This window comes from Cellulomonas endometrii (assembly GCF_949769265.1).
Lineage (GTDB): Bacteria > Actinomycetota > Actinomycetes > Actinomycetales > Cellulomonadaceae > Cellulomonas > Cellulomonas endometrii.
Window position 1 is genome coordinate 1 of sequence record NZ_CATKPC010000006.1, and the last position, 114,496, is coordinate 114,496.

A 114,496-nucleotide genomic window follows, 5' to 3' on the forward strand; every position below is an offset into this window, starting at 1 on the left:
GTTCCAGGCCCCCGAGGCCCCGCGGCGCCGCCGCCGCGCCCAGGCCCCCACCGGCTCCCCGGAGGCGATCTCCGCGGCCGCGCAGGCCGAGGTCGACGCCGCCGCTGCGGCCGAGGAGCAGGCGGCAGCCGCCGCCGAGGCGCCCGCCGAGCAGGCCGCCGCGCCGTCCCGCCGCCGTGGCCGCGGTCGCGGACGCGGGCGGGTCGAGGAGCAGGTCGAGCCCACCGAGGCCGAGGCCGCCGAGCTGGAGACCTCCGACGCCGTCCTCGAGGCGGCCGGGCAGGTCGACGAGGACGCCGAGCCGGCCGCCGCCGAGCGCGACGAGACCGAGAACGACGACGAGGGCGCGCCGCGCCGTCGCCGCCGCCGCGGTGGTCGTGGTCGCCGGTCGCGCGGCGGTGCCGAGGCGGACGCCGACGCCACGGACGACGAGGGCGAGCAGGACGAGCCGTCGGGCGACGAGCCGGTCCGCGAGGAGTCCGACGAGCCGGCCGAGGACGCCGAGGACGAGGCGGACGAGCAGGCCGACGGCGAGGAGTCGGGTGGCAGCAGCCGCCGCCGTCGCCGCCGTCGCCGGTCGGGCCGCGGGGGCGACGCCGCCGACGCCGAGCCCGCGCCGTCGCGCAGCCGCTCCGGCTCGCGCGGGAGCGACGAGGTCACGGCGCTGCGCGGGTCCACCCGCCTGGAGGCCAAGCGTCAGCGTCGCCGCGAGGGCCGCGACGCCGGCCGTCGCCGCCAGATCATCACCGAGGCCGAGTTCCTGGCCCGCCGCGAGGCGGTCGAGCGGTCGATGATCGTCCGGGAGTCGAACGGCCGCACCCAGATCGCCGTGCTGGAGGACGGGGTGCTCGTCGAGCACTACGTCTCCCGCCAGGCGCAGGTGTCGATGGCCGGCAACGTCTACCTGGGCCGCGTGCAGAACGTGCTGCCCAGCATGGAGGCCGCGTTCGTCGACGTCGGCAAGGGTCGCAACGCCGTGCTCTACGCGGGCGAGGTCAACTGGGACGCCGCGGGCCTGGAGGGCCAGCCGCGCCGCATCGAGCAGGCGCTGAAGTCGGGCGACTCGGTGCTCGTGCAGGTCACCAAGGACCCGATCGGGCACAAGGGCGCCCGCCTCACGTCGCAGATCACGCTCGCCGGCCGCTACCTGGTCTACGTCCCGGGCGGCGGCATGACCGGCATCAGCCGCAAGCTGCCCGAGAACGAGCGCACGCGCCTGAAGAAGATCCTGCGCGAGGTGGTCCCGGACTCCGCGGGCGTCATCGTGCGCACCGCGGCCGAGGGGGCCAGCGAGGACGAGCTGCGCGCCGACATCGCCCGCCTGCAGTCGCAGTGGGAGGCCATCGAGAAGAAGGCCAAGACCGCGTCCGCCCCGGCCCTGCTCCAGGGTGAGCCGGACATGGCGATCCGCGTGGTCCGCGACATCTTCAACGACGACTTCTCGTCCCTGGTCGTCCAGGGCGAGGAGGCGTGGTCGACCATCTCCGGGTACATCGGCGAGCTCGCGCCCGACCTGGCCGAGAAGGTGTCGAAGTACACCGGCCAGGGCGACGTGTTCGCCGCGCACCGGGTGGACGAGCAGCTCGCCAAGGGCATGGACCGGAAGGTCTGGCTGCCGTCCGGCGGCTCGCTGGTGATCGACCGCACCGAGGCCATGACGGTCGTGGACGTCAACACCGGCAAGTTCACCGGCGCGGGCGGCACGCTCGAGGAGACCGTCACCCGGAACAACCTGGAGGCGGCGGAGGAGATCGTCCGCCAGCTCCGGCTCCGGGACATCGGCGGGATCATCGTCATCGACTTCATCGACATGGTGCTGGAGTCGAACCGCGACCTCGTCCTGCGCCGGCTGGTCGAGTGCCTGGGCCGCGACCGGACCAAGCACCAGGTCGCCGAGGTCACCTCGCTCGGGCTCGTGCAGATGACCCGCAAGCGCGTGGGCCAGGGCCTGGTCGAGGCGTTCTCCGAGACCTGCGAGCACTGCAACGGGCGCGGCTTCGTCGTGCACACGGACCCGGTCGAGAAGACCAACGGCCGGTCCGACGCCGGCGCGCCCCAGCAGGCCCCGGAGGGCGAGGCCAAGAAGTCCCGCCGCAAGCGCGGCGGCGCGAAGGAGCAGGCGCCCGCGTCGGCGTCCGGCACCACGCCCGCCGTCCCGGTCCTGCCGGAGGCGCGCGAGGCCGTCAAGGCGACGCTCGCGACCATCGCGGCGGCCGCGGCGCACGCCCACGTGCACGACGACGAGGCCCAGGCCGGGTCGTCGGCGGACGGGCGCGAGCGGGCGCAGGCCCCGGCGGGCGCGGCGGAGGAGGCCCCGGCCGAGGCGGCCCCGGTCGCCGAGCCCGTGGCCGAGGCGGCCCCGGTGGCCGAGGCGGTCGAGGCGCCGGTCGAGACCCCGGCCGCGGCCGTCGCTGCGCCGGAGCCCGTCCTGGACGTGCTGGCCGCCCTGGGCGACCTCGCGACCCGGGTGCCGGCGTCCGACGCCCCGGAGCCGCAGCTCGAGCTGAGCCCGGTCGACCCGGGCCTGTTCGAGCTGCCGGACCCGGCCGACGACGAGTCCTGACCCCGAGGTCGTCACACCGGCACGAGGTCGTCCCGCAGGACGGACGACCTCGTGCACGGGTGACGACCTCGGCCGGCCGGGCGGCTCGCGGGTGCGCGAGGTCACCAGGCCGCGGTTTGACCGTCGGTACCGGCTCCGCGTAACCTTGAACGTCGGTGCGTTCTGACGGCGCGGTGTGTTTCTGCGCAGAGCCGGTCAGGAAGCACCGTTCGCGCGTGACGCCCCTGAGGCGCCGACGTCCCGAGCTCCGCGGCCACCGCGGTGGCGCGCCGGGGCGCGGCCCGAGGGCGGGACGCCCCCAGAACCTGAAGTTCGACGAGCAGAGATGAGCATCAACGTGGTGTACGCGATCGTGAAGGCCGGCGGCCGTCAGGAGAAGGTCGCCGTCGGCGACGTCGTCGTCGTGGACCGCATCGCGGCCGAGGCCGGTGCGACCGTCGAGCTGCCCGCGCTCCTGCTGGTCGACGGCGAGGCCGTGACGTCGGACGCCGCGGCGCTGGCGAAGATCAAGGTCACCGCAGAGGTCGTCCAGGCCGAGAAGGGCCCGAAGATCGACATCCTGCGGTACAAGAACAAGACGGGCTACCGCCGCCGTCAGGGTTACCGCTCGCGGCTGACCCGCCTGAAGGTCACCGAGATCAAGTGACCTGCGGGCCGCACGGCCCCGCGACCCACCACCCGTAGACAGCACCGCAGGAAAGCAGGCCTGAGATGGCACACAAGAAGGGCGCGAGCTCCTCGCGCAACGGTCGGGACTCCAACGCCCAGCGCCTGGGTGTGAAGCGTTTCGGCGGCCAGGTCGTCAACGCCGGCGAGATCATCGTCCGCCAGCGCGGCACCCACTTCCACCCCGGTGTGAACGTCGGCCGTGGCGGCGACGACACCCTGTTCGCCCTCACCGCCGGTGCGGTGCAGTTCGGCACCCGTCGTGGCCGCAAGGTCATCGACATCGTGGCGGCCGGCTGACCAGCCGCACCACCCCCAGCTGTTGGCCGGAGGGGCGCACCGCACGACGCGGTGCGCCCCTTCGCCGTAGGAAGGAACCACCCACCCATGGCCGCATTCGTCGACCGCGTCGTCCTCCACGCCAGCGGCGGTGACGGCGGCCACGGCTGCGCGTCGATCCACCGCGAGAAGTTCAAGCCCCTCGCCGGTCCCGACGGGGGCAACGGTGGCAACGGCGGCAGCGTCATCCTCGTGGTCGACCCGCAGGTGACCACGCTGCTCGACTACCACCACGCGCCGCACCGGCACGCGCCCTCCGGCACGCAGGGCATGGGCGACCACCGGCAGGGCTCCACCGGCCAGGACCTCGTCCTGCCGGTGCCCGACGGCACGGTCGTGAAGTCCGTCGACGGGGAGGTCCTCGCGGACCTGGTCGGCGCGGGCGCGCAGTTCGTCGTCGCGCAGGGCGGGCACGGCGGGCTCGGCAACGCCGCGCTGTCGTCCCCGCGCCGCAAGGCCCCCGGCTTCGCGCTGCTCGGCGAGCCCGGCGACGCCCGGGACGTGGTGCTGGAGCTGAAGACCATCGCGGACGTCGCCCTGGTCGGGTTCCCGAGCGCCGGCAAGTCCAGCCTGGTCGCGGCGATGTCCGCCGCGCGGCCGAAGATCGCCGACTACCCGTTCACCACGCTGGTGCCGAACCTCGGCGTCGTGCAGGCGGGCGACGCCCGGTACACCGTCGCGGACGTCCCGGGGCTGATCCCCGGCGCGAGCGAGGGCAAGGGCCTGGGCCTGGAGTTCCTGCGGCACGTCGAGCGCTGCGCCGTCCTGGTGCACGTGCTCGACTGCGCGACGCTCGAGCCGGACCGCGACCCCGTCACGGACCTCGACGTCATCGAGGCCGAGCTCGCGGCGTACGCCGGTGACCTGGGCATCGAGGGCGGCCGGGTGCCGCTGACCGAGCGGCCGCGGATGGTCGTGCTGAACAAGATCGACGTCCCCGAGGCGCGCGAGCTCGCGGAGATGGTGCGCCCCGACCTGGAGGCGCGCGGCCTGCGCGTGTTCGAGGTGTCGACGGCCAGCCACGAGGGCCTGCGCCCGCTGACGTTCGCGCTCGCCGAGATGGTGGAGCAGGCGCGGCGGGACGCGCCGGCGCCCGAGGCGACCCGCGTCGTGCTGCGGCCCCGCGCCGTCGACGACGCGGGCTTCACCGTGACGCGCCGGCAGGACGGCGACCACGAGTACTTCCAGGTGCGCGGCACCAAGCCGGAGCGCTGGGTGCGCCAGACCGACTTCGCGAACGACGAGGCCGTGGGCTACCTGGCCGACCGGCTCGCGCGGATCGGCGTCGAGGAGAAGCTGCTCGCCGCGGGGGCCGTGTCGGGGGCCGAGGTCGTCATCGGCGACGGGCCGTCGGCGGTCGTCTTCGACTGGGAGCCCACGCTGCTCACCGGCTCGGAGCTGCTGGGCGGGCCCCGCGGCACCGACCAGCGCATCGAGGAGCGCAGCCGCCCGACCCGTGGCGAGAAGCGCGAGCAGTACAAGGACCGGATGGACGCCAAGGCCGAGGCGCGCGCGGAGCTGTGGACCGAGCGCGAGGCGGGCCTGTGGCGCGACGAGTGACCGGCGCCTGAACCGGGGCGGCGTCCCGGGGGGCGGATGGCTCCGCGCCGGCCGGGGGGCGCCTGGGATGATGCGGGCGTGAGTGCCGCCGCGCTGTCCGACCGCCGCCTGCTGCCCGAGGTCCGCCGTGTGGTGGTCAAGGTCGGCTCGTCGTCCCTGACGGACGAGACCGGCAAGCTCGACCCGGCCCGGCTGCGGGCGCTGGTCGACGTGCTCGCCGCGCGGGTCACGGGCGGTCGCCAGGTCGTCCTCGTGTCGTCCGGCGCGATCGCGACCGGCATGGACCCGCTCGGGCTCGCGCGCCGGCCGCGCGACCTCGCGACCCAGCAGGCGGCCGCCTCGGTAGGGCAGGGGCTGCTGGTCGCGCACTACACGCGAGCGTTCGCCGACCACGGCCTCCGGGTCGGCCAGGTGCTGCTGACCGCCGACGACACGATGCGGCGCGGGCAGTACCGCAACGCCCAGCGCGCGCTCGACCGGCTGCTGGACCTCGGCATCGTGCCCATCGTCAACGAGAACGACACGGTCGCCACGGACGAGATCCGGTTCGGCGACAACGACCGCCTCGCCGCGCTGGTGTCGCACCTCGTGCACGCCGACGCCATGGCGCTGCTCACCGACGTCGACGGGCTGTACACCGGGCCCCCGAACCGGCCCGGCTCCCGGCGCATCGCGGAGGTCCGCGGCCCGAAGGACCTGGAGGGGGTGGACGTCTCCGCGCGCGGCAGCCGGGTCGGCACGGGGGGGATGGTCACCAAGCTGGAGTCCGTCGCGATCGCCACCGCGTCGGGCATCCCCGTCGTGCTGACGTCCGCCGCCCAGGTCGCCCCCGCGCTGGAGGGCGCCGACGTGGGGACCTGGTTCGCGGCGACGGGCAAGCGGGCGTCGACCCGGCTGCTGTGGCTCGCGTACGCGGCCCGCACCCACGGGCGGCTGGTGCTCGACGACGGCGCCGTGCGGGCCGTGGTGGAGCGCGGCAAGTCGCTGCTCCCGGCGGGGGTCACCGCCGTCCACGGGGAGTTCGAGGCGGGCGACCCGGTCGAGATCACCGCGGCGGACGGCACCGTCGTCGCGCGCGGGCTCGTGGCGTACGCGTCGCAGGAGGTGCCGGACCTGCTCGGGCGCGGGACGGCCGAGCTGCGGGCCGAGCTGGGCCCCGGCTACGACCGCGAGCTGGTGCACCGCGACGACATGGTGCTGGTGCGCCGCCGCCGCTGAGACGCACCGGGAGGGCGTCACCGGTCGGGTCTACGCTGGCCCGATGACCACCTCCCTCGACGCCCCGGCCGCGGACGGGGCGCAGCTCGCGTCGACGCCGGCCCCGGCGCCGACGGACGTCACGGACGCCGTGCTGGACGTCGCCCGGCGCGCGAAGACCGCCGCCCGCGCGCTGGCCGTCGCCACCCGCGGCACGAAGGACGCGGCGCTGCACGCGCTCGCGGACGCGCTCGTGGCCCGGGCCGACGCGATCGTCGCCGCCAACGCCGACGACCTGGAGCGCGGGCGCGCGAACGGCACGTCGCCCGGCCTGCTCGACCGCCTGGCGCTGACCCCGGAGCGGATCGGGTCCATCGCCGACGCCCTGCGGGAGGTCGCGGCGCTGCCCGACCCGGTGGGGGAGGTCGTCCGCGGGTCGACGCTGCCGAACGGCCTGCGGATGCGCCAGGTGCGCGTCCCGATGGGCGTGGTCGGCATGATCTACGAGGCCCGGCCCAACGTCACGGTCGACGCCGTCGGCCTCACGCTCAAGAGCGGCAACGCGGTGGTCCTCCGCGGCGGCTCGGCCGCGGCGCGCAGCAACGAGGTGATCGTCGACGTCCTGCGGGGCGCGCTGGTGGCGCAGGGGCTGCCGGCGGACCTCGTGCAGTCGATCGACGCGTACGGGCGGGCCGGGGGAGTCGCCCTCATGCACGCCCGCGGGCTGGTGGACGTGCTCGTCCCGCGCGGCGGCGCCGACCTGATCCAGACCGTCGTGCGCGAGGCCACCGTGCCGGTCATCGAGACCGGCGTCGGGAACGTGCACGTCTACGTGGACGCCACCGCCGACCCGGCGATGGCGCTGCCGATCCTGCTCAACGCCAAGACCCAGCGGGTCGGCGTCTGCAACGCCGCCGAGACGCTGCTCGTGCACCGCGACGCCGCCGCCGGGTTCCTGCCGTCCGCGCTGACCGCGCTCGCCGAGGCCGGCGTGACCGTGCACGGCGACGCCGCGACGGCCGGCCTCGCCCCCGCGGGCGTGCCGGTCGTGCCGGCCACCGACGACGACTGGGCGACGGAGTACCTGTCCCTCGACCTCGCGGTGCGCGTCGTCGACGACCTCGACGCCGCGCTGGAGCACATCCGCACGTGGAGCTCCGGGCACACCGAGGCGATCGTCACGCGCGACCTGGCGGCGTCCGAGCGGTTCGTCGCGGAGGTGGACTCCGCGGCGGTGATGGTGAACGCCTCGACGCGGTTCACCGACGGCGGCCAGCTCGGCCTCGGCGCCGAGATCGGCATCTCCACGCAGAAGCTGCACGCCCGCGGCCCGATGGGTCTCGGGGAGCTCACGACCACCAAGTGGGTGGTGCACGGCGACGGGCACACCCGTCCGTGAGCTCCTGCCCTCGTGGCAGGTGCCGGACGTGCGACACTGGACCCTCACTTCGACCCGTCCCGGGAGGACCACGTGAACGCTGCGCTGCGCGCCGCCGAGGCAGCCGCCGAGCAGACCGTCGAGCTGCCCTTCGAGCCGATCGTCTTCGGCATCGCGGGCTTCGGTGCCCTCATCGCCCTGCTGCTCGTGACCTACGCCTTCCGGAGCGTCGGCACGCGCCACGACTGACCGCGCCGGCGCAGGGGACCCGCATCCGATGACGCAGCGACGAGCCCGGCTCGGGGTGATGGGCGGCACGTTCGACCCCATCCACCACGGCCACCTCGTCGCCGCCAGCGAGGTCGCCGCCCGCTTCGACCTCGACGAGGTCGTGTTCGTCCCCACGGGCGCGCCCTCGTTCAAGCAGGACGTCGCGGTCACGCCCGCCGAGCACCGGTACCTCATGACGGTGATCGCCACGGCGTCGAACCCCAGCTTCACCGTCAGCCGCGTCGACATCGACCGTCCCGGCCTGACCTACACGGTCGACACCCTCCGGGACCTCGCCCACGAGCGGCCCGACGCCGACCTGTACTTCATCACCGGGGCCGACGCGATCGAGCAGATCCTGCAGTGGAAGGACTCGGCCGAGCTGTTCGAGCGCGCGCAGTTCGTCGCCGTGACCCGGCCCGGCCACACGCTGTCCGTCGACGGGCTGCCGCCCGACCGCGTCAGCCAGTGGGAGATCCCGGCCCTGGCCATCTCGTCCACCGACGTGCGCGAGCGCGCGCGCGGCGGCAAGCCCGTCTGGTACCTCGTGCCGGACGGCGTCGTCCAGTACATCGCCAAGCACGGTCTGTACCGAGGAAGTCAGTCATGAGCACACCCGGCACGCCGCTGACCCGTCGGGAGCTGCGGGAGCGCGAGGCCGCCCGGCTCGCCGCCCAGGAGCGCGCGGCCCAGGGTGCCTCCGGCGACCCCGGGGACGCACGCGGCGGCGCGACGCCCGGTGCCGCGCCGGCGGGGGGTGCCCCGGCGCAGCGCGCCCGCTCCGGCGCGCCCCCGTCCGCGCCCGCCCAGCCTGCCGCGCCCGCTCGGCCCGCCGCAGCGTCGCAGCCGGCCGCGTCCGCTCAGTCCGCCGGAGCGGCCGATCCGCGGCCCCCGCCCAGCCCGCCGCGTCGTCGCAGCCGGCCGCTCCGGCGCCCACCCCGTCGTCGCCGGCCGCCCCCACGGGCGCCGGCACCTCCCGCGCGCGCTCCGCAACCAGCCCGTGCCTGCGGTCGGGCCGGACGGCCGACCCGGCGGGGCCACGCCGTACCAGGTGCCCGGCATCCAGCCCGACGCGCCCGCCCGGACCCGCCGCTCGATCCGCACCACCGTGCCGGAGGATGCCGCACCGACGGCGGCACCGCCTGCCCCGCCGCGTCCGGCGACGTCGCCTGCCGCCCCCGCCGCGCGCCCCACGACGCCCTCCGGCCCGGCCCGTGAGCCGGCCCGCCCGGCCCCGGCACCCGCACCGCACCCGCCGCCCCGGCCGCACCGCCCGCGAGCCCGGACGCCGGGGCGCGGACGCCGTCCCGCGACCGGCTCGCGGACGCCACCCGGCCGACCCCCCCGAGCCCCGCAGCCGTCCGAGGTCACCCCCCCGCGCCGGCTCCCGCCGGGCCGGGAGCGACCGGAGCGGCACGGCAGGCGCCCGGTGCCGCGCCGACCGCCGCCACCCCGGCGGCTCCGGCGCGCCCCGCGTCCGCGACGCCCCCCGGCGCGCGGCAGTGGGCGCCCTCGGCACCCGCGGCGACCGGCGCGCCCTCCGGGACACCAACCACGCCCGCGACCGCCGCCACGCCAGCGACCGCCGCCACGCCAGCGACCGCCGCCCCGTCGACGAGCGGCACCCCGGCACCCCGGGCGACCGCTCCGGGCGCGTGGACGCCTACACCGGCCCCGACCCAGGCAGCGCCCACCCCGGCCGCAGCGCCGACCCCGGCCGCAGCGCCGACCCCGGCCGCCGAGCCCGACGCCGACGAGGTCCCCGTCCCGCAGTGGCAGTCCCTGCTCAAGGCGATGGCCCCCGCCCCGACGCCGGTCCCGGAGGCGGAGCAGACCGACCCCACCGGGCAGATCATCGGGGGCGCCGTCCCGGCCGTGGACGACGACGAGGAGCTCGAGCAGCCGGAGCGGATCCGCAAGCCGCTGCCGTTCACCTGGCTGCAGTGGATCATCCTGGCGGTCGTCGCGTTCGTGCTCGGCTTCCTCATCATCTTCGTCGCGAACACCGCGACGGACGCCGCGGGCCCCGACGTGCCCGCGATCGCGCTCGCGGCGCTCGACGCCGCGCCCGCACCCTGACCCGCACCACCCGCAGAACCACCCCGAGGAGACCCGTGTCGGCATCCGACCGCGCCGTCGAGCTCACCGTGGCGGCCGCCCGTGCCGCCGCCGACCTCAAGGCCGAAGAGATCATCGCGCTCGACGTGAGCGCCCAGCTCGTCCTCACGGACGCGTTCGTCATCGCGTCGGGCACCAACGAGCGGCAGGTCGGCGCCATCGTCGACGCCGTCGAGGAGTCGCTGCACAAGCTCGGCGCGAAGCCGCTGCGCCGCGAGGGCAAGTCCGAGGGCCGCTGGGTCCTCATCGACTTCGGCGACATCGTCGTGCACGTCCAGCACGCCGAGGACCGCACCTACTACGCGCTCGAGCGCCTGTGGAAGGACTGCCCGGTCATCGAGCTGCCGGCCGACGTGCACGGCACCCCCGAGGGCGCCGAGGCGGCCGGGGAGTGACTGCCGGGCGCGTCGTCCTGTGGCGGCACGGGCGGACCGCGCACAACGCGAACGCCCGGCTGCAGGGCCAGTCGGACATCCCGCTGGACGACGTCGGCACGTGGCAGGCGGAGACCGCGGCGGCGGCGCTCGCGAGCCGGTACCGGCCGACGCGGATCATCGCGTCCGACCTGGTGCGCGCCCACGCGACGGCCAAGGCCCTCGCCGAGCGCACGGGCCTGCCGCTCGAGACGGACGTCCGCGTCCGTGAGCGGTCGTTCGGCGACTGGGAGGGCATGACGTCCGCGGAGATCGCGGAGCGCTGGCCCGAGCAGCACGCGGCCTGGGTCGCCGGCCGCGAGCCGGAGCGGGTGGGTGCCGAGACGCGCGCTGAGGTGCAGACCCGGATGGTCGAGGCCGTCACGGAGCAGGCCGCCGACCTCGGCAAGGACGACACCCTGGTGGTCGTCTCGCACGGGGCGGCGATCAACCTCGGCCTGGTCGGCCTGCTCGGCCTGCCGCCGGAGTGGCGGGGGCTGTCGGGCATGTCGAACGCGCACTGGGCCGAGCTCCAGCCGGCCCGCCCGGGCGCCGGCCTGGCGTGGCGCCTGGAGGCGCTGAACGTGGGCCCGGTGCACGCCTCGTCCGACTGGAACGCCGGACCGGACCGCCCCGAGCCGACCATGGACGAAGAGGTGCGAGACCCGGCGTGACCAGCCGATTCGCGTCCTCGGCGCAGTTCAAGTAGAGTTCAGGACGCCCGCTCAGCGGGTGGTGTGACGGCCTTCCGGCCTGATCACGGGGCTGTGGCGCAGCTGGTAGCGCACCTGCATGGCATGCAGGGGGTCAGGGGTTCGAATCCCCTCAGCTCCACATCACGAAGCGGGCGAGAGCGGAAGCTCTCGCCCGCTTCGTCGTTCCTGCGGGTGCGGCGCGGTCGCGGTGAGGCTCAGCGACCCAGGCCGGCCCGGTCCACCTTCCGGTGGAACCGCATGCCGGCGAGGCCGCCGAGGACCGCGCCCGCGAGGCTGACGGCCGCGACGACCAGCAGCGCGATGATGCCGCCCGTGGTGAGGTCGCCCTCGGCGACGGGGATGCGCGGGAAGCTGTCGAGGCGGCCGAGCACGTCGTACTGGTCGCCCGCGACGGCTGCGAGGACGGCGACCACGACGGCGATCACCACGGCCCACAGCCACACCGCGAGGCCCTGCTTCGCGCCGTTGAACCGGGCCATCCGCCCGGCGACGTACCCGCCGCAGTAGTAGGCGACGAACAGCACGACCGCGAGGACGATCGCGCCGATCCAGCCGATCGACCCCGGGTCGGACGTCGCCTGGTCGGCCACCTCGTCCACGGACGTGTCGTTGGCGAGGCCCACGGCCGTGCCCGCTGCCGCGGCGAGCGCGGTCAGCAGGACGGCGGTGCCGGTGGCCGTGAGCCAGCCGAAGAAGGCGGAGCCGAACTTGATGCCGCCGTACTCCTCCTTCTCGCGGGCGACCACGGTCTCGCGGTCGCGGCCGAAGGCCTTCGCCGAGACGGCGCCCCCGGCGGGGCGGTCGTCCGGGGTGTCGGCCGCGTGGGCGGCGTGCGCCGCGCGAGGCTCGTCGGGGGCGGGGACGGGGGGGGTGGAAACGCCGGCGGGGGTCAATGCGGGGGGCCCCCTTGGGTGGAGCCGCTGGGGGGCCCGGGGGGGTTCCCTCCCGTGCGGGGCCGGTCAGCCTCGGTTCCTCGCAACGTACGTGCGCCCGATCCGGACCGCGACCGCAGCGGGGTGGCCGGCGGGGGCGGGGGTGAGGGGCCGCCCGTGCGCGGGGCGGCTACCCGGCGGTCAGCGCAGCGCCGCGTCAACCGACGCGGGCGCGAGCACGTGGTCCAGCGCCGTGCGGGCCGCCCCGCGGATGCCCGCCTCCCGGCCGACGCGGGTGGAGCGGACGTCGAGGTGGTCGGTGACCATCGGCAGGCAGCGCGCGTAGACCGCTGACCGCACACCGGCGACGAAGGCGTCGGCCTCGGCGAGCTGGCCGCCGACGACGAGGCGGTCCGGGTTGAAGAAGTTGATGATCGTCGACAGGACCGCGCCGGTGCGGGCGCCGGCCTCGCGCAGCAGGTTCGTGGCCTCGGGGTGGGCGTCCCGGGCCAGGGCCACGAGGTCGTCGATGCCCGTGACGCCGGCCCCGGCCTCCTGCAGCTGCCGGACCAGGGCCGCGCCGGACGCGACCGCGTCGAGGCAGCCGGCGCGGCCGCACGAGCAGGGCACCGGCGGCGCGTCGGGCACGGAGGCGTGGCTGATGTCGCCCGCGAAGCCCTGCGCGCCGCGGTGCAGGGCGCCGGACGCGACGACGCCGCAGCCGATGCCCGAGCCGACCTTGACGAACACCAGGTGCTCGACGTCGAAGCCGCTGCCGGCGTGCTCGCCCAGGGCCATGAGGTTCGCGTCGTTCTCGACCAGCACGGGCACGCCCAGGCGCGGGGACAGGACGCCGGCGACGTCGGTGCCGTTCCAGCCGGGCATCCGCGCGGGGGAGACGACGCGGCCGGTGCGGGCGTCGACCGGGCCGGGCACGCCGACGCACGCGGCGAGCAGGGGGACGTCCGGCGCGTGCTCGGCGCGCAGGGCCTCGACCTCCCGGACGACCGCGTCGAGGACGGCGTCGGGGCCGTCGGAGACCGCGGCGGCGACGTCGCGGCGCGCGAGCAGGGTCCCCGCGGCGTCGACCAGCCCGAACGTCGCGTGCTGCACGCCCAGGTCCACGCCGACGACGACGCCGAGCGCGGGGGAGACCTCGAGCCGGCGGGGGCGGCGCCCGCCCCGGGACGGGCCGTCGCCGGCCTCGCGCAGGTAGCCCGCACGGACCAGCGACTCGACCCGGGCCGCCACCGTCGTGGGGGACAGGGCGGCGAGCCGGGCGACGTCGGCCCGCGACGCCGCGCCCGCACGGACGAGCGCCAGGACGGAGCCCGGCGACGACGGCGAGGGCGGGAACGTGTCGGTGGTCACGGGGCTAGTCAACCAGCCGGACCATGTTCGAGAAGTTACGCCGAATATGGATGAAGTGTGTCGAAACGTGGACGTAACGATCAGGTCTTAGGCTCACCGTCACGCAACCTTCAGCGAGAGGACGGATGACGGATGAGCGCGACGACGCCCACACCCGCGCCGATGGTGAGCATGCGGGGGGTCGACAAGCACTTCGGCGCCCTGCACGTGCTGCGCGACATCGACCTGGAGGTGGCCCCGCGCGAGGTCGTCGTGGTCGTCGGGCCCTCCGGCTCCGGCAAGTCGACGCTCTGCCGCACGATCAACCGGCTCGAGGTGATCGACGCCGGGGAGATCCGCGTCGACGGGGAGCTGCTGCCCGAGGAGGGCGCCGCGCTGGCCCGCCTGCGGGCCGACGTCGGCATGGTCTTCCAGCAGTTCAACCTGTTCGGCCACCGCACCGTCCTGGACAACGTCGCGATGGCGCCGGTCGCCGTGCGGCGGACGCCCCGGGCCGAGGCTCGCGAGCGCGCCATGGCGCTGCTGGAGCGGGTCGGCATCGCGGACAAGGCGCACCGGCACCCCGCCGAGCTGTCCGGCGGGCAGCAGCAGCGCGCGGCGATCGCCCGCGCCCTGGCGATGCAGCCCAAGGTCATGCTGTTCGACGAGCCGACCTCGGCCCTCGACCCCGAGATGGTCAACGAGGTGCTCGACGTCATGACCGGCCTCGCCGCCGAGGGCATGACGATGGTCGTCGTCACCCACGAGATGGGCTTCGCCCGCCGGGTGGCCGACCGCGTCGTGTTCATGGACGCCGGGCAGATCGTCGAGCAGGCGCCGCCCGCCGAGTTCTTCGACGCCACCCGCAGCGACCGCGCCCGGGCGTTCCTCGCGTCCGTGCTCCAGCACTGACCCCGCTCCGATCCAGCACCGACCCCACGGCCACGAGCCGGCACCACCTGCACCTCCCACCCCCGGCCCTGGTGGCCGTGACCCGAAAGGCAGGCACATGCGCTCTCTGCTCACCCGGCGACGGACCCCCGTCCTCGCCGCGCTGCTCACCGCGGTGGCCCTGACCACCGCGGCCTGCTCGAGCGACTCGTCGGGCACCGGCGTGCCGCCGGCCGACGACTCGTCCGAGTCCGCCGAGGCCACCGGCCTCGAAGCCGTGTTCGCCGACGCGCCCGTCGCCGACGACGCCGACATCCTCCCGGACTCGACGATGGCCGCCATCAAGGAGCGGGGCGTGCTGCGCGTCGCCGCGGCCCTCGACGCCCCGCTGCTGTCGCAGCAGGACCCGACCAACCCCGACGACGTCACGGGCTTCGACATCGACCTCGCGAAGCTGCTGGCGATCTACATCCTCGGCGAGCCCAACATCGAGATCGTCCCGCCGGCGTCCGAGACGCGTGAGGCGCTGCTGCAGAACGGCACCGTCGACGTCGTCTTCAACACCTACACGATCACCGAGGAGCGGGCGGAGCAGATCAGCTTCGCCGGCCCGTACTTCACCTCGGGCCTCGCGGTCGCGGTGAAGGCCGACAACGACGACATCTCCGGGATCGACGACCTGGGCGGCAAGACCGTCATCGTCGGGGCGAACACCCCCGCCGTGACCGCGGTGCCCGAGGAGCAGCCGACCGCCGAGGTCACCAGCTTCGCGACGGACCCGCAGGCCGTGCAGGCGCTCGTGCAGGGCCGCGGCGACGCCTACGTGCAGGACTACATCCTGCTGGCGACCAACGCGGCGTCGAACGGCGACATCAAGATCGTCGGCGAGCCGTTCACCGCGGAGCCCTACGGCATCGGCCTCAAGCACGACGACGCGGACTTCAAGGAGTTCGTGAACACCTGGCTCGAGACGATCGAGGACGAGGGCCAGTGGGCCGCCGTCTGGGAGGCCAGCCTCGGCACGGTCTCGGACGACGACGCCCCGACCCCGCCGGAGATCGGCTCGGTCCCCGGCTCCTGAGCCACCCGAACTCGGCCGCGTCCCGGGCGCCCCTGAGGCCCGGGACGCGGCCGACCCCACCCGACGGCTCCGGCCGCTGCACGCGCAGCGGCCGGCGGAGGACGACATGCAGGCCCTGATCGACAACCTCGACCCGCTGCTGCGGGCGCTGGGCACGACGGTCATGATCACGCTCGTGGCGGGTGCCGCCGCGCTGGTGCTCGGCACCCTGGTGACGATCGCCCGGGTCAGCCCGGTGCCGGTGCTGCGCGGGGCGGCGTTCGCCTACGTGCAGTTCTTCGTCAACGTCCCCCTGCTGGCGCTGCTGCTCCTGGCGGTGTTCGCGCTGCCGGACGCCGGCCTGATCATGCCGCTGACCACCACGGCCGTCGTGGTGCTGGCGGTGTACGAGGCGGCCTACGTCGCCGAGGCGGTGCGCAGCGGCGTCAACACCATCCCGCCCGGGCAGCTCGAGGCCGCCCGCGCCCTGGGCCTGCGGCTGCCGCAGGTCCTGCGGCTCGTCGTGGTGCCGCAGGCCCTGCGCGCGGTGGTGCAGCCGCTGGGCAACGTGATGATCGCGCTCGTCATGAACAGCGCGCTCGCCGCGACGGTCGGCGTCGTCGAGCTGACCTCCGCGGTGAACAAGGTCAACCTCGTCGAGGCCCAGCCCATCCCGATCTTCGCCGGCGCCGGCCTGGTCTACATGGCCATCGCCCTGGCGATCGGCCTGGCAGCCGGCCGCATCGAGAAGAAGGTGGCGATCTCCCGGTGAGCAGCTCCTCCGGCCGGAACGCGGCCTCCTTCCTGTACGACGCCCCCGGTCCCCGCACGCGCCGGCGCACCCGGATCGCCTCGGTGGTCAGCGTGCTGGTGATCGCCGGGCTCATCACCGCCGGTCTGGTGCAGTTCGCCTCCCACGGGCAGCTGGACGCCGAGAAGTGGACCCCGTTCACGCAGTGGCCGATCTGGCAGTACCTGCTGGTCGGGCTGGGCGGGACCCTCCAGGCCGCCGCCGTGGTGGCCGTGCTCGGCGGCGCGATCGGCGTGCTGCTCGCCCTGGGCCGGCTGAGCCACGTGAAGCCGCTGCGCTGGGTCGCGACGGCGCTGGTCGAGATCGGCCGCACCATCCCCGTGCTGCTGCTGATCTACCTCATGCTGTTCGGCCTGCCGCGGTACGGCATCAACCTGCCGGTGCTGTGGAAGCTCGTCGTGCCGCTGACCGTCGCGAACTCGGCCGTCATCGCCGAGATCGTCCGCGCCGGCATCCAGAGCCTGCCGAAGGGCCAGACCGAGGCCGCCCTGAGCCTCGGCATGCGGCGGCACCAGGTGATGCGGCTGGTCGTCCTGCCGCAGGCCGTCCGGTACGTCACGCCGTCGCTGGTCACCCAGCTGGTCAGCCTCATCAAGGACACCTCGCTCGGCTACGTCGTCGCGTTCACCGAGCTGCTGTACCGGGCGCAGGTGCTGTCCGCGTACAACCGGCTGCTCGTGCAGACGTTCCTCGCCGTGACCCTGATCTACCTGGTGTGCAACGGCTCGCTGTCCGCGCTCGCGTCGCGCCTGCAGGACCGCATGCGCCGCCGCACGCCCGCGCCCGCCGCGACGCCCGGCGCCGCACCCACCCCCGACCTGGAGACCCTCCGTGCCTGACACCTCCGCACCCGTCCTGGCCGAGCTGGCCGTCGTCACCCGCTCCGGCCTCGTGGAGAGCCGCCACCTCGGGACCCTCGTGGCCCTCGACGCCGACGGGTCGGTCGCGCTGGCCGTCGGCGACCTCGACGGCACGGTGCTCCCGCGCTCGACCACCAAGCCCGTGCAGGCGCTCGCGTGCCTGACCGCCGGCGCCCCGCTGACCGGGCCGGAGCTGGCGATCGCGGCGGGGAGCCACACCGGCGAGGACGAGCACGTCCGCGTCGTCCGGTCGCTGCTGGAGCGCGCGGGGCTGGACGACGACGCCCTGCGCTGCCCGGTCGACTGGCCGGAGGACGAGGGCACCCGGCTGCGGCTGATCCGCGCGGGGGAGGAGCGCAGCCGGGTCCGGATGAACTGCTCCGGCAAGCACGCCGCGATGCTGCTCGCCTGCGCGGTCAACGGCTGGAGCACCGACGACTACCTCGCGGTCGACCACCCGCTGCAGCAGCACGTGCGGCGCACCACGGCCGAGATCACGGGAGCCGACGTCCGGCACGACGCGGTGGACGGCTGCGGCGCGCCGCTGTTCGGCACCACGGTGCTGGGCCTGGCGACGGCCTTCCGTGCCGTCGCGACCGCCGAGCCGGGCACGCCCGCCGGGCTCGTCGCCGACGCCATGCGGGAGCACCCGTTCTACGTCGGGGGCAGCGGCCACCAGAACACCGAGGTGATGCGCGGGGTCCCGGGCGCCGTCGCCAAGGGCGGGGCCGAGGGCGTCATCGGCGTCGCCGCGCGCACCGGGCAGGCGGTGGCGATGAAGGTCGTCGACGGCTCCCCGCGGGCGACGACCGTCGTGGCGCTGCGCGTGCTCGGCGCGCTGGGCGTCGACGTGTCGGGTGCTGCGGCGTTCGCGTCGGTGCCCGTGCTGGGCGGCGGGCTCCCGGTCGGGGAGATCGCCCCCGGCGCGGCCGTCGAGGGCTGGGTCGCGGCCCGGGGCGGGTCCGCGGCGTGAGGGTCGAGGACCGCCTGCGCCGCTCGGCCGATCGCGACGACCTGCCGGACCCCCGGTCCGTGGTCGCGGTCGACGTCGGCGGCACCACCACGAAGGCCGCGCTGGTCGGCGCCGACGGGCGCGCGGTGCTCACCGCGACGACCGTCACCGGCTCGGGCGACGCCGCCGTGACCGCTGTGGCCGACGCCGTGCGGGGGCTCACGGAGGCGGCGGACGACCTCGGCCGGCGGGTGGTGGCCGCGGGCGTGGTGACGCCGGGGCTGCTGGACGAGCGCACCGGGGTGGTCGCCTACGCCTCCAACCTCGACTGGCGTGAAGTGCCGCTGCGCGACCGGCTGACCGACGCCCTCGGCATCCCCGTCGCGACGGGCCACGACGTGCGGGCCGCGGGGCTCGCCGAGCAGCTGTTCGGCGCCGCGCGCGGGTACGCCGACGTGGTGCTGGTCCCGATCGGCACCGGCATCGCCGCGTCGCTGACCTCCGCCGGTGCCGCCGTGGCCGGCGCCACCGGCGGGTCCGGCGAGCTCGGGCACATCCCCGTGGTCGCCGATGGCGAGCCGTGCACGTGCGGGCAGCGCGGCTGCCTCGAGGTGTACGTCTCGGGCGCCGGGCTCGCGCGCCGGTACGCGGCCCGCACCGGGCGGGCGCTGCGCGCGGAGCAGGTCGTCGACCTCGTGGGCGCGGACCCCGACGCGGACGCCGTCTGGGCGGACGCCGTGCGCGCCCTCGCGCAGGGGCTGGTCACCGTCACGCTGCTGCTCGACCCGGCGGTCATCGTGCTCGGCGGCGGGTTCCTCGCCTCCGGGGACCGGCTGCTCGCCCCGGTGCGGGCGGCGCTCGACGCCGGGCTCGCGTGGCGCGCGGCGCCCCCGGTGCGGGTCGCGGAGCTCGGGGCGCACGGCGGCCGGATCGGCGCGTCGGTGCTGGCGTTCCGGCACGCCGGCCACGGGGACGTCCCGGCGGCGTGGGACGCGGCGGCGCTCGTCGGCCGCGGTGCCGCTGCGTCGGCGGGGGCCTGAGCCTCAGCCCGCGACGCGGGCGTCCTGCACCAGGGTCAGGTAGTGCTTGCGCACGGTCCCGGACGGGCGCCGGCCGATGAGGTCGCGGACCGCGGCGAACAGGGTCTCGCGCTGCTCGGGCGTCGCGGCGATGTGGTTCGAGTACGTCGACAGCAGCGCCACGTACGCGTCCGCCGTGTAGTCCAGGGCCCAGAGGTACCGGCGCACCGCGGGCTCCCCGAAGTACCCGCTGGCGCGCAGGGCGGCGACGTCCGGCGGCTCGATCGTGTCGGGGTGCGCCGGCCCGCCCTGTCCGTCGCCGAGCCCGACCTCGTCGTACGCGGCCTCGACCTGGCGGAAGAAGTCGTCACCGTCGGGCGGGAGCACGTGCTCGGTGGCGACGACCGCGAGGTGGCCCTCGGGGCGCAGGAGCTCCGCGGCCCGGCGGTACCCGACCTGCGGGTCGACCCAGTGCCACGAGGTCGCCGCCAGCACCAGGTCGAACCGCCGGTCGTCGCGCGGCAGCCAGCGCTCGAACGGCTGCTCGACCACCTCGACGTCGCCCCGCCCCGCCAGGACGCGGCGCGCCACCGCGGCCAGCCGGGCGCCCGGTTCGAGCGCGACGACGTGCCAGCCCCGGTCGAGCAGGCCGCGCGTCGCCTGGCCGGTGCCGGCACCGATCTCCAGCACGCGGACGGGCTCCGCGCCCCGGTCCAGCGCGGCGGCCAGGTCGGCGAACACCGCGGGCGGGTAGCCCGGGCGGGCCTGCTCGTACAGCTCGGCGGCCGTGTCGAACGTGGTCGCCCGGCCGGTGTAGGGCTCCTGCGTCATGGCGGTACCTCCGTGCCCAGTCTCCGCCTGCCCGGTCGCCCGTCCGAGTGAAATGTCCGGTTCGTCCTGCCGGGTGACGGCGGACCGGGCAGAGTGCGGGCATCGGTGACCCGACAGGAAGAGGTGGCCACGATGACCGAGACCCGCGTGGGGGAGGCGGCGTGACGGGTGCCGGCGGGGGCAGCATCTCGGCTGCCGAGGCGGCGGTCGCCGTCGCTTTCGTCCTGCTGACGGCGTGGCTGCTGTTCCGGTTCCGGGACGACCCGCGGCGCAGCAGGCACGTCCGCACGACCGCCGTCGTGCTCGGGTTCGCCGCGCTCGGGTACGTCGCCGTCCGGTCGCTGACGTCATGACGGGCACGGGGGCGGGGGCGTGAGGAGCGACCTGCCGTTCTGGCTGATCAGCGTGGCGAGCGCCTTCGGCGTGGTCGCTGTGGTGATCGGCGTGGTCGCGGGCGGCGGGTTCTCCTGGCCGTCGGCCGCGGGTGCGGGCGTGGTGCTCGTCGTCGGCTGGACCGCCGTCATCGCCCGGGGTCGGCGGGGGATGGACGATGACCGTGCCCTCGACCGCGAGGTCCAGGCACCGGCGGAAGGTGCCGGCCCACCCGCACGGCTGCTGCTGTCCCGCGGGGACGACTCCGCCGGGATGCTGCGCCACATCCGCGTGACGGTCGACGGGGCCGAGGTCGCCCGGCTCAAGCCGCTCACGGCCCTGGAGGTCGAGGTGCCGCCGGGCCGGCACCGGGTGCGGGCGTCGATGGACTGGACGACCTCGCCGGCGCTGGAGCTCGACCTCGCCCCGGGTGAGCGGGTCGAGGTCCGGACCGGGCTGCCGTTCTCGATGATCTGGCGGATGGTCACCGCGCCGCGGGCGACGCTCACGATCGAGCGGGTGGAGGCCCGCGCGTGACGACGCCCGCCCGCCGGAGCCGGCGCCCGCTCACGGTCTACGTCGTGGGGGTGATCGCACTCGGCGTGACGGGGGTGGCCCTGTCCGCGGTCACGGCGGAGTCCGGCTGGGCCCTCGTGTGCGTCACCGCGAGCGGCGTGGCGCTCGCGGCCCTGGTGTGACTTCCGGCGGAAGTTGGCGGGCTCATGCTGGGACTAAGTGGCGGTGGCCTGGCCGGGCGTTCGATCCGCTGACCAGCTGGCCGTGGGTGCCGTCGTCGAGGTGAACGGACCTGACGGGCAGGAGTGGGGCGACGGTGCCACGGTGTCCGGCGCCACTGTTACCCAGCGCCTTGGCGATGGCCTCCCGGCCGGGGACTTTCAGGTCGCTGGCGCTCCGTGTCCGGTGACGGCCACCCTGTCGACGGGACCTTCCGCTTCACCGTTGAGGCGGCGCCTGAAAGCGCGAGCACATCTGAGCCGTCGCCGAGCGTGCCGACGAAGGGGCGACACCGACCTGGCCGCCTACAACGCGATGCTCGCACGCCTGGCCCGGCGCGCCGATGCCACCGCCCCGGGGCGCACCCAGCAACCGGGGTCCCACAAGAGCTTGGCGGAGGCGCTGGACGATTGAGCGGCTACCAGGTCAGGCCTGAGCACTCGTGCTGCTGCTGGGCCGTTTCCACCTGGAGCGTGGCGTGGGCGATGCCGAAGCGATCGCGGAGGACGTCCCGCGCGGCGGCCAGGACCGCGTCGTGATCCGATCCGCTGCTCGCGACGAGGTGAGCGGTGGCGACGTTCATCCCGGAGGTCAGCACCCACAGGTGAAGGTCGTGGATGGCGCTCACGCCGGGCACGGCGCTCAGCTCTTGGCTGACGGCCTCCGGGTCGATGCCGGCGGGTGCGTGCTGGCCGAGTACCGCGAGGACCTGCCGCCCCAGGGTGACGGCACGCACGATGACGAAGACGGCGATCGCCAGGGCGACGACCAGGTCCCAGACCGGCCGCCCCGTGGCGATGATCAGAACACCGGCGACCATGACACCGACGGACCCCGCAGCGTCGGCCACCACCTCGAAGTAGGCGCCCCGGACGTTGAGGCTGTCCTTGGACCCGCTGCGCAGCAGCAGCATGGAGACAAGGTTGATCACCAAGCCCACGAAACCGACCGCGAGCATCACGCCCGAGGGCAGGGACGGGTCCTCGCCGATCCGACTGATTGCCTCGACGACCACGTACACCCCGACACCGAGCATGATCAGCACCGTCAGGCCGGAAGCGAAGACCTCCGCGCGATAGGAGCCGTAGGTTCTTCTTCCGGTGGGGTCGGGGCGCGTGGCGATCCGGGTGGCGAGCAGGGCCGCCCCCAGTGCCACGACGTCGGCGGCCATGTGCCCGGCGTCGGAGATCAGCGCGAGCGAGCCGGAGACCAGCCCCGCCGCCAGCTCGACGGCGAAGAACGTCGCGGTCAGGAAGAACGCTCCGGCCAGGCGACGGCGGTAACGCCCACCAGCGTGCCCAGCGACGGGGCCGTGACCGTGCCCGGCGCCCATCAGCGGCTCCCCTCGTGTCCGGTGTGCTCGCGGCACACGTCCAGCAGCATCCGCACGTGGGCATCGGCCAGCCGGTAGTACACCCGGCGGCCCTCACGCCGGTTGTCCACCACCCCCGAGGCCCGCAGCAGACGCATCGTCTGGGACACCGACGCCTCAGGGACCTGCACCGCCGCGGAGATGTCGCACACGCACAGCTCACCGGCCTCCAGCAGCGCGTACAGGATCCTGGTGCGCCGCACATCACCGAGCAACCGGAACAGCTCGGCCAGCGCACCTGCCTCGGCGTCGTCCGGGACGCTGGCACGAATCAGTGCCACACGTTGGGACTGCGGATCACCACCGACGCAGCCGTCCAACGGCAGGACCCGACCCATGGGCATCTCCTCATCTGCGCGGATCTTCAGATAACGTCACCCTAGCGCTGCGCTCGCCGTGAGTCGCAATCTGGTCGATCGCCTTCACACCCATGTCGCTGTGAGGGGGCGAAGGCGGAGGAGGAGCGGATGCAGGACGACCCGGGCGTCACGGGGCCGGTGTGGCTGCCGACCGCACCACCGTCCCTGGAGACGATGCTGGCCCCGACGCTGCAGCCCGTGCCGGTCCTTCCGGCGCTGGCCGCGGTGCTGCTGGTGCTGTACCTGGCGGGCGCGTGCCGGCTGTGGCTGCGAGGGCGGCGCTGGTCGATCGGTGCGACCATCTCGTTCACGGTGGGCTGTGTGGTGCTGGCGCTGGTGACCGGTGCGGGCATCGAGGGGTACGGGTTGCGGCTGTTCTCGGCGTTCATGTTCCAGCAGCTGACGTTGATGATGCTCGTCCCACCGCTGCTGGTGCTGGGGCGGCCCGGCACGTTGCTGCTGCGCGCGACCCCGCACCGGGGGGTGGGCACGGTGGTGCTGGTCACGGCGCGGCGGGCCCTGCGCAGCCGGGTCAGTCGGGTGGTGCTGCACCCGGCGGTGATGGTGCCGTTGTTCCTGCTGGCGTTCTACGGGCTGTACCTGGCCGAGCTCGCCGACCCGCTGCTGCGCACCTGGACCGGGCACCTCGCCCTGGAGGTGGGGTTCCTGGTGGCCGGTCTGCTGTTCACCGTGCCGGTGCTGTCCACCGACCCGTTGCCGATCCGGCAGACCCATCATGGCCGGGCACTGGACCTGGTGCTGGAGATGCCCCTGCACGCGTTCTTCGGGGTGATCGTGATGATGGCCACCGCGCCGATGGTCCCCTTGTTCGCTGCGCCGCCGGCCGGCTGGGGGATCGATCCCCTGCGCGACCAGCAGCTGGCCGGTGGGCTGGCCTGGTCCTACGGGGAGGCGCCGGGACTGCTGATGCTCCTGCTGATCGCCAGCAGGTGGCAGCGCAACGACACCCAGCGGTCCCGGGCGCGGGACCGGCAGATCGACCGTGACGGCGGCGCCGACGCCGAGCTCGAGGAGTACAACGCCTACCTCGCGCGCTTGAACGGCTCGGGGCCCTCGGGGGCGCCACCTGCACAACTGTGATGGTCGAGATTCACGGGACCGTGGCATCGGACGTTGTCGACACCGCGGTGGTGGTCTTCTCGACGATGTCCTGCCCGAGCCGGATCCCGGTGTAGGCCGCGACGGCCATCAGCACGAGGAACCCGACGATCAGGCGCCACTCCAGCCACGAGGGCCACACGCGGGTGACCCACACCCGGCCCGGCACCCGCAGGGCTCGCACCCGCTGGGCCCGCACCCGCAGCGTCGGGGCGTGGTCGTCGGCCGCGGGGAGCCGCCGCGGGAAGGGGCGGCGGCTGCGGTCACGGCCGGGTCGTCGACTGCCTGCCAGCGCACCGCTGACGACAGCGGCCGCCGCCAGGACGTAGACGGCGGTCTGCGGCGTGGTGCCCAGTCGCGCCGCCGGGGTGAGCGTGCTGCGCAGCGGCAGCGAGGCGATGAGCTCCTCATCGGTGAACAGACCGGTCCGCGCCACGACCGCCCCGTCCGGCATGATCATCGCGCTGACGCCGACGGTGGAGACCTGGACGGTCGACCTGCCGTGCTCCACCGCGCGGAAGCGGGACATCGCCAGCTGCTGGGTCGACTCCGGAGTGCGCCCGAACGAGGCGTTGTTGGTCGGGATGACGATCAGCTCTGCCCCGTCGAGGACCCCTTCGCGGATGAGGTCTGCGTAGGCGACCTCGAAGCAGATCCCGGTGGCCAGGCGCACGTCACGTCCAAGCGCGTCGATCCACACGTCCATGACGGCGGGGTCGCCGCCGGCTGCCATGTCCGTGGCGACCCGGTCGACGAGCGGAGTGAGCTGGCGGAAGAACGCGCGGAAGGGGACGTACTCCCCGAAGGGCACCGGGTGCTGCTTGGCGTAGGCGTCGCCACTCCCCGCACCGGCGGTCCAGGTGATGATCTCGTTGTAGCGGATGTCCTGCCCGTCGGGAAACCGCTGGGTCCCCAGCAGCAGGGGAGCGCCAACCGCTGCGGCGGCGCGCTCCACGGCCGAAGCCTGCGCCAGGTCGGTGCGGGGGTCGATGTCGGCGGCACTCTCCGGCCACACCACCAGGTCCAGCTGGCGCCCTCCGGCGGTCGCCGCGAGCCGCTCGGTGCCTTCGGCGTGGTTGGCCGTGACGTCGCGGGCCTGCTCGGCCCAGTCGGCGCCCTGCTGCGGGACATTGCCCTGGACGGCGCCGACCAGCAGTGAGCCGTTCTCCGGGCCCGCGGTCAGGGGAAGCAGGCCCGGGACACCCGCCAGGAGCACCGCGGCGAGCAGCGCCCGAGCCGCGGGGATAACCGCGGTGCGGCGCAGGTACTGCAGCGCCAGCGCGATCAGCGCCCCCGTCACGGCGACGAACGCGGAGACCAGGACCTCCCCTCCGTAGGGCGCGAGACGCAGCAGGGGCGCCTCGGTCTGGGAGAACGCCAGGAAGCCCCACGAGAAGCCCCCGAAGGGCCAGGAGCCGCGGACCTGCTCGATGGCGACCCACAGCACGGCTGCGGTGACCGCCTGGGCCAGCGGGCGACCGGTGAGCCAGACGGCCCTGCGCGCGTACGCCCACAGCGCACCAAAGCCGGCGACGTACAGCGCTTGGAACACGCTGAGCGCGACCCACGGGAGCGCCGATCCGGTGGCCTGCACTGCCCAGTGGACCAGCGGCAAGAAGAACGTCAGCCCCCAGACCAGGCCGATGCCTGCGGCGCGGACCGGTGACGCGCCGCGCATCGCGAGCAGCAGGCACGCCATGCCGGCGTAGGCCAGCGGCCACCATCCCCGGTCAGGAAACGCGAGACTCGTCGCCCAGCCACCCACGCCTGCTCCGACCAGCGCCAGCCCCGGCGCCATGAGGCCAGGTAATGAGGTGCCACCGTTGCGGTGTCGCGCATTCACGCGCTCGACCTCCTGCCGGGGCGACCCGACGTCGACGCGAGGATCCCCGCCGGCCGTACGAGCTGGACCGGGCCGCGCGGCCGACAAGGAAGGGCGGTCCGGAGCCGTGCTCACTCAGCGCCTCCCGGTGGGTCGTCACGCACCTGCTGGGCGCACATCGGCGTCGGCCGGTCCTCAGACGCCGGCATAGGAGTGCAGGCCCGTGATGAACAGGTTGACGCCGACGAAGTTGAACCAGAACGCGGCGTATCCGGCCAAGGCGAGCCACCCGGCCTTCCTGCCGCGCCACCCGGCGGTGGACTGGGCGTGCAGGTAGGCGGCGTACAGCACCCAGGTGATGAAGGCCCAGGTCTCCTTGGGGTCCCAGCCCCAGTACCGGCCCCAGGAGTCCTCGGCCCAGATCGCGCCGGCCAGCACGGCGAACGTCCACACCGGGAAGGCGAACAGGTGGGCGGTGTGGGCGACGCGCTCCAGGGTGGCGGCAGCCGGCAGCCGGCCGGCGTAGCCGCGGGTCGCCTGCCCGCCGGCGTCGCGCGCGTCGGCGCGTCGGCGCGTCAGGTACAGGCCGGTAGCGGCTGCCCCGACGGTGAAGACGCCACCGGCGATGATCGCCGCCGCGACGTGGATGACCAACCAGTACGAGTTCAGCGCCGGGACCAGGTCCCCCGCGGGGGTGTAGAGCACCGTCACGGCCAGGCCCAGGCACAAGGTGACCAGAGCGAGGACCCACACACCCAGGTCCCGAACCGGCTGGCCGCGGCGCAGGAACACCAGGTAGGCGGCCGTGGCGGCCAGTGTGGCGGCGGTCGTGAACTCATACATGTTGCCCCATGGCGCGCGGCCCGCGGCGAGGCCCCGGGCGACGACCCCGGCCAGGTGCAGCACGAACGCGAGCGTGGTCAAGGCGGCCGCGATCCGCTCCGTGCGACGCGCGGCTGCATCGCGGATCGCGGGCCGGCCCCCAGCGGTCGGCGGCTGCCGGTCGTGATCGGCGGCATGTGCGCCGGCGGGGACCGGCTCGAGGCGAGGCGCGTCCTCAGGCACCGGGTGCGACCGGCGGGCCGCCTGGTAGGCGTAGGCGAGCATCGCCAACGCATAGACCGCGATGGCGCTGTAGATGAGCCGGTCGCTCAGCTCGGCCAGGAGGTTGGGGGTGGGCATGTTCAGTCCTCTCGGTCGTGCGGGGAAGCGTCTGCGCCGCCCGGTTCGGCGCCTGGCAGGGCGGCGAGCAGCGACGAGAGCTCGCCGGGGAGCGGCTGACGGCGGGTCAGCGCGTAGCTGGCTGCCTCGACGGTCGCGGCGCCGCCTGGTGCCGCTGCGGTCACACGGACCCAGACCCGGCGTCGGCGGACCGCCAGTGAGACCGTCAGGCCCAGCAGGAGGGCGACCGCGGCGACCAAGGAGAGCTCCTTGCCGGGGTCGTGGGCGATCTGGAAGTTCGCGAACCGCGAGACCGACTCGAACGTCAAGGTGCCCTGCCCGTCGGGCAACGTCATCGACTCACCGGGTCGCAGAGCGCGCGCGAACGGCTCGTCCCCGTCCATGACCTGGCTCAGATCGGTCTTGTCCAGGCGGAAGACCGACTGCGGTGCGCCGTCACCCAGGCCGAGGTCACCGGTGTAGGCGGTCAGCAGCAGCTGGGGATCGACCAGGTCCGGGTACACCGATCGAGGCCCGGCCGCGGGGTCGACGGAGGCGGTGGGCAGGAAGAACCCTTCGAACCCCAGCTGCGTCGGCTGCCCGTCGGGGACCTTGATCACGCCCTCGGAGGACAGGTTGCCGTCGAAGGGCACGAACACCACCGGCCCGGAGAACACCGTCTGACCCCGGCCATCAGTGACGCTGACCACCGGGGCGTAACCGTGGCCGGTGAGGAACATCTTGGTCCCCTCCACCTGCAACGGGTGGTTCACCTCGACGGTGACCTTCTCCGCAGGGCCGCCGGGGGTGCGCAGCACAGTCAGGTCGGCCCGGAAGTCCCGGGCGCTACCGCGTTGGGGGCCAGCCGTCTCGAACCTGGCAGTGAAGTCATCCAGCGTGACCGAGAACGGACTCAGGCCCTCGGAGTCAGTCAAAGGCCCCGGAGTGAACTCGTCGTACTGCAGCCGCGTGTTCGTGAAGGAAGCACCCTCCACGACGATCACCCGCCCCTCGAAGCCGAAGAGCGACCCGATCGCGACGCCGAAGAGCAGCACCAGTAGCGACAGGTGGAACACCAGGTTGCCGGCCTCGCGCAAGTACCCCTTCTCCGCCCGCACGGAATCGTCATCGACGACGACGCGAAACCTCCGGGCCCGCAGATGAGAGGCGGCGGCCTGCAGGATCTGCGCCCGCTCCGCGGCCACGGTCGCACGACGGTGGCCGTCCAGGCGCGCGAGGTTCGTCGGTGCCCGTGGGGGTTCGGCGCGCGCCGACTGCCACAGGCGCCCCGCGCGCGGCAGGACGCATCCAGTCATGGAGACCATGAGCAGCAGATAGATCGCGGCGAACCAGGGCGAGGAGTACACCTCAAAGAACCCAAGCCGGTCCAACCACGGGCCCACCACCGGGTTGTCAGCGAGGAACCGGGTCACGGCGCCGGGGTCGAACGCGACCCCGCGCTGGGGAAGCAACGACCCGGGCACGGCAGCCAGGGCCAGCGCCAGCAACAGCAGCACTGCGGTCCGCATGGACGTCAGCGTCCGCCACGCCCACCGGGCCCATGCCAGCAGCCCCGGCCCCGTCGGGCGCGGTGGCACCGCCATCACCCCAGGGCGAGCCGCCTCCTCAAGACGGTCGCTGACCGCAGTGTCCTCGAGCGCGTCCTCGGCTGGCCGGGATGCCGTGGCCTCGGCGACGGCGTTACCGGGCCAGGCGCCGGTTGATTCGGTCACCGGCCCGCAGACCCGGCTTCCCGCGTGTCGAGCATGTCATTGAGTACCGCGAGCTCGGCGGTCTGGGAGCTGACGATCGCCTGGGCCAGACGACGCACGTCCTGGTCCCCGACCAGGTCGAGGGCCGCCTGAGCCATCGCCACGCCGCCTTCGTGGTGCGCCACCATGAGCCGCAGGTACAGAACCTCAGCATCGACCCCTCCCGCCTGGGCGAGCCTGCCCAGGTCCTCATCACTCGCCATCCCGGGCATCACCGCGTCGGATCCCGGCCCCCCGGTCGCGTCAGCACCGTCGCCCATGGACCCCATGCCGGAGCCGGTCTCGCTCATCCACTGCATCGGAGCGGCCAGGCTGGCCTGCGGAAGGTCCCACTGCTCCAGCCAGCCGTACATCTGCCCAGCCTGCTGCTGCTGGGTCAGCATGATGTCCAGCGCCAGCGACCGGACCTCGGGATCCTCCGTGGCGTCACGCACCATCGTGGACATCTCCACCGCCTGGGCGTGGTGCGCCTGCATGTCGCGGGCGAACCCAGCCTCGGCTGACCCCTCGGCCGGCGAGACCCGCTCGCCTCCACTGGTGAGGGCCGAACCGGCGACCAGGCCGGCGACGCCCACCACGGCGGCCACCAGGATCACCACCGCAACGGTCGGGAACCTGCGTGCGCCAGCGCTCTCGCTCATCACGCGTCCACCCCACCCGTGCACGGCGCACCCGGCTCCGGTGTCTGCTCACCCTGCTGGTACTTGACCAGGAACTGCTCCAGGCGCGGGTCATCCGCGGTTCCCAGCGCCAGCTGGGTCCCCCAGGCGCTGGCCACCACCGGCTCCTCGGGCATGCCATCGAACGGACTGAGCAGGACGTACGCGTTGCCCTCGGCCAGGTCGGCCAGCCGCTGCACCTGCTCGGCCGGCAGGTCCGAGCTGTAGGTGATCCACACGGCACCGTGCTCCAAAGAGTGCACCCCCAGCTCGTTGGCGATCGGCTCGGTGTACGTCCCGCAGTTGGCCCACACGCCCGCGTGGTCACCACCGACGGGCGGCGTCTGCTCGTACCGCACCGGCTGCTGGACATGGCTGGCCGACAGGTCACTGAAGGTCGCAACCCCTTCGATGTCGCCCGATGCTGCCTCAGTGACTTCGGCGGCGCGCCGCTGCTCGCCGACGAGCACGACAGCCGTCGCTCCGATGAGGACCCCGGCCACGAGCACGCTCGTGCCGGTGATGACCGCCGTGCGGCGGCGTTCGGCGCGCCGCTGCTGCTCGCGGATCTCGGCCAACCGGGCAGCGCGTTCGGCCGCTTCGTGCTTACGGGTTGCCATCAGTGGAGGCCTTTCGCTCTTCGACGTCGTTCACAGGACGGTGGTGTAGCCCGAGATCGTGGACTGCAGGCTCCGCATCAGGTGGTCCCACACCCCGGTGGCCAGCAGCAGACCGGTGGTGATGAGCATGACCGCACCAGCGCGTTTGATCCCCACGGTGTGCCCACGTGCCCACTGGGTCGCCGTGAGTGCCCGCCGCATGCCCAGACCGACCGCGATGAACGGGAGACCGAGCCCGGCGGCGTAGACCGCGGCCAGCGTCGCCCCGCGCCCGGCGCTGGCCTCGGTGAACGCCAAGGTCTGCACCGTGGCGAGGGTCGGGCCCAGGCACGGTGTCCAGCCCAGTCCGAAGGTGACCCCCATCAGCGGGGCGCCGACCAGGCCCGACTTGGGACGCAGCCGCGGCAGCAGCTGGCGCTGGGACCGGGGCAGCCAGCCGGCGAAGACCAGACCCATCACCACGACCACGACGCCGAGGACACGGGTGAGCACCGCTTGCGAGGACTGCAGCGTCGCGCCAAGACCGCCGAAGAGGGCGCCGTAGGCGACGAAGACCGAGGCGAACCCCAGGATGAACAAGGCAGTACCCACCACCACCGGACGTCGCCGCGTCGCGACACCCTCATCGAGCAAGGGGCCGCCAGCGACGTAGGACACGTACCCGGGCACCACGGGCAGCACGCACGGGGACACGAAGGAGATCAGCCCCGCCAGGGCTGCGACGGCCACGGCGGCCAGCATCGGGCCGGTCGCGACCAGGTCTTGGAGCATGCTCACGACGACGTGGCGGGCTCGGCCAGGACCGTGTCCAGCAGGGCGGTCAGGGTCGACTCCTGCACCGCGCCGAGGACGCGCGCCGCCGGCCTCCCGTCACGGTCCAGGAGCAGGGTCACCGGGACCCCGGCTCCGGGGAGGTGATCGGCCAGGCTCAGCAGGGCCTTGCCATTCCTGTCGTCGATGCTCGGGTAGGTGATCCCGTAGCTGTCCTCGAACGCGATCGCCGCGGCCGGATTGTCGCGCACGTTGACCCCGACGAACCGCACTCCCTGGTTCGCGTATGCAGCCGACGTGGCGGCAAGGATCGGCGCCTCCTCCCGGCACGGCGCACACCACGAACCCCACACGTTGATCACCACGACGTCGCCGCGCCATGCGGCGATGTCGATCGCCTCACCAGTCAGCCCGGTTCCCGACAGTGCCACCGGTCCAGCCCGGTCCTCAGGTGCGTACTCCGTCACCGTCGTGCTGCCCGCCGCCGCCGAGGACCCCTCGAGCGCCGCGCCTTGGCCCGCCGACAGGAAGCCGGTGAGCTGGACCGCCACCACGCCTGCAGTGACGAGGACCAGGACCAGGAGGATCACCCGCGGGCCGGTCAGTGGCCGGCGCGGCCGTGCCCGTGCGGGCGATCCCTGGACCGGAGGTCCGCCGGCCGCGGTCGGCTCATCCACGAGCGGTGATCAGCTCGGACGGCTCCGCCCACAGACTCTCACCCGGTGCGGCGACGCCCAGGGCGTCCAGTAGCGCCGCGCCCTGGGAGGTCAGCCGGCACATGACCAGCTTGCCGTGCCGGCGGGAGGTCACCAGGCCGGCGCGGCGCAGAACGCGCAGGTGGTGCGAGACCAGGTTCGGCGCGGCGCCGACGACCCACGCCAGATCGCAGACGCACAGCTCGGCCCCGAGGGCCAGGGCCGTTGCCGTGCGAAGGCGCACCGGGTCCGCCAGTGCCTTGGCAGTAAGCGCCATCGCCTGGGAGCGGTGCGCCTTCGGCAGTGCTGCACGGACCGACTCGGCGCGCGCCACGTCCAGGCACAGCAGGTCGCACGCCTCGGCCGTCATGCGGTCATGGTAGCGAGCGTTGATGTGAGCATCGGCCGCCGATTGTGCTGGTGGCCAATACCGACGCGAGGCCCGCGTGAGTTCCACTCACCCGATCCCGCTCGTGCCGTCCCCGCTCGGTGTTGCGGGTGTCGGGTGGCGCAGGGTGGTCAGCACCAGCAGGGCGACGCCGGTGACGATCGCGGTGTCGGCGAGGTTGAAGGTCGGGAACCACCCGCTGTGCAGGTAGTCGGTGACCACCCCGTCCCCGGCCCGGTCCACGACGTTCGCGATCGCCCCACTTAATACCAGGGCGAGGGCGGGCAACCGCCCTGGCGAGGGGGTGGCGGCGGTCCGCCAGGCGACCACGGCGACTGCAGCGGTGACCAGGGCGGTGACAGTGAGCACGAGCCAGGTCGGCGCGCCGTCGCCGACGGAGAAGGCCACCCCAGGGTTGTAGGCCAACCTCAGCTCGACCGGACCCAAAGGGATGACCCGCTCCTGCAGCGAACCCACTGCCCAGGCCTTGACGCCCAGGTCGACAGCGGCCAATGCAGCAGCGCCCAGCCCTGCCGCCAGGCGCCGCCGCGTCGGGCTGGCCAAGCCCCGTTTCTCCTCCCTTGCGGTGCCAGCGGTCACCGCGTGACCAGCGCCGGACGCTCGACGGCCGCAGCAGTTCCCGTGATGGCCTGCGGCAGTGGGCGAGTGCGGCCTGCGCGGACGCCGTTGGCGATCACTACGACCTCGGCCACCTCGTGAACGAGGACCACGGCGGCCAAGCCGAGGACACCGAAGAGGGCCAGGGGCATGAGCACGATGATGATCGCGAGGGACAGGCCGACGTTCTGGAGCATGATGCGCCGGGCCTTGCGGGCGTGGGTGAACGCCTGGGGCAGGTGGCGCAGGTCTTCACCCATGAGGGCGACGTCGGCGGTCTCGATCGCGACGTCGGTGCCCATCGCTCCCATCGCGATGCCGAGGTCGGCGGTCGCCAGGGCGGGGGCGTCGTTGACGCCGTCGCCGACCATCGCGGTGCGGCGCTGGGTGCGCAGCTGGGCGACCAGTGCGGCCTTGTCCTCCGGGCGCAGGTTCGCGTGGACCTCGTCGATGCCGACCTCGCGGGCCAGGGCGGTCGCGGTCAGGGTGTTGTCGCCGGTGAGCATGGTGACGTGGTAGCCGTCGCGGCGCAGCTGGGCTACGACCTGCGCGGCCTCTGGCCGGAGCTCGTCGCGCACGGCGACCGCGCCGAGCAGCGAGCCGTTCTCCTCGATCAGGACGGCGGTCGCCCCCGCCTGCTGCATCCGCTCCACGTCACCGGCCAGCGACCCGGCCTGGACCCAGCCAGGCCTGCCGAGCCGGACCGGCCGACCCTCGAACGTCCCAGTCAGGCCCGCACCAGGGACGGCCTCCACGTCGCTTGCCGGCGTGACTGCGGGTACCGCGGCCAGGATGGCCCGTGCCAGGGGGTGCTCGCTGCGTGCTTCGAGGGCGGCCGCGACCTCCAGGACGCGGTCCTCGCTGCGGCCGGGGGCGGCGACGACGGCCACGACGGCGGGGGCGTTGCGGGTCAGCGTCCCGGTCTTGTCCAGGGCGACCCCGCGGATGGCACCGAGGGCCTCCACGGCCGCGCCGCCCTTGATGAGCACACCCTGCTTGGAGGCGGCCCCGACGGCGGCGACCACGGAGACCGGCACGGAGATCGCCAGGGCGCACGGTGACGCTGCGACGAGCACGACCAGGGCCCGCTCGATCCACGTGCCCGGGTCGCCCAGCAGGCTGCCGACGACGGCGATGAGCGCGGCGGCGATCATCACACCGGGCACTAGCGGCTTGGCGATGCGGTCCGCCAGGCGTTGGGCTTCGCCCTTGCGGGACTGCTCGGCCTCGACGATCCGCACGATCCGCGCCAGGGAGTTGTCCTGCGCGGTGGTGGTCACCTCCACCTCGAGGACGCCGGATCCGTTGATCGACCCCGCGTAGACGTTTTGTCCGGGTCCGGCCTCCACGGGCACCGACTCACCGGTGATGGCTGAGACGTCCAGGGCGGTGCGACCGGTGCGGATGATCCCGTCGGTGGCGACCCGCTCCCCGGGCCTGACCACCATCAGGTCCCCGATGCCCAGCTCACCGGGAGCTACCGTGGTCTCTGCGCCGTCGCGCAGCACCGTCGCGGTAGCGGGCACGAGGTTCAGCAGCGCCCGCAGGCCGCGGCGGGTGCGGGCCAGGGAGTACTCCTCCAGGCCCTCGCTGATGGAGAACAAGAACGCCAGTGCGGCCGCCTCGGCGACCTCACCGAGCAGCACCGCGCCGATCGCGGCGATCGTCATCAGGGTCCCGACGCCGATCTTGCCCTTGACCAGTCGCCGGATCGTGCTGGGGACGAACGTCCACGCACCGACCAGCAGCGCCACCCAGTTCAGCACCGTCGCAACGGCGGACTGATCCCTGGACCCTGCGACCAGGCCCGCCAGGAGCAGCACGCCGGCGACGGCGGCGAAGCGGAGCTCGCTGACCTCCCACAGCCGCTCGGCCTCGTGCTCCTCGGCTTCCTCGCCGCCGGGGGTGGTCTCGTCGTCGCTGCAGCCGCAGGCGTCGCTCATCGTGCGCTCTCCTTGGTGATCGGGTCAGAGGTGGTGGGGTTTGCGTAGGTGGGGCACAAGGCCACAGCGTTGCCGGTCGCGGCCAGCAGGCCCTCGGCCACAGCCAGCAGGTCCAGCAGTTCAGGGCGGCTCAGGTGGTAGACCGACGCGCGTCCCTGCGCGCGGTAGTCGACCAACCCGCAGTCCCGCAGGCAGGCCAGGTGTGAGGACACGGTGGACTGGCTCAGGCCCAGCTCGGTGCACAGGTCCACGACCCGCGCCTCGCCCCTCGCCAGGCGGCGCACCAGCGCCAGGCGCGTCGGGTCGCCCAGGCCTCGGAACAACGCCCCTGCGGGCGCGAGCTCGGCCCGGCCACTTACATCAGGACTTGCGGCGATCATCGGCATGGGTCGATGCTAGCGCCTATCGGGTGTGGATTCGACTCGGCCGGGCTCCGGAGGCTGCTGTGTCCGATCTATCGGCCACTCCGGCCACAGCCGCGAGTAGCGCGCCGGGCCTCGCACCGCAACCAACCGAAAGGCCCCTCGATGGAACTGGCCGTAGCCGCCCTGCAGGCCGTCGGTCTGTTCCTGGTGACCAACATCGACGACATCATCGTGCTCTCACTGTTCTTCGCCCGCGGCGCCGGCGCCCCAGGCGCCACCGCCAAGATCATCGCCGGGCAGTACCTCGGCTTCGGCGCCATCCTCATCGCCTCCGTCCTGGTCGCACTCGGCGCCAACGCCTTCCTGCCTGAAGACGCCATCGCCTACTTCGGACTCATCCCCCTGCTCCTGGGCCTCTACGCCGCCTGGCGGGCCTGGCGTGGCCGCGACGCCGACGATGACGACCCGGGCAAGGCCGTCGCCGTCTGGACCGTCGCAGCGGTCACCTTCGCCAACGGCGGCGACAACATCGGCGTCTACGTCCCGGTCTTCCTCACCGTCGGCCCCGCCGCGACCGCCGCGTACGCCGTCGTGTTCCTCGCCCTGGTCGCCGTGCTCGTCCTGGCCGCCAGGTACGTCGCCACCCGACGACCCATCGCCGAAGTCCTCGAACGCTGGGAACACGTCCTGTTTCCCCTCGTCCTGATCGGACTGGGCATCGTCATCCTCCTCGAGGGCGGCGCCTTCGGGCTGTAGAGCCGTTGGCCGTTGCCGGTGGCGGCGGAGAAGGTCATCGTCGGCGGGCGATTGCCGGTCACGGTTCTCGGCCGCCCCCTGGCCTGCTGCCGATGCGCGCAGATGGCGGTCGCGGCTCAGAGGTACCGACAGACGTCGGTCGGGTCGCAGGCCCCCGGGTCAGGTGCGGCGGCGTCTCGCAGCTCGGTGACGTTCTCGCGGAGCGCCTGAAGGTCCGCGATCTGGCGGTCGAGCTGGTGGACGCGGCTGTCGATCAGCTCGCGGACGTGGTGGCAGGGCGCCGCACCGGCGTCTCGTACGTGCAGCACCTCTCGGATCTGGGCCAGGGTCAGGCCGGCGGCCTGACCACGGCGGATGAAGTTCAGTCGCTGGAGGGTCGCGGGGTCGTAGTCGCGGTAGCCGGTGGTGGTGCGCTCGGGCGCCGGGAGGAGCCCTGCCTGTTCGTAGTAGCGCAGCGTCTTGGTCGTGGTGCCGCTCGCCTGGGCCAGCTCTCCGATGCGCACGTCTTATCCTCCCGCCACCCTGCCGGTCTTGACCTTCCAGTGCGCTAGAAGGTCCAGGCTGGCACCTGGACCGGGACCGACGACGAAGGATGTGGCATGAGCGCGGGCTATGACGTGGACCTGGCGGTGGTCGGCTCCGGTGGTGCGGCGATGGCGGCTGCGATCACCGCTCGGCAGGCTGGGCACACCGTGGTCCTGATCGAGCGCGGCGTTCTCGGTGGGACCTGCGTGAACATCGGCTGCGTGCCGTCCAAGACGCTCCTGGCGGCCGCCGGCGCCCGACACTCCGCCCTGACCAATCCCTTCGACGGCGCTCCCACGTCCGCAGGTGGCGTGGACCTACGAGCGCTGGTTCACCAGAAGGACGAGCTGGTCGAGCGCATGCGCAGTGCGAAGTACGCCGACGTCGCCGCCGCCCATGGGTTCGAGGTCGTGCCTGGGCACGCCAGGTTCCTCGATCGCGACACGCTCGCGGTCGACGGCAAGCCGCTGCGCGCCCAGGCGTACGTGGTGGCCACCGGGGCCGCGCCGGCGGTGCCCGAGCTGGCGGGTCTGGACAGCGTGGACTGGTTGACGTCGACGACGGCCATGGAACTCGAGCAGGTGCCGAGGTCCCTGGTGGTGATCGGTGGCGGCTACGTCGGGCTCGAGCAGGCACAGCTCTTGGCCCGTCTCGGTGCGAGGGTGTCCCTGGTCGGGCGCGTGGCCCCCCGGGCCGAGCCGGAGCTGGCCGAACCCCTGCGTGCGGTCTTTGCCGAGGACGGCATCGGTGTCCTCGAGGAGCACGCCGTCGCCGTCTCGGTCGACGGAGGCGAGGTCGTCGTACGGGCCGCCTCGGGTGCTGCGGTCCGCGCAGAACGGCTGCTGATCGCCACCGGTCGCGCGGCCCGCACCGACGGGCTGGGGCTCGCCGCAGCCGGCGTCGACGTCGACGAGCGGGGTTTCGTCGTCACCGATGAGTTCCAGCGCACGACCAACCCGCGCGTCTACGCCGCAGGCGACGTGTCCGGTGCCCCGCAGTACGTCTACGTCGCCGCCGCCGCAGGCCGCGCCGCCGCCACCAACGCACTGACCGGGCCGGACGGTCCTGGGGCGCGGGTCGACTACACCGGCCTGCCCACCGTGGTCTTCACCAACCCCCAGCTCGCCTCGGCCGGGCTGAGCGAGAAGGAGACCCTCGAGCGCGGCCACGACTGCAGGTCCCGAGTGCTGAACCTCTCAGAGGTCCCGCGTGCCCTGGTCAACCGCGACACCCGAGGGGCCGTGAAGATCGTCGCCGACGCCACAACAGGCAAGGTCCTGGGGGTGCACGCCCTCGCCGACGGTGCCGGCGAGATCATGCTCGCCGCGACCTACGCCATCAGAACCGGCATGACGGTCGACGACCTCGCAGACACCTGGGCGCCCTACCTGACCATGGCCGAGAGCCTGCGGATCGCCGCAGGGCTGTTCCGCAACCATTTGCCGACGTCCTGCTGCGCCTGACCGGTCCAGCGCCCTCGACGCCACCGCTGTCATTCCGGCCGCGCTATGTGCTGACCGCACCAAACCCGGCACTGTCGCCCGCGACCCGGATGCTGTGGCCAGCTTCGGCCCCATGCCGCCGAGCTCAACCACACGCCCGGCTCTACACCTGGCGGCGGCTGGGCGCTCTGGGCCGCCCGCCGCTCCGCGCTGAGCCGAACCAGGCGCTGGCGCCGACCGTCTCACGCCACCGCCGGAAACGAACGTTTCCGCTACAACCCAGCACGGGGGCTGAGTGCGCCAGTCCGGAGACGGCGGTCTGCGTAGCGGAACTCAGTGCCGAAAACTACGGCGCGATACTTCACCGCGAAGACGGGTTTCGGTACGGTCGATGGGTGGGACATCTCCTCGGGTACGCGCGCGTGTCCACCACGGACCAGGACGCGGCGTTGCAGACCGACGCCCTGAACCAGGCGGGGTGCTTTCGCGTGTTCGTCGATACCGGCTCGGGGTCGCTGGCGTACCGGCCCGAGCTGGACAAGCTGTTGGACCAGATCCGTCCTGGCGACACCCTGGTCGTGTGGCGCCTGGACCGCCTGGGCCGCTCGATCCGGCATCTGATCGACCAGCTGCAGGTCCTGGCGGATCGGCAGGTGGGGTTCCGGTCCCTGCAGGAGACGATCGATACGACCTCCCCTGGTGGCCGGCTGGTCTTCCACGTCTTCGCCGCCCTGGCTGAGTTCGAGCGCGATCTCATCCGGGAACGCACCAACGCCGGCCTCGCGGCTGCGCGGGCACGCGGGCGCACCGGCGGACGACCCTCGTCGCTGTCCGCCGACCAGGTCAAGGCGGCCCGGCGGATGTACGAGCAGAAGGACATGACGGTCACGCAGATCGGCGCCGTGCTGGGGGTCAGCCGCACCACGATCTACCGCGCGCTGAACCGCCAACCAGCCTCACCCGCAGCTACGAGCCGGCGAGCCAGAAGCGCCGGGTAGGTAGGTCATGGACGCGGACGGGCGCTGGCAGATCCTGCGACTTCACGTCGAGGACCAGATCCCGCTCGCCGTCCTCGCGCGTCATCACAAGGTGGGCCTTCGCACGCTCGAGCGCTGGCACGCCCGCTACCGCGCCGGCGGACTGACGGCCCTGGATCCGGCGCCGCGCGCCGACGCCGGCACGCACCACCTGCCCGCCGAACTCGCCGCGCTGGTCGAAGGCTTCGGCCTGGCCAAGCCGCGAGCCTCGATCGCGACGATCCACCGCACCATCGCCACCATCTGCACCACCCGCGCGTGGAAGGTCCCCTCCTATGCGGTGGTCTGGTCGATCATCCGTGCCCTGGACCCGGGCATGGTCACTCTCGCTCTCGAGGGTCCGGCGTCCTACCGGGACAAGTACGAGCTTGCCCTGCGCCGGACCGCCGACCGGCCCAACGCGATGTGGCAGGCCGACCACACGCTGTTGGACATCCTCGTCGTGGGCACGGACGGCAAGCCGGTCAGGCCGTGGCTGACGGTCGTCATCGACGACTGCTCGCGCGCGGTCTGCGGCTACACCGTCTTCGTGGAGGCGCCGTCAGCGTTGCAGACCGCGCTGGCCCTGCGGCAGGCGATCTGGCACAAGGCGGACCCCGGCTGGCCGATGTGCGGGATTCCCGATGTGCTGTACGTCGACCACGGGTCGGACTTCACCAGCGACCACCTGACGCGCACCGCGATCGACCTGCACATCCGCCTGATCCACTCCGCCGTCGCCCGGCCGCAGGGCCGCGGCAAGATCGAGCGGTTCTTCGGCACCGTCAACACCGAGCTCCTCGCCGCCCTGCCCGGGCATCTGACCGGCGGGGCCCCGTGGCCCACGCCCACACTGTCGCTGGCCGAGCTCGACGCCTCCATGAGGTCGTTCGTTGCGGACTACAACGACCGGCCGCATAGCGAGCTGGGCGCCTCGCCCCGCACGGCGTGGATCGGCGAGGGGTGGTTACCGCGCATGCCCGACAGCCTCCAGGACCTCGATGCGCTTCTGCTCACCGTCGCCCGCCCCAGGACCGTCCAGCGTGACGGCATCCACTTCCAGGGACTGCGCTACGTCTCGCCGACGCTCGCCGGGTTCGTGGGCCGGCCCGTCGTCATCCGGTACGACCCCCGGGACATCACCGAGGTCCGCGTCTTCGACCACGACCAGTTCATCTGCAAGGCCGTCGACCCCGACCACCACGGTGAGCAGGTCAGCCTCAAGGAGATCCAGGCCGCCCGCAACGCCCGCCGGCGCGCTCTACGCCAAGGCATCAACGAGCGGATCGCCGTCGTCGCGACCCACACCACCGACGCCGCACCGCGACCGCAACCACCGAAGACATCCCGGGCGCCGAAGCTGAAGGTCTACAAGGAGGACCTCTCGTGAGCGAACGCTTCATCGTCACCAAGGAGCACCGCCGCTTCACCGAGTTCGCCGACTCGGTGCGACGCGGCCACACCATCGGTCTGTGCTTCGGATCCGCCGGTGTCGGCAAGACCGTCTCCGCCCGCCGCTACGCCCACTGGGACAAGGCCCACGACCTGCTCACCGACTGGGGCCCCCGCGCCGACAGCGACGCCAAGATCTACGCCGCCCTGGCCAAGAGCCGCACCGTCCTGTACACCCCGGGCGTGCTGACCACGCCCCGCCTGCTCAGGGACGACCTCGACCAGGCTGTCTCCCGGACCAGCATCTGCATCGCCCAGCACCTCGAGGGCCCCGGACACATCCCGTTGGACAGATGGGGCTACCGGCGCAGCAAGAACTACGTCGAGCTCATCATCGTCGATGAGTCCGAACGCCTCAGCGCCACCGCACTCGAACTGCTCCGCGACCGGTACGACCGCGACAGCATCGCCCTGATCCTCATCGGGATGCCCGGCCTGGAGAAGCAATTCAGCCACTACCCCCAGTTCTACAGCCGCGTCGGATTCGCCCACCAGTACCGCCCCCTGGGCAACGACGAGATGCTCTTCGTCCTGCAACGGCACTGGCGGACCCTCGGCAAGACCCTCGACCCAGACGACTTCACAGACGCCCAAGCCATCGCCGCGATCACGCGCATTACCCGCGGGAACTTCCGTCTCCTCGAGCGACTCTTCCCCCAGATCGAACGCGTCCTGAAGATCAACGAGCTGCACACGATCACCAACGACGTCATCGAGGCTGCCCAGAGCACCCTCGTCATCGGCGTCACCTGACCTCGCGCCGCCATCCAACAACGGCAGAACCCCGCCATCTATCGGCGAAGGTCACACCCTGGGGACGGACCGGCTGACGGAGCGCGGGCGCCGGGCGCTGGACGTGGTCGCGGTGTCGCTCGCGGCGGTGGTGCTCGCCGGGGTCGTCGTCCTGCTGGCCGTCACCGACGGGTTCGCGGACTCCTGGTACCTGGTCGTCCTGGCGGCGGTGCTGCTCGCCGGGTTCCTGGTGGGCGTGCGGGTGCGCCGGCGACGGGAGGCGGACGCACCGCCTCGCGCCGAGGTGGCTCGCCGCGCCCGGGCGGGACAGGATGGCCCGCATGACTGAGACCGTCGCCGTGACCGGCGCGCTGGGCAAGGTGGGCCGCGCGGTGGTGCAGGACCTGCTGGACCACGGGTACGCCGTGCACGCCACGGACGTGCAGGGCCCCTTCGGGGAGCGCGCCGGGCTGGGCGTGGACGTGATGCGCGCCGAGCTCGCGGACTACGGGCAGGCGGTGGAGGCGCTCGCGGGCTGCTCCGCGGTCGTGCACCTCGCGAACATCCCGCAGCCCGGCATGGAGAGCCCGCCCGACACCCTCAACCGGAACCTCGCCGCGAACAACAACGTGTTCCTCGCCGCGCAGCGCCTGGGTCTGCGCAAGGTGGTGTGGGCGTCCAGCGAGACGACGCTCGGCCTGCCGTTCGACGTCCCGCCGCTGTACGCGCCGGTCGACGAGGCGCACTTCCCCTACCCGACCAGCACCTACGCGCTGTCCAAGGTGCTGAGCGAGGACGTCGCCGCGCAGGTGTCGCAGTGGTCCGGCATCCCGTTCGTCGGGCTGCGGCTGTCGAACGTGTTCCCGCGCGAGGCGTACGCGCAGGTGCCGTCGTACTGGGCGGACCCGGCGCTGCGGCGGTGGAACCTGTGGGGCTACATCGACGTGCGCGACGCGGCGACGGCGTTCCGGCTGGCGCTGGAGGTCGAGACGACGGGCTCGCAGAACGTCATCATCGCGGCCGCCGACACGATCATGGACACCCCGTCGGCCGAGCTCCTGGCCGCCGAGTTCCCGGGTGTCGAGGTGCGCCGCGAGCTCGGCACCTACGAGACGCTGCTGGCGATCGACGCGGCGCGGGAGCTGCTGGGGTTCGAGCCGCAGCACTCGTGGCGGGACGAGGTCGCGCGGGGCTGACCCCCTAGCATCGTCGCGTGCCCACCCCTGACTTCGTCCTGGACCTGCGCGAGAAGATCGGCCACGACCTGCTGTGGCTCTCCGGCGTGAGCGCGGTGGTGCTGCGGCCCGCCGCGGGCGGCGGCGAGGAGGTGCTGCTGGTCCGGCGCGCCGACAACGGCGCGTGGACGCCGGTGACGGGGATCATCGACCCGGGGGAGGAGCCCGCGATCGCCGGCGCCCGCGAGGTGCTGGAGGAGACCGAGGTGGTCGCCGTCGCCGAGCGCCTGGCGTGGGTGCACGCGCTGCCGCCGATGACGTACGCCAACGGCGACCGGTCGCAGTACCTGGACCTGACGTTCCGCTTCCGGTGGGTGTCGGGCGAGCCGGGGCCGGGCGACGGCGAGAACTCCGAGGCGCGCTGGTTCCGCCTGGACGCGCTGCCGGAGATGTCGGCGGAGATGCACGCCCGGGTCGCGCACGCGCTGCAGCCCGCGGGGGACGCGCGGTTCGCGGTCTGACCCGTCCCCCGGCGGACCGGTTCGTCAGGCCGTGCGCCGCGGGTCCCCGTGCTGCCGGCCCTGCCGTCGCAGCGCCAGCAGCTCCCGGTGGAACGCCACCCGGCGCCGCAGCCGCAGCGCCTCCTCGTCCACGCCACCGGGCGCGGTGACGGCGCGGACCCCGAGCAGCACGCGGAGGGCCACCAGCTTGGCCACGGACGTCGCCGCGGGCGGGTTCCGGCCGTGCAGGTGGTGCGCCAGGTAGGCCTCGCCCCGCCCGCGACCCGTGGCCTGCCGCGCGAGCCGGCGGGCGTCCAGGCGGTCCGCGTCGGGGTGGTGCTCGACGGTCGCGCCGCCGACGCCGGCCTGCCGGAACCCGGCCTGCAGCGCGTCCAGCCGGAACACCGTGTCCTCGGCGCCGGGGTAGCGGGCGGTGCCGAGCGACTCGTCGAACGGCACCGTGTCCAGCACCTCCCGCGTCGTGCCGAGGCTCGCGGCGGCGAACTCGCGGCCCACCACCGGCGGGTCCGGCACGACCGCGAAGTACGCGGACGCCAGCGCGGGGCTGAGCCACGGCCGGTGCAGGTGCGGGGCGAGCGCGACGGACCCGTTGACCACGTCCGCGTCGCCGCGCCGCAGCGGGGTGGCCATCCGCTCGACCCAGTCCGGCGGCACGCGCACGTCGTCGTCGGTGAAGAGCAGCACCGGAGCCGCGGCGGCCGCCACGCCGCGGTTCCGGGCCCGCGCGATCCCCGGGCGGCGCTCCTCGACCACGCGCACCCGCGGGTCCCGCCGGGCCGCGGCGGCCAGCACGACGGGCGTCCGGTCGGTCGAGGCGTTGTCGACGACGACGACCTCCGCGGGCAGGTCGGCGCGCTCCGCGTGGTCGAGGGCGACCCGCAGGTGATCGAGCGTGGGCCCGAGCCGCTCGGCGCCGTCCCGGGTGCACAGCACGACCGAGACCGCCGGCGTGGTGCGTCCTGCCATCTCTCGGGCTCCGTCCGCCTCGATGTCCGTGGGCGGGGGCCGCGTTGCCTCCGCAGCCGAGTATGCGGCGCGTGCGGGGTGCCGGACACCCGTGGACGCGTCGGGAGGCCCCGCGGGACGCGTACCCTCCTGCGGGTGCCCCTGCCGCCCCGCACCGGACCGATCGCCGCGCTCGTCGGGGCGACCCTGTTCTGGGCGGGCAACTACGTGCTGGGCGCGGTCGCCGTCCGCGAGATGAGCCCGGTCGCCCTGACCGCGCTGCGGTGGTCGCTCGCCGTCGTGCCGCTGGCCGTCATCGCGCAGGTGGTGGAGCGGCCGGACTGGCGGGCGGTGCTGCGGACCTGGCGGCGGCAGGTCGTGCTGGCCCTGCTCGGGATGGTCGGGTACGCGCTGTTCGTCTACACCGCCCTGCAGCACACGTCCTCGGTGAACGCCTCCCTGGTGAACGCGCTCAACCCCGCGTTGATCGCCCTGCTCGGGGCGGCCGTCGCGCGCCGCGGGCTGACGGGGCGGGCGGTGGCGGGCATGTCCGTCGGCCTCCTGGGCGTGCTCGTCGTCATCACCGGCGGCCGCGTCGGCGACCTCGCGTCGCTGGAGCTCAACGTCGGGGACCTGCTCATGGTCGGGGCGATCGTCGTGTGGAGCCTGTACACGCTGGGCGGGCGCGGCCTCGCGGGGGTGCCGCCGATCGCCTCGACCGCGTTCCAGGCGGGGATCGCGGCGCTGCTGATGGCACCGTTCGCCGCGGCCGGGCAGGTGCACTGGCCGCGCGGCCGGGACGCCGTCGTCGCGCTGGTGGTCATCGCGCTGCTGCCGTCGGTCGGGTCGTACCTGCTGTGGAACCTCGCCCTGCGCCGCGTCCCGCCGGCGGAGGCGGGCTCCTACCTCAACCTCATCACCGTGTTCACCGTGCTCATCAGCGCCGTCACCGGGTACGCGCTCGGGGCGGCGCAGCTGGTCGGCGGCGTGCTGGTGCTGGGCGGCGTGCTGCTCGTGCGGGACCGGAGCGCCGCCGCCCCGGGCGCGGCCGGGCCCGGTAGGGTCCGGGAGCATGCAGGTGAGACCGTTCGCGATGTGCGACCTGCCGGGGATGTACCGCGTGTGCCTGCTGACGGGCGACGCGGGGACTGACGCCACGCCCGTGTACCGGGACCCGGACCTGCTCGGCCACGTCTACGCCGCGCCGTACCCCGTCGCCGACCCGTCGCTGACGTGGGTGGTCACGGACGACGAGGGCCTGTGCGGCTACGTCGTCGGGACGGCCGACTCGCAGGCGTTCGCCCGCTGGCAGGAGGAGTCGTGGTGGCCGGCGCTGCGCGAGCGGCTGCCGCTGCCCGCCGCCGCGGACGACGGGACGAAGGACCACGAGCTGCTGCACACCGTGCACCACGGCGCCAGGTACGACAGCGACGTGACCGACCCGTACCCCGCGCACCTGCACATCGACCTGCTGCCGCGCGCCCAGGGCCGGGGGCTCGGCCGGACCCTCATCACGACCCTGGTGGACGCGCTCCGGGAGCGGGGCGTCCCGGGGCTGCACCTGGGGGTGTCGGAGCAGAACGCCGGGGCGATCGCGTTCTACGACCGGGTGGGGTTCCGCACGGTGGCGGCGCACACCTGGGGACGCACGCTCGGCATGGACCTGGAGGTGGCCGCGTGAGCGACACCGGCTACGGCGACTTCGAGTTCGAGCGCCGGTTCTTCGTCGAGCAGCCGCCCGCCGAGCTGCTCGACGAGCCCGACCCGGTGCTCATCGTGCAGTCGTACTACCTGGCGCAGGACGGCTACGCGCTGCGGCTGCGGGTGCAGGCCTCCGGCCTCCGGGTGCGGCTCGGTCCCGACGCCGACCCGCTCGCGGTGCTGGACGAGGTGGGGCACCGGTTCGAGTTCTGCGCCGTGACCCTCAAGGGCCCGATGAACGTCGGCACCCGCTACGAGGCCGAGCGCGAGATCGACGTGACCGTCGGCATGGAGATGATCCGGCGCGGCGGCCACCGCATCGTGAAGAACCGGTACTCGGTGTGGCTCGGCGCCGACGGGTGGGTGATCGACGTGTTCGGCGGGGCGAACAGCCCGCTGGTCATCGCGGAGTGCGAGCGCTCCGGCCCGGTGACGGACCTCCAGATCCCCGCGTTCTGCGTCACCGAGGTGACCGACGACGCCCGGTTCTCGAACGACGGCCTGGCCCGCGCGCCGTACCGCGGCTGGGCGGCGGAGTACGGGCGCGAGCTCGCGGCGTCCGGGCCGCGGTTCCTCACCGACTTCGGGCGGAACGACGTGCAGCGGCGCGGCTGACCCGCCTGCTCGGCCCGCTGCCCGACCCTCGCGTGACCGACGGCATCCCCGCACGTCTGGTCAAAGGTTGAAGGCTCAACTATTGTAGGGACATGACCACCGACGCCAGCCCTCTCGGCCCCCTCGAGCGCCTCGCCGCCGACACCGCGATGGGCCCCGTCACGCTGCTCGTCGGCGACCTGGACCTGCAGCTGCGGTACTACCGCGACGTCCTGGGCCTCGAGGTCGTCGAGCGCCCCGACGAGCGCATCGAGGGCGTCGGGCGCCCGGACGTCGTCGTGCTCGGCCGCGGCAGCACCGGGCTGCTGGTCCTGCGCCACACCCCGGACCTCCCGCCGACCAGCCGCGGGCAGGCGGGCCTGTTCCACACCGCGATCCTGTTCGACACCCGCGAGGCGCTGGCCGCGACCCTGGCGTCCGTCGCCGCGCGCGCCCCGCACACCTACGTCGGGAGCGCGGACCACCTGGTGTCCGAGGCGTTCTACCTCACCGACCCCGAGGGCAACGGCGTCGAGCTCTACTGGGACCGCGCGCGCGACCTGTGGCAGTACGACGCGCAGGGCCGGGTGGTGATGGACTCCCTGCGGCTGGACCCGAACGACTTCCTGCGCGCGCACGTCACCGACGCGGCGCTCGCGGCCCCCGCCGGGCGCCCCGTCGTCGGGCACGTGCACCTGCAGGTCGGCGACGTCGCCGGGGCGCGGGCGTTCTACGTCGACGCGCTCGGCTTCGACGTCATGGCCGACTGGCACGGCGCGCTGTTCGTGTCGGCCGGCGGCTACCACCACCACATGGCGATGAACACGTGGAACTCCGCCGGCGCCGGGCCCCGGGCGAGCTCCCTCGGTCTGGGCGAGGTCACGCTCGTCGTGCCGGGGTCGGACGACGTCGGCGCGCTGCGCGAGCGGCTGACGCACCACGGCGTCGCCGTGCGGGACGACGGGGCCACGGTCACGTTCGACGACCCGTGGCGCAACGTGGTCCGCGTCCGCCCGGCGGCCTGACGGCGCCGCTGCGGCCGGGGCGGGGCCGGCGAGGTCGTCACAACCGAGCGAGGTCGTCAGTCCTGCGGGACGACCTCGTGCCGGACTGACGACCTCGAGCGCGGTCGCCCGGGCGCGTCAGCCCGCCATCGCCTCCGCGGTGTGGGCCGGGTCGACGCGCTCGGCGGGCGCCACCGGCGGCGGCGGGGTGCCGTCGCCGAACGGGCGGCCGCCGAGCGCCTCGCGCCCGTGCGCGGTCAGCCAGCCGCGCAGGTCCGGCCCGCCGGGCACGATCTGCGTCGGGTTGATGTCCTGCTGCACCACGTAGTAGTGCCGCTTGATGTGGTCGAAGTCGACGGTGTCCCCGAAGCCCGGCGTCTGGAACAGGTCCCGCGCGTACGCCCACAGCACCGGCATCTCGGTCAGCTTCGACCGGTTGCACTTGAAGTGCCCGTGGTAGACCGCGTCGAACCGGACCAGCGTGGTGAACAGCCGGACGTCCGCCTCGGTGATCGTGTCCCCGACCAGGTAGCGCTGCCCGGCCAGCCGCTCGCTCAGCTGGTCGAGGCGGGAGAACAGCCGCCGGTACGCCCGGTCGTAGGCCTCCTGCGAGCCCGCGAACCCGCACCGGTAGACGCCGTTGTTGACGTCGGTGAACACGGCGCGCGCGACCTGGTCGATCTCGTCGCGCAGGTGCTCCGGGTACAGGTCGGGGGCGCCGTCGCGGTGGTGCGCGGTCCACTCGGTCTCGAGGTCGAGCGTCATCTGCGCGTAGTCGTTCGTCACCACCTGGCCGGTCGGCACGTCGACGATCGCCGGGACCGTGATGCCGCGCTCGTAGCCCGGGAACCGCGCGAAGTAGGCGTCCTGGATCCGGGGGATGCCCAGCACGGGGTCGACGCCGCCCGGGTCCAGGTCGAAGGTCCACGACCGCTTGTCGTGCGTCGGCCCGCACACGCCCATGCTGAGCGCGTCCTCCAGCCCGAGCAGCCGCCTGACGATGACGACCCGGCTCGCCCAGGGGCACGCGCGCGAGACCACGAGCCGGTACCGGCCGGGCTCGACGGGGTAGCCGTCCCGGCCGTCCGCGGTGATCCGGGTGGTGATGTAGTTCTGGTCCCGGACGAACTCGGTGCCGGCCGTCACGTACGCGCCGGCGGTGCTGAGGTCCTGGTCGGTGGTGCCCGGTGTCATGCCCCGATCATCCCGCGTGCCGGGACGGGGCGCCTCGCGGCGTGTCCCCGCCCTGCCTAGAGTGGCCCGGACCCCGACCTCGACCCCGGAGACCCGTGCCTGCTGCGCCCGCCGCCCCGTCCCGCCCCTCGCGCCCGTCCGTGTGGCACGGGCGTCCGGGCCCGCCGCACCGCCGCCCTGGCCGCCGCGGTGACCCTCGGCCTGCTCGCGGCCTGCACCGGCGGGGGCACCGAGACGCCCAGCCCGGACCCGACGCCCACGCCGGTGGTCGTGCGTCCCGCGGTCGCCCTGCCGGACGCGCCCGTCACGGTGGTGCCGGGCGCGCCCGCGGCCGACACCGCGCTCGCGGTCAGCGGGGCGCTGTTCGCCGAGGCGCCGGTCGCCGTGCTCGTCGAGGACGCCGAGCTGGCGCTCGTGGCGCCGGCCGCCTCCGCCGCCGTGGCCCTCGGGTCGCCGCTGCTGGTCGCGGGCGCGCAGGGGCTCGACGACGAGCTGGAGCGGCTCGGCACCGAGCACGTGGTGGTGCTCGGCGGGCCCGGTGCGGACCTCCCGGACGGCGTGCGGGCCTACCCCGTCGACGGCGAGGACCCGGGGGCGGGGCTCGCGGACCTCGGCGTGGAGCTCGGCCCGGCGCAGGACGCGGCGGGTGCCGGCCTCGTCGCCGCGGTCGTCGCGCTCGCCCGCCCGGAGCCCGCGCTGCTGTCCGTCGCCCCGGAGGCCGCCGCCACGCCCGCGCCGAGCGCGACCCCGGGGGACCGGTCGACCGGGCGCGCGACCGGCGACCCCTCCGCCGCCCCCGGCGACGGGGACGGTGCGCCCGGGCTCGGCGACGGCGTGGGCGTCGAGCCCGCGGACGCCCCGGACGGCGCCGCGCTGCTCCTCGACGTCGCCGCCACCGACCCGGTCGCCGCCTCGGTCGCCGCCGCCACCGCCCGGGCGGCGGGGCTGCCGGTCGTCGACGTGCCCACGGGCGACCCCCGCGCCACGGCGGCGTCCGTGCAGGCCCTCACCGGCGTGCGGAGCGTCGTCGCGGTGGGCGCGTCGTTCGGGGCGGCCGAGGTGCTCGCGCCCCGCCTCGCGTCGGCGGCCACCGGCACGCAGCTGCCGGGCGGCGGGCAGCTCGTGTTCCCCGACACGTCGACCGGCCTGACGGGCAAGCGGTACGTCGCGCTGTACGGGACGCCGGGCACCCCGGCGCTCGGCGTGCTGGGCGAGCAGGACGTGCCGTCGACCATCGCCCGGGCGCAGCAGACCGCCGCCCCGTACGTCCCGCTCACCACGGACACGGTGGTGCCGACGCTGGAGATCATCGCGACCGTGGCGTCGGCCGCCCCGGAGCCGGACGGCTCCTACTCGCGCGGACGCTCAGTCGAGGAGCTCCGCCCGCTGGTCGAGGCGGCGGGCGAGGCCGGCATGGCGGTCGTCATCGACCTGCAGCCCGGCCGCACGGACTTCGTCACGCAGGCGCAGCGGTACGCCGACCTGCTCGCGTACCCGCACGTCGGCCTGGCGCTCGACCCGGAGTGGCGGCTGAAGCCCGACCAGGTGCACCTGCGGCAGATCGGCTCGGTCGGGGTGGACGAGGTCAACGCCACCGCCGCGTGGCTCGCGCAGTTCACGCGGGAGCGGCAGCTGCCGCAGAAGATGTTCCTGCTGCACCAGTTCTCGCTGCGGATGATCACCGAGCGCGAGCGCCTCGACACGAGCCACGACGAGCTCGCGACGATCATCCACGCCGACGGGCAGGGCTCGCAGCCGGCGAAGGCCGGGACCTGGGCGACGCTGCGCCAGGGCGCGCCCGACGTGCACTGGGGCTGGAAGAACTTCTACGACGAGGACCTGCCGATGCTGGACCCCGTGCAGACGTACTCCGTGCAGCCGGTGCCAGACCTGGTGACGTACCAGTAGGTCCGGGTGCGCCGCCCGGCGTCAGGCGACGGCGGCGTCCGCGGCGGCGGTGCGCTCGTACACCCGCTGGTGCCCGGTGATCGCGCTCATCCGGAACGGGTTCCGGGTCACCGGCGCGATCGTGTGGTCCCCGCCGTCGACCGGGTTCACCGGCGCGACGATCTCCAGGTACTCCGGGTGCGTCACCTCGACCCGCTCGTCGAGCAGGCGGCGGTGCGCGGCGGCGCGCAGGTGCGCGCGGTAGCCGGGCTGCACGACGCCGGTGAACATCTCGCCGACGGCGCCGGAGCCGTAGCTGAAGAACCCGATGCGCGAGCCCGCGAGGTCCTCGGTCGCGTGGTCGAGCAGCGACGCGAGCCCGATGTACATCGACGCGGTGTAGGAGTTCCCGATCTCGCGGTTGTACCGCAGGGTGTCGGCGACCTGGGCCTCCATCACCTCGGCGTCCCGCGGCGCCCCGGCGATGCGGGTGAGGTGCGCGTGGGCCTTCGTCGCCATCTTGGTGAACGGCTGGTGGTAGACGAACGCGTCGATGTCGCCGAACGCCGGGCCGCCCTGCGCCTGCAGGTCCTGCCACGCGCCGGTGAGGGAGTCGGTGTACGCGCGGATCGACAGCCGGCCGTCGACCACGGCGGTGGTCCGGTAGTTCGGCCGCCAGAAGTCCATGACGTCGGAGGTGTGCAGCCCGGACAGCGGCTCGATCGCGACCAGGCGGGGGTCCGCGGTGACGAGCATCGCGACGGCGCCGCAGCCCTGGGTCGGCTCGCCCGAGGACCCGACGTCGTACCGCGCGACGTCGGAGCAGATGACGAGCACCTTCTGCTCGGGGTTCCGCGCGACGAGCGCCAGCGCCATCTGCAGCGCGGACGTGCCGGCGTAGCAGGCCTGCTTCAGCTCGACGACGCGCGCGGCGGGGGACAGGCCGAGCAGCCGGTGCACGTAGACGCCGGCCGACTTCGACTGGTCGATGCCGGACTCGGTGGCGAGCAGCACGGTCCGGATCGACGCGATCCCGTCCTCGTCGAGGTCCTCCACGAGGGGCAGCGCGGCGGCGGCGGCGAGGGTCACGACGTCCTCGTCGGGGGCGCACACGCTCATCCGGTCCTGGCCGAGGCCGACCGTGTACTTGGCGACCTCGACGCCGTGCACCGGGGCGAGGTTCGCCAGGTCGAGGTACCGGTCCGCGGTCGCGAAGGCCAGGTCGTCGATGCCGAGCTGCATGTCGGGGTGGGATCCTCTCCGGCTGGGCGTCGTCCGCAGGCGGTGACCCGGGCCGACGGGCCCCGGGAGGCGGCCCGCCGACGTCGGCGGCCACGCGAGGCCCGGACGACTGTAGCCCCGCGCGTGAGCGCCGACCAACGGCGGTCGACGACTCTTCACGCGCCTCTCACGGAACGCCTCCGGTGCCCGGGTTCTTCCCGTTCGTGAACGGGATCACGTGCACCGCGCGCGTGCGGTCAGCCCTGCGCGGCGCTCCCGCGCTCCAGCTTCAGGTGCGCCGCCATGAGCTCGCCGGGGTTGGTCTGCGCCGCCATCAGCGACAGCTCCCCGCACAGGACCGTCGCCGCGCACAGCACCGCGAGCCGCCGGGCGTTGGCGCCGGGCTCCCGGTCCTCGCGGCAACCGAGCCGCGTGAGGTTCTCCTCGACGAAGTCGAGGCCCTTGCCGTTGCCGACCGTGCCGACCACGAGGTTCGGCAGGGTGCACGAGAAGTAGAGGTCGCCGTCGCGGACCTCGGCGTGGGTGAGGCCCTGCGAGCCCTCGACGATGTTCGCCGCGTCCTGGCCGGTCGCGAGGTAGAACGCCAGCAGCATGTTCGCGTAGTGCGCGTTCGCCGAGCGCAGCCCGCCCGCGAGCATCGTGCCGATGAGGTTCTTGCGGATGTTCAGCTGCACGATCGCCTCGGGCGTCGTGTGCAGGAACCGCTCGACCAGTCGGCGGGGGATGACGATCTCGGTGACGACGTTCTTGCCGCGGCCGAGGATGCCGTTCACCGCCGTGGCCTTCTTGTCCGAGCAGTAGTTCCCGGAGATCGACCCGTACCGCAGCCCGGGGACCGTCGCGAGGACGTGGTCCATCAGCTTCTCGGCGGCGTTCGTCACCATGTTGTGGCCGGACGCGTCGCCGGTGCTCAGCTCGAACCGCACGAACAGCAGGTTGCCGGCGATCTGGAAGTGCAGGTCGATCAGCCGCGCGAACCGGCTGGTGGTCGACACGACCGCCTCGAGGTCGGCCCGGTGCGCGGTCAGGTACTGCACCGCTGCCAGCGCGACGCCGGCGTCGTCGGCCTCCAGCAGCACGGACCGGGACATCCGCTCGTCCACCAGCGTCGCCCGGATGCCGCCCTCGACCATCGTCGACAGCCGCGCCCCCCGCCGGACCGACGGCCACAGCGGCGACTCGTACGTGGCGAGCGGCACCTCCGTCTCGCCCGTCATCACGTTGCCGCTCAGCCGCACGGGGCCGACCCAGCGCAGGGGGACGGGCGCGGACGCGTCGGCGGCGGCGGACATGGGGACCTCCGGGGGTCGGCAGGCGTGGGGGCGCCGGGTCGGCGCAGCCGTCAGCGTAGACGCCGCCGACCGGGACCGTCCGACCGGCGGACGTCCTGCCTGCGCACGGCCACGGCCGGACGTACCGTGTGCCGCATGACGCGCCCCCTCCGCATCGGAGTCCAGATCCAGCCCCAGCACGCCGACTACCCGCAGATCCGCGACGCCGTCCGGCGCGCGGAGGACCTGGGCGTCGACGTCATCTTCAACTGGGACCACTTCTTCCCGCTGAGCGGCGACCCCGACGGCAAGCACTTCGAGTGCTGGACCATGCTGGGCGCCTGGGCGGAGCAGACCAGCCGCGTGGAGATCGGCGCGCTGGTGACGTGCAACTCCTACCGGAACCCCGAGCTGCTGGCGGACATGGCCCGCACCGTCGACCACATCAGCGGGGGACGGCTGATCCTCGGCATCGGGGCCGGCTGGTTCGAGAAGGACTACGACCGGTTCGGCTACGAGTTCGGCACCGCGGGGTCCCGCATCGCCGAGCTGGCCGAGGCGCTCCCGCGGATCAAGGCACGGTTGGCCGCGGGCAACCCCGCGCCCACGCGGGACATCCCGGTGCTGATCGGCGGCGGCGGGGAGAAGAAGACGCTGCGGGTGGTGGCCGAGCACGCCGACGCGTGGCACTCGTTCGGCGACCTGGACACCCTCACGCGCAAGAGCGCGATCCTCGACGAGCACGGTGCCGCCGTCGGCCGCGACACCGCGACGCTGGTCGAGCGCAGCGTCGGCGTCTCGGCGCCCCCGGACGAGGTCGCCGCCCCGCTGGTGGCCGCGGGCGTGACGCTGTTCACGGTCGGTGTCAGCGGCCCGGACTACGACCTCTCGCTGGTCGAGCAGTGGGTCCGCTGGCGCGACGCGCAGAGCTGACCCCCCGCCGAGGTCGGCACTCCGCGGCCCAGGTCGGCACCTCGAGGTGCCGATCTCGACCCGCGGCTGCCGACCTCGGCGAGACGACGCGGTCAGCCGACCGTCGAGCCGGGGAGGGTCGGGAGCGTCAGGGACTCGTCGATGTGGGACTGGAGGGCCGCGAGCTCCGGCGCGGTCCAGCCGGGCGGCTCCGTGACGTCCGCCCAGGCACCGACCACCTGGCTGGCGTAGTTGTGGCCGTGGCCGTCGGGCACGCTCACCCCGAAGAACTGGTCGACCGTCACCTGCACCCACGTGATGACGGGGAACCACCGCACCCGGCCGGAGACGTCCGGACCGCGCGGCTCCGCGAGCCAGTCCGGCTGCCGCGTGATGAGGTCCCACGACCACCAGACCACCGGGTCGCTGGCGTGCTGGAGGTACGCGACCCGGGGCGGGTCCCAGTCCGCGCCGGGGGCCGCGAGGTCGGCGGCGTCCGCGCCGAACCGGACCGTCTCGCCGTCGTCGACGACGGGCTGCCACTCCGGGCTGCCGGGATCGCGGCCGTCGGTGATCGTCCGCCACAGCGGCGTGAAGCTCGGGGTGCCGACGTAGAGCGCACCGTCGACCCGGCTCGTGAGGTCGCCGACCGAGCCGAAGGCGGCCTGCGCCGCGAACGACCCCAGGCTGAGCCCGTAGGACACCAGCTGCGGGCGGTCGTCCTCGGGCAGCTCCGACCACCGGGCGTGCACCGCGTCGAACAGCTCGCGCCCCGCCTCCGACGCCCGGTCGGCGTCGACCAGGAACGAGATCCAGCTCGGCAGGTAGGAGTACTGCATGGTCGCGATCGCGGTGTCCCCGCCCCACAGGTACTCCAGCGCGGCCATCTGCTGCGGTTCCGTCCACCCGGTGCCGGTGGCGCCCGCGACCACGAGCACCGACCGGTCGAACGCCCCGGTGCGCTCCAGCTCCTCGACCACCAGGGCGGCCCGCTCGCTGGCGTCGTCCGCGGAGTCCAGGCCGACGTAGACGCGGACGGGCTCGACCGCGGGGTCGCCGGTGGCCTCGGTGATCTCGTCCGGCGTCGGCCCGCCGGCCACGAACGAGCGGCCGTGCAGCCCGAGGGAGTCCCACGGCACCGCCGAGTCCGGCGACCCCGAGCGCAGCGGTGACGTGACGGGCTCGACGCCCGCGGCGGTCTCGGAGTTGGTCCCCGCGTACACCGAGTCGGCGACGTCCACCACGACCCGGAACAGCACGCCCGCCGCGAGCCAGTACACGAGCAGGGCGGTGAGGACCACGCCCGCGAGCGACGCCACCGGCGCGGGGACCCAGCGGCCCAGCAGGCGCGCGACCCGCTGCGACACCCGGCGCAGGGAGCGGGCCAGCGCCAGCAGCGCCAGCCCGACGGCCAGGGCGATGAGCCCGACGAGCACCGCCGCCGACGTCCGCCGCGGCTCGCCGACCAGCACCCGGACGTCGTCCTGCCACTGCGCCCCGACCGCCACGACCACCACCGCCAGCACCGGCCCCGCCCAGGCGAGCACCCGCCAGGCGACGCGGCGGACCCGCGGCGGCGGCAGGGGCAGCCCCGTGCGGCGGACCACCCATGCGACCAGCACGCCGACCCCGTACCCGACGACCGCGCCCACGCCGGCGATCAGGCCGAGGTACAGCGTCGGCCGGGGGAGGAGCGAGGGCGTCATCGCCGCCGCGAGCCCGACGAGCGCGCCGAGCATGCCCGGCCAGGACAGCTCCCGGCGGGCGAACCAGTGCCCGACCGGGGCGCCGGCGCGGCGGGCGACGGCGGCGACGCGGCCCGCGGGGCTCGGCTCGGGCGCGGGCCGCGGCGGGGGCGTGGCGCTCGGCGCGGACGTCCGGGTCGGCGCGGGGCTCGGCGAGGGCGCGGGGCGGTCGGCGTCCACGGGCGTCCTCCGTCGGCTGTCGGGCCGTCCGCGCGACGGCCGCCAGCGATTCGTACCACAGCCCCGGCCTCCGCCCGCCGAGGTCGTCACCTGCGCATGAGGTCGTCGGTCCCGCGGGACGACCTCGTGCGGGAGTGACGACCTCGGGCCGCCGCGACCCCCCGCGCGCCTACCCTGGGGGCGTGAGCGAGACCAGTGACCTGACGGCCGTCGCCCAGGACTACCTCAAGGTGATCTGGACGGCCCGCGAGTGGTCGACCGCCCCGGTGACCACCAAGATGCTCGCCGAGCGGCTCGGCGTCGGTGCCTCCACCGTGTCCGAGACGGTCCGCCGGCTGGCCGACCAGGGGCTGGTCGAGCACGCGCCCTACGCGGCGATCACGCTCACCGACGAGGGCGTCCGGCACGCCGTGCAGGTCGTGCGCCGGCACCGGTTGATCGAGACCTTCCTGGTCAGCGAGCTCGGCTACGCGTGGGACGAGGTGCACGACGAGGCCGAGGTCCTGGAGCACGCGGTCTCGGACCTCATGGTCGAGCGCATCGACGCCCGCCTGGGCCACCCGACCCGGGACCCTCACGGCGACCCCATCCCGGCGCCGGACGGCACCGTCCCCGCGCCGGCGGCCGACATGCTGTGGGAGCTGGCCCAGGGCGCGGGCCGCGTCGCCCGCATCTCCGACGCCGACCCGGGCCTGCTGCGGTACCTCGCGTCCGTCGGGGTGGTCCTGGACGCCCGCGTGGAGGTCGTGGAGCGCCGCGACTTCGCCGGGATGACGGCGGTGCGCGTGCTGCCGCCCGACGGCGACGCGGAGCCCCGGTCCGTCGAGCTCGGCGAGCTCGCCGCGCGCGCCATCTGGGTGCTGCTCGACGCCCGCTGACCGCCCGGTAGGCTGGCCGTTCCGGAGTTGCGCCGTCGCTGCGACCGGGACGGGCTGCCGCACCCGTCGGGCCGCGCCCCGGCGCACCCGGGTGCGCGCCGCCGCAGGACGACGACGCGGGAGCACATCGTGGGGATCAGCACGCAGGACGGCACGCCCGAGGCCGCCACGGACGTCCTGCTCGACCCCCACCTGGTCCGCCGTCGCGCGCGGCTGCCGCTGCTCGCGCTGGCGCTCGGCGGGTTCAGCATCGGCACCACCGAGTTCGCGACGATGGGCCTGCTGCCGCTGATCGCGGACGACCTGCACGCGACGATCCCCGAGACCGGCCACGCGATCACGGCCTACGCGCTCGGCGTGGTCGTCGGCGCCCCGCTGCTCACGACCCTCGCGGCCCGGATGGACCGGCGCCGGCTCCTGCTCCTGCTCATGGCGGCGTTCACCGTCGGCAACGTGCTGTCGGCCCTCGCGCCGTCGCTCGGCTGGCTGGTCCTCGCGCGGTTCGTGGCGGGCCTCCCGCACGGCGCGTTCTTCGGCGTCGGCGCGGTGATGGGCGCGCACGTCGCCGGTCCGGGCCGGCGCGGCCAGGCGGTCGCCACGATGATGGCCGGGCTGACCATCGCGAACGTCGTCGGCGTCCCGCTGTCCACCGTGCTGGGGCAGGTCTTCGGGTGGCGGGTCGCGTTCGTCGCCGTGGGCGTGCTCGGGCTGGTCACGCTGGCCGCGCTGCTGCGCTGGATCCCCGGGCTGGCGGTCCGGGACGGCGCGAGCGTGCGCGGTGAGCTCGGGGCGCTGCGCAACGGCCGGCTCTGGGTGGCGTGCGCCGCGGGGTCGATCGGGTTCGGCGGCATGTTCGCCGTCTACTCGTACGTGTCGCCGCTGCTCACCGAGGTCACGGGCATCGCCGAGGCGACGGTGCCGGTCGTGCTGGCCCTGTTCGGTGTCGGCATGACGATCGGCACGCTGCTCGGCGGCCGGCTCGCGGACCGGTCGGTGGCCCGCACGGTGCTGGTGGGGTTCGCGTCGACGATCGTCGCGCTGGTGCTCATCGCGGTGCTCGCGCAGTGGGTGGTGGCCGGGGTGCTGGCGATCATGCTGCTCGGGGTGACGTCGCAGGTGCTGGGGCTCGCGCTGCAGTCCTGGCTGATGGACCTGTCGCCGTCGGCGCCCTCGCTCGGCGCCGCCCTGTGCCACTCGGCGCTGAACGCCGGCAACGCGGCGGGGGCCTGGGCCGGCGGGCTCGTCATCGCCGGCGGCCTCGGCTACCTCGCGCCCGCGTGGGTCGGGGCGGGGCTCACCGCCGTCGGCCTGGTCATCGCCGCCGTCACGCTGCTGGGCGCGCGGGGCCGGGCGCCGGTGCCCACGGCAGCGGGCTGACGCGCCGGGGCCGGTCCCCAGGCGGTGCGGGGCGGTCCCCAGGGCGTCCTGCAGCAGGTGCGGGCGTCGATAGACTTCCCGGGTGACGTCGCCCGCCTCCACCCAGCCCGATCCCGCCACCGCGCCCGCTGCGCCCTCCGGCCAGGACGTGCCGTTCCGGTACACCGCCGCGCTCGCGCGGGACATCGAGCTCAAGTGGCAGGACGAGTGGGTCGAGCGCGGGACGTTCTTCGCCGCGAACCCCTCCGGCGCGCTGACCGACGGCGACGGCGCCCCCGCCCGCGAGGGCGCGCGGCCGTTCTTCGTCATGGACATGTTCCCGTACCCCTCGGGCGCCGGCCTGCACGTCGGCCACCCGCTCGGCTACATCGCGACCGACGTCGTCGCGCGGTTCCGCCGCATGCAGGGCGACAACGTGCTGCACGCCCTGGGCTACGACGCGTTCGGGCTGCCGGCCGAGCAGTACGCCGTGCAGACGGGCCAGCACCCGCGCACGACCACCGAGGCCAACATCGAGATCATGGCGCGCCAGCTGCGCCGCCTGGGCGTCGCGCACGACCCGCGGCGCACGTTCGCGACGATCGACCCGGACTACGTGCGCTGGACGCAGTGGATCTTCCTGCAGATCTTCGAGTCCTGGTACGACGAGGACGCGGTGCGGCCCGACGGCGGTCGCGGCGCGGCCCGCCCGGTGGCGACGCTGGTGGAGGCCTACGAGTCCGGCGCGCGGGCCGTCCCCGACGGGATCGACGGCGTGCCCGACGGCGCGGACTGGGCGGAGCTGGACGCGGTGCAGCGCCGGCGCGTCGTCGACGCCCAGCGCCTGGCCTACGTCTCCGAGACCCCCGTGAACTGGTGCCCCGGCCTGGGCACCGTGCTGGCCAACGAGGAGGTCACCTCCGACGGCCGCTCCGAGCGGGGCAACTTCCCGGTGTTCCAGCGGACGCTGCGGCAGTGGAACATGCGGATCACCGCGTACGCCGACCGGCTGGCCGACGACCTCGCGCTCATCGACTGGCCCGAGAAGGTCACCGCCATGCAGCGGAACTGGATCGGCCGGTCCGAGGGCGCGCACGTGCACTTCGAGGTCACCGACGCGGACGAGCCGCTGACGGTGTTCACCACCCGCCCGGACACCCTGTTCGGCGCCACCTACGTGGTGCTGGCGCCCGAGCACCCGCTGGTCGACCAGATCCTCGCGAACGGCGAGCCCGCCTGGGCCGACGACGTGCCGCAGGACTGGCGCGGCGGCGCGGCGACCCCGGCGGCGGCCGTCGCGGCGTACCGGCGGGAGGCCGCGGCCAAGACCGCCGTCGAGCGGCAGGCCGACGCCGGGCGCAAGACCGGCGTGTTCACCGGCGGGTACGCCCTCAACCCCGTGAACGGCGCCTCGCTGCCCGTGTTCGTCGCCGACTACGTCCTGATGGGCTACGGCACCGGCGCGATCATGGCCGTGCCCGGCGGTGACAGCCGCGACTTCGCGTTCGCCGAGGCGTTCGGGCTCCCGGTCGTGCACACCGTCCAGCCGCCGGAGGGCTTCGAGGGCGGCGCGTGGACCGGTGACGGCGCAATCATCAGCTCCGCGAACGACGAGGTCACGCTCGACGGCCTGTCCGTCGCCGAGGCGAAGGCCCGCATCCTCGACTGGCTGGAGGAGCGCGGCGCCGGCACGCGCACGGTCACCTACCGCCTGCGTGACTGGCTGTTCAGCCGCCAGCGGTACTGGGGCGAGCCGTTCCCGGTCGTCTACGACGAGGACGACCTGCCGATCGCGATCCCCGAGCAGCTGCTGCCCGTCGACCTGCCGGACGTCCCGGACTACGCGCCGCGCACCTTCGACCCCGAGGACGCCGACTCCTCGCCCGAGGCGCCGCTGAGCCGCAACGACGACTGGGTCAACGTCACCCTGGACCTCGGCGACGGCCCGAAGACCTACCGCCGCGACACGAACACCATGCCGAACTGGGCCGGGTCGTGCTGGTACTACCTGCACTACCTGGACCCGTCGCACGCCACCGGGCAGGTCGTCGACCCCGCGCTCGAGCAGTACTGGATGGGCCCGGGCCACAACCCGACGGACACGCACGGCGCCGGCGGCGTCGACCTGTACGTCGGCGGCGTCGAGCACGCCGTGCTGCACCTGCTGTACGCCCGGTTCTGGCACAAGGTGCTGTACGACCTGGGCCACGTCAGCAGCCGGGAGCCGTTCTACAAGCTGTTCAACCAGGGCTACATCCAGGCGTACGCCTACACGGACGTCCGCGGGGTCTACGTGCCCGCCGCGGAGGTCGTCGAGGACGACTCCGTCGAGTCCGGGTTCACCTGGAACGGCGAGGAGGTGTTCCGCGAGTACGGCAAGATCGGCAAGTCGCTCAAGAACGCCGTCTCCCCGGACGAGATGTACGCCGAGTACGGCGCGGACACCCTGCGCGTCTACGAGATGTCGATGGGCCCGCTGGACCTCTCGCGCCCGTGGGAGACCCGGGCCGTGGTCGGCGCCCAGCGGTTCCTGCAGCGCGTCTGGCGCAACGTCGTGTCGGAGGAGACCGGCGAGGTCACCGTCGCCGACGTCGAGCCCACCGTCGACACGCTGCGGGTCCTGCACCGCACCATCGCCGAGGTCGGCGAGGACATGGCGGGCATGCGGATCAACACCGCGATCGCCAAGCTCATCGTCCTGAACAACCACCTGACCTCGCTGCCCGCCGTGCCGCGGACCGTCGTCGAGCAGCTCGTGCTCATGACCGCGCCCGTCGCCCCGCACCTGGCCGAGGAGCTCTGGTCCCGGCTGGGCCACGAGCGGTCCCTGGCGCACGAGCCGTTCCCGGTGGTCGACCCGCAGTACCTGGTCGAGGACACGGCGACCTGCGTGTTCCAGGTGCAGGGCAAGGTCCGCGGGCGCGCCGAGGTCAGCCCCGACGTCGACGACGACACCCTGCGGGAGCTCGCCCTGGCCGACGCCGGCGTGCAGCGGGCGCTGGCGGGTCGCGACGTGCGCACCGTGATCGTGCGCGCGCCGAAGCTGGTCAACGTGGTGCCGGCCTGACGGTGCCGGACGGGCCCGCGGCGGAGCCCGCGACGGTGTCCCGCTGGCGCGCCGCTCTGTCCGGGTGGGGCGGCCGCCTCGTCCACCGCGGCCGGTCCGGGGCGGCGGCGGGCCCCGCGCCGCTCCCGCCGCCGGCCCCGCGGGTCGTGGTCGTGACCGACTCGACGTCGTGCCTGACGCCCGAGGACGCCGCCGCGTGGGGCATCGACGTCGTGCCGCTCGACGTGGCCGCCGACGGCACCCGGTACCGGGACGGGGTCGACCTCACGCCCACGGGGCTGGCCGCGCTGCTCGAGCAGGGCCGGCGCGTCACGACGTCGCAGCCCCCGCCCGCCGCGTTCGCCGCCGCCTACGAGGCCGCCGCGGCGCGCGGTGCTGCCGAGGTGGTGTCCGTCCACCTGTCCGGCGAGCTCTCCGGCACCGTGCGCGCCGCCGGGATGGCGGCGCAGCTCGCACCGCTGCCGGTGCACGTCGTCGACTCGCGCAGCGCCGGCATGGGGCTGGGGTCCGCCGCGCTCGCCGCCGCCGAGGCCGCGCGCGGCACCGTCTGGGGCGACGTCCCGGACGGTGCCGAGGTCGCCGGTGTGGCGGAGCAGGTCGGCCGGTCGACCGCCGCCTGGTTCGTCGTGGACTCCCTCGACCACCTGCGCCGCGGCGGGCGGCTGTCCGGCGCGGCCGCCGCGTTCGGGACGGTGCTCGGGCTGCGGCCGGTGCTGACGCTGCGGGACGGCCGGATCGAGGTCGCCGAGCGCGTCCGGACCCGCCGGGCCGCCCGCGACCGGCTGCACCAGCTCGCCGTCCAGGAGGCGGAGGGGCGCGGGCCGGCCGTCCGCGTCGCGGTCCAGCACCTCGGGCGCCCGGAGGTCGCGGCCGAGCTCGCGGAGCGCATCCGGTCGACCCTGGCGATCGACGACGTGCTCGTGCGGGAGGTCGGCGCGGTGCTCGGGGGTCACCTCGGTGTCGGGGTGCTGGCGGTGACGGTCACCGACCGCTGAGGGGCACGGCGCGGCGCGATTCCGCGGCGCCGAACCGTCCCCAGGCCCGCGGCGGTTGCGTCGTCCCCACCAGGGCCACCGGCGTGACCCGGGCGAGCCGCGCCGTCCCTACGGTCGCAGGCATGACCTGGTACGACGGCGGTGACGTGCCGGACCCCACCACCCGGACCCCGCGCGCCGTGGCCGGGGCCCCGGGGGAGCCGTCCGCCCGTGCGCGGCTGCGCGCGGCGGCGGAGCCGACGCCCCTCGAGGCGGGACCGCTGCCGCGGGCGGCGGGGCGGTCGCGCCGGGCGGCCACCCGCTCGTCGCGCACGCTCGGGGTCCGGTGGCGGGTGAGCCCACGGGCGGCTGCCGTCGCGGTGCTGGCGCTCGCGCTCGTCGGCGGTGCGGTCGCGCTGCGCGCCGCGAGCGGGACGGCCGGGTCCGGGGCCCCCGCGGTCACCGTCGAGGAGCCGGCCGTCTCCGCGTCCCCCACGAGCGCGGGTCCGGCCGCGCCCACGGCGACTCCGGGGACGGTGTGGGTGCACGTCGTCGGGCAGGTCTCCGCGCCGGGGCTCGTGAGCCTCCCGGAGGGAGCGCGGGTCGCCGAGGCGGTCGCGGCCGCGGGCGGCGCGCTGCCCGACGCGGACCTCGGCGGTCTCAACCTCGCGGCCGTCGTGCAGGACGGCGCCCAGGTCCGCGTGCCCGCCCCGGGGGAGGCGGTCGCCCCCGCCACGGGCACCGGCCCTGCGCCGGGCGCCGGCCCCGCCGCGGCGGCCCCGGGTGGCGACGAGGGCGGCGCCGTCGACGTCAACCAGGCCGACGCCACCGAGCTCCAGGCCCTCCCGGGGATCGGCCCGGTGCTCGCCGAGCGGATCGTCGCCTGGCGGACCGAGCACGGCGCCTTCGCCGCGGTCGAGGACCTGCAGGACGTCCCGGGGATCGGCCCGGCGGTGCTGAGCCGGATCCGCGACCAGGCCCGGGTCTGACCGTGGCCGACGGCGAGTCGGTCGACCTCCGCCTGGTGCCCGCCGCGCTGGCGGTGTGGGCGGTGGCGGCCGGCGGAGTGCTGATCCCGGAGCCCGCGGCGTGGGCGGGCGGGGTCGCCGCCGGGATCGCGGCCGCCGTCGCTGCGGCGGTCGCGGACGGGCGCCGGCGGCCGGGGACGCGGCAGCGGCGGGGGACGGGGCAGCGGAGGGGGGACGGGCGCCCGCGTGGGACGGGCGCCCGCGGGGTCCGCGCGGGCGCGGGGGTCGGAGCGGGCGCGGGCGCGGGGTCCGCGCGGGCGCGGGGGTCGGCGCGGGCTCCGAGGGCCGCGCACGCGCAGGCAGCGCCGGTGCCGGCGGCCGGGCAGGCGCTGCTCGTCCTCGGGGCGGTGTCCGTGCTGCTGCTCGCGCTCGCCGTCCAGGTGCGCGTGCGGGAGTCCGGGGCGCTGCGGGAGCTGGCGGACGAGGGCGCACGCGTCCGGGTCGTCGGCGTCGTGCGGTCGACACCCGCGCCGTGGGGCAGGGCCGCGTCCTCCGACCCCGACCCCGGACGGAGCGCGGCACCCGTGCGCCTCCTGCTCGCGGCGTCGTCGGTCGACCCGGGCGGGAGAGGCGGACCCGCGGCCACCGGCGCGGCGGTCGAGGTGATCGCGCCCGCGTCCGCCGGCGCGCTGGCCTACGGGACCGAGGTGCAGGTCCTGGCCCGGCTGTCGCCGGCCCCGGACCGCGCCCGGAGGCCGGTCGTCCGCGCCCGCACCACCACCGACCCGACGGTCCGGGCACCGCCGTCCGCCCTGCTCCGCGGGGCGGAGCGGCTCCGAGCGGGGCTGGTCTCGGCGGCGTCGGCGGTCCCCGGGGACGCGGGGCGGCTCCTGCCCGCGATGGCGGTCGGTGACACGCGCGCGGTGGGCGACCTGGAGCAGGCGATGCGCGACTCGGGGCTGGCGCACCTGACCGCGGTGTCGGGCGCGCACTTCTCGCTCCTCGGCGCGGTGGTGCACGTGCTCGCCGCCTGGGCGCGGGTGCCGCGCCGGTGGCGGGTGCTGCCCGTGGCGACCGTGATGGCGGGGTTCGTCGTCCTGGTCCAGCCGGGTGCCAGCGTCGTGCGCGCGGCCGTCATGGGCGCGGTCGGGCTGCTGGGGCTGCTCGCGGGCCGGCCGGCGCGGTCCGTCCCGGCACTGGCGGGTGCGGTGGTCGTGCTGCTGGTGGTCGACCCGTGGCTGGCCCGCGACCTCGGCTTCGTGCTGTCCGTGGTGGCCACCGCGGGGATCGCGCTGCTCGCCGCACCGCTGGCCGCACGGTTCGCGGCACAGCTCACCGGCCCGAGGTCCGCCGGGCGTCGGGCGGGGCGCTCGACGGCGGGGGCGGGCCGGCCGGGGCCCGTCGCCACCGCGCTGGCGGTGCCGGTCGCCGCCCAGGCGGTCTGCGCCCCGGTGGTCCTGCTCCTGTCCCCGACGGTGCCGGTGTACGCGGTGCTGGCCAACGTCGCCGCCGCACCGGCGGTCCCGGTGGCGACCGTCGGCGGGCTGGTGGCCGCGCTGCTGTCCCCGTGGTGGCCGGCGGGGCCCGCGGCGTGCGCCCTGCGGGCCGGGGCGGCCTGCTGGTGGAGCGCCGGGGTGGCCCGCACGGCCCCCGGGCTGCGGGGCGCGCAGGTGGCGTGGGTGGGCGGGGCGGCCGGGCGGGTGCTGCTCGCGTGCGCCTGCGGTGCCGCGCTGGTCCTGGTGCTGGCGTGTCGGCGCCGCATGGCACCCTAGGGGCGTGCCGCCGTCCCCCGCCTCCGCCTCGCGCCGACCCGCACGGAGCGGCGGCCGCGCGTCCGCCGCACCCGCTGGGCTCGCCTGGGACGAGGTCGGGATCGCCCCCGTCGTGCTCGTCACCGGGCCGGAGGAGCTGCTCGCGGAGCGCGCCGTCGAGCGGGTGATCGGACTCGCCCGGGAGCGGGACCCCCAGGTCGAGGTCACCCGGCTCGACGCCGCGGCGTACGGCTCCGGCCAGCTCGCGCTCGCGACCAGCCCGTCGCTGTTCGCCGAGGACCGGGTGGTCGTGGTGGAGGGCGTCGAGAAGGCGACGGACGACCTGGTCCTCGAGGCCACCGCCTACGTCGCGCACCCGGAGGCGGACGTCGTGCTCGTGCTGCGGCACGGAGGCGGTCAGCGCGGCAAGCGGCTGCTCGACGCGGTCCGGGCGGCCGGCCACCCCGTCGCCAGCTGCGAGACCATCAAGCGCGACGCGGACAAGGTGGCGTTCGTGACCCAGGAGCTCCGCCGGGCGGGGCGCCGCATGGAGCCGCGCGCCGTCCGGGCGCTGGTCGACGCGGTCGGCAGCGACCTGCGGGAGCTCGCCGCGGCGTGCAGCCAGCTGGTCGCGGACACCACCGGGGTCATCGGGGTCGAGGTCGTCGAGCGGTACTACGCCGGTCGCATCGAGGCCACCGGCTTCCGGGTCGCGGACGCCGCGGTCGAGGGCTCCGCCGGCGAGGCCGTCGCGCTGCTGCGGCACGCGTTCGCCACCGGGGTCGACCCCGTGCCCCTCGTCGCGGCGCTGGCGGCGCGCCTGCGCATCCTCGCCAAGGTCTCGGCGGTGCGCGGCCGGGGTGCGGGCGCGGAGCGGGAGCTCGGCCTGGCCCCGTGGCAGCTGGACCGGTCCCGCAAGGAGCTCGCGCGGTGGACGCCCGAGGGGCTCGCGCACGCGATCACCGCCGTGGCGCAGGCCGACGCGGAGGTCAAGGGCGCAGGCCGGGACCCGAAGTTCGCCGTCGAGCGGGCCGTGCTCCGCATCGCGGGGTCCGTGCGCCGCTGAGGCGCCGGGGCCTCGACGTCAGAGGTAGCGGCCGATCGAGTCGTGGTCGGGGCCGATCAGCGGGGCCGACGACCGGTCGAGCAGCAGGCTGCGCTCCAGCAGGTTGCCCTGGTAGAGGTCGAACCCGAGCCGGCGCCCGGCCTTCAGCTCGGTGCTGGACTCGACGAACTCCGCGACCAGCAGCGCCCCGTGCGACCGCGCCAGGTCGACCACCGGCTCGCCCTCGACGTCGAGGTCCCGCGCGTCGATCTTGACGAAGTCGGCCTGGGGGAGCAGCGACCGCTGGTCCGGCCGGGAGACGAAGCCGGCCATGGCGATGCGGAAGCCCTGCTCGCGCAGCCGTCGCACGCCGCGCAGGATGTCGCCGTCGATCCGGGTGCTCCCCGCGATCTCGATGACGAGGCGGTCCGGCCGGGACGGCAGCTGCAGGTCGCCGACCAGGTACGCGCGCGGGCACCGGACGAACAACCAGCGGCCGTGCCCGACCTCGTCCACGTCGGCGCGCCCGAAGGTCGCGCGGAGCACCGCGCTCGTCGCGCGCTCGTGCTGCAGGTCCGACCACGCCGCGGCGTCCGCGCACGTGGTGCCGGGGACGCGGAAGGCCAGCTCGTAGCCGAAGGGGTGCAGGCGCGGGGAGAAGATGCCCTGCCGCCCCACGACCACCTGCTCCTGGGCGACGTGCCGGTCCCACTCCCGCCGCAGGGCGTCCGGGATCGCCGCGTCGACCGCGTCGGCCAGGCGCCGCTCCGCTTCGCCGTGTCCCCTCGTCATGTCGTCTATGACACCACAGGACGAGCCGCATGACACGGGGGAAGTTCCCTGACCGGGGGTGATGTCCCGCGATCGTGGGCCGGATCACCTGCTGATTCACCCGTATGGGCGGACATGGTGCGAAAACCCTCAGGCGGTGGTGCGAAGCGCTTCGCGTAAGTCATGCTTCTTGTGACAGAGAGTCAACGTTCTGTGACAGGAGACATCCCATGCGTACTGCGCTGAAGGCCCTCGCGACCACCGCCCTCGCCCTGACCCTGACCCTCGGCGCCTCGGGCGCCGCCAACGCCGCCGGCCTCGTCACGATCCAGAGCGGTGCGACCGGCTGCTGCCGGATCGCGGTCTGAACGCCTTCGGCGCCTCCCGGCTCGCCCTGCTGGCTCTCGGTGGACGGGGCGGGCCGGGGGATCGCCGTGCGAGCCGTGGCGGACGGGTGACATGCTCGCCGTCACGGCTCGTCATAGGTACAGTGACACCCATGACCTCCATTGCTGACCGCGTCCGCCAGGCGCGGTTGGCCGCTGGGCTCTCCCAGACGGCCCTCGCCGGTGACGCGCTCTCGCCGAGCTACATCTCGCTGATCGAGTCGGGCCGACGGGAACCGACCGACGCCGCGCTCGCCGTCCTGGCCGAGCGGCTGGGGTCGACGGTCGAGTACCTCAAGCACGGCGACGAGGGCCCGGCCGAGGCGCGGGCCAAGCTCGCGCTGGACTACGCCCGCCTGGACCTCGTGTCCGGCGAGGCGTCCTCCGCCCGCGACCGCATCCTGGCGCTCGACCTCGAGTCCGTGACCCGCCAGGTCCGCGTCGACTCCCGGCTCGCGCTCGCCCAGGCGTACGAGATGCTCGGCGACCTCGAGTCCGCCGTCGGCGTGCTCGAGCCGCTGCTGACCCAGTCCCGTGCGGACGCGCACCACCTCGACGCCGCCGCGACCGCGACCGCGCTCGTCGCCTCCTACGTGGAGTCCGGTGACCTCGGCCGCGCGATCGAGGTCGGGGACCGTCAGCTGCTCGAGCTCGAGGAGGCCGGCCTCACCGGCACGGACGAGCACCTGCGTCTCGGCTCCACCACGCTGTGGGCCTACGTCGAGCGGGGCGACCTGCTGTACGCGACCCACCGCGCGTCGGAGCTGATCCGGCAGGCCGAGCAGCTCGGCACGCCGCGCGGCCGCGGCTCGGTGTACTGGAACGCCGCGCTCGTCGCGGAGCAGCGCCACGACTACGCGCTCGCCAAGCGCTACACCGAGCGGGCGCTCGCGCTGCTCGGCGAGGGCGAGGTCAGCCGCGACATCCCGCGTCTGCGCCTGAACTACGCGTGGCTGCTGCTGCGGAGCGACCCGGCGGAGCCCGCCATGGCGCTGGAGCAGCTGGACCGGGCCGCCCCGGAGCTGGCGGTGTCGGGCTCCGAGGTGGAGATGGCGCGCCTCGACGTCGAGCGGTCGCGCGGGCACCTCATGCAGGGCGACCCGATCGCGGCCGAGGGCTACGCCCGGGCGGCGCTCGACCGGCTCGGCGACCAGCCGCGGCTGGAGAGCAGCGCCGCGCAGCTCGCCCTCGGTGACGCGCTGCACGCGCGCGGCGAGGTGCCGGCGGCGTCGCGGGCGTACCGGTGGGCGGCGGACATGCTCGGCATGATGTCGGCGTCCCGGCAGTCGGCCGCCGTCTGGCGCGAGCTCGGCGACCGGTTCCTCGGCCACGGCGACGTCACCGGCGCGGCGCAGGCGTTCGACCGGGCGCTGCGCGAAGCAGGATTCCGGCCCGCGGTCCCCGCGGTGCTGTGGGAGGCGTGGAGCGCGGTGGCGCAGGACTGACCACCGACGTTCCCCACGGGGCGGTCCACGACCGCCCCCGCTCAGAGGGCGTCACCCCGCAGGGGGGGTGACGCCCTCGGGCGTCTCCGGGCGTCTGCGGTGGGGGAAGCCGCGGGAGGCCGCGGGAACGGCGCACCGCTCCGGCCGCCGCGACCACGTCCCGGGAACGACGAAGGGCGCCACCCGCAGGTGGCGCCCTTCGTGCAGATCCGCGGGGACGCGTCAGATCGAGTTGACCGACTTCGCCAGCGCCGACTTCTTGTTGGCCGCCTGGTTGGCGTGGATGACGCCCTTCGACACGGCCTTGTCGAGCTTCTTCGACGCGGCGGTCAGCGCGGTGGTCGCCGCCTCCTTGTCGCCGCTCGCGACGGTCTCGCGCACGCGGCGCACGAACGTCCGCAGCTCGGACTTGACGGCCTTGTTGCGCAGGCGCGCCTTCTCGTTGGTGCGGATGCGCTTGATCTGGGACTTGATGTTGGCCACGGTGTGGACTCTCTCGTGTGTTCGCCGGAGCGAAAGGAACAGGTCGTAGAGGGCGCGTCCGGCGCCGGGACTGGGGCGTGGGGACACCCGCGGAGAGGAACCGGACTTGTGCCCGCCGACCCGGGCGGACACGCAGCTCGCAAGATTACCAGGTCGACGCGGCCTGCGCCGCAGCCACCACCCGGTCGAACAGCGCGCGGTCGACGACGGCGCCCTCGCGCCGCACCCGGGCCGGGTCGACGCGCAGCACCCGGTCCAGCCGGACCTCGCTCGGCCGGCGCTGCGCGTCCCAGGCGCCGGTGCCCACGTCGAGCCACCGGCGGCCGTGCCGGGCCTCGTCGGCGGCGTCGCGGTCGTGGTCCTTGCTGGTCAGCATCAGCCCGAGGAGCAGGCGCCCGTCCCGGCCGACGAGCAGCACGGGACGGTCCTTGCCGCGTCGGGGGTCGTCCTCGTACGGCACCCACGTCCACACGACCTCGCCCGGGTCCGGGGCGCCGTCGAGGTCGGGGGAGTAGGACGCCGTCCAGGGCCCGGCGTGGTCCCCGGGGAGCGCCCCTTTGACCAGGCCCCCGCCGGAGCCGCCCGCGACGGCCTGGGGCCTCGGCCGGCCCGCGCGCCCCGTCAGCACCCGCGCGACCGCGCCGATCCCACGCCGCCACGCCCCCGTCCGCACCATGCGGAGCACGCTACCGACGCCAGGCCGCCCCGCGACGTCGGCACTCCGCGGGCGAGGTCGGCAGTGCGGTGCCGGAGGGCGGGGTGCGGGAGGATCGCGGCGTGACCTCGCCGTTCCCGGCCGGACACACGGCCGTGACACGGGAGGGCGAGGATCACCGGATGGCGGACCTGTTCGACGCGTACCCCCCGGGAGCGGCCTGGGACGAGATGCTGGACGCGACCACGGGACCGCGCCCGACGTACCAGCACGTGCACGCCGCGCTGGCGCAGCAGTCGACGACGGACCTGCGCGCCCGGGCCGACGCGCTCGCCCGGTCGTACCTCGCGCAGGGCGTGACGTTCGACTTCGCGGGCGAGGAGCGGCCGTTCCCGCTGGACGTGGTGCCGCGGGTGCTCGCCGGTCACGAGTGGGACCACGTCGCGCCGGGGGTCGCGCAGCGCGTGCGGGCGCTGGAGGCGTTCCTGGCGGACGTGTACGGCCCGCAGAAGGCCGTGGCCGACGGGGTGGTGCCGCGCGGGCTCATCGTGTCCTCGACGCACTTCCACCGCGCGGCGCGGGGCATCCAGCCGCCGAACGGGGTGCGGGTGCACGTCTCGGGCATCGACCTGGTGCGGGACGAGACCGGCACGTTCCGGGTGCTGGAGGACAACGTCCGGGTGCCCAGCGGGGTGTCGTACGTGCTGTCCAACCGCCGGGCGATGGCCCAGACGTTCCCGGAGCTGTTCGCGACGCTGCGGATCCGCCCCGTGCAGGACTACCCCCGCCGGCTGCTCGCCGCGCTGACGGCCGCCGCCCCGACGGGGGTGGACGACCCGACGGTCGTCGTCCTGACCCCCGGCGTGTACAACTCGGCGTACTTCGAGCACTCCCTGCTGGCGCGGACGATGGGCGTCGAGCTGGTCGAGGGCCGGGACCTGTTCTGCGCCGGCGGGCGGGTGTGGATGCGGACGACGCAGGGCCGCCGACGGGTGGACGTGATCTACCGCCGGGTGGACGACGACTACCTGGACCCGGTGGCGTTCCGGTCGGACTCGGCGCTCGGCAGCCCGGGGATCATGACGTGCGCGCGGGCCGGGAACGTAACGATCGCCAACGCGGTCGGCAACGGGGTGGCGGACGACAAGCTCGTCTACACCTACGTGCCCGACCTCATCCGGTACTACCTCGGCGAGGAGCCCGTGATCCCGAACGTCGACACGTGGCGCCTGGAGGAGCCGGAGGCGCTCGCGGAGGTCCTGGACCGCCTGGACGAGCTGGTCGTGAAGCCGGTCGACGGCTCGGGCGGCAAGGGCCTCGTGGTCGGCCCGGCGGCGTCCCGCGCGGAGCTGGGCGCGCTGCGCGACCGGCTCCGGGAGGACCCGCGGGGCTGGATCGCGCAGCCCGTCGTCCAGCTCTCCACGGTGCCGACGCTCGTCGAGGACGGCCTGCGCCCGCGGCACGTGGACCTGCGGCCGTTCGCGGTGAACGACGGCGACCAGGTGTGGGTGCTGCCCGGCGGGCTGACCCGCGTCGCGCTGCCGGAGGGGGAGCTGGTCGTGAACTCCTCGCAGGGCGGCGGGTCGAAGGACACGTGGGTGCTGGGCGCGGCCGTCCCGCACCGCGGCCGGCACACCGGCACGACCGCCGCCCAGGCCCGCGCGGTCGCCGTCGACTCCGCCGTGCCGATCGACGCGCACCCGAGCGACACGGCGTCGCAGGCCGAGCAGCAGCAGCAGGCGCTCGCGGTGCCGGCGGGGGGTGCGCCGTGCTGAGCCGGATCGCGGAGTCGCTGTTCTGGATCGGCCGGTACGTGGAGCGCGCCGACGACACCGCGCGGCTGCTCGACGTGCACGTGCAGATCCTGCTCGAGGACCCGTGGGCGGAGGAGGACCTGGCCTGCCGCTCGCTGCTGTCCGTCATGGACCGCCCCGCACCGGCGCCGGACGTGCAGGTCGGCCGGCAGCAGGTGCTGGAGATGCTCGGGTACGACCGGGTCTCGCCGTCGTCGATCGCCGGGTCGCTGGCCGCGGCCCGGGAGAACGCCCGGCGGGCGCGGGAGATCGTGTCGACCGAGCTGTGGGAGTGCCTCAACACGGCCTGGAACCAGCTGCCCGCCCAGATGCGCCCGACCCGGCCGCACGACTACTTCACGTGGGTGCGGGAGCGGGCGGCCATCGTCGCCGGGCTGACGGACTCCGCGACGTCGAGGGACGACACCTGGCGGTTCATGGTGCTGGGCCGGTCCATCGAGCGCGCCGACATGACCGCCCGGCTCATCACCACGCGGGCGCTCGCGGGCGCCGGCGGGCCCGGGTGGACGACGCTGCTGCGGTCCTGCGGCGCGCACGAGGCCTACCTGCGGACGTATCGCGGGATGGACTCCGACGAGCGCGCGGCCGGGTTCCTGCTGCTCGACCGGTCCTTCCCGCGGTCGATCGTCTACGCGCTCGGCCAGGCGGAGGAGTGCCTGACGTCGCTGGAGCCGGCCCGGGTGTCGGGCGTGGAGGAGGCCATCCGGCACCTCGGGCACGCCCGCACGAGCCTGGAGTACCGGCCGCTGCCGGAGGTGCTGGACGCCCTGCCCGCGGAGATGGAGCGGGTGCAGCGGGCGTGCGCCGCCGCGAGCGACGCGATCCGCCGCCGGTACTTCCCGTCCGGCGGCGTCACGACCTGGGTGGGAGAGGCCGTCTGATGGGCACCAGTCGCCTGCACGTGGTGCACACCACGAGCTTCCGGTACACGCGGCCGGTCACCGCGTCCTACAACGAGGCCCGGATGACCCCCCTGCCGCAGCCGGGGCAGACCGTGCTGGACACGCGGCTGGACGTGCAGCCGCACACCTGGGCGTACGAGTACCGCGACTACTGGGGCTCCGCCGTCACGGCCTTCGAGGTGCTGGCCCCGCACGAGTCGCTGGTCGTCACGGCCGAGAGCCGCGTCGAGGTGAGCGAGCGGCCCGGCCCGCGCACCGCGGGGGACTGGGCGACCCTGCGCAGCCCCGGCCTGCGGGACACCCTGGCCGAGTTCCTGTCCGACACCGCGACCACCCAGGCGCCCGACGAGGTCGCGGCGCTCGCGGCCGACGCCGCCGCCGGGCTCGGGCCGACCGACGCCGCGCTCGCGATCTGCCACGCGGTGCGCGACGAGATCGAGTACGTGCCGGGGGTCACCGCGGTGCACACGCCCGCGGGCGAGGCGTGGTCGGCGCGCAAGGGGGTCTGCCAGGACATGGCGCACCTGGCGGCCGGGGCGCTGCGCAGCGTCGGCATCCCCGCCCGGTACGTGTCGGGCTACCTGCACCCGCAGCGGGACGGCGAGATCGGCCGGACCGTGGTCGGGGAGTCCCACGCCTGGGTCGAGTGGTGGGCCGGCGAGTGGGTGGCGTACGACCCGACCAACCGGGTGGCGGTCGGGGAGCAGCACGTGGCGCTCGGCCGGGGGCGCTGCTACGACGACGTCCCGCCGCTGCGCGGCATCTTCGCCGGTGCCGGGACCCAGTCCCTCGACGTGGAGGTCCGGATCACGCGGGAGGCGTGAGCCCCGGCTTCGGGCTTGCACCGCGGGCGTGGGACCATGGGGGCAGCCCCGTCCCACGAAACCGAGGGAGCACGTGTCCCCGATCCCGAGCGCCGCCCAGTTCCAGCGCATCGCCCCCGCGGCGACGCCGCCGGAGCTCCTGCGCAACTTCTGCATCATCGCGCACATCGACCACGGCAAGTCGACGCTCGCCGACCGGATGCTGCAGCTCACCGGCGTGGTCGACGCGCGCGCGATGCGGGCGCAGTACCTCGACCGGATGGACATCGAGCGCGAGCGCGGCATCACCATCAAGTCGCAGGCCGTGCGGATGCCCTGGGCGCTGGGTGACACCCCCTACGCGCTCAACATGATCGACACCCCCGGCCACGTGGACTTCACGTACGAGGTGTCCCGGTCGCTCGCGGCGTGCGAGGGCGCGGTGCTGCTGGTCGACGCCGCGCAGGGCATCGAGGCGCAGACGCTCGCGAACCTGTACCTCGCGCTCGAGAACGACCTGCAGATCATCCCGGTGCTGAACAAGATCGACCTGCCGGCCGCCCAGCCCGAGAAGTACGCCGAGGAGCTCGCGGGCCTCATCGGCGGCGACCCGGAGGACTGCCTGCGCGTGTCGGGCAAGACGGGCGAGGGCGTCGAGGCGCTGCTGAACCGGATCGTCGAGCTCGTGCCGGCGCCGACGGGCGACCCGGACGCCCCGGCCCGCGCGATGATCTTCGACTCGGTCTACGACACCTACCGCGGCGTCGTGACCTACGTGCGGGTCAAGGACGGCAACCTCAACCCGCGCGAGCGCATCGCCATGATGTCGACCCGCGCCGCCCACGAGCTGCTCGAGATCGGCGTCATCTCCCCGGAGCCGGTCCCGACCAAGGGCCTGGGCGTGGGCGAGGTCGGCTACCTCATCACCGGCGTGAAGGACGTGCGCCAGTCGAAGGTCGGCGACACCGTCACCAACATGTCGAAGCCGGCCTCCGAGGCCCTCGGCGGGTACTCCGACCCGAAGCCGATGGTGTTCTCGGGCCTGTACCCGATCGACGGCTCGGACTACCCGGTGCTGCGCGACGCGCTCGACAAGCTGAAGCTGAACGACGCCGCGCTGAACTACGAGCCCGAGACCTCGGTCGCGCTGGGCTTCGGGTTCCGCGTCGGGTTCCTCGGCCTGCTGCACCTGGAGATCATCCGGGAGCGGCTCGAGCGCGAGTTCGACCTCGACCTCATCTCGACGGCCCCGAACGTGGTCTACGAGGTGACGATGGAGGACCGCACGGTCGTCACGGTCACCAACCCGAGCGAGTTCCCCGGCGGCAAGATCCGCGAGGTCCGCGAGCCGGTCGTGAAGTCGACGATCCTCGCGCCCAGCGAGTTCATCGGCGCGATCATGGAGCTCTGCCAGGGCAAGCGCGGCGACCTGCAGGGCATGGACTACCTGTCCGAGGACCGCGTCGAGATGCGCTACACGCTGCCGCTCGCGGAGATCGTGTTCGACTTCTTCGACCAGCTGAAGTCCCGCACCCGCGGCTACGCGAGCCTGGACTACGAGCCCATCGGCGACCAGGTCGCGGACCTGGTGAAGGTGGACATCCTGCTGCAGGGCGAGCAGGTCGACGCGTTCAGCGCGATCGTGCACAAGGACAAGGCGTACGCGTACGGCGTCATGATGGCGTCCAAGCTCAAGGACCTCATCCCGCGCCAGCAGTTCGAGGTGCCGATCCAGGCGGCCGTGGGCTCGCGCGTGATCGCCCGCGAGACCATCCGCGCGATCCGCAAGGACGTCCTCGCCAAGTGCTACGGCGGCGACATCACCCGCAAGCGCAAGCTGCTGGAGAAGCAGAAGGAGGGCAAGAAGCGCATGAAGACCATCGGACGGGTCGACGTGCCGCAGGAGGCCTTCATCGCCGCGCTGACCTCCGACGCGGCCGGCTCCAAGGCCGCCACGGACGCCAAGAAGAAGTGAGCCCCGCTCTCCCGGACGGCGACGCCGCTCCGGCGGACGGCGCCCTCCCGGCCTCGGTGCGGGACGGCGCCGAGGCCCGCGGCTTCGGCGTGTACCTGCACGTGCCGTTCTGCACGGTGCGCTGCGGGTACTGCGACTTCAACACGTACACCGCCACGGAGCTCGGCGGCGGCGCGTCCCAGGTGGCGTACGCGGACACGGCCCTCGCGGAGATCGCCCTGGGCGGCCGCGTGCTGCGCGCCGCCGGGCTGCCGGAGCGCGCGGCGTCCACCGTGTTCGTCGGCGGCGGCACCCCGACGGTGCTGCCCGCCGGGGACCTGGTCCGGATGCTCGACGGGGTGCGCGGCACCTGGGGGCTCGCGCCCGACGCGGAGGTCACCACCGAGGCGAACCCCGACTCCGTGACCCCGGAGTCGCTCGCGGAGCTGGCGCGCGGCGGCTTCACGCGGGTGTCGTTCGGCATGCAGTCCGCCGTCCCGCACGTGCTGGCCACCCTGGAGCGCACGCACGACCCGCGCCGGATCCCCGACGTCGTGCGGTGGGCGCGCGACGCGGGCCTCGCGGTGTCGCTGGACCTCATCTACGGGACGCCGGGGGAGTCGCTCGCGGACTGGCGGGCGTCGCTGGAGACCGCGCTCGCGACGGGCGTCGACCACGTGTCCGCCTACGCGCTGGTGGTCGAGCAGGGCACCAAGATGGCCGTGCAGGTGAAGCGGGGCCTGCTGACCCTGCCGGACGAGGACGACCAGGCCGCGAAGTACGAGCTCGCCGACGACCTGCTCACGGCGGCCGGCCTGCGCTGGTACGAGGTGAGCAACTGGGCCCGCACCCCCGCGGACGCCTGCCGCCACAACCTCGCGTACTGGCGGAACGACGACTGGTGGGGCGTCGGCCCCGGCGCGCACAGCCACGTCGGCGGCGTGCGGTGGTGGAACGTCAAGCACCCGCGGGCGTACGCCGCGCGGCTCGCGGAGGGCCTGAGCCCCGCGGCGGGACGGGAGACCGTCGAGGACTCCTCGGCGCGCCTGGAGCGGGTGATGCTCGGCGTGCGGCTCGACGAGGGGCTGCCGCTCGACGCGCTCAGCCCGCGCGCCCGCACCGCGGTCGGGACGCTGGTGGCGGACGGCCTGGTCGACGGCCGCGCCGCCCTGGGCCACGGCGACGTCCCGGGCGCCCGGGTCCGCCTCACCCGCCGCGGCCGCCTCCTGGCCGACGCGGTCGTCCGCACCCTCGCGGACTAACCGGCGCCCGCCCCGCCCCGTCCGGCCGCCGGAGACGCCGAGAGGGCAGCAGACGCCGTCTCCCGGGGTCCGGGAGCGGCATCTGCTGCCCTCTCGACGAGGTGCGCGTCAGCGCACGGAGGTCACTTGACCAGGCGGATGGTCACCGGGTAGCGGTACCACTGGCCCTTGTTGACCGCGACGGCCGCCAGGATGCCGAACACGATGCTCGCGATCCACACCAGGAACAGCAGCGGCGACGCGATGCCGAACGTGATGGCCGTGAGGATGCTCGCGGCGATGTAGGCGAAGATCAGCGTGATCTGGAAGTTGAGGGCCTCCTTGGCCTGGTCCTCCAGGAACTGGCCGCGTCCCTTGAACACGAGCCAGATCACGAGGGCCGGGATGAAGCCGAACAGGATGCCGCCGAGGTGGGCGAGCAGGGCCCAGGTGCGCTCCTCGTCGGGGCGCAGCGGGGGCTGGCCGGCGACGGGCGGCTGCGGGGCGTAGGACATGGCTCTCCTTGACGGTGTCGTGGCTACGGCGGGTCGAAGCGTAGCGGCATGACCGGCCGATTCGTCCCGATATCCCGGGAACGGACCTCCTTGACACGCGGCGGCCGCCTTCGGTTCGCTGGCGCGACGGACGATCGTCGTCCCGACCAGGAGGCCCCGATGACCGAGAACCCCGGCGCGCAGCCGCCGCGCGACGACGAGCCGACGACGCCGGAGGGGCCCGGGCCGGCCACGCCACTGCCGCCGGGGTCCGGGCAGGCCGCGCCGCCGCCGCCCGGGTACGGGCCGCCCGCAGGCGGGTACCCGCCGCCGGGCGCCGCCGGGTACGGGCAGCAGCCGGGGTACGGGCAGCCCGGGTACGGGCAGCAGCCGGGGTACGGGCAGCAGCCGGGGTACGGGCAGCAGCCGCCGGCCGGCCCGCCCGGGTACGGCCAGCCGTACGGCGCGCAGCAGCCCGCCGCCGGCCAGCCCTACCCCGGCCAGCCCTACCCGCCGACCGCGGGCTCCGTCGTCGGCGACGGGTTCGGCTGGGGCTGGACGAAGTTCACCCAGCACTGGGGCGCCATGGTGCTGGGCGTGCTGGCGTACCTCGCGATGATCACGCTCATCGGGATCGTCGCGTTCTCGATCCTCGTCGGCGGTGCGGTGGCGAGCGCCGACCCCGTGACGGGCGAGATCGACAGCGGTGCCGGGTTCGCGCTGACGTTCGGCTACCTGCTCGTCCTGGCGATCATCGTGCTGCTGTCCGCGTTCATGCAGGCGGGGGTCATCCGGGCGACGCTGGAGGTGGCGAACGGCCGCCGCGTGGACTTCGGCACGTTCTTCCGGTTCGAGAACCTCGGGACCGTGGTGCTCGCGGCGCTGCTGGTCGGGCTCGGGACGGGCATCGGGGCGCTGCTGTTCGTGCTGCCGGGTCTCGTGTTCGCGTTCTTCGCCCAGTTCGCCCTGTTCTTCGTCATCGACAAGCGCCTCGGCGCGGTCGACGCCATCAAGGCGAGCTTCACGCTGGTCAACCGGAACCTGGGCACGGTGGCGCTGCTGTTCCTGGGCGTCTACGCGGCGAACCTGGTCGGCTCCGCGCTGTGCGGCGTCGGGCAGCTCGTGTCGTTCCCGGTGGGCGTCCTGGCGACCACCTACGTGTACCGCCGCGTGCAGAACGAGCCCGTCGCGCCCTGAGCCGTCGGGTCAGGGGGCGGTGACGAAGTCGATGAGCTCCTCGACCCGGCCCAGGAGCGACGGCTCGAGGTCGGCGTAGGTCCGCACGCTGCGCAGGATGCGCTGCCAGGCGCGGGCCACGTCGGCCTGCTCGTCGGCGGGCCAGCCGAGCTCGCGCAGGATGCCGCGCTTCCACTCGGTGCCGCGCTCGATCGTCGGCCACGCGCGCAGGCCGATGCGCTCCGGGCGGACGGCCTGCCAGACGTCGACGTACGGGTGGCCGAGCACCAGGACGGTGCCGGCGGGGACGCTGCGCATCGCCTCGTCGGCGATCCGCCGCTCCTTCGACCCCGGGACCAGGTGGTCCACGAGCACGCCGACGCGGCGACCCGGACCCGGCGCGAAGTCCCGCAGCGCGTCGACCAGGTTGTCGACGCCGTCCAGCAGCTCGACGACGACGCCCTCGGCCCGCAGGTCGTCGCCCCAGACCTTCTCGACCAGCTCGGCGTCGTGCTTGCCCTCGACCCAGATGCGGCTGCCGATGGCGACGCGGGCGCGCTGGTCGGCGGCCGCGAGGGACCCCGACGCGGTCCGACGCGGCCCGGTCGCCGCCGGCGCGGGCCTCGGCGCCGTCAGCTCGACCGGCTTGCCGTCCACCCAGAACCCCGGGCCGAGCCGGAACGTGCGGGTCCTGCCGTGCCGGTCCTCCAGGACGACCACGTGCTCGCCGCCGGACTTCTCGACCCGGACGACGGCACCGACCCACCCGGTGGTGACCTCCTCCACGACCAGCCCGCGCTCGGCGGGCAGCGGCGTCGAGGTCGGCCGGCGGTGCGTGCGGGCGGAGGTCGCGGCGAGCACGTCGGGTCCGTAACGGTCGGTCACCCGCGGCAGCCTAGGTGCCGACCCCGCGCCGCCGTGGTACGACACGACGGTGACGTCCACCCCCGCGCACGGCCCGTCCGCGCCGCAGCCCGCCCCGGAACCCACGCCGCACCCCGGGCCGCGGCCCGCGCCGCAGCCGAGCACCGAGCCCGACCCGCACCGCTGGCGCGCGCTCGCCGTCTGCCTGGCGATCGGCTTCATCACGATGCTCGACGTCTCGATCGTCAACGTGGCGCTGCCGTCCATCGAGCGCAGCCTCGACGCGGGCGCGAGCCAGCTCCAGCTCATCGTCGCGGGGTACACGCTGGCGTTCGGCCTCGTGCTGGTGCCGGCGGGGCGGCTCGGGGACGCGCGGGGCCGGCGCGCGCTGTTCCTGGTCGGGCTGACCGGCTTCGCGCTGACCAGCCTGGGCGCCGGGCTCTCGACCTCGGACGAGATGCTGGCCGTCATGCGCCTGCTCCAGGGCGCCAGCGCCGGCCTGCTCAACCCGCAGGTGGTCGGCACCATCCAGCAGCTGTTCACCGGCTACGAGCGCGGGAAGGCGTTCGGGTACTTCGGCGCGACGATCGGCGTCTCGACGGCCATCGGCCCCGCGCTCGGCGGCCTCATCATCCAGGTGGCGGGCGCCGAGCACGGCTGGCGGTGGGTGTTCTTCGTCAACGTCCCGGTGATCGCCGTCGTGCTGCCGCTGGCGGTCCGGTTCCTGCCGCGCCGCGCGGCCGGGGCACCGCCTGGCATCGCGCGGCCCGACGGCCGGCCCCGGCTCGACATCCCCGGCCTGGCCCTCGTGGCGCTGACCACCACGGCGGTGATGGTGCCGTTCGTCACGACGACGGGCGGGGACGGGGACGACCCGGGCCGCTGGTGGTGGCTCGCCGTCGCGGCGGTGCTCGCGGTGGCGACGGTGCTGTGGGAGCGGCGGTACCAGCGGAGCACGGGCGCGGCGGTGCTCGACCCCCGGGTGTACGGGGAGCCGGCGTTCCGGAACGGCGCCCTGCTCGGGATGGCGTACTTCGCGGGGTTCACCGCCGTGTTCCTGGTGACGACCCTGTACCTGCAGCAGATCGCCGGGTTCACGCCGCTGCAGGCGGGCCTGGTGGGCATGCCGTTCGCGATCGCCTCGGCGGTCGCGGCGCAGCAGTCGGGGCGGCTGGTGGCGGAGCGCGGCCGCGGCCTGGTGGTGGTCGGCCTCGTCCTGGTGCTGGCGGGGCTGGTCGGCACGGACCTCATGATCCGGCTCGTCGACCCGCCGGCGGTGGCGTTCGCGGTCGCGGCCACGCAGATGGTCGCCGGCGCCGGCAGCGGCCTGGTCATCGCCCCGAACCAGACCCTGACGCTGGCGCGGGTGCCGCTGGACCGCGCGGGGGTGGCGGGGAGCATGCTCCAGGTCGGCCAGCGCGTGGGCAGCGCGCTGGGCGTCGCGGTGGCGCTGTCCACCTACTACTCGGCGCTCGCGTCGGGGGTCGAGGGGTCGGTGGCGGCCGGCCGCGCGCTGCTGATCACGGTGGCTCTCGTCGCCGTCGCGCTCGTCGTGGGCGTCGTCGACCTCGTCGCGCGGCGGCGGGACGCGGCGAGGGCTTCCGCGGCCGAGTAGAATTGGCACTCGGGACAGGTGAGTGCTACCCGGACGGCCGCTCAGGGCCGTGTCCGAGGCACCGGGTCGGGCCGTCGGGAGGTGCGATGAGCGAGGACCGCAGGCTGGACGTGCTGCGCGCGATCGTCGAGGACTACGTCGCCACCCGTGAGCCGGTGGGCTCGCGGGCGCTCGTCGAGCGGCACTCGCTCGGCGTCTCGCCGGCGACCATCCGCAACGACATGGCGGCGCTGGAGGAGTCCGGCTACATCGTGCAGCCGCACACCTCGGCCGGCCGGGTGCCGACCGACAAGGGCTACCGGCTCTTCGTCGACCGGCTCGCGACCGTCAAGCCGCTGTCCGCCCCGGAGCGCCGCGCCATCGAGACGTTCATGGAGGACGCCGCCGACCTGGACGACGTGGTCGACCGCGCCGTGCGGCTGCTCGCGCAGCTCACCCACCAGGTCGCGGTCGTGCAGTACCCGTCGCTGCGGCGCACGGCCCTGCGGCACGTGGAGCTCGTCCCGGTGGGGGACCGGCACCTGCTCGTCGTCATCATCACCGACCACGGGCGGGTCGAGCAGCGCACCCTCGAGCTGGCGGAGCCGCTGGACGCGATGGTCGTCGCCCGGCTGCGCGCCCAGCTGAACGTCATGGCCACCGGCCGTCGCCTGGCCGAGCTCGACCAGGTGCTCGCCGGCCTCGCGGACGCGTTCGCGCCGGGGGACGCCGCGCTGGTGCGCGGGGTCGTCGGCGTGGTGGAGGACACCCTCGCCCGGGAGAGCGAGGAGCGCGTCGTGCTCGCCGGCACCGCCAACCTGGTGCGCGGCGGCGGCGCCGACTTCGCCCGGAACGTCAGCCCGGTGCTGGAGGCGCTCGAGGAGCAGGTGGTCCTGCTGCGGCTGCTCACCGAGATGGCCGAGGACGAGGCCGCCGTGTCGGTCCGCATCGGCCGCGAGACCCAGCACGAGGGCCTCGTGGAGACCAGCTTCGTGACCACCGGCTACGGCGGCCCGGACGGGGGCGGCTCGTCCGTCGCCCGGATCGGGTCCGTCGGGCCGCTGCGCATGGACTACCCGGGCACCATCGCGACGGTCCGCGCCGTCGCCCGCTACCTGTCCCGGATCCTCGCCGGGTGACCCCCGACCGGCACCCAGCCCCCGCCCGGCCGCGCGCCGGTGCCACCGACCCGCGTCGACGTGTGCGACCGACCCGCAGGAAGAAGTGACGAGTGAGCGACTACTACGAGGTGCTGGGCGTCGACCGCGACGCCTCGCCCGAGCAGATCAAGAAGGCGTACCGCCGGCTGGCCCGGGAGCTGCACCCCGACGTGGCCGGGGCGGACGCGGCGTCCGAGGACCGGTTCAAGGACGTGTCCCGCGCCTACGACGTCCTGTCGAACCCGGAGAAGCGCCGGATGTACGACATGGGCGCCGACCCGTCGTCCCCCGGCGGCGGCATGGGCGGGGGCTTCGGCTTCCAGGACATCTTCGAGACGTTCTTCGGCGCCGCCGCGGGCGCGGGCGCGCAGCGGGGCCCGATCCCGCGCGCCCGCCGCGGCCAGGACGCCCTGGTGCGGCTCGACATCGACCTGGCGGAGGCGACCTTCGGCACGCACCGCGAGGTCCCGGTCGAGACCGCCGTCGTCTGCCCGACCTGCGACGGCAGCTGCTGCCGCCCGGGCACGTCGCCGCGCACCTGCGACGTCTGCGGCGGCCGCGGCACCGTCCAGCGGGTCGCCCGGTCGTTCCTCGGCCAGGTCATGACGTCCCAGCCGTGCGCCGCGTGCCACGGGTTCGGCACCGTCATCCCCGAGCCCTGCACCGAGTGCGCCGGCGAGGGCCGCGTCCGCTCCCGCCGCGTCCTGGAGGTCGACGTCCCCGCCGGCGTCGACACGGGCACCCGGATCAAGCTCACCGCGCAGGGCGAGGTCGGCCCCGCGGGCGGCCCCGCCGGCGACGTCTACCTGGAGGTCCGGGAGCGCAAGCACGACACGTTCCTGCGCGAGGGCGACGACCTGCACTGCACCCTGCACGTCCCCATGACCGCCGCCGCGCTGGGCACCGTGCTGACGCTCGACACGCTCGACGGCCCGCAGGAGGTCGACCTGCGCCCGGGCACCCAGCCCGCGCAGGTCGTCACGCTGCGCGGCCTCGGCGTGGGGCACCTGCACGCCGGCGGCCGCGGGGACCTGCACGTGCACGTCGACGTCCAGGTCCCGACCGCGCTCGACGACCAGCAGGCCGAGCTGCTCCGGCAGCTCGCCGGCCTGCGCGGCGAGGAGCGCCCCGAGGCCCGCCTGTCCGCGTCGAACGGCGGCGTGTTCGCGAAGCTGCGCGACAAGCTCTCCGGGCGCTGAGCGTGACCGCACCGGTCTTCCTGGCCGAGCCGGGCAGCCTCGGCGCGCTCGCGGCCGGCGGCACCTACCTGCTCTACGGCACCGAGGGTCGGCACGCCGGCGTCGTGCAGCGCCGGGCGCCGGGGGAGCGGGTCGACGTGGTCGACTGCGCCGGCACCCGGCTGGTCGGCGAGGTCGACACCGTCGGGCCGGAGGGCGTGCACCTGCGCGTCCGCGAGGTGGTGGTCGAGCCGGTCCCCGCCCCGCGGCTGGTGCTGGTCCAGGCGCTCGCGAAGGGTGACCGCGACGAGCTCGCGATCGAGGCGGCCACCGAGGTCGGCGCCGACGGCATCCTGCCGTGGCAGGCCGAGCGGTCGATCGTCGTGTGGCGGGGGGACCGGGCGGCGAAGAGCCGCGCGCGCTGGCTCGGCACCGTCCGGACCGCGGCCAAGCAGGCGCGGCGGGCGTACGTCCCCGACGTGGCTCTCGCGGCGGACGGGGGCGCGCTGGTCCGGCGGGCCCGCGAGGTGGTCGAGGCGGGCGGCGCGGTGCTCGTGCTGCACGAGGAGGCGACCGTCCCGCTCGCCGAGGCGGCGCTGCCCGCGCCCGGCACGGCGGCCGAGGTGCTCGTGGTCGTCGGCCCCGAGGGCGGGATCTCCGCGCGCGAGGTCGACGCCCTGGTCGAGGCGGGGGCGGTGACGGTGCGGCTTGGGCCCCACGTCCTACGGACCTCCACCGCGGGCCCCGTGGCGCTCGCGCTGCTGGCCGAGCGGCTGGGGCGCTGGGCCTGAGGTCCTGGGCCGTACGTCACCGGTGGTGAGCGGGGCGCGGTCCTAGCGTCGAGAGTGGCAGCGAAGGCGCTCTCACCAGGGACTCGATCAGTGGACACCGAGGTTCGCACCCGTACCCGTACCCGTACCCGTACCGTCGGATCGGCACCCCCCACGGGGGCGCCGGCCGCCGGAGCGCCCCCCGCAGGGGCACCCCCCGGCCGCCGGCGGCGTGGTCCGCTGCTCGGGGTCGCCGCGCTCGCCCTGGTGCTCGGGGGCTGCGCGTCGTCGTCGACCGCGGGCGGCGACACGGCGGCGGGCGCGGTGCACGGCGGTGAGGCCAGCCTCGCGCTGCCCGACCTCGGCGCCGTGACCGTGCTCGGCGGGGTGTCCGGGCGGCTGCTGCTCGGCATCGGGCTGCTGGTGTGCGTGCTCGGCCTGGCGTTCGGCGTCGTCAGCTACGTGCAGCTGCGCCGCCTGCCCGTGCACGCCGCGATGCGGGAGATCTCGGAGCTGATCTACTCCACCTGCCGGACCTACCTGACGCAGCAGGGCCGGTTCCTGCTGGTGCTGTGGGTGTTCATCGCCGCGGTGATCGTCGTCTACTACAAGGCGCTCGTCGGCTTCGGGTGGGGCCGGGTCGGGATGATCATCGGGTTCAGCCTGCTCGGCATGGCCGGCTCGTACGCCGTCGCCTGGTTCGGGATCCGGGTCAACACCTTCGCGAACTCCCGCACCGCGTTCGCCGCGCTCGACGGCCGGCCGCTGCCGGTGCACCGCATCCCGCTGAAGTCGGGCATGTCGATCGGCATGGTGCTGATCAGCCTCGAGCTGCTCATGATGCTGCTGATCCTGCTGCTGCTGCCTGCCGACGTCGCGGGCGCCTGCTTCATCGGCTTCGCCGTCGGGGAGTCCCTCGGCGCCTCGGCCCTGCGGATCGCGGGCGGCATCTTCACCAAGATCGCCGACATCGGCTCGGACCTCATGAAGATCGTGTTCAAGATCAAGGAGGACGACGCCCGCAACCCCGGGGTCATCGCGGACTGCACCGGCGACAACGCGGGCGACTCGGTCGGCCCGAGCGCCGACGGCTTCGAGACCTACGGGGTCACGGGCGTGGCGCTGGTGACGTTCGTGCTGCTCGCGGTCGACAGCCCCGCGGTGCAGGCCACGCTCCTGGTGTGGCTGTTCGTGGTCCGCGCGGTGATGGTCATCGCCTCGGCGGTGTCGTACCTGGCGAACGACGCGCTGACCCGCGCTCGGTACGCCGAGGCCGAGCGGATCGACTTCGAGCGGCCCCTCACGTCGCTCGTGTGGCTCACGTCGGCGGTGAGCATCGCGTTCACCTACGGCACGACCTGGGCGGTGCTCGGCCACCTGGACGGGGCGGGCGCGGGGTTCTGGTGGAAGGCCGCCACGATCATCTCCTGCGGCACCCTCGCCGGGGCGCTCATCCCGGAGCTGGTCAAGGTGTTCACCTCGACCAGCAGCCGGCACGTGCGCGAGGTCGTGAGCTCCTCGCGCGAGGGCGGGCCGTCGCTGAACATCCTGTCCGGCCTGGTCGCCGGCAACTTCTCGGCGTACTGGCTCGGCATGACGGTGGTCGGCCTCATGGGCGGCGCGTTCCTGATCAGCGAGCAGGGGCTGGACCAGCTGATGGTCGCGCCCGCGGTGTTCGCCTTCGGGCTCGTCGCGTTCGGGTTCCTCGGGATGGGACCGGTGACCATCGCCGTCGACTCCTACGGGCCCGTGACCGACAACGCGCAGAGCGTGTACGAGCTCTCGCTCATCGAGGAGCTCCCCGGCGCGGCCGAGCAGCTGCGCGCCGAGCACGGGGTCGACCCGCAGTGGGAGACCGCGAAGCGGATGCTGGAGGAGAACGACGGGGCCGGCAACACGTTCAAGGCCACCGCGAAGCCGGTGCTGATCGGCACCGCCGTCGTGGGCGCCACCACGATGATCTTCTCGATCATCGTCGGGCTGACGGACACGCTCACCACGGACCTGGAGAAGCTGTCCCTGCTGCACCCGCCGTTCCTGCTCGGGCTCATCACGGGCGGCGCGATCATCTTCTGGTTCACCGGGGCGTCCATCCAGGCGGTCACCACCGGTGCGTACCGGGCGGTCGAGTTCATCAAGGGCACCATCCGGCTCGACGGCAGCACCCGCGCGAGCGAGGAGGACTCGCGGCGAGTCGTGGAGATCTGCACGCAGTACGCCCAGCGCGGCATGCTGACGATGTTCCTGGCGGTGTTCTTCGCGACGCTGTCCTTCGCGTTCGTCGAGCCGTTCTTCTTCATCGGCTACCTGATCTCCATCGCCGTGTTCGGCCTCTACCAGGCGATCTTCATGGCGAACGCGGGCGGCGCCTGGGACAACGCGAAGAAGATCGTGGAGGTCGACCTGCACGCCAAGGGCACGGCCCTGCACGACGCGACGATCGTCGGCGACACCGTCGGGGACCCGTACAAGGACACGTCGTCGGTCGCCCTCAACCCGGTCATCAAGTTCACGACGCTGTTCGGGCTGCTGGCCGTGGAGCTCGCCGTGAGCCTGACCGACGACGGCCGCGGGAGCCTGGTGCACGTGCTCGCGGCGGTGTTCTTCCTGGTGTCGGCGTTCTTCGTGCACCGGTCGTTCTACGGCATGCGGATCGGGAGCACGCCGACGCCCGCGGCGGCGCCGGCCGTCGCCGGGCGGCCGGCCGGCCCGTCCCGGTCGGCCGGGGTGCCGCGGCAGCCGTCCGGAGAGGACGGCGCGCTGCTCGACGACGCCGGCGGGTCCGACGTGCTCGTCGACGCGGACGGGGCGCCGCCGCGGCCCTGAGCGCCCGCCCCGTCGGTGGACGCGCGACGGGCCCGCACGACACGCGGTCGTGCGGGCCCGTCCGTGCCTCGGTCAGCCGCGCAGCTCCAGGTACCGCGCGATGAGCGCGCGGGTTGACGGGTCCTGCCCGGCCAGCGCGTCGGTGTCGCCCTCGACGGCCGGGGCGATCTCGAGCGCCAGCTTCTTGCCGAGCTCGACGCCCCACTGGTCGAACGAGTCGATGCCCCAGACCACGCCCTCGACGAACGTGATGTGCTCGTACAGCGCGATGAGCTGGCCGAGCACCGACGGCGTGAGCGCCGGCGCCAGGATCGACGTGGTCGGGCGGTTGCCGCTGAACACGCGGGCCGGGACGACCGCCTCCGCGGTGCCCTCGGCGCGGACCTCGTCGGCGGTCTTGCCGAACGCGAGCGCCTTGGTCTGCGCGAAGAAGTTCGCCAGGAACAGCGCGTGCACGTCGGTGTCGCCGTCCTTCAGCGGGTGCGCCGGGTTGGCCACCGCGATGAAGTCCGCCGGGATCAGCCGCGTGCCCTGGTGGATCAGCTGGTAGAACGCGTGCTGGCCGTTCGTGCCGGGCTCGCCCCAGAACACCTCGCCGGTCTGCGTGGTGACGGGGGAGCCGTCCCAGCGGACCGACTTGCCGTTCGACTCCATCGTCAGCTGCTGCAGGTACGCCGGGAACCGGTGCAGGTACTGGGCGTAGGGCAGCACCGCGTGGGTGTGCGCGTCCAGGAAGTTGACGTACCAGACGTTGAGCAGGCCCATCAGCACGGGGACGTTCTGGTCGAACGGGGTGGTGCGGACGTGCTCGTCGACCGCGTGGAAGCCCTCGAGCAGCTCGCCGAACGCGTCCGGGCCGATCGCCACGGCCAGCGACGTGCCGATGGCGGAGTCGACGGAGTAGCGGCCGCCGACCCAGTCCCAGAACCCGAAGGCGTTCTCGGGGTCGATGCCGAACTCCGCGACCTTGTCGAGCGCGGTCGACACGGCGACGAAGTGCTTCGCGACGGCGCCGGTGCGGGCCTCCTCGGTGTCCTCGATGGCGCCGGCGGCGACCAGGCCCGTCCACAGCCAGTCGCGGGCGAGCCGCGCGTTGGTGAGCGTCTCGAGCGTGCCGAACGTCTTGGAGGCGACGATGAACAGGGTCGTCGCCGGGTCCAGGTCCTTCGTCTTCTCGGCGATGTCGGTCGGGTCGATGTTCGACACGAACCGGACCTCGAGGCCCTCCTGCACGTACGGCTTGAGCGCCTCGTACGCCATGACCGGGCCGAGGTCCGAGCCGCCGATGCCGATGTTCACGACGGTCCGCACGCGCTCGCCGGTCACGCCGGTCCACTCGCCGGAGCGGACCTTGTCGGCGAACGCGGCGACCTTGGCGAGGACCTCCTGCACGTCGGCGTCGACGTCCTGGCCGTCGACCACGAGGGCGGGCTCCGCGTCGGACGGGCGCCGCAGGGCCGTGTGCAGCACGGCGCGGTCCTCCGTGACGTTGATGTGCTCGCCGGCGAACATCGCGGCGAGGCGGCCCCCGAGGTCGACCTCCGTGGCGAGCCGGGTGAGCAGCTCCAGGGTCTCGTCGGTGACGAGGTTCTTGGACAGGTCGACGGTCAGGTCGCCGACCTGGCGGGTCAGGCGGGTCGCGCGCTCCGGGTCGGCGTCGAACCAGCCCCGCAGGTCGGGGGTGAGCGCGTCGCGGTGCGCGGTCAGGGCGGTCCAGGCGCCGGTGGTGGTGGCGTCGACGGGTGCAGTCACGGGAAGTCCCTCTCGGAGGCAGAACCAACAGGTGCCACCGTATCCACGTCCGGCGGCACCGCGAGCAGGACGTCGGTACCAGCGGGGCCTCGGGCCTGGCTCGCCCCGGGTCAGCCCGCCAGCGCCTCGCGGACCAGCGGGGCGACGCGCGTGCCCAGCAGCTCGATCGCCCGCAGGGACTCGCGCTGCGGCACGCCGCTGAGGTCCATCTGGAAGATCTGCCGGTCGTGCCCCAGCACCCCGTGCAGCGCGACGATCCGCTCGGCGACCTCCTCCGGCGCCCCCACGAAGTACGCGCCGCCCGTCGCGGACTGGCTCTCGAACGCGATCCGGTTCGGGATGGCGAAGCCGCGCTCGGCCGCGATCCGGCGCATCGAGTCCCGCCAGTAGGGGAAGAAGAAGTCCCGCGCGGCCCGGCCGTCCTCGGCGACGAACCCCATGCCGGCGACCTCGACCCGGCGGGTGGCCGCGTCGTGGCCGGCCTCCTCGTGCGCGCGGCGGTACAGCCGCACCAGCCCGGCGAAGTCGGCGGGGCGGCCCCCGATGATCGCGTAGGACACCGGCAGGCCCAGGCGGCCCGCGCGCTCGGAGGACGCCGGGTTGCCCCCGGTGGCGACCGCGATCCGCAGGTGCTCGCCGAGGCCCGGCTTGTCCGTCGGCCGCGGCAGGATCTCGGCGGCGTGCAGCGGCGCCCGGAACCGGCCGGACCACGTGACGGGGTTGCCCCGGTCGATGCGGAGCAGGAGCCGGATCTTCTCGTCGAACAGCGCGTCGTAGTCGTCCAGCGACGCCCCGAACAGCGGGTAGGACTCGATGAAGGACCCGCGTCCGGCGAGCAGCTCGACGCGGCCGCCGGACAGCAGGTCCATCGTCGCGAACTGCTGGTAGACGCGCACCGGGTCCTCGGTCGACAGCACCGTCACCGCGCTGCCGACGCTGATCCGCTCGGTCTGGGCGAGCGCCGCGGCGATGACCGTCGACGGCGAGGAGACGGCGTAGTCGGGGCGGTGGTGCTCGCCGACGCCGACGTGGTCGAGGCCCACCTGCTCGGCGAGCCGCACGCGCTCGAGGATCTCGCGCAGCCGCTGCGCGGGGGAGGTGCGGGTCCCCGACACCGGGTCGGGGTGGACGTCGCCGAAGGTGTACAGACCGAGCTCCATGGCCGGTGCAAGCGCGGGCGAGCGGGGCGCATTCCCGCACGCCCGGCCCGCGCCGGGCCCTGCGCGGCGTCGATGTCGGCCCGGTGAACGCCCGGTCACGGTGTGGTCACGGTCACACGAACTCCTTGACGCCGATTAGTAAGGAAGGTCTACTAACAAACATGACGACGACGACGCCGTCCGCGGGACCCTCCCTGAGGGGGGTGGGGCGGACACTGCGCCCCACCGCCAAGGTGCTCCCCGAGCACGCCCGTGCGCACAACCGCGCGATGGTCCTGCAGCACCTGTTCCACCAGGGCCCGTCGTCCCGCGCCGACCTGGCGCGCAGCACCGGCCTGACCCGCGTGACGGTCTCCGACCTGGTGTCGGTGCTCATCTCCGAGGGCCTGGCGGAGGAGCTCGGCGTCCGGCCGGAGGGACGGGTCGGCAAGCCCGCGACGCTCGTCGGCATGCGCACCGAGGACCTCCAGGTGGTCGCCGTGGACCTCGCCGACGACGCCAGCCTGCGCGGCGCGGTCATGACGCTGACCGGCGTGATCGTCGCCCGGCGCACCGTGTCGCTCGACGGGCGCACCGGGGACGCCGCCGTGGTCGTCCTGGAGGACCTGTGCCGGGAGCTGCTCGCCGCGGCGGACCGGCCGGTCGTCGGCGTGGGCATCGGCTCCCCGGGCGTCATCGACTCCAGCGGCGTCGTCGTCGCCGCACCCAACCGCGGCTGGTACGACCTCCCGCTCGCCGCGCGCCTCACCGCGAGCCTGGGCGTCCCCGTGCAGGTCGCCAACGACGCGAACACCCACGCGCTGGGGGAGTACACCTACGGCGGCGCGAGCGGCGCCGGCCTCATGGTCGTCACGGTCGGCCAGGGCGTCGGCGCGGGCATCGTGCTGGACGGCGCGCTCGTCCGGGGCCGCGCGAACGCCGCCGGCGAGATCGGGCACGTCACCGTCGTCGACGACCGCGACGTCCGCGCCGGCGACCCCGAGCCGCGGCCGTGCGCGTGCGGGCGCGCCGGCTGCCTCGAGACCCTGCTCTCCCTGCCCGCGCTGCGCCGCGCCACCGCCGGCCGCAGCCCCGAGGAGTCCGACGCGGTCCTCGCGTCGGTCGGGCGGAAGCTGGGGCTCGCCCTCGCTCCCGTCGTCAGTGCGCTCAACCTCGCCGAGGTCCTGCTCTCCGGCCCGCCGGAGCTGCTGGGCGGAGCCCTCACGGTCGAGGCGCTCGCCACCGTCCGGGCCCGGACCATGCCCCTGCTGGGGCAGGACCTGGTGCTCCGGATGGGCTCGCTGGACGAGGACGGGGCGCTCTCGGGCGCCGCGGCTCTCGTGCTGTCCGGTCAGCTCGGGGTCACGTGACGACCCCGAGCCGACCGCCTGCAGTGCCGGTACTCACACCCCCGGCGACGCCTCTCGGCCTCGCCACGCATCAGGGAGGAACACCAACGTGAAGATCGTACGGATGGCAGCCGTCGGTGTGGCGGCGGCGCTCGCGCTGACCGCCTGCTCGTCGGGCGACGACGACACCCCGACCAGCTCCGACGGCACCGCCGAGGCCGCGGAGATCACCCTCTGGCTCAACGGCGCGGACACGCCGGACGAGCTGCGCGACTACCTGAAGACCACCTTCGAGGAGGAGAACCCGGGCTCGACCCTCGTCATCGAGGAGCAGACCTGGGACGACGTGGTGACCAAGCTCACCACGGCCCTCCCCGACAAGGAGAACACCCCGGACGTCGTGGAGGTCGGCAACACCCAGTCGCCGACGTTCACCACCGTCGGCGCGTTCCGCGACCTCACCCCGCTGTACGAGGAGCTGGGCGGCGACGACCTGCTGCAGTCCTTCGTCGAGGTCGGCGAGGCGGACGGCAAGAACTACGCGCTGCCGTACTACTTCGGCTCGCGCTACATGTTCTACCGGAAGGACATCTGGACGGCGGCCGGGCTCACCCCGCCCACGACGCTGGCCGAGTTCTCCGAGTCGGTCGCCACGCTCCGCACCGACACCCAGTCGGGCTTCGCGATCGGCGGGCAGGACTGGCGCAACGGCATCTCCTGGGTCTTCGCCAACGGCGGCGAGCTCGCCACCGAGGACGGCGGCGAGTGGACCTCCACGCTGTCCGACCCGAAGACGATCGCGGGCCTGGAGCAGTGGCAGGCCGTCTACCAGGGCTCCTCGAACGTGCCGGCCACCGAGCGTGACGTCGCGTACTGGGACTTCCTGAACGACACCGCCGAGGGCGCGGCCCCGGCCGCGGCGACGATCATGGCCCCGGGCTGGGCCCGCTGGTCGATCGGCGACCTCACCACGAACGACGACGGCGAGGAGGTCCGCGACGGCATGGCGGACACCGAGAAGTTCGGCATCTTCGCCCTGCCCGGTGCCGACGGCGGCCTCGCGCCGGTGTTCGCCGGTGGGTCGAACCTGGCGATCTCGGCGCAGTCCCAGCACCCGGAGCTGTCCGAGAACCTGCTGCGGATCGTCTTCTCGCCGGAGTACCAGCAGATGCTCGGCGAGAACGGCCTCGGCCCGGCGAACGCGCAGTACGTCGACTCGCTCGGCGACGACGAGTTCGCGCAGACGATGATCGACACCGCCGCCGCGTCCAAGCTCACCCCGGCGGCGCCGGGCTGGGCCGCGGTGGAGGGCGCGTTCGTCTACGAGGAGCTGTTCCAGAAGATCGCCGAGGGTGGTGACGTGACGGAGCTCGCCGCGCAGTACGACGAGACCATCACGCCGATGCTCAACGGCGAGGGCTGACACCGATCCGGCCGCGGGGCGCCACGCGCCCCGCGGCCGGCCGGCCCGTCCGTCCTGGAAGGAGAAGGTGCATGTCCACCACCGCGGCGCGTCCCGCGCCCGCCCCGCCGGCTCCCGCTGCGAGCACCCGCCCCCGGCGCACCGGCCCCCGCTTCGCCCCGTACGTCCTCCTGGTCCCCGTCGTGGGGATCCTCCTGGTCGGGCTCGGCTACCCGCTGTACTGGCAGGTCGTCACCTCGCTGCAGGAGTTCGGGCTGGCCCAGCAGTTCGGCCAGCCGCCGACGTTCGTCGGGCTCGACAACTACGCCCGGATCTTCTCCGACGACCGGCTGTGGGCCGTGGTCGTGCGCTCGATCGCCTTCTGCCTGGTGAACGCCTTCGTCACCGTCGGCATCGGCGTCCTGCTCGCCCTGCTCATGAAGGCCGTGCACCCCGTCGTCCGGGTCGTGCTGCAGGTCTCGCTGCTGCTCGCGTGGGCGATGCCGCTGGTCGCCGCGGTCACCGTCTGGAAGTGGCTGTTCGACTGGCGCACCGGCGTCGTCAACTGGCTGCTGGTCCAGCTCGGCTTCGACTCCTACGCCGGGCACGCGTGGCTCGCGCAGCCGCTGTCCTTCTTCCTCGTCGCCACGCTCATCATCGTGTGGATGTCCGTGCCGTTCGTGGCGCTGTCGGTGTACGCCGCGCTCACGCAGGTGTCGGACGAGGTGCTCGAGGCCGCCCGCATCGACGGCGCCGGCCCCTCCCGGATCTTCTGGAACATCACCCTGCCGCTGGTGCGGCCGGTGCTGTCCATCGTGCTGCTGCTGCAGATCATCTGGGACCTGCGGGTGTTCGCGCAGATCCGGCTGCTGCAGGACGGCGGCGCCCCGGTGAGCGAGACGAACCTGCTGGGCAACTTCATCTACGAGCTCGGCATCGGCCGGCAGGACTTCGCCGGCGCCGCCGCCGTGTCGATCATGGTGCTCGCCCTCACGGTCCTGCTCAGCTGGCCCTACGTCCAGAACCTGCTGAAGGAGGACCGATGAGCGCCACGACCTCCCCGTCGCCGGCGACCGGGCCGCTCGCCGCGCAGCCCGCCCGCGCCGGGGTGCCGGCCGTGCCGTCGGCACCGGGCACCGACGCCTCGCAGGGCCGCGCCGGGGGGCGTCTCGCCCGCCGCGTGCGCCGTGCGCTGCTCGGCCTGCTCGCCGTCGTCGTCGCCCTCGTCTGGGCCTTCCCGGTGTACTGGATGGTGCTGTCGTCGGTGCTCCCGGCGGCCCGGCTGCGCTCCGCGACGCCGTCGTTCCTGCCGACCAACCCCACGCTCGGCAACTACCGCCGGGTGCTCGACGGCTCGTCGTTCGGCTCGGCCCTGCAGATGAGCCTGGCGATCACCGGCCTGACCGTGCTCGCGGTGCTGGTCATCGCGTTCTTCGGGGCGCTGGCGATCAGCCGGTTCCGGTTCCGCGGCCGGCTCGCGTTCGTCGTCGCCGTGCTGTTCGTGCAGATGCTGCCGGCCGAGGGCCTGTTCATCGCGCAGTACAAGATGCTGTCGTCGGTGAACCTGCTCAACAGCGTCGTCGGCGTCACGGTCCTCTACACGGCGGCCGTGGTCCCGTTCACGATCTGGATGCTGCGGGGCTTCGTCGCCGGGGTGCCGATCGAGCTCGAGGAGGCCGCCATGGTCGACGGGCTCAGCCGCACCAAGGCGTTCCTGCGGATCACGTTCCCCCTGCTCGCCCCCGGGCTCGTCGCGTCCGGCGTCTACGCGTTCCTGCAGGCCTGGAACGAGTTCACCGTCGCGCTGGTCGCCCTGCCCGCCGAGTCGGCCCAGACGCTCCCGCTGTGGCTGCGCACCTTCCTGGCCGCGTCCGCCAACCGCGGCGTCGACTGGGGCGAGGTCATGGCCGCCTCGACGCTCATCGCCGTGCCCGTGATCGTGTTCTTCCTCATCGTGCAGGGCAGGATGACGTCGGGACTGGTGTCCGGAGCGGTGAAGGGCTGACGTGGACGAGGTGATCACCTGGCCCCGCGAGGACGTCGCGGGGCCCCGGGCGACGGCTGCGCCGACCGGCTGGTCCGTGGGCCTCGACGTCGGCGGGACGAAGACGCTCGGCGTGCTCGTCGGGCCCGACGGGGAGACCGGCGCCGGGCTGCGGCTGCCGACGCGCCGGGGCGGCGACGCCGTCGCGACCACCGCGGCCGAGGCCGTGCGGCGCCTGGTCGAGGAGGCGGGGCTCGTCCCCGGCGACCTCCTCGGCGTGGGCATCGGGCTGCCCGGCATCGTCGACCCGGCGACCGGGCGCGTCGAGCACGCCGTGAACCTCGGGATCGAGGCCGGCGTGCCGCTCGCCGCCCAGGTGTCCGCCGCGCTCGGGGGCGTCGCCGTGCGGCTGGAGAACGACCTCAACGTCGCCGCGCTCGGCGCCGCGCACCTGCTGCCCGACCCCGCGCCGGACCTCGCGTTCCTGGCGCTCGGCACGGGCCTCGCCGCCGGGCTGGTGCTCGACGGCCGGCTCCGGCGCGGCGCGAGCGGCGTCGCGGGGGAGATCGGCCACCTCGTGCACGTGCCCGGCGGCCTGCCCTGCCCCTGCGGCCAGCGCGGGTGCCTGGAGCAGTACGCTTCCGGGAGTGCGCTGGGCGCCGCCTGGGCCGGGCTCGCCGACGGCCGGCCCGACGACCGCCCCGCACCCGTCGCGCTGTTCGAGGCGGCCGCCACCGGCGACCCGGCCGCGCTCGCGGTGCGGGACCGGTTCGCGGACGCCGTCGCCGCAGCCGTGCGGGTGCTGCTGCTGACCACCGACGTGGCGCACGTGGTCGTCGGCGGCGGGGTGAGCGAGCTCGGTGACCCGCTGCTCGACGTCGTGCGCGCCGAGCTGGACCGTGTGGCCCGGGACTCGCCGTTCCTGGCCGCGATGCACATGGCGGAGCGGGTCAGCCTCGCGCCGCGCGGAGTGCCGGTGGGTGCCGTGGGTGCCGCGCTGGTCGGACGGAAGGAGTCCTGATGGAGGTCGTCATCGCACCCGGGCCGGAGCTGGCCCGGCTCGCGGCCGACACGGTCGAGCAGGTGCTGCGCGCCCGCGCCGCGGAGGGCCGGCACGCGGTCCTCGGCATCGCGACGGGGTCCAGCCCGCTGGCCGTGTACGACGAGCTCGCGCGGCGGCACACCGAGGAGGGCCTGTCCTTTGCCGGGGTGCGCGCGTTCATGCTCGACGAGTACGTCGGGCTGCCCGCCGACCACCCCGAGCGGTACCGCAACGTCATCGAGAAGGAGTTCGCGTCGCGGGTCGACATCGACCCCGCCGACGTGCAGGGCCCCGACGGGCTGGCCTCCGACATCCCGGCCGCCTGCGCGGCCTACGAGGCGGCGATCACCGAGGCGGGCGGCGTCGACGTCCAGCTCCTCGGCGTCGGCACCGACGGTCACATCGCCTTCAACGAGCCCGGCTCCTCGCTCGCCTCCCGCACCCGGATCAAGACCCTCACCCGGCAGACCCGCGAGGACAACGCCCGGTTCTTCGACGGGGACGTCGACCGCGTGCCGACGCACTGCCTGACCCAGGGGCTCGCGACGATCATGTCGGCCCGGCACGTGCTGCTCCTCGCGACCGGGAAGCACAAGGCCGAGGCCGTGCACCAGCTCGTCGAGGGCCCCGTCAGCGCGATGTGGCCGGGCACCGTCCTGCAGCACCACCCGCACGCGACGGTCCTGGTCGACGAGGCCGCCGCGAGCCGCCTGCAGCTCGCGGCGTACTACCGCGAGACCTTCGACGCCAAGCCCTCCTGGCAGGGCATCTAGCCGGCCGGGCGGCCGCCCCGCCGGGCGGCCGCCCCGTCCGCCGAGGTCGTCACTCCGTCACGAGGTCGTCAGTCCTGCGGGACGACCTCGTGACGGAGTGACGACCTCGCGCATCGGGACGCGCGACGCCTCCGTGGCGACGCGCCGGCGGTCGTCCCCAGGTGTTGTCGCCGTGCTGGTCAGCGGCCGTCGTGACGGGCAGCCTGACGGGATGTCGACGAGCTCGGGAGCAGGCCGGGGAACGGCGTGGGACGCGGTACGGGACGGCGTGCTGCTCTCCCGGGACGCGCTCCCGGAGGACATGCGGCGCGTGCGGTCGGATGCCGCATGGCGGCGGCTGCGGCGTGGCGCCTACCTCCCGCCTGCCACGGGCCCGGAGGCGGAGCACCTCGCGCGCCGACGCGCCGCCGTCGCCCGGGTGCGCGCCGTGCACGCCGACCAGCGCGCGCCCGCCTGGTTCAGCCACCTGACGGCCGCTCTGCTGTGGGGCTGCGACGTGCTCGAGGTGCCGGACCTCACGCACGTGGTGCAGCGCAGCCGGCCCCACGTCCACGGCGACCCGGCCGTCGCCCGGCACCACGGCGACGTGGCGGACGCGGACCGGGACGTCGTCCAGGGTCTCCCGGTGACCGGGCTGGCACGGACGCTCGTCGACTGCGCGGGTACGCTGCCGCGCGAGGCCGGCGTCGTGGTCGCCGACTCGGCTCTCCGCCTGGGCGCGGACCCTGCGCGCGTCGCCGCCCTGGTCGCCGAGCGGGCGGGGCGACGGGGTGTCGCGGCTGCTCGGGAGGTGCTCGCGTTCGCCGACGGGCGGGCGGAGTCGCCGGGGGAGTCGCTGACGCGGTGGCACCTCGCGAGGGCCGGACTGCCGCCGGGCGTGCCGCAGCTCGCCGTCACGACGCGGCTCGGGGTGTTCCGCGCCGACCTGGGCTGGCCGGACCGGGGCGTGCTCGTCGAGTTCGACGGCTTCGTGAAGTACACCGGCGCGTTCGGCCGGTCGCCGGCCACAGTGGTGTTCGAGGAGAAGCGGCGTCAGGACGCGCTCGAGGAGGCCGGCTGGCGCGTGCTCCGCGTCACCTGGACGGACCTCCGCGCACCGGCGACCCTGTCCCGCCGGGTGGCGACGGCCCTCGACCTGCCGCGAGGTCGTCACCACGACACGAGGTCGTCCCGCAGGACTGACGACCTCGTGCAGGACTGACGACCTCGTGCAGGACTGACGACCTCGTGGGCGCGGCGGGGAGGCGGCGACGGCGGGGCGGGGCGGGTCGCGGCCGGCGGGGCGGGAGCGGGCGGGGTGCGGGTCGTCACAGCGGGGGTGTCGGAGGGGCCGCGTACGATGGACGGCATGAGTGAGCCCCTGCCGCCGAGCACCGAGCCGGACCGACTCTCGGACCCCAGCACCGGCACCGGCACCGGGCTGCTGGAGCGCCCGGAGGAGCAGCTCGCCGAGCCGGGGGACCACGAGCGCTTCGCGCACTACGTGCGCAAGGAGAAGATCATGGAGTCGGCGCTGTCCGGCAAGCCCGTGGTCGCGCTGTGCGGGAAGGTCTGGGTGCCGGGCCGCGACCCGAACAAGTTCCCGGTGTGCCCCGTGTGCAAGGAGATCTTCGAGGGTCTCCGCGAGCCGCAGGACGGCGGTGACGGCGGCTCCGGCTCGGGGTCCGGCGGTCGCCGCTGGGGCGGCTTCGGCCGCGGCAAGGGCTCGGGCGACTCCTCCGGCGGACAGTGACCGCCGCGGACCGCCCGTCGTCCGCACCCGCCACGCACGCGTCCACGTCGGCCGCCTCGCACCTGCCGCCGGCGTTCCCGGGGCGTGCGCCGTGGGGGACGGCGGGGAAGCTGCGCGCCTGGCAGGCCGAGGCGCTCGAGCAGTACATGGCCACCGGCCCGCGGGACTTCCTCGCGGTCGCGACGCCGGGCGCCGGCAAGACGACGTTCGCCCTGCGGATCGCCACGGAGCTGCTGCAGGCGGGGATCGTGCGCCGGGTGACCGTCGTCGCGCCCACCGAGCACCTCAAGCACCAGTGGGCCGACGCCGCCGCGCGGGTGGGCATCAAGCTCGACCCGAACTTCAAGAACGCGCAGGGCCGGCACGGCCACGGGTTCGACGGCGTCGCGCTCACCTACGCGGGCGTCGCGGCGAAGCCGGCGCTGCACGCGGCCCGCACCACGGCCGCCCGCACGCTGGTGATCCTGGACGAGGTGCACCACGGCGGCGACGCGCTGTCCTGGGGCGACGCTGTCCGTGAGGCGTTCGAGGGCGCGACCCGGCGCCTCGCGCTCACCGGCACGCCGTTCCGGTCGGACACCGCGGCGATCCCGTTCGTCGAGTACGAGCGCGGCGTCGACGGCATCCGGCGCAGCAAGGCCGACTACACGTACGGGTACGCCGAGGCGCTCCGGGACCACGTGGTCCGCCCCGTGCTGTTCCTCACGTACTCCGGGTCGATGCGCTGGCGCACGAAGGCGGGCGACGAGATCAGCGCCCGCCTGGGGGAGCCGCTGACCAAGGACATGACCGCGCAGGCGTGGCGCACGGCGCTCAACCCGGACGGCGAGTGGATCCCGTCGGTGCTGGCCGCCGCGGACCGCCGCCTGACCGAGGTCCGCCGCTCGGTGCCCGACGCCGGGGCGATGGTCATCGCGACGGACCAGACGGACGCCCGCGCGTACGCCGGTCACCTCGCCCGGATCACCGGGAAGTCGCCCACGGTGGTCCTGTCGGACGACGAGGGGGCCAGCGCCCGGATCGACGAGTTCTCGGACTCCGACGACCGGTGGCTGGTCGCGGTGCGCATGGTGTCCGAGGGCGTCGACGTCCCGCGGCTCGCGGTCGGCGTGTACGCGACGAGCGCGGCCACGCCGCTGTTCTTCGCGCAGGCCATCGGGCGGTTCGTGCGCGCCCGCAAGCGCGGGGAGACGGCGTCGGTGTTCCTGCCGAGCGTCGCCCCGCTGCTGGCGCTCGCCAACGCCCTGGAGGTCGAGCGGGACCACGCCCTGGACCGACCGCTCACGGCGGAGGAGCAGGGCGAGGACTACCACCCCGAGGACGCGCTGGTCGCCGAGGCGAACCGGTCCGAGAAGGGCTCCGACGCGCTGCAGGGCACGTTCGAGGCGCTGGAGGCGCAGGCGTCGTTCGACCGCGTGCTGTTCGACGGCGGCGAGTTCGGGACGGGCGCGGACGTGGGCTCCGAGGAGGAGCTCGACTTCCTCGGGCTGCCCGGCCTGCTGGACCCCGACCAGGTGACGACCCTGCTCCGGCAGCGCCAGGCGAGCCAGCAGAGCGCGAAGAAGGGCCGCGCGCAGGCCGCCGAGGACCGCGCCGAGATGGATCACCGCAAGCAGGCCGAGCTGCGCAAGGAGCTCGCCCAGCTGGTCGGCGCGTGGGCCCGGCGCAGCGGCCAGCCGCACGGCGCGGTGCACACCGAGCTGCGGCGGCGGTGCGGGGGGCCGGAGGTCGCGCTGGCCGACCCGGCGCAGCTCGAGGCGCGGGTGACGATGCTCCGCGGGTGGTTCGTCGGCAAGCGCTGACGCACGTCACACCCGCGGCGACGCCGCAGGTCAGCGCGGCGCGCATACCAGGGAGCGCCGCCGGCGCAACCGGGGCGTTCGACGTGCCGAACCGTCCGATCCCTGCCAGTGTCATTCCTGTGAACAGGGCGTTCGCCGGGAATCAGACCCGGCGGACCATGGAGCAGGGGGACGGAAGGAGCGCTGGAATGCCTACGTGGCTGATCCTCGTCATCATCGGTGTCGTGCTGCTGGTCCTCGGCGTGGCCGTGGAGGCGGCGAAGTTCCTCCTCTGGATCGGTATCGCCGTGCTGGTCGTCAGCCTGATCCTCGGCCTGCTGCGCCGGGGCAAGGCCCGCGTCTGACGACGCGCACCGAGCACGACAGCGCCCGCGCTCCCTGGTGACAGGGGGCGCGGGCGCTGTCGCGCTCGGGGGAGTCCGGGTCAGAGCGTCCGGGTGACCGTCGGCAGCGCGGCCTCGTCGGCGGACAGGCGCCGGGCACCGCGGGGCAGCTCCTCGCGGGACGCCGCGTGGCGTGCGGTCGCCGCCGCGACGCCTTCGGGGCCGGTCCAGCCGGGCTGCACGGCGCCGTCGACCACGAGCGGGACCACGAGGCCCCGCAGGTCCTCGCTGTCCGGCACCCAGTCCCGCACGGCCTCGTCGGCCCCGCCGACCACGACCTCCTCGACCGCGCGACCGTCGCCGTCCAGGCGGCGGGCGGCGGTCTTGCGGCCCCCGACGGACTCCTTGGCGAACGACGCCTTCGCGACGGGCGCGAGCCGGCCGTCGGCGCCCTCGCGGGCCACGAGCTTGTAGACCATCCCGCAGGTGGGGGCGCCGGAGCCGGTGACGAGCGAGGTGCCGACGCCGTAGGAGTCGACCGGCGCCACGGCCAGCGCGGCGATGGCGAACTCGTCCAGGTCGGACGTCACGACGATCTTCGTGTCGCGCGCGCCGAGGCCGTCGAGCTGGGCCCGCACCTCCTGGGCGAGCACCCCGAGGTCGCCGGAGTCGAGCCGCACGGCGCCGAGCCCCGGACCGGCGGCCTTGACCGCCCGCTCGACGCCGCGGCGCACGTCGTAGGTGTCCACGAGCAGCGTCGTCCCCGGCCCGGCGGACGCGACCTGCGCGGCGAACGCGGCCTCCTCGTCGTCGTGCAGCAGCGTGAACGCGTGCGCCGCGGTGCCGATCGTCGGCAGCCCGTACCGGCGGCCGGCCTCGAGGTTGGACGTCCCGGCGAACCCGGCGACGGCCGCGGCCCGGGCGGCGGCGACGGCGGCCTGCTCGTGCGCCCGGCGCGCGCCCATCTCCAGGCACGGGCGGCCGATCGCGGCGCTGGTCATGCGGGACGCCGCCGAGGCGATCGCGGAGTCGTAGTTGAGGATCGACAGCACGAGCGTCTCGAGCAGCACCGCCTCGGCGAACGTGCCCTCGACCGTGAGCACGGGGGAGTGCGGGAAGAACATCTCGCCCTCCGCGTACCCGCGGATCGTCCCGGTGAACCGGTACCCGGCGAGGAACTCCAGCGTGGCGTCGTCGACGACCCCCTCGGCGGCCAGCCAGTCGAGCTCCTCGGCGCCGAACCGGAAGTCGTCCAGCGCCTCGAGCACCCGGCCGGTGCCCGCGAGGACCCCGTACCGGCGCCCGTGCGGGAGGCGGCGGGTGAACACCTCGAACACGCAGCGGCGCCCGGCGGTGCCGTCGGCGAGGGCTCCCTGGAGCATCGTGAGCTCGTAGCGGTCGGTCAGCAGCGCGGTGCTCATGACGACACCGTAAGCGCCGGTGCGGGCAGCGCGCCGGGTCAGGGCACCTACAGTGGACGGGTGTCCGTGGAGATCGCACCCGAGGAGACCGCCCACGTCGAGGGCGCCCTCGCCGACACCTGGGTGACGATCGTGTGGAACGACCCGGTCAACCTGATGTCCTACGTCACCTACGTGTTCCGGTCGTACTTCGGCTACCCGCAGGCGAAGGCGGAGAAGCTGATGCGCGAGGTGCACGAGCAGGGCCGCTCGGCGGTGTCCTCGGGCGGCCGGGAGCAGATGGAGGTGGACGTGCAGGCCATGCACTCCTTCGGCCTGTGGGCCACGCTGCAGCGGAGCGACGCGTAGGTGCGGGCGTTCCGGCGGGAGGGCGACGCGCTCGTCGCGGAGGTCGAGCCCGGTGAGCGCGAGGTGCTGGCGACCGTCGTCGCGGACGTCGCGGAGCTGCTGGGCGGCGGGCGGCTCGAGGAGCGCACCCCGCTGGTCGGCCACCCGGACGCGGGGTCCGTCGGGCTGCGGCTGCGGCTGGACCCGCTGCCCGCACCCGACGACCCCGCGGTGCTCCGGCTGCTGCCCGACGCGTCGCGCGACGAGCCCGAGGTCGCCGCGGAGTTCCGGCGCCTGACCGAGGACGACCTGCGGCAGCAGAAGATCGACCGGCTGGCGGATCTGTTCGACCGGCTGACGGCGGACGAGGACCCGGACGCCGCGGACGACGACGAGCCGGCCCGGGCCTCGTCCCGCCGCCGGCACCGCGCGCGCGGCCGCCACGCCGCCGCCACCGTCGTCCGGGTCCCGAAGGACCAGGCCCCGGCCCTCGCCGCGACGCTCACCGACATCCGCCTGGTGCTCGGCGAGCGCCTGGGCGTCACGGACGAGGAGGAGAGCGACCGGCTGGAGCGGGACGTGGTCCGCGCCGACCCGGCCACCGACGACCGCGCCGCGCAGGCCCGGCAGTACCTCGGCTCGGTGTTCCTGGCGCTCGGGTGGTGGCAGGAGACCCTGATGGCGTGCCTGCTGGCGGACCTGCCGGACGTGCCTGAGGGCGGCGGGGCCGGGTCCGCGCGCGGACGGCGTTAGGCTCGGACTCGTGAACGACGCTCCCATCGGGATCTTCGACTCCGGGGTGGGTGGCCTCACCAACGCGCGGTCGATCATCGACCAGCTGCCGCACGAGTCGGTGCTCTACATCGGCGACACCCTCAACACCCCGTACGGCCCCAAGCCGTTGGCCGCGGTGCGCGCGCACGCCCTCGAGGTGATGGACGACCTGGTCGACGCGGGCGTGAAGATCCTGGTCATCGCGTGCAACACGGCGTCCTCCGCCGTGCTGCGGGACGCGCGCGAGCGGTACACGCTGCGCAAGGGCATCCCCGTGGTCGAGGTGATCCTGCCCGCGGCCCGCCGGGCGGTCGCCGCGACCCGCACCGGCCGGATCGGCGTCATCGGCACCAAGGCGACCGTGGAGTCGCGCGCGTACGACGACGCGTTCGCCGTCGCCCCCGGGGTCCGGCTGACCACGCAGGCGTGCCCGCGGTTCGTGGAGTTCGTCGAGGCGGGCGTCACGTCCGGGCCGGAGCTGCTGAGCGTCGCGGAGGAGTACCTCGGGCCCGTCCGGGACGCCGGGGTCGACACGCTGGTGCTCGGCTGCACGCACTACCCGCTGCTCACCGGCGTCATCTCGTACGTCATGGGCGAGGACGTCACCCTCGTGTCCAGCGCCGAGGAGACCGCGAAGGACGTCTACCGCACGCTCGTGGCCCACGACCTCGAGCGCGACCCCGCCGCCGGCCCCCCGGAGCACCGGTTCCTGGCGACGGGCGACCCGGAGCCCTTCGCGCACCTCGCGCGCCGGTTCCTGGGCCCCGAGGTCCGGCACGTCGAGGAACGCCAGGCCCTGCGCTGACGGCCCGCGCCGACCGCCCGGTGGGCGGCGCCGTGACGAGCGACACGGACCCGGCCCGGCCGTTGCCCGGACGCGACCCCGCGCCGCACGGCATCATGGCTCACGGGCCGCCGCCGGACGTCGGACTGGCGACCGTCGACGGGGAGTGGTGCCGATGAGGCTCGTGGTCGTGGGCAGTGCGGGGTCGTTCCCGGGCCCGGACGCGGCAGCGTCCTGCTACCTGGTCCAGGCCGAGGGCCCGGACGGGGCGGGCGGGACCCGCACGTGGAGCGTCCTGCTGGACCTGGGCAACGGCGCGCTGGGGCCCCTCCAGCGGCACATCGCGCCCGCCTCGCTCGACGCGGTCGCGATCAGCCACCTGCACGCCGACCACGTCGCCGACGTCGTGGTGCTCGGCGTGATGCTGCGCTACGACCCGCGCGGGCTGCGCCCGGAGCCGCTGCCGCTGTTCGGGCCCGAGGGCGTCCGGGAGCGGCTCGCGCAGCTGTCGGGGCACGACCCGGCGACCGACACGACGGACCACCTGACGCTCGGCACGTGGCGTGCGGGGGAGCCGGTCCGGATCGGGCCGCTCACCATCGAGCCCGTGCCGGTCGAGCACCCGGTGCCGGCGTTCGGGTTCCGGGTGACCGGCCCGTCGGCCGCCGACCCGGGGCGCACCGTGACCCTCGCGTACACCGGGGACACCGACGAGTGCGCCGGGCTCGACGACCTCGCCCGCGGCGCGGACCTGCTGCTCGCCGAGGCCGCCTACCTGGAGTCGACCCCGCACGCCCCGCGTGGCGTCCACCTCACCGGCCTGCGCGCCGGGCGGGCGGCGCAGCGCGGCGGTGCGCGGCGGCTGGTCCTCACGCACCTGGTGGCCTGGAACGACCCGTCCGCCAGCCTCGCGGAGGCGACGGGCGTGTACGACGGGCCGGTCGACGTCGCGCGCCCCGGGATGGTCGTCGAGCTCTGACGCACGCCCCGCGTGCCGGCCGGGGCGACAGGGCTCGTGGGTGGTCCGGGCTACCCTCGTGGGCATGACCTCGGACTCCTCCACCAGCCCCGCCGTGCCCTCGACCGGGGGCCCCCGCGCGGACGGCCGCGCCGCCGACGAGCTGCGGCCCGTCTCGATCACCCGTCGGTACCTCGACGCCGGTGAGGGCAGCGTGCTGGTCGAGTTCGGCGGCACCAAGGTGCTGTGCGTCGCGTCCTTCACGGCCGGGGTGCCGCGCTGGCGCAAGGGCTCCGGCGAGGGCTGGGTGACCGCCGAGTACGCGATGCTGCCCCGCTCGACCACCACCCGCTCGGACCGGGAGTCCGTGCGCGGGAAGATCGGTGGCCGCACGCACGAGATCTCCCGCCTGATCGGCCGCTCGCTGCGCGCGATCATCGACGTCGCCGCGCTCGGCGAGAACACCATCGTCCTGGACTGCGACGTCCTGCAGGCCGACGGCGGCACCCGTACCGCGTCGGTCACGGGGGCGTACGTGGCGCTCGCGGATGCCGTGGCGTGGGGCATCGCCCAGGGGTCGGTGAACCCGAAGAAGACCGTGCTGCGGGACTCCGTGTCGGCGGTGAGCGTCGGCATCGTCGACGGCCTGCCCGTGCTGGACCTGCCCTACGTCGAGGACGTGCGCGCCGAGACGGACATGAACGTGGTCGTCACCGGCTCGGGCGACTTCGTCGAGGTGCAGGGCACGGCCGAGCACGCGCCGTTCAACCGCGGGGAGCTGGACTCCCTGCTCGACCTCGCGCTGGTCGGCACGACGGAGCTCGCGCGGGTTCAGGCGGAGGTGCTGGCGGTGCCGGCGTCCGAGGGCACCGTCACGGTCCGCGGCGGCTCGGCGGTGCGCGCATGACCGGACCGGCCCGCCTGGTCCTGGCGACCCACAACGCCCACAAGGTCGGCGAGCTCCGCGCGATCCTCGTGCCGGCGCTCCCCGGGCTGGACCCGGCCTCCGTGGTCGGCGCCCGCGACGTCGGCGCGCCGGAGCCCGTCGAGGACGGCGTGACGTTCGCCGAGAACGCGCTGATCAAGGCCCGCGCCCTCGCCCGGCACACCGGCCTGCCCGCCGTGGCCGACGACTCCGGCCTGTCCGTCGACGTGCTCGGCGGCGCTCCCGGGATCTTCTCCGCCCGGTGGTCCGGGCGGCACGGCGACGACCGGGCGAACCTCGACCTGCTCCTGGCCCAGCTCGCGGACATCGCGTCCGAGCACCGTGCCGCCCGGTTCACCTGCGCGGCCGCTCTGGTCACGCCGGACGGCACCGAGCACGTCGAGATCGGCCACCTGCCCGGCACGCTCGCCCGGGCGCCGCGAGGGGACAACGGCTTCGGGTACGACCCGGTGCTCGTCCCCGAGGGCGACACGCGCACCTGCGCGGAGCTGTCCCCGGAGGAGAAGAACCGCATCTCCCACCGCGGCCAGGCGTTCCGCGCGCTCGTGCCGGCGATCGTCGCGGCGCTCCGCGAGCGGTCCGCCGCCGACCGGCCCGCGGGCGGCTGAGGGCGCGCGTGGCTGACGTCCACCTCGTCGCGGACGCCCTCACCTTCGGCTACCCGGGACGACCGGTCCTCAACGCCGTCGGCATGTCGGCGTCCGCCGGCGACCGCGTCGGCGTCGTCGGGGAGAACGGGGCCGGCAAGACCACCCTGCTCCGGCTGCTGGCGGGCGACCTCGTGCCGACCGCGGGGGAGGTCCGGCGCACCGGGTCCGTCTCGGTGGTCCGGCAGGAGCTCGACGTCCCGCCGGGCTCGACCGTCGGGGACCTGATCCGCCGCACCGCGGGGCACGTGCGTGCGGCGGCGGCCCGGCTGGACCAGGTCATCGCCGGCTTCGACCACGAGGGCGGGGACCTCGCGGCGCTGACGGACGCCCTGGCCGCCGTCGAGCGGCTCGCCGCGTGGGACGTCGACCGGCGCGTGGACGAGGCGCTCACCCGGTTCGGCGCCCCCCGCGACCCCGCGCGCCGGCTCGACACGCTCAGCGTGGGCGAGGGCTACCGGGCGCGGCTGGCCTGCCACGTCGCGGAGCGGGCGGACATCCTGCTGCTCGACGAGCCCACGAACCACCTCGACGTCGGCGGCATCGACTACCTGACCGCCCAGCTGCAGCAGTGGCCGGGGGTCGTCGTCATCGTCACGCACGACCGGCGCCTGCTGGACGACGTGATGACCGCGATCCTCGACCTCGACCCGTCGATGGACGGCCGGCCCGTGCTCTACGGCGCGACCCGCTACGCCACCTACCGGTTCGCCAAGGACCAGGCGCTGCGGCGGTGGCGCGCCCGTTACGCGCAGGAGCGCAAGCGCGCCGAGAAGCTCGCCCGCCGGCTCGACGAGTCCTACGAGGGCCTCTCGGACGAGTGGCGGCCCCCGAAGGGCTCGCAGAAGCACCGTCGGGCCACCCGCGCGCGCATCCACGTGAAGGCCGCCGACCGGCTGGTGCAGAAGCTCGAGGCCGAGGCGGTCGAGGTGCCCGTCCCGCCGCCCGCGCTCGCGTTCCCGGACCTGCCGTCGCTGCCCGTCGGGTACGAGGGCGGGCCGCTGCTCGAGCTCCGGGCGCCGCGCGTCGCCGGTCGGCTCGACCTCCCGGGCGTGCGCGTCGACCTGCCGCCCGCCGGCCGGCTGCTGGTCACCGGCCCGAACGGTGCGGGCAAGTCGACGCTGCTCGCGGCGCTCACGGGCCAGGCGCCGCTCGACCGCGGGCAGCGCTCGGTGGCGCACGGCGTCCGCCTCGGCGTGCTCGTGCAGGACGACGACAGCCCCGCGCGGCTGCGGATGACGGGGTTCGACGCCGCGGCCCGCCGCGCGCTTGAGCTCCTCGCGTCCGGCGCGCTGGACCCGGCGCACGTGCTGCCGGTCGCGGCGCTCGGGCTGCTGGAGGAGGAGGACCTCGACCGCCCCCTCGGCGAGCTCTCGGTCGGGCAGCGCCGGCGGTTCGAGCTGGCGGCGGCCCTCGTCGCCGCGCCGCACGTCCTGGTGCTCGACGAGCCCACGAACCACCTGTCGATCGCGCTCGTCGACGAGCTCACCGAGGCGCTGCGGATGACGTCGGCGGCGGTCGTCGTCGCGACCCACGACCGCGCGATGCGCGCGGACCTGTCCGACTGGCCGTCGATCGAGCTCTGACGGCGGCGATCCCGCTCAGCGCGGGGCGTCGACGGCGTCCGGCCCCGGCGCGGCGGCGACCGCACCCGGGGTCCCCGGCAGCACCCGCTCCAGCAGCCGCACGAGCACCGCGAGCACGAGGAAGCCGACCGCGACGGCCGCGGTGTTGCGCACCGCGGTGGACAGGCCGATCGCCCCCGCGTCGAGGAACGGGTACGGGTACCAGCCCGCGACGGAGCCCCGCACGAACGTGTACGCGATCCACGCCAGCGGGTAGGCCACGGCCCACGCGACGGTGGAGCCGCCGAACCGCGGCCGCGGCCCGACGAGCAGCCACACCAGCCACGCCCCGACGGGGGTCACGGTGTGCAGCAGGAGGTTCGCCAGCCGGCCGCTGGGGGTGAGCACCGCCGCGGAGTCGGCGAGGACCGCGTGGTAGACCACGCCCGTCACCCCGATGCACAGCAGCGCGTCGAGGTGCAGGACCGCCCGCACCCGCCCCGTCCGGAGCGGCTGCGCGGCGAGCAGCCCCGATGCCACGGCGACGAGGATGTTCGACTGGATGGTGAAGTACGAGAACAGCCGGGTCAGCCGCTCCGCCATGGTCCCCGCGTCGCCCGGCCCGTCCGCCAGCGCGCGCCCGAGCTCCAGCAGCACCCCCGCGGTCGCCGCCAGCGCCAGCAGCGCGTGCAGCGTTCGGGTGACCGTCAGGGAGCGCGTCGTCGGCGCGGCGGCGGCCACGGGTCAGGGCATCCGGCCGACGTGCGCCATCGCCTGCCGCAGGAGCACGCCCTGCCCGCCGTTCATCTCCACCTGCACCTGCTCGCTGCACGCCTCCTCGGGCGTCAGCCACGCGAGGTCGAGGGCGTCCTGCTGCGGCCGGCAGTCGCCCGTGACCGGCACGACGTACGCGAGGGACACGGCGTGCTGGCGGGGGTCGTGGTACGGCGTGACGCCCGGGGTCGGGAAGTACTCCGCGACCGTGAACGGCTGCGGGGTCGGCGGGACCTGCGGCAGCGCGACCGGCCCCAGGTCCTTCTCGATGTGCCGCAGCAGCGCGTCGCGCACCCGCTCGTGGTACATCACGCGGCCGGAGACCAGCGCCCGGGACATCACGCCCTCGGGGGTGACCCGCAGCAGCAGGCCGACCGCCACCACGTCGCCGGAGTCGTCCACCCGCACGGGCACGGCGTCCACGTAGAGCAGGGGCAGGGAGCGGCGCGCCGCCGCGATGCCCTCGGGACTCAGCCACCCGGAGGGGCGCTCGGGCTCGCGGGGCAGGTCAGCCGTGTCGGTCACCTGGCAGTTGTACCCCGCACGAGCCCCCGCGGCCCACCCCGACTCGCGGGTCGGACGGCTGCGGCGCGCGGGCGGCCTCGGGCACGGGAATACTGGAACAGGTCCGGACGCTCTACTGGCGTCAATCCAGACAACAGGAGGCGACAGATGGCGACGACCGAGCTGACGGCCGACAGCATCCAGCAGACGATCACCGAGAACGACATCGTGCTGGTGGACTTCTGGGCCGACTGGTGCGGTCCGTGCAAGCGTTTCGGCCCGATCTTCGAGCAGTCCTCGGAGGCGCACCCCGACATCGTGCACGCGAAGGTCGACACCGAGGCCGAGCAGCAGCTCGCAGCCGAGCTCCAGATCACGTCGATCCCGACGCTGATGGCCTTCCGCGAGGGCATCCTCGTGTTCAACCAGGCGGGTGCCCTGCCGGGCCCGGCGCTGGAGCAGGTCGTCGACGCGGTGAAGGCGCTGGACATGGACGACGTCCGCGCGCAGATCGCGGCGGCCGGGGCCACGCAGAACTGACCCCCGCACCACACTCGCGACGCCCCCGCACGCCACCGCGTGCGGGGGCGTCGTCGTGTCGGCGTCGACGCCCCGCGGGCGGACGGCCTGCGCAGGCGCGACGTGCGTCCTAGAGTCGCGGCATGCCGACCTCCACGCTGCCCGCCGGCCACGCCGACCTGCTCGAGCGCCCGCTGTTCGCCCACCTCGCGACCGTGCGGCCGGACGGGTCGCCGCAGTCGTCCGTCATGTGGTTCGTCTGGGACGGGGAGGTGCTGCGGTTCACGCACACCAGCACCCGGCAGAAGTTCCGCAACATCCAGCACGAGCCGCGCGTCGCGCTCTCCGTGGCCGACCCCGACGACGAGTACCGCTACCTGGAGATCCGCGGCACCGTCGAGAGCGTCGAGCAGGACGACGCCGAGGCGTCGTTCTACCGGTCGCTGCAGGTGCTGAGCGAACGCGTAGATGCGAATCGGCGTCCCGGATGCGAATCGATGCGAAGCTCCTGCAGCGATACGGCCCTAGTGCGCGTGGAATGCGAAAGTGGGCGGCCGCTGGTGGGTCCTGAGGCGGCCGCTCGACGGGAGATCACCGCGGCTAGCGCGCCGCCGCGCCACCGGACTCGGACATCCGGGTGAAGGACGGTCAACCCCGGGGCGATCAGCCGATACGTTCCGAGTCGTGTTGTTGACTGGATGGACTCTCGTCGCAGTGTGCGCCGGTCTCGGAGTCGCTGGCGCCGGTGTCACCTCGGTGCTCTTGCTCGGCCAGCCTCGGTGTACTCGCGTCGTCGTCGCGTGTGTTGTCGGAGCGTTTGTCGGGTGCTCTCGTGCCTGTCTGCTGGAGTGAGGCCGTACGGGGGGTGCGCCGTGGGAGGCGACCGGTACGCAGGTACCGCCTTGAGTGGCGCGAACGCCGTTGGACAAGACGTCCTGCCTCGCCGGCGAACTTCCCGAAGCGCGGCGGGTGGCCTTCAGCGAGGCGAGACGTCGACGTCTGCATCACCGGTGATCACGCCGGATGCGAGGCCCGATGCTGTGCCGCCCGTCATCGGCACCGGTTGGTCCTTCCGGCGCGAGCCCCCGTGTGTCCCGCCAAGGCAGCGCTCTCATTGGCTGGGCTAGTTGGACGACGATGACGCACGTTGTGTGGTTGCCGGGGCCGAGTCGTTCGTGTCCTAGGCCGTGTTGATACTTACCTCGTGGGAAGCAAGCAGCGGGGACTGCACTACTTCGTGGGTGCGAACGAGGACCGCACTGTGTTCGGTCACGCGTGGCGACTCTGGGCGCACGGCACGTCGTTCTACGTCGCTGCGCGCGATCCCTCGATCCAAGCGCTCAAGTTCAGCCTCCACGGCCCTGATCCACGACCCGGCCTGACGCCGAGCTTCAGGCTCTCGGCGTTCCCGGGGAGCACCAAGGCGGCCCTGCGCGTCGACGGCGGTGAGCTTCCGATGTTCTTCCCGGGCCGGAGAGTCCCTGGGGCCGACGGTGTCCGTCACGTCATGAAGTTCCGGTTCACGCATGACGCGTTCCTGCCGCGTCTTGGATCCGGCCGTGGCGCGGGAAAGAGCATCGGGCCCGACGCGAAGGGGATCATCGTCACAGCTCCTCCCACGCCGGCACAGGTGTCCGATCTCGACCTGTACGTGTCCGATGGTGACCCGCACATCCCCCCGGGTTCCGCCGAGGCCAACGCTCTTGTCGGACCGATCCGCAACGACGCCGGTCAGACCATCACGGGCGTGTCGCGCCGTTTTCCGATGTTGCGCATGCCGACGCCTGCGGCCGCAACCTCGCGAGCGCCGCTCCCGGATGAACCGGCCGTCCGGGGCGTCTGGATGGGCATGGGCGGATGCGGCTACGCGTGGGTAGTCGAGGGTGCCCTCTCGGCTCGTTGGTTCGAGCAGTCGTCGTCGGCGCTGCGCCGACCGGACGGACCCGAGGCTGTCACGACGAAGTGCGCGCTGGCCCCGCCGTGGGGTTGGGGCCCGGACGTCCTCTCTACGGTCATCCGAGTCCCGCGAGTAAGGATGGAACGGCCACGCGCCTGAACCACTGTCGCCACTTACATCGCGTTTCAGCGCGATTGATGGGACGAATGACCGAGTAGCGGAAGTTCGGCCATCAGTCAACCCCTTGTAGGGTCCACATCGTATGTGCCAGCATCGGCCCATCGACGCCGCAGGGGGCGGTGTCGAAGTTATTCGCAGGGGGAACTGTGAAGCGTTTTGGGATTGTGTCGCTGACTGCTGCTGTCTTGGTGGCAGTGTCCGGGAGTGTCGCGCACGCGGGCGTGGTGACGCCCCAGCACGATATCGTTTGCACGACCAGCATCGGTGGTGCCAGGGCGAACGGAACAACGGGTGTGGTCGTGAACGGCACCGTCCGCTGCAACGCTTCGGTGGACGTCGCCCTGACGACGATCCAGTTGCAGATCTACGAAGGCGGTCAGTGGAGGCTCTACGGCAACTCCTCGTCGACGTCCTCCACAGCGGCGAACATTAACATCTCGGACTCCGCCGCACGCAAGAGCGGCTGCTGGGCCTACCGTGGCGTCATCACGCGAGAGGCGCTCCACCACAACTGGGGGACGACCACGAAGTACGGAGAGTCGGCGAGCTTCTGCGGCTGACCGGGAGGACGCCGTGACGACGAGCAACGAACCGCCGTGGGACCTGATCGATCTCGATGCTGCGAAGCGTGCGGTGACGGCGAACGGTCCGACTACGGCGATCGCGCACCGCACTGGCAGTGGCTGCGCAGTCAGTGTGACCCGAGACGCCAGGTCTGGGTGGTATGTCGTCGTCGCTGTGGGCGACCGAGCTGACGTTCCGACAGTCGTGGAGCTTCTGCCACCTGACGAGACGAGGGTTCGACTAGCGGGCTCGATCGCTCCGGAAGAGGATAGCGGGCCGCGTTTGCATTACGCAGTAGCGCGAAACCCGGACCCGACAGAGTTGCGAATTCAGTCGGGTGGTGGGCCGTGGAATTCCGGATCGTTGAACTCGGAGACAGGCTGGTCGGCCGTTTGCCTTCGGACCGAGGTATTTTCGGAGGCAGTATCCGTCGAAATGAAGAGCGAGGCTGGCACGTGGGAATCGATCTCCGATTGAACGGGGTCTGACCCCGAGTCCCGTGAAGTGCAGAACATAGCTCAGCCGAGGTCGCGCTGCGGCGCGACCTCGGCTGAGCCATCTGGGCGGACACTCCTAGCGGTGCCCGTCATTCTGCACGGCCAGCATTCCGGCGTGGTGTAGCTCCGGCTCAGCGGGGTCGGAGATCAAGCCGTCGCAGGAGCTGGGCGTTGAGGGCGACGACGATGGTCGAGACGGACATCAGGATGGCTCCGACGGACATCGGCATGACGAAGCCGATCGGTGCGAGCACTCCTGCGGCGAGTGGTACGGCGACGAGGTTGTAGCCCGCGGCCCACCACAGGTTCTGCTTCATCTTGCGGTAGCTGGCGGCCGACAGGTCGATGACGGAGACCACGGAGCGCGGGTCGTCGCTGGCGAGGATGACGCCGGCGGAGGCGATGGCGACGTCGGTGCCGGCGCCGATCGCAATGCCGACGTCCGCCTGGGCGAGCGCGGGGGCGTCGTTGACGCCGTCGCCGACCATCGCGACGGTCCGACCCTCGCGCTGGAGCTCGGTGACCTTGGCGGACTTGTCCTCGGGGCGCACACCGGCGAAGACCCGGTCGATGCCGATCTCGGCGGCGACTGTGCGGGCGACGGCCTCGGCGTCGCCGGTGATCATGACAACGTCGACGCCGCGGTCGTGCAGCTCGCGGACGGCGGCGCGCGACTCCTCCCGGATCTCGTCGGCGAGCTTCAGGGCGCCGGCGAGGTGCCCGTCGACCAGGACGTGCAGGATGATCGCGCCCTCGGCGCGCCACTGCTCGAGGCCGTCGAGCTCGGTGACGCCGTGCTCGTGGAGCAGGTTCGGGCCGCCGACCTCGACGGTGCGTCCGCTGACCCGGGCGCGGACGCCGACGGCCGGTGACGAGGTGAAGTCGGCGGCTGTCGGGACCGAGAGGTGGGCTGCGGCGGTGACGATGGCGCGGGCGAGCGGGTGCTCGCTGTCGGCTTCCGCCGCGGCCGCCATCGTCAGGACATCGTCGTGCGGGAAGCCGGCGGCGGGGCGTACCTCGGTGACGGTGGGCTGGCCCTTGGTCAGGGTGCCGGTCTTGTCGAACACGACGGTGCCGACGGTTCGCATGCTCTCCAGGGCGAGGCGGTCCTTGACCAGGATGCCGCCGCGCGCGGCGCGCTCGGTGGCGATGGACACAACCAGGGGGATGGCCAGGCCGAGAGCGTGGGGGCAGGCGATCACCAGGACGGTGATGGTGCGGACCACGGCGTCGTCGGGCATCCCGACGATGGACCAGACGAGCGCGGTGACGGCGGCGGCGCCGAGTGCGAACCAGAACAGCAGGGCAGCGGCGCTGTCGGCCAGGCGCTGGGCGCGTGAGGACGAGCTCTGCGCCTCGAGGACGAGCCGCTGGATGCCCGCGAGGGCGGTGTCGTCACCGACGGCGGTCACGCGGAGCCGCAGTGCTGAGTCGGTCGCGACTGTGCCGGCGACGACCCGGTCCCCGGTGGCACGGCGCACGGTGCGGGACTCCCCGGTGACCATGGACTCGTCCATCTCGGCGGCGCCGTCGATGATCGCGCCGTCGGCGGGGACGCGAGCCCCGGGCCGCACGAGGACGATGTCGTCGACGGTGAGGTCAGCGGGGGCCACCCGCACGACGTCGTTGCCTTCGATGCGCTCGGCCTCGTCAGGCAAGAGCGCTGCCAGTGAGTCGAGGGCTGAGGTGGTCTGGGCGAGGGACCGCATCTCGATCCAGTGCCCGAGCAGCATGATCACGATGAGCAGCGCGAGCTCCCACCAGAAGTCGAGCTCGTGCGAGACGACCCCGAGGGTCGCAAGCCAGGAGGCGACGAACGCGACGCTGATCGCCAAAGCGATGAGCAGCATCATCCCGGGGCGCCGGGACCTCAGCTCCTCGGCGGCGCCGGTGAGGAAGGGCGCGCCGCCCCAGGCGAACATCACCGTGCCGAGCACGGGCGAGACCCATGACAGCCACACGAGGTCGGGCAGCTCGTAGCCGAGCAGCATCGCGAACATCCCGCTGGTCGCCACGACCGGGATCGCGAGCACGAGCATGACCCAGAACAGCCGCCGGAACTTCTCGACATGACCCGCGTGGCCGCCGTGCCCGGCGTGACCACCGTGTCCCGCGTGGGCGTCGTGGCCAGCGTCGGCGCCGTGCTCGGTGTGCGAGGTCTTCGGCTGGGGCGCGGTCATGACGTGCCCGTGGTGCTCGTCGTGCGGCAGGGCGGCCACGTCTTCCCGCATCGGCTGGGCTGCCTGGGGGTGTCCGGCGTGTCCGTCGCCCGGTGTCACCGGGTGGTCCCCGGTGTGGTGGTCGCGGCTCATGTCAGTGGCCCCTCTCGTCGACGTGGTCCACGTGGTGCTTGTCCTCGACGCGCTGTAACCGCATACCCCCGGGGGGTATTCCCTCGGGGGTCCAGGTCAGCCCACGCGGCCGAAGACGTTGTGCAGCTGAGCGATCCCGCGCAGCTGGCTCGATCGCCTCGCGTGGCGCCGGCGGGGTTCCTGCCACACCGGCATCGCCCGCGAGTGCCTCACGGCGTCAGGCGATCGCGGTGAGCAGGTCGCGGCACGCAGCCTCGCAGTCACGGCAAGCCTCGGCGCAGATGCGGCAGTGCTCGTGCATCCCGGCGTGCTGCTCGCACTCGTTCGCGCACGCGGTGCAGGCGGCGAGGCACGCCTCGAGGTGGACTCGGGTGATGTCAGCGTCGTCTCCGGTGTGCCGCGACAGGATGCGTGCGGTCGTGGCGCAGCTGTCCGCGCAGTCGAGGTTGGTGCGTACGCACCTGCGCAGCTCGGCGACCATCCCTCGCCGAGGCAGGCGTCGGCGCATGCTGTGCACGCTTGGGAGCACGCCGTGAGCGTGTCGATCACGCGCGCGAGCAGCTCGGTGTCGAGGCTGATGGTGCCTGGATAGGTCCGGAGCATCTCGGTCGTCTTCATGGCAGTCCCCGTTCATCTCTCGCCGGCGGCGGTTCGTCGGCGTTTTCGACGCTAGAAGGGCGCCGTTGGCGCTGCACGCGCTGCGGGGCCGCCAGCGGTGAAGTTTCGATCACGCCTGGCGACCGGTCCTCTGCCGGAGCGGCGGCGGCGGGCTACTTGCCACCCGACAGCGCCATGCCGTCGCCCGTGGCGGTAGCGCTGCCATCTGCCCCGTGCTGCGCGCGTTCGTTGGTCCCGGGCGTGGGCGCTCCGGGTCCGTGGCTGTGCCCGCGGCCCATGACGAGCATCATCGCGGCCATGCCCAACGGGCAGGCGAGCAGGGCCGCCCACCGCAGGGCTGCTGCGAGATCGACGCCGAACGCGAGAAGCAACGCCAGGACTGCCGCTGCTCCGATGGCCATGTGCTTGAGGTGGTGCCTGATCAC

Annotated in this window: 110 protein-coding genes, 1 tRNA gene and 1 pseudogene; 77 read left to right on the plus strand and 35 right to left on the minus strand. The window is 74.2% G+C overall.

Going from position 1 to position 114,496, the window contains the following annotated elements; all coding sequences use genetic code 11:
* From QNH85_RS08230 to QNH85_RS08285, 12 genes are all read left to right on the plus strand, one after another.
* Positions 1–2,563, plus strand: a 2,563-nt coding sequence (locus QNH85_RS08230; RefSeq protein WP_282945706.1) for an Rne/Rng family ribonuclease, incomplete at its 5' end; no start/stop codon positions are given.
* Between the two features lie 337 nt (positions 2,564–2,900).
* Positions 2,901–3,209 carry a 50S ribosomal protein L21 gene (gene rplU / locus QNH85_RS08235; RefSeq protein ID WP_213284198.1) on the plus strand — a complete coding sequence of 103 codons (309 nt, stop codon included), beginning with the start codon at positions 2,901–2,903 and terminating at the stop codon, positions 3,207–3,209.
* A gap of 65 nt (positions 3,210–3,274) precedes the next feature.
* Positions 3,275–3,529: a 50S ribosomal protein L27 gene (rpmA, locus tag QNH85_RS08240; protein WP_213284196.1), complete on the plus strand. Its 255-nt coding sequence runs from the start codon at positions 3,275–3,277 to the stop codon at positions 3,527–3,529.
* 87 nt (positions 3,530–3,616) lie between these two features.
* Positions 3,617–5,128, plus strand: coding sequence for a GTPase ObgE (gene obgE / locus QNH85_RS08245; protein ID WP_282945707.1), 1,512 nt, complete (start codon positions 3,617–3,619; stop codon positions 5,126–5,128).
* A 78-nt stretch (positions 5,129–5,206) separates the two neighbouring features.
* On the plus strand, positions 5,207–6,346 hold the full coding sequence (gene proB, locus QNH85_RS08250) for a glutamate 5-kinase (RefSeq protein ID WP_282945708.1): 1,140 nt from the start codon (positions 5,207–5,209) through the stop codon (positions 6,344–6,346).
* A gap of 43 nt (positions 6,347–6,389) precedes the next feature.
* Positions 6,390–7,724 carry a glutamate-5-semialdehyde dehydrogenase gene (locus QNH85_RS08255; protein WP_282945709.1) on the plus strand — a complete coding sequence of 445 codons (1,335 nt, stop codon included), beginning with the start codon at positions 6,390–6,392 and terminating at the stop codon, positions 7,722–7,724.
* A gap of 72 nt (positions 7,725–7,796) precedes the next feature.
* Entirely contained in the window at positions 7,797–7,952 is a 156-nt protein-coding gene (locus QNH85_RS08260) for a hypothetical protein (protein WP_213281350.1), read from the plus strand.
* Positions 7,953–7,980: 28 nt separating this feature from the next.
* The gene (gene nadD, locus QNH85_RS08265) at positions 7,981–8,583 is read left to right on the plus strand and encodes a nicotinate-nucleotide adenylyltransferase (protein WP_282945710.1); all 603 of its coding nucleotides are present in this window, start codon (positions 7,981–7,983) and stop codon (positions 8,581–8,583) included.
* A gap of 1,184 nt (positions 8,584–9,767) precedes the next feature.
* Positions 9,768–10,052, plus strand: a complete 285-nt coding sequence (locus tag QNH85_RS08270) for a hypothetical protein (RefSeq protein WP_282945711.1) — start codon at positions 9,768–9,770, stop codon at positions 10,050–10,052.
* A gap of 35 nt (positions 10,053–10,087) precedes the next feature.
* Complete coding sequence (gene rsfS, locus QNH85_RS08275; protein WP_213281347.1) at positions 10,088–10,486, plus strand: ribosome silencing factor; 399 nt, start codon at positions 10,088–10,090, stop codon at positions 10,484–10,486.
* On the plus strand, positions 10,483–11,178 hold the full coding sequence (locus tag QNH85_RS08280; protein WP_282945712.1) for a histidine phosphatase family protein: 696 nt from the start codon (positions 10,483–10,485) through the stop codon (positions 11,176–11,178). Before rsfS ends, QNH85_RS08280 begins: the two co-directional genes overlap by 4 nt.
* 87 nt (positions 11,179–11,265) lie before the next feature.
* Positions 11,266–11,338: transfer RNA gene (locus QNH85_RS08285), tRNA-Ala, on the plus strand.
* 76 nt (positions 11,339–11,414) lie between these two features.
* Here the strand turns inward: QNH85_RS08285 and QNH85_RS08290 are convergent.
* Both QNH85_RS08290 and QNH85_RS08295 read right to left on the minus strand, forming a co-directional pair.
* Positions 11,415–12,113, minus strand: coding sequence for a hypothetical protein (locus QNH85_RS08290; RefSeq protein WP_282945713.1), 699 nt, complete (start codon positions 12,111–12,113; stop codon positions 11,415–11,417).
* A 180-nt stretch (positions 12,114–12,293) separates the two neighbouring features.
* Positions 12,294–13,463 (minus strand): ROK family transcriptional regulator, encoded by a 1,170-nt coding sequence (locus QNH85_RS08295; protein ID WP_282945714.1) that lies wholly within the window; start codon positions 13,461–13,463, stop codon positions 12,294–12,296.
* A 132-nt stretch (positions 13,464–13,595) separates the two neighbouring features.
* Here QNH85_RS08295 and QNH85_RS08300 point away from each other — a divergent pair, with 132 nt between their 5' ends.
* The 6 genes from QNH85_RS08300 to QNH85_RS08325 all read left to right on the plus strand — a co-directional run bounded on the left by QNH85_RS08300 (position 13,596) and on the right by QNH85_RS08325 (position 19,056).
* Positions 13,596–14,354 (plus strand): amino acid ABC transporter ATP-binding protein, encoded by a 759-nt coding sequence (locus tag QNH85_RS08300; RefSeq protein ID WP_282945715.1) that lies wholly within the window; start codon positions 13,596–13,598, stop codon positions 14,352–14,354.
* 97 nt (positions 14,355–14,451) lie between these two features.
* Complete coding sequence (locus tag QNH85_RS08305) at positions 14,452–15,414, plus strand: glutamate ABC transporter substrate-binding protein (RefSeq protein ID WP_282945716.1); 963 nt, start codon at positions 14,452–14,454, stop codon at positions 15,412–15,414.
* 106 nt (positions 15,415–15,520) lie between these two features.
* Positions 15,521–16,165: an amino acid ABC transporter permease gene (locus QNH85_RS08310; protein ID WP_282945717.1), complete on the plus strand. Its 645-nt coding sequence runs from the start codon at positions 15,521–15,523 to the stop codon at positions 16,163–16,165.
* Entirely contained in the window at positions 16,162–17,043 is an 882-nt protein-coding gene (locus QNH85_RS08315; protein ID WP_282945718.1) for an amino acid ABC transporter permease, read from the plus strand. Before QNH85_RS08310 ends, QNH85_RS08315 begins: the two co-directional genes overlap by 4 nt.
* Positions 17,036–18,037 (plus strand): asparaginase, encoded by a 1,002-nt coding sequence (locus QNH85_RS08320; protein ID WP_282945719.1) that lies wholly within the window; start codon positions 17,036–17,038, stop codon positions 18,035–18,037. Before QNH85_RS08315 ends, QNH85_RS08320 begins: the two co-directional genes overlap by 8 nt.
* The gene (locus tag QNH85_RS08325; RefSeq protein ID WP_282945720.1) at positions 18,034–19,056 is read left to right on the plus strand and encodes an ROK family protein; all 1,023 of its coding nucleotides are present in this window, start codon (positions 18,034–18,036) and stop codon (positions 19,054–19,056) included. The genes QNH85_RS08320 and QNH85_RS08325 overlap by 4 nt, the downstream gene beginning before the upstream one ends.
* A gap of 3 nt (positions 19,057–19,059) precedes the next feature.
* Here the strand turns inward: QNH85_RS08325 and QNH85_RS08330 are convergent, their stop codons facing one another.
* The gene (locus QNH85_RS08330) at positions 19,060–19,866 is read right to left on the minus strand and encodes a class I SAM-dependent methyltransferase (RefSeq protein WP_282945721.1); all 807 of its coding nucleotides are present in this window, start codon (positions 19,864–19,866) and stop codon (positions 19,060–19,062) included.
* A 161-nt stretch (positions 19,867–20,027) separates the two neighbouring features.
* Here QNH85_RS08330 and QNH85_RS08335 point away from each other — a divergent pair, with 161 nt between their 5' ends.
* From QNH85_RS08335 to QNH85_RS08345, 3 genes are read left to right on the plus strand one after another with little or no spacing between them, the layout of a single operon-like run.
* On the plus strand, positions 20,028–20,219 hold the full coding sequence (locus QNH85_RS08335) for a hypothetical protein (RefSeq protein WP_282945722.1): 192 nt from the start codon (positions 20,028–20,030) through the stop codon (positions 20,217–20,219).
* A gap of 19 nt (positions 20,220–20,238) precedes the next feature.
* On the plus strand, positions 20,239–20,775 hold the full coding sequence (locus QNH85_RS08340; RefSeq protein ID WP_282945723.1) for a hypothetical protein: 537 nt from the start codon (positions 20,239–20,241) through the stop codon (positions 20,773–20,775).
* A complete protein-coding gene (locus tag QNH85_RS08345) occupies positions 20,772–20,936 on the plus strand; it encodes a hypothetical protein (RefSeq protein ID WP_282945724.1) in 165 nt (54 codons plus the stop codon). The genes QNH85_RS08340 and QNH85_RS08345 overlap by 4 nt, the downstream gene beginning before the upstream one ends.
* A gap of 455 nt (positions 20,937–21,391) precedes the next feature.
* On the opposite strand, the gene QNH85_RS08350 is transcribed toward QNH85_RS08345, so the two are convergent.
* Positions 21,392–22,306, minus strand: coding sequence for a cation diffusion facilitator family transporter (locus tag QNH85_RS08350; RefSeq protein WP_282945725.1), 915 nt, complete (start codon positions 22,304–22,306; stop codon positions 21,392–21,394).
* The gene (locus QNH85_RS08355) at positions 22,306–22,683 is read right to left on the minus strand and encodes an ArsR/SmtB family transcription factor (protein ID WP_282945726.1); all 378 of its coding nucleotides are present in this window, start codon (positions 22,681–22,683) and stop codon (positions 22,306–22,308) included. The genes QNH85_RS08350 and QNH85_RS08355 overlap by 1 nt, the downstream gene beginning before the upstream one ends.
* Positions 22,684–22,812: 129 nt before the next feature.
* Here QNH85_RS08355 and QNH85_RS08360 point away from each other — a divergent pair, with 129 nt between their 5' ends.
* Complete coding sequence (locus QNH85_RS08360; RefSeq protein WP_282945727.1) at positions 22,813–23,805, plus strand: cytochrome c oxidase assembly protein; 993 nt, start codon at positions 22,813–22,815, stop codon at positions 23,803–23,805.
* Positions 23,806–23,815: 10 nt separating this feature from the next.
* On the opposite strand, the gene lnt is transcribed toward QNH85_RS08360, so the two are convergent.
* The 11 genes from lnt to QNH85_RS08415 form a co-directional block, all read right to left on the minus strand.
* Positions 23,816–25,666 carry an apolipoprotein N-acyltransferase gene (gene lnt, locus QNH85_RS08365; protein ID WP_282945728.1) on the minus strand — a complete coding sequence of 617 codons (1,851 nt, stop codon included), beginning with the start codon at positions 25,664–25,666 and terminating at the stop codon, positions 23,816–23,818.
* Between the two features lie 174 nt (positions 25,667–25,840).
* Entirely contained in the window at positions 25,841–26,827 is a 987-nt protein-coding gene (gene ccsB, locus QNH85_RS08370; RefSeq protein WP_282945729.1) for a c-type cytochrome biogenesis protein CcsB, read from the minus strand.
* A 2-nt stretch (positions 26,828–26,829) separates the two neighbouring features.
* Positions 26,830–28,335, minus strand: coding sequence for a cytochrome c biogenesis protein ResB (resB, locus tag QNH85_RS08375; RefSeq protein WP_282945730.1), 1,506 nt, complete (start codon positions 28,333–28,335; stop codon positions 26,830–26,832).
* A gap of 200 nt (positions 28,336–28,535) precedes the next feature.
* Entirely contained in the window at positions 28,536–29,219 is a 684-nt protein-coding gene (locus QNH85_RS08380; protein WP_282945731.1) for a DUF305 domain-containing protein, read from the minus strand.
* Complete coding sequence (locus QNH85_RS08385; RefSeq protein WP_282945732.1) at positions 29,219–29,857, minus strand: thioredoxin-like domain-containing protein; 639 nt, start codon at positions 29,855–29,857, stop codon at positions 29,219–29,221. The genes QNH85_RS08380 and QNH85_RS08385 overlap by 1 nt, the downstream gene beginning before the upstream one ends.
* A 30-nt stretch (positions 29,858–29,887) precedes the next feature.
* The gene (locus QNH85_RS08390) at positions 29,888–30,586 is read right to left on the minus strand and encodes a cytochrome c biogenesis CcdA family protein (protein WP_282945733.1); all 699 of its coding nucleotides are present in this window, start codon (positions 30,584–30,586) and stop codon (positions 29,888–29,890) included.
* Between the two features lie 44 nt (positions 30,587–30,630).
* Positions 30,631–31,218, minus strand: coding sequence for a TlpA family protein disulfide reductase (locus QNH85_RS08395; protein ID WP_282945734.1), 588 nt, complete (start codon positions 31,216–31,218; stop codon positions 30,631–30,633).
* 79 nt (positions 31,219–31,297) lie between these two features.
* Complete coding sequence (locus QNH85_RS08400) at positions 31,298–31,693, minus strand: ArsR/SmtB family transcription factor (protein ID WP_084074661.1); 396 nt, start codon at positions 31,691–31,693, stop codon at positions 31,298–31,300.
* A gap of 87 nt (positions 31,694–31,780) precedes the next feature.
* Complete coding sequence (locus tag QNH85_RS08405; protein ID WP_282945735.1) at positions 31,781–32,311, minus strand: signal peptidase II; 531 nt, start codon at positions 32,309–32,311, stop codon at positions 31,781–31,783.
* The gene (locus tag QNH85_RS08410; protein WP_282945736.1) at positions 32,308–34,272 is read right to left on the minus strand and encodes a heavy metal translocating P-type ATPase; all 1,965 of its coding nucleotides are present in this window, start codon (positions 34,270–34,272) and stop codon (positions 32,308–32,310) included. Before QNH85_RS08410 ends, QNH85_RS08405 begins: the two co-directional genes overlap by 4 nt.
* Positions 34,269–34,658, minus strand: a complete 390-nt coding sequence (locus tag QNH85_RS08415) for an ArsR/SmtB family transcription factor (protein WP_084074671.1) — start codon at positions 34,656–34,658, stop codon at positions 34,269–34,271. Before QNH85_RS08415 ends, QNH85_RS08410 begins: the two co-directional genes overlap by 4 nt.
* Positions 34,659–34,799: 141 nt before the next feature.
* On the opposite strand from QNH85_RS08415, the gene QNH85_RS08420 reads away from it, so the two are divergent.
* The gene (locus tag QNH85_RS08420) at positions 34,800–35,393 is read left to right on the plus strand and encodes a cadmium resistance transporter (protein ID WP_084074672.1); all 594 of its coding nucleotides are present in this window, start codon (positions 34,800–34,802) and stop codon (positions 35,391–35,393) included.
* Between the two features lie 116 nt (positions 35,394–35,509).
* Here QNH85_RS08420 and QNH85_RS08425 read toward each other — a convergent pair whose 3' ends face one another.
* Positions 35,510–35,896 (minus strand): heavy metal-responsive transcriptional regulator, encoded by a 387-nt coding sequence (locus QNH85_RS08425; RefSeq protein ID WP_282945737.1) that lies wholly within the window; start codon positions 35,894–35,896, stop codon positions 35,510–35,512.
* 96 nt (positions 35,897–35,992) lie between these two features.
* On the opposite strand from QNH85_RS08425, the gene merA reads away from it, so the two are divergent.
* From merA to QNH85_RS08460, 7 genes are all read left to right on the plus strand, one after another.
* A complete protein-coding gene (merA, locus tag QNH85_RS08430; protein ID WP_282945738.1) occupies positions 35,993–37,381 on the plus strand; it encodes a mercury(II) reductase in 1,389 nt (462 codons plus the stop codon).
* Positions 37,382–37,755: 374 nt separating this feature from the next.
* Positions 37,756–38,358: a recombinase family protein gene (locus tag QNH85_RS08435; protein WP_282945739.1), complete on the plus strand. Its 603-nt coding sequence runs from the start codon at positions 37,756–37,758 to the stop codon at positions 38,356–38,358.
* Positions 38,359–38,365: 7 nt separating this feature from the next.
* A complete protein-coding gene (locus QNH85_RS08440) occupies positions 38,366–39,766 on the plus strand; it encodes a Mu transposase C-terminal domain-containing protein (RefSeq protein ID WP_282945740.1) in 1,401 nt (466 codons plus the stop codon).
* Positions 39,763–40,581 (plus strand): AAA family ATPase, encoded by an 819-nt coding sequence (locus QNH85_RS08445; RefSeq protein WP_282945741.1) that lies wholly within the window; start codon positions 39,763–39,765, stop codon positions 40,579–40,581. The genes QNH85_RS08440 and QNH85_RS08445 overlap by 4 nt, the downstream gene beginning before the upstream one ends.
* Positions 40,582–40,693: 112 nt before the next feature.
* The gene (locus QNH85_RS08450; protein WP_282945742.1) at positions 40,694–40,909 is read left to right on the plus strand and encodes a hypothetical protein; all 216 of its coding nucleotides are present in this window, start codon (positions 40,694–40,696) and stop codon (positions 40,907–40,909) included.
* A complete protein-coding gene (locus QNH85_RS08455) occupies positions 40,902–41,756 on the plus strand; it encodes an NAD-dependent epimerase/dehydratase family protein (protein WP_282945743.1) in 855 nt (284 codons plus the stop codon). Before QNH85_RS08450 ends, QNH85_RS08455 begins: the two co-directional genes overlap by 8 nt.
* Positions 41,757–41,773: 17 nt before the next feature.
* Positions 41,774–42,256: an NUDIX hydrolase gene (locus QNH85_RS08460; RefSeq protein ID WP_282945744.1), complete on the plus strand. Its 483-nt coding sequence runs from the start codon at positions 41,774–41,776 to the stop codon at positions 42,254–42,256.
* Positions 42,257–42,280: 24 nt separating this feature from the next.
* Here QNH85_RS08460 and QNH85_RS08465 read toward each other — a convergent pair whose 3' ends face one another.
* Entirely contained in the window at positions 42,281–43,222 is a 942-nt protein-coding gene (locus tag QNH85_RS08465; protein WP_282945745.1) for a glycosyltransferase family 2 protein, read from the minus strand.
* A 135-nt stretch (positions 43,223–43,357) separates the two neighbouring features.
* On the opposite strand from QNH85_RS08465, the gene QNH85_RS08470 reads away from it, so the two are divergent.
* The 4 genes from QNH85_RS08470 (at position 43,358) to QNH85_RS08485 (ending at position 46,521) form a co-directional block, all read left to right on the plus strand.
* Positions 43,358–44,353: a DMT family transporter gene (locus QNH85_RS08470; protein ID WP_282945746.1), complete on the plus strand. Its 996-nt coding sequence runs from the start codon at positions 43,358–43,360 to the stop codon at positions 44,351–44,353.
* On the plus strand, positions 44,313–44,882 hold the full coding sequence (locus QNH85_RS08475) for a GNAT family N-acetyltransferase (RefSeq protein WP_282945978.1): 570 nt from the start codon (positions 44,313–44,315) through the stop codon (positions 44,880–44,882). The genes QNH85_RS08470 and QNH85_RS08475 overlap by 41 nt, the downstream gene beginning before the upstream one ends.
* The gene (locus QNH85_RS08480; RefSeq protein WP_282945747.1) at positions 44,879–45,517 is read left to right on the plus strand and encodes a CYTH domain-containing protein; all 639 of its coding nucleotides are present in this window, start codon (positions 44,879–44,881) and stop codon (positions 45,515–45,517) included. Before QNH85_RS08475 ends, QNH85_RS08480 begins: the two co-directional genes overlap by 4 nt.
* Positions 45,518–45,609: 92 nt before the next feature.
* Positions 45,610–46,521: a VOC family protein gene (locus QNH85_RS08485; RefSeq protein ID WP_282945748.1), complete on the plus strand. Its 912-nt coding sequence runs from the start codon at positions 45,610–45,612 to the stop codon at positions 46,519–46,521.
* A gap of 117 nt (positions 46,522–46,638) precedes the next feature.
* Here the strand turns inward: QNH85_RS08485 and QNH85_RS08490 are convergent, their stop codons facing one another.
* Complete coding sequence (locus tag QNH85_RS08490; protein ID WP_282945749.1) at positions 46,639–47,694, minus strand: glutathione S-transferase family protein; 1,056 nt, start codon at positions 47,692–47,694, stop codon at positions 46,639–46,641.
* A gap of 189 nt (positions 47,695–47,883) precedes the next feature.
* On the opposite strand from QNH85_RS08490, the gene QNH85_RS08495 reads away from it, so the two are divergent.
* Positions 47,884–49,602, plus strand: a complete 1,719-nt coding sequence (locus QNH85_RS08495; protein WP_282945750.1) for a hypothetical protein — start codon at positions 47,884–47,886, stop codon at positions 49,600–49,602.
* A 21-nt stretch (positions 49,603–49,623) separates the two neighbouring features.
* Here QNH85_RS08495 and QNH85_RS08500 read toward each other — a convergent pair whose 3' ends face one another.
* Complete coding sequence (locus QNH85_RS08500; protein ID WP_282945751.1) at positions 49,624–50,823, minus strand: hydroxymethylglutaryl-CoA synthase; 1,200 nt, start codon at positions 50,821–50,823, stop codon at positions 49,624–49,626.
* A 236-nt stretch (positions 50,824–51,059) separates the two neighbouring features.
* The gene (locus QNH85_RS08505; RefSeq protein WP_282945752.1) at positions 51,060–52,115 is read right to left on the minus strand and encodes a hydroxymethylglutaryl-CoA reductase; all 1,056 of its coding nucleotides are present in this window, start codon (positions 52,113–52,115) and stop codon (positions 51,060–51,062) included.
* Between the two features lie 135 nt (positions 52,116–52,250).
* Between QNH85_RS08505 and QNH85_RS08510 the strand changes: the two genes are divergently transcribed.
* On the plus strand, positions 52,251–53,027 hold the full coding sequence (locus QNH85_RS08510; protein WP_282945753.1) for an LLM class F420-dependent oxidoreductase: 777 nt from the start codon (positions 52,251–52,253) through the stop codon (positions 53,025–53,027).
* Positions 53,028–53,119: 92 nt separating this feature from the next.
* Here QNH85_RS08510 and QNH85_RS08515 read toward each other — a convergent pair whose 3' ends face one another.
* Entirely contained in the window at positions 53,120–54,931 is a 1,812-nt protein-coding gene (locus tag QNH85_RS08515; protein WP_282945754.1) for an alpha/beta hydrolase, read from the minus strand.
* Positions 54,932–55,113: 182 nt separating this feature from the next.
* On the opposite strand from QNH85_RS08515, the gene QNH85_RS08520 reads away from it, so the two are divergent.
* The 7 genes from QNH85_RS08520 (at position 55,114) to holA (ending at position 64,991) form a co-directional block, all read left to right on the plus strand.
* On the plus strand, positions 55,114–55,809 hold the full coding sequence (locus QNH85_RS08520) for a metal-dependent transcriptional regulator (RefSeq protein WP_282945755.1): 696 nt from the start codon (positions 55,114–55,116) through the stop codon (positions 55,807–55,809).
* A 135-nt stretch (positions 55,810–55,944) separates the two neighbouring features.
* Positions 55,945–57,186 (plus strand): MFS transporter, encoded by a 1,242-nt coding sequence (locus QNH85_RS08525; RefSeq protein WP_428830384.1) that lies wholly within the window; start codon positions 55,945–55,947, stop codon positions 57,184–57,186.
* Between the two features lie 82 nt (positions 57,187–57,268).
* The gene (leuS, locus tag QNH85_RS08530; RefSeq protein ID WP_428830379.1) at positions 57,269–60,232 is read left to right on the plus strand and encodes a leucine--tRNA ligase; all 2,964 of its coding nucleotides are present in this window, start codon (positions 57,269–57,271) and stop codon (positions 60,230–60,232) included.
* 152 nt (positions 60,233–60,384) lie between these two features.
* Positions 60,385–61,227: a DegV family protein gene (locus QNH85_RS08535; protein WP_282945756.1), complete on the plus strand. Its 843-nt coding sequence runs from the start codon at positions 60,385–60,387 to the stop codon at positions 61,225–61,227.
* Positions 61,228–61,349: 122 nt separating this feature from the next.
* Entirely contained in the window at positions 61,350–62,195 is an 846-nt protein-coding gene (locus tag QNH85_RS08540; RefSeq protein ID WP_282945757.1) for a ComEA family DNA-binding protein, read from the plus strand.
* 2 nt (positions 62,196–62,197) lie between these two features.
* Complete coding sequence (locus tag QNH85_RS08545; RefSeq protein ID WP_282945758.1) at positions 62,198–63,946, plus strand: ComEC/Rec2 family competence protein; 1,749 nt, start codon at positions 62,198–62,200, stop codon at positions 63,944–63,946.
* A gap of 4 nt (positions 63,947–63,950) precedes the next feature.
* Positions 63,951–64,991, plus strand: a complete 1,041-nt coding sequence (gene holA, locus QNH85_RS08550) for a DNA polymerase III subunit delta (RefSeq protein WP_428830380.1) — start codon at positions 63,951–63,953, stop codon at positions 64,989–64,991.
* An 18-nt stretch (positions 64,992–65,009) separates the two neighbouring features.
* On the opposite strand, the gene QNH85_RS08555 is transcribed toward holA, so the two are convergent.
* Positions 65,010–65,762, minus strand: coding sequence for an EAL domain-containing protein (locus QNH85_RS08555; protein ID WP_282945759.1), 753 nt, complete (start codon positions 65,760–65,762; stop codon positions 65,010–65,012).
* Positions 65,763–65,971: 209 nt separating this feature from the next.
* Here QNH85_RS08555 and QNH85_RS08560 point away from each other — a divergent pair, with 209 nt between their 5' ends.
* Together QNH85_RS08560 and QNH85_RS08565 are read left to right on the plus strand one after the other, a co-directional pair.
* Complete coding sequence (locus QNH85_RS08560; RefSeq protein ID WP_282945760.1) at positions 65,972–66,109, plus strand: hypothetical protein; 138 nt, start codon at positions 65,972–65,974, stop codon at positions 66,107–66,109.
* Between the two features lie 131 nt (positions 66,110–66,240).
* A complete protein-coding gene (locus QNH85_RS08565) occupies positions 66,241–67,572 on the plus strand; it encodes a helix-turn-helix domain-containing protein (protein WP_213281318.1) in 1,332 nt (443 codons plus the stop codon).
* 222 nt (positions 67,573–67,794) lie between these two features.
* On the opposite strand, the gene rpsT is transcribed toward QNH85_RS08565, so the two are convergent.
* On the minus strand, positions 67,795–68,055 hold the full coding sequence (gene rpsT, locus QNH85_RS08570; protein ID WP_213281317.1) for a 30S ribosomal protein S20: 261 nt from the start codon (positions 68,053–68,055) through the stop codon (positions 67,795–67,797).
* A gap of 145 nt (positions 68,056–68,200) precedes the next feature.
* Positions 68,201–68,731: a type II toxin-antitoxin system PemK/MazF family toxin gene (locus QNH85_RS08575; protein ID WP_282945761.1), complete on the minus strand. Its 531-nt coding sequence runs from the start codon at positions 68,729–68,731 to the stop codon at positions 68,201–68,203.
* A gap of 161 nt (positions 68,732–68,892) precedes the next feature.
* Between QNH85_RS08575 and QNH85_RS08580 the strand changes: the two genes are divergently transcribed.
* From QNH85_RS08580 to hemW, 5 genes are all read left to right on the plus strand, one after another.
* Positions 68,893–70,485: a circularly permuted type 2 ATP-grasp protein gene (locus QNH85_RS08580; protein ID WP_282945762.1), complete on the plus strand. Its 1,593-nt coding sequence runs from the start codon at positions 68,893–68,895 to the stop codon at positions 70,483–70,485.
* Positions 70,479–71,405 (plus strand): alpha-E domain-containing protein, encoded by a 927-nt coding sequence (locus QNH85_RS08585; protein ID WP_213281314.1) that lies wholly within the window; start codon positions 70,479–70,481, stop codon positions 71,403–71,405. The genes QNH85_RS08580 and QNH85_RS08585 overlap by 7 nt, the downstream gene beginning before the upstream one ends.
* Positions 71,405–72,250 (plus strand): transglutaminase family protein, encoded by an 846-nt coding sequence (locus QNH85_RS08590; RefSeq protein WP_282945763.1) that lies wholly within the window; start codon positions 71,405–71,407, stop codon positions 72,248–72,250. Before QNH85_RS08585 ends, QNH85_RS08590 begins: the two co-directional genes overlap by 1 nt.
* Before the next feature lie 73 nt (positions 72,251–72,323).
* Positions 72,324–74,204 (plus strand): translation elongation factor 4, encoded by a 1,881-nt coding sequence (gene lepA, locus QNH85_RS08595; RefSeq protein ID WP_282945764.1) that lies wholly within the window; start codon positions 72,324–72,326, stop codon positions 74,202–74,204.
* Complete coding sequence (gene hemW / locus QNH85_RS08600; protein WP_282945765.1) at positions 74,201–75,445, plus strand: radical SAM family heme chaperone HemW; 1,245 nt, start codon at positions 74,201–74,203, stop codon at positions 75,443–75,445. The genes lepA and hemW overlap by 4 nt, the downstream gene beginning before the upstream one ends.
* A gap of 122 nt (positions 75,446–75,567) precedes the next feature.
* On the opposite strand, the gene QNH85_RS08605 is transcribed toward hemW, so the two are convergent.
* Positions 75,568–75,939: a DUF4870 domain-containing protein gene (locus tag QNH85_RS08605; protein WP_282945766.1), complete on the minus strand. Its 372-nt coding sequence runs from the start codon at positions 75,937–75,939 to the stop codon at positions 75,568–75,570.
* A 159-nt stretch (positions 75,940–76,098) separates the two neighbouring features.
* On the opposite strand from QNH85_RS08605, the gene QNH85_RS08610 reads away from it, so the two are divergent.
* A complete protein-coding gene (locus tag QNH85_RS08610; RefSeq protein WP_282945767.1) occupies positions 76,099–77,115 on the plus strand; it encodes a DUF2189 domain-containing protein in 1,017 nt (338 codons plus the stop codon).
* A 9-nt stretch (positions 77,116–77,124) separates the two neighbouring features.
* Here QNH85_RS08610 and QNH85_RS08615 read toward each other — a convergent pair whose 3' ends face one another.
* A complete protein-coding gene (locus QNH85_RS08615) occupies positions 77,125–77,979 on the minus strand; it encodes a DUF3097 domain-containing protein (protein WP_282945768.1) in 855 nt (284 codons plus the stop codon).
* A gap of 49 nt (positions 77,980–78,028) precedes the next feature.
* On the opposite strand from QNH85_RS08615, the gene QNH85_RS08620 reads away from it, so the two are divergent.
* The 5 genes from QNH85_RS08620 to QNH85_RS08640 all read left to right on the plus strand — a co-directional run bounded on the left by QNH85_RS08620 (position 78,029) and on the right by QNH85_RS08640 (position 85,486).
* Complete coding sequence (locus QNH85_RS08620) at positions 78,029–79,573, plus strand: MFS transporter (protein ID WP_282945769.1); 1,545 nt, start codon at positions 78,029–78,031, stop codon at positions 79,571–79,573.
* A gap of 86 nt (positions 79,574–79,659) precedes the next feature.
* On the plus strand, positions 79,660–80,691 hold the full coding sequence (gene hrcA / locus QNH85_RS08625; protein ID WP_282945771.1) for a heat-inducible transcriptional repressor HrcA: 1,032 nt from the start codon (positions 79,660–79,662) through the stop codon (positions 80,689–80,691).
* A 92-nt stretch (positions 80,692–80,783) separates the two neighbouring features.
* Entirely contained in the window at positions 80,784–81,911 is a 1,128-nt protein-coding gene (gene dnaJ, locus QNH85_RS08630; RefSeq protein WP_282945773.1) for a molecular chaperone DnaJ, read from the plus strand.
* A gap of 2 nt (positions 81,912–81,913) precedes the next feature.
* Positions 81,914–82,681, plus strand: coding sequence for a 16S rRNA (uracil(1498)-N(3))-methyltransferase (locus tag QNH85_RS08635; RefSeq protein WP_282945775.1), 768 nt, complete (start codon positions 81,914–81,916; stop codon positions 82,679–82,681).
* Between the two features lie 246 nt (positions 82,682–82,927).
* Positions 82,928–85,486, plus strand: a complete 2,559-nt coding sequence (locus QNH85_RS08640; RefSeq protein ID WP_282945777.1) for a sodium-translocating pyrophosphatase — start codon at positions 82,928–82,930, stop codon at positions 85,484–85,486.
* Positions 85,487–85,558: 72 nt separating this feature from the next.
* Here QNH85_RS08640 and pgi read toward each other — a convergent pair whose 3' ends face one another.
* Together pgi and QNH85_RS08650 are read right to left on the minus strand one after the other, a co-directional pair.
* On the minus strand, positions 85,559–87,238 hold the full coding sequence (gene pgi / locus QNH85_RS08645; RefSeq protein ID WP_282945779.1) for a glucose-6-phosphate isomerase: 1,680 nt from the start codon (positions 87,236–87,238) through the stop codon (positions 85,559–85,561).
* A gap of 110 nt (positions 87,239–87,348) precedes the next feature.
* Positions 87,349–88,398 carry an LLM class flavin-dependent oxidoreductase gene (locus QNH85_RS08650; RefSeq protein WP_282945781.1) on the minus strand — a complete coding sequence of 350 codons (1,050 nt, stop codon included), beginning with the start codon at positions 88,396–88,398 and terminating at the stop codon, positions 87,349–87,351.
* Between the two features lie 161 nt (positions 88,399–88,559).
* On the opposite strand from QNH85_RS08650, the gene QNH85_RS08655 reads away from it, so the two are divergent.
* The 10 genes from QNH85_RS08655 to QNH85_RS08700 all read left to right on the plus strand — a co-directional run bounded on the left by QNH85_RS08655 (position 88,560) and on the right by QNH85_RS08700 (position 98,805).
* Entirely contained in the window at positions 88,560–89,747 is a 1,188-nt protein-coding gene (locus tag QNH85_RS08655; RefSeq protein ID WP_282945783.1) for an ROK family transcriptional regulator, read from the plus strand.
* Between the two features lie 103 nt (positions 89,748–89,850).
* Positions 89,851–91,149 (plus strand): extracellular solute-binding protein, encoded by a 1,299-nt coding sequence (locus tag QNH85_RS08660; protein ID WP_282945785.1) that lies wholly within the window; start codon positions 89,851–89,853, stop codon positions 91,147–91,149.
* Between the two features lie 71 nt (positions 91,150–91,220).
* Positions 91,221–92,174 (plus strand): carbohydrate ABC transporter permease, encoded by a 954-nt coding sequence (locus QNH85_RS08665; RefSeq protein ID WP_282945787.1) that lies wholly within the window; start codon positions 91,221–91,223, stop codon positions 92,172–92,174.
* Complete coding sequence (locus QNH85_RS08670) at positions 92,171–93,133, plus strand: carbohydrate ABC transporter permease (protein ID WP_282945788.1); 963 nt, start codon at positions 92,171–92,173, stop codon at positions 93,131–93,133. The genes QNH85_RS08665 and QNH85_RS08670 overlap by 4 nt, the downstream gene beginning before the upstream one ends.
* Before the next feature lies 1 nt (position 93,134).
* Complete coding sequence (locus QNH85_RS08675; RefSeq protein WP_346016304.1) at positions 93,135–94,133, plus strand: ROK family protein; 999 nt, start codon at positions 93,135–93,137, stop codon at positions 94,131–94,133.
* Positions 94,133–94,927 carry a glucosamine-6-phosphate deaminase gene (nagB, locus tag QNH85_RS08680; protein ID WP_282945790.1) on the plus strand — a complete coding sequence of 265 codons (795 nt, stop codon included), beginning with the start codon at positions 94,133–94,135 and terminating at the stop codon, positions 94,925–94,927. The genes QNH85_RS08675 and nagB overlap by 1 nt, the downstream gene beginning before the upstream one ends.
* 211 nt (positions 94,928–95,138) lie before the next feature.
* Entirely contained in the window at positions 95,139–96,128 is a 990-nt protein-coding gene (locus QNH85_RS08685) for a hypothetical protein (RefSeq protein ID WP_282945792.1), read from the plus strand.
* Between the two features lie 147 nt (positions 96,129–96,275).
* Positions 96,276–96,659 carry a DUF3039 domain-containing protein gene (locus tag QNH85_RS08690; RefSeq protein ID WP_282945794.1) on the plus strand — a complete coding sequence of 128 codons (384 nt, stop codon included), beginning with the start codon at positions 96,276–96,278 and terminating at the stop codon, positions 96,657–96,659.
* A complete protein-coding gene (locus QNH85_RS08695) occupies positions 96,656–98,461 on the plus strand; it encodes a DEAD/DEAH box helicase (RefSeq protein WP_282945796.1) in 1,806 nt (601 codons plus the stop codon). Before QNH85_RS08690 ends, QNH85_RS08695 begins: the two co-directional genes overlap by 4 nt.
* Before the next feature lie 188 nt (positions 98,462–98,649).
* Positions 98,650–98,805: a hypothetical protein gene (locus QNH85_RS08700; RefSeq protein ID WP_213282755.1), complete on the plus strand. Its 156-nt coding sequence runs from the start codon at positions 98,650–98,652 to the stop codon at positions 98,803–98,805.
* 80 nt (positions 98,806–98,885) lie between these two features.
* Here the strand turns inward: QNH85_RS08700 and QNH85_RS08705 are convergent, their stop codons facing one another.
* Positions 98,886–100,205, minus strand: a complete 1,320-nt coding sequence (locus QNH85_RS08705) for a nicotinate phosphoribosyltransferase (protein WP_282945798.1) — start codon at positions 100,203–100,205, stop codon at positions 98,886–98,888.
* A 60-nt stretch (positions 100,206–100,265) separates the two neighbouring features.
* Here QNH85_RS08705 and clpS point away from each other — a divergent pair, with 60 nt between their 5' ends.
* The 7 genes from clpS to QNH85_RS08740 all read left to right on the plus strand — a co-directional run bounded on the left by clpS (position 100,266) and on the right by QNH85_RS08740 (position 106,227).
* The gene (clpS, locus tag QNH85_RS08710) at positions 100,266–100,553 is read left to right on the plus strand and encodes an ATP-dependent Clp protease adapter ClpS (RefSeq protein ID WP_428830381.1); all 288 of its coding nucleotides are present in this window, start codon (positions 100,266–100,268) and stop codon (positions 100,551–100,553) included.
* Positions 100,554–101,285: a DUF2017 family protein gene (locus QNH85_RS08715; protein WP_282945799.1), complete on the plus strand. Its 732-nt coding sequence runs from the start codon at positions 100,554–100,556 to the stop codon at positions 101,283–101,285.
* A gap of 10 nt (positions 101,286–101,295) precedes the next feature.
* The gene (gene murI / locus QNH85_RS08720; protein WP_213282759.1) at positions 101,296–102,111 is read left to right on the plus strand and encodes a glutamate racemase; all 816 of its coding nucleotides are present in this window, start codon (positions 101,296–101,298) and stop codon (positions 102,109–102,111) included.
* A gap of 154 nt (positions 102,112–102,265) precedes the next feature.
* The gene (locus QNH85_RS08725) at positions 102,266–103,069 is read left to right on the plus strand and encodes an MBL fold metallo-hydrolase (RefSeq protein WP_282945801.1); all 804 of its coding nucleotides are present in this window, start codon (positions 102,266–102,268) and stop codon (positions 103,067–103,069) included.
* 64 nt (positions 103,070–103,133) lie between these two features.
* Complete coding sequence (gene rph, locus QNH85_RS08730) at positions 103,134–103,955, plus strand: ribonuclease PH (RefSeq protein WP_282945803.1); 822 nt, start codon at positions 103,134–103,136, stop codon at positions 103,953–103,955.
* Positions 103,952–104,602 (plus strand): RdgB/HAM1 family non-canonical purine NTP pyrophosphatase, encoded by a 651-nt coding sequence (gene rdgB, locus QNH85_RS08735; protein ID WP_282945804.1) that lies wholly within the window; start codon positions 103,952–103,954, stop codon positions 104,600–104,602. The genes rph and rdgB overlap by 4 nt, the downstream gene beginning before the upstream one ends.
* Before the next feature lie 8 nt (positions 104,603–104,610).
* Complete coding sequence (locus QNH85_RS08740; protein ID WP_282945805.1) at positions 104,611–106,227, plus strand: ABC-F family ATP-binding cassette domain-containing protein; 1,617 nt, start codon at positions 104,611–104,613, stop codon at positions 106,225–106,227.
* A gap of 15 nt (positions 106,228–106,242) precedes the next feature.
* On the opposite strand, the gene QNH85_RS08745 is transcribed toward QNH85_RS08740, so the two are convergent.
* Positions 106,243–106,947, minus strand: a complete 705-nt coding sequence (locus tag QNH85_RS08745) for a Pr6Pr family membrane protein (RefSeq protein WP_282945807.1) — start codon at positions 106,945–106,947, stop codon at positions 106,243–106,245.
* A 3-nt stretch (positions 106,948–106,950) separates the two neighbouring features.
* Positions 106,951–107,505, minus strand: coding sequence for an NUDIX hydrolase family protein (locus QNH85_RS08750; RefSeq protein WP_213282764.1), 555 nt, complete (start codon positions 107,503–107,505; stop codon positions 106,951–106,953).
* Between the two features lie 147 nt (positions 107,506–107,652).
* Between QNH85_RS08750 and trxA the strand changes: the two genes are divergently transcribed.
* The 4 genes from trxA to QNH85_RS08770 all read left to right on the plus strand — a co-directional run bounded on the left by trxA (position 107,653) and on the right by QNH85_RS08770 (position 110,640).
* Positions 107,653–108,024 carry a thioredoxin gene (gene trxA / locus QNH85_RS08755; protein WP_213282765.1) on the plus strand — a complete coding sequence of 124 codons (372 nt, stop codon included), beginning with the start codon at positions 107,653–107,655 and terminating at the stop codon, positions 108,022–108,024.
* 122 nt (positions 108,025–108,146) lie between these two features.
* Positions 108,147–108,644: a PPOX class F420-dependent oxidoreductase gene (locus tag QNH85_RS08760; RefSeq protein ID WP_282945809.1), complete on the plus strand. Its 498-nt coding sequence runs from the start codon at positions 108,147–108,149 to the stop codon at positions 108,642–108,644.
* A gap of 563 nt (positions 108,645–109,207) precedes the next feature.
* Complete coding sequence (locus QNH85_RS08765; protein ID WP_282945810.1) at positions 109,208–110,059, plus strand: hypothetical protein; 852 nt, start codon at positions 109,208–109,210, stop codon at positions 110,057–110,059.
* 320 nt (positions 110,060–110,379) lie between these two features.
* On the plus strand, positions 110,380–110,640 hold the full coding sequence (locus QNH85_RS08770; protein WP_282945811.1) for a hypothetical protein: 261 nt from the start codon (positions 110,380–110,382) through the stop codon (positions 110,638–110,640).
* Between the two features lie 632 nt (positions 110,641–111,272).
* On the opposite strand, the gene QNH85_RS08775 is transcribed toward QNH85_RS08770, so the two are convergent.
* The 3 genes and pseudogenes from QNH85_RS08775 to QNH85_RS08785 form a co-directional block, all read right to left on the minus strand.
* The gene (locus QNH85_RS08775) at positions 111,273–113,453 is read right to left on the minus strand and encodes a heavy metal translocating P-type ATPase (RefSeq protein ID WP_428830382.1); all 2,181 of its coding nucleotides are present in this window, start codon (positions 113,451–113,453) and stop codon (positions 111,273–111,275) included.
* A gap of 217 nt (positions 113,454–113,670) precedes the next feature.
* Positions 113,671–114,071: pseudogene (locus QNH85_RS08780) on the minus strand (four-helix bundle copper-binding protein).
* Between the two features lie 152 nt (positions 114,072–114,223).
* Positions 114,224–114,496 carry a hypothetical protein gene (locus QNH85_RS08785; protein WP_282945812.1) on the minus strand — a complete coding sequence of 91 codons (273 nt, stop codon included), beginning with the start codon at positions 114,494–114,496 and terminating at the stop codon, positions 114,224–114,226.

Bases quoted from the DNA above. Each gene is read 5' to 3' on its own strand.
- rpmA (WP_213284196.1), top strand. From the start codon at position 3,275: ATGGCACACAAGAAGGGCGCGAGCTCCTCGCGCAACGGTCGGGACTCC.
- obgE (WP_282945707.1), top strand. From the start codon at position 3,617: ATGGCCGCATTCGTCGACCGCGTCGTCCTCCACGCCAGCGGCGGTGAC.
- QNH85_RS08255 (WP_282945709.1), top strand. From the start codon at position 6,390: ATGACCACCTCCCTCGACGCCCCGGCCGCGGACGGGGCGCAGCTCGCG.
- nadD (WP_282945710.1), top strand. From the start codon at position 7,981: ATGACGCAGCGACGAGCCCGGCTCGGGGTGATGGGCGGCACGTTCGAC.
- QNH85_RS08270 (WP_282945711.1), top strand. From the start codon at position 9,768: ATGGCCCCCGCCCCGACGCCGGTCCCGGAGGCGGAGCAGACCGACCCC.
- QNH85_RS08300 (WP_282945715.1), top strand. From the start codon at position 13,596: ATGAGCGCGACGACGCCCACACCCGCGCCGATGGTGAGCATGCGGGGG.
- QNH85_RS08305 (WP_282945716.1), top strand. From the start codon at position 14,452: ATGCGCTCTCTGCTCACCCGGCGACGGACCCCCGTCCTCGCCGCGCTG.
- QNH85_RS08310 (WP_282945717.1), top strand. From the start codon at position 15,521: ATGCAGGCCCTGATCGACAACCTCGACCCGCTGCTGCGGGCGCTGGGC.
- QNH85_RS08330 (WP_282945721.1), bottom strand. From the start codon at position 19,866: ATGACGCAGGAGCCCTACACCGGCCGGGCGACCACGTTCGACACGGCC.
- QNH85_RS08350 (WP_282945725.1), bottom strand. From the start codon at position 22,306: ATGGGCGCCGGGCACGGTCACGGCCCCGTCGCTGGGCACGCTGGTGGG.
- QNH85_RS08355 (WP_282945726.1), bottom strand. From the start codon at position 22,683: ATGGGTCGGGTCCTGCCGTTGGACGGCTGCGTCGGTGGTGATCCGCAG.
- QNH85_RS08360 (WP_282945727.1), top strand. From the start codon at position 22,813: ATGCAGGACGACCCGGGCGTCACGGGGCCGGTGTGGCTGCCGACCGCA.
- ccsB (WP_282945729.1), bottom strand. From the start codon at position 26,827: ATGCCCACCCCCAACCTCCTGGCCGAGCTGAGCGACCGGCTCATCTAC.
- resB (WP_282945730.1), bottom strand. From the start codon at position 28,335: ATGCGGACCGCAGTGCTGCTGTTGCTGGCGCTGGCCCTGGCTGCCGTG.
- QNH85_RS08380 (WP_282945731.1), bottom strand. From the start codon at position 29,219: ATGAGCGAGAGCGCTGGCGCACGCAGGTTCCCGACCGTTGCGGTGGTG.
- QNH85_RS08385 (WP_282945732.1), bottom strand. From the start codon at position 29,857: ATGGCAACCCGTAAGCACGAAGCGGCCGAACGCGCTGCCCGGTTGGCC.
- QNH85_RS08400 (WP_084074661.1), bottom strand. From the start codon at position 31,693: ATGACGGCCGAGGCGTGCGACCTGCTGTGCCTGGACGTGGCGCGCGCC.
- QNH85_RS08410 (WP_282945736.1), bottom strand. From the start codon at position 34,272: ATGAGCGACGCCTGCGGCTGCAGCGACGACGAGACCACCCCCGGCGGC.
- QNH85_RS08415 (WP_084074671.1), bottom strand. From the start codon at position 34,658: ATGCCGATGATCGCCGCAAGTCCTGATGTAAGTGGCCGGGCCGAGCTC.
- QNH85_RS08420 (WP_084074672.1), top strand. From the start codon at position 34,800: ATGGAACTGGCCGTAGCCGCCCTGCAGGCCGTCGGTCTGTTCCTGGTG.
- merA (WP_282945738.1), top strand. From the start codon at position 35,993: ATGAGCGCGGGCTATGACGTGGACCTGGCGGTGGTCGGCTCCGGTGGT.
- QNH85_RS08440 (WP_282945740.1), top strand. From the start codon at position 38,366: ATGGACGCGGACGGGCGCTGGCAGATCCTGCGACTTCACGTCGAGGAC.
- QNH85_RS08455 (WP_282945743.1), top strand. From the start codon at position 40,902: ATGACTGAGACCGTCGCCGTGACCGGCGCGCTGGGCAAGGTGGGCCGC.
- QNH85_RS08465 (WP_282945745.1), bottom strand. From the start codon at position 43,222: ATGGCAGGACGCACCACGCCGGCGGTCTCGGTCGTGCTGTGCACCCGG.
- QNH85_RS08475 (WP_282945978.1), top strand. From the start codon at position 44,313: ATGTACCGCGTGTGCCTGCTGACGGGCGACGCGGGGACTGACGCCACG.
- QNH85_RS08485 (WP_282945748.1), top strand. From the start codon at position 45,610: ATGACCACCGACGCCAGCCCTCTCGGCCCCCTCGAGCGCCTCGCCGCC.
- QNH85_RS08490 (WP_282945749.1), bottom strand. From the start codon at position 47,694: ATGACACCGGGCACCACCGACCAGGACCTCAGCACCGCCGGCGCGTAC.
- QNH85_RS08500 (WP_282945751.1), bottom strand. From the start codon at position 50,823: ATGCAGCTCGGCATCGACGACCTGGCCTTCGCGACCGCGGACCGGTAC.
- QNH85_RS08505 (WP_282945752.1), bottom strand. From the start codon at position 52,115: ATGTCCGCCGCCGCCGACGCGTCCGCGCCCGTCCCCCTGCGCTGGGTC.
- QNH85_RS08510 (WP_282945753.1), top strand. From the start codon at position 52,251: ATGACGCGCCCCCTCCGCATCGGAGTCCAGATCCAGCCCCAGCACGCC.
- QNH85_RS08540 (WP_282945757.1), top strand. From the start codon at position 61,350: ATGACCTGGTACGACGGCGGTGACGTGCCGGACCCCACCACCCGGACC.
- QNH85_RS08555 (WP_282945759.1), bottom strand. From the start codon at position 65,762: ATGACGAGGGGACACGGCGAAGCGGAGCGGCGCCTGGCCGACGCGGTC.
- QNH85_RS08560 (WP_282945760.1), top strand. From the start codon at position 65,972: ATGCGTACTGCGCTGAAGGCCCTCGCGACCACCGCCCTCGCCCTGACC.
- QNH85_RS08565 (WP_213281318.1), top strand. From the start codon at position 66,241: ATGACCTCCATTGCTGACCGCGTCCGCCAGGCGCGGTTGGCCGCTGGG.
- QNH85_RS08575 (WP_282945761.1), bottom strand. From the start codon at position 68,731: ATGGTGCGGACGGGGGCGTGGCGGCGTGGGATCGGCGCGGTCGCGCGG.
- QNH85_RS08580 (WP_282945762.1), top strand. From the start codon at position 68,893: ATGGCGGACCTGTTCGACGCGTACCCCCCGGGAGCGGCCTGGGACGAG.
- QNH85_RS08590 (WP_282945763.1), top strand. From the start codon at position 71,405: ATGGGCACCAGTCGCCTGCACGTGGTGCACACCACGAGCTTCCGGTAC.
- QNH85_RS08605 (WP_282945766.1), bottom strand. From the start codon at position 75,939: ATGTCCTACGCCCCGCAGCCGCCCGTCGCCGGCCAGCCCCCGCTGCGC.
- QNH85_RS08610 (WP_282945767.1), top strand. From the start codon at position 76,099: ATGACCGAGAACCCCGGCGCGCAGCCGCCGCGCGACGACGAGCCGACG.
- hrcA (WP_282945771.1), top strand. From the start codon at position 79,660: ATGAGCGAGGACCGCAGGCTGGACGTGCTGCGCGCGATCGTCGAGGAC.
- QNH85_RS08650 (WP_282945781.1), bottom strand. From the start codon at position 88,398: ATGGAGCTCGGTCTGTACACCTTCGGCGACGTCCACCCCGACCCGGTG.
- QNH85_RS08655 (WP_282945783.1), top strand. From the start codon at position 88,560: ATGACGACGACGACGCCGTCCGCGGGACCCTCCCTGAGGGGGGTGGGG.
- QNH85_RS08660 (WP_282945785.1), top strand. From the start codon at position 89,851: ATGGCAGCCGTCGGTGTGGCGGCGGCGCTCGCGCTGACCGCCTGCTCG.
- QNH85_RS08665 (WP_282945787.1), top strand. From the start codon at position 91,221: ATGTCCACCACCGCGGCGCGTCCCGCGCCCGCCCCGCCGGCTCCCGCT.
- QNH85_RS08670 (WP_282945788.1), top strand. From the start codon at position 92,171: ATGAGCGCCACGACCTCCCCGTCGCCGGCGACCGGGCCGCTCGCCGCG.
- nagB (WP_282945790.1), top strand. From the start codon at position 94,133: ATGGAGGTCGTCATCGCACCCGGGCCGGAGCTGGCCCGGCTCGCGGCC.
- QNH85_RS08685 (WP_282945792.1), top strand. From the start codon at position 95,139: ATGTCGACGAGCTCGGGAGCAGGCCGGGGAACGGCGTGGGACGCGGTA.
- QNH85_RS08690 (WP_282945794.1), top strand. From the start codon at position 96,276: ATGAGTGAGCCCCTGCCGCCGAGCACCGAGCCGGACCGACTCTCGGAC.
- QNH85_RS08700 (WP_213282755.1), top strand. From the start codon at position 98,650: ATGCCTACGTGGCTGATCCTCGTCATCATCGGTGTCGTGCTGCTGGTC.
- QNH85_RS08705 (WP_282945798.1), bottom strand. From the start codon at position 100,205: ATGAGCACCGCGCTGCTGACCGACCGCTACGAGCTCACGATGCTCCAG.
- QNH85_RS08725 (WP_282945801.1), top strand. From the start codon at position 102,266: ATGAGGCTCGTGGTCGTGGGCAGTGCGGGGTCGTTCCCGGGCCCGGAC.
- rph (WP_282945803.1), top strand. From the start codon at position 103,134: ATGACCTCGGACTCCTCCACCAGCCCCGCCGTGCCCTCGACCGGGGGC.
- rdgB (WP_282945804.1), top strand. From the start codon at position 103,952: ATGACCGGACCGGCCCGCCTGGTCCTGGCGACCCACAACGCCCACAAG.
- trxA (WP_213282765.1), top strand. From the start codon at position 107,653: ATGGCGACGACCGAGCTGACGGCCGACAGCATCCAGCAGACGATCACC.
- QNH85_RS08760 (WP_282945809.1), top strand. From the start codon at position 108,147: ATGCCGACCTCCACGCTGCCCGCCGGCCACGCCGACCTGCTCGAGCGC.
- QNH85_RS08775 (WP_428830382.1), bottom strand. From the start codon at position 113,453: ATGAGCCGCGACCACCACACCGGGGACCACCCGGTGACACCGGGCGAC.